Below are 85,400 nucleotides of genomic sequence, written 5' to 3'. Positions count from 1 at the left end.
TCCCCGGTGTCAAAGGGCTTAACGGCTTACTTAAAGCCGCCTATTACAAAGCCGGTGATGTCTCTGGTTTTACTGCAAATACCAGCAAAATCTGGCTTCAACTCGACTATAAATTCTAAGATTCTCACCCATTGGGTGAGAATTCTCCTCCTTACACTTTAAAATGATTAAAAAATAACCAATAAATTGTTTTAATTATCACTCATTTACACTATTATTTTTAAAGACAAAAAAGTCCTAATAAAAGGAATTTATCATGAATGGCAAACTATATTTGATCGGTTGCGGACCGGGCGATGCAGATCTACTTACACTAAAAGCAATGAAAAGCATTGAAAAACTTGACATTGCATTAATAGACCATCTCCTTACGGATGAAATTATTGATCTTATACCCCCTACTACAAAAGTGGTATTTGTAGGAAAAGAGAAAGGGAAACACAGCTTTCCTCAGGATCAAATCAATACAATGATCACCGAGTACGCTCACCAAGGATACACTGTCGGGCGGCTAAAATGCGGCGATCCCTATATCTTTGGACGTGGTACGGAAGAGGCAATTTTTGCTTCCCAAAACGGTATTGAAACCGAGGTAATTCCCGGACTATCATCGGCTTTATCCGGCCCGCTTTCAGTAGGGATCGCCCCTACCGCACGAGGTGTAAGTACTGGAGTATCGGTTGTATCAGCACATTTATCGGGTGATCGGCTGAACCTTTCATGGATCCCGATGCTAGCGGTGAGAGATCACACCACAATCGTATTAATGGGACTTAGCCGTACACGACAAATCGTAAAAGAAGCATTGGAACAGGGGATCGATCCTCACTTGCCTGCGGCCATTATCTCAAATGCCACAACATCGATTCAAAGCTCAATCGTTACCACTCTTTGTGAACTCATTAATGCAGCAAAAGGGGCACCTAAACCGGCAATTTTGGTTTTCGGTGACGTTGTCAACTTGGCACAAATCCTCCCTAAATACCACTATGAACCCAAGGAAACACGTCATGACATCTCTTACGCAGGCTAATGCGGCGCGCAGTGCCAAAAGGCACAAAACCGAATCCATCAAAGATGCCTTCAACGCTACAGAAGCATGGGAACGGCTAAAAGGTTATGCGACAAGCGGCTACGCTTCCATCACCGATGAGGATAAAGATTTTGTCCTCAAAAGTTTCGGCGTATTTGATCGCCCTGCAACACCAGAGAGGTTTATGATTCGTGTCCGTATTGCAGGAGGTTCCCTCAGTGTAAACCAGGCAATCGCTTTGGCGGATGTATCGGCTCGTTTTGGACAAGATTACATTGACCTTACAACCCGTCAGCAAATCGAATTGCGCTATATCCGTATCGAAGATATTCCTGAAGCACTTAGGATGTTAGAAAGTGTCGGTCTCACAAGTTACCAGACAGGGGTGGATAATTTCCGTAACATTCTCCTCGATCCGCTGGACGGATTGGCAATGGATAATATTATCTCCTGCCATGGTATTATGGAAGAGATTCAATCAATATTTTTGAAAAATGATGCGTGGCTTACGATGTTACCGCGTAAATTCAATATCGGAATCAACGGTTCTCTCAGCAACCGATGCAACATCTTCGGTCAAGATTTTGCCCTCGTTCTGGCCCAAAAAGACGGAGTATATGGCTTTAATCTCTATTTGGGGGGACGAGTCGGAGTTTTGGCGCAAAGTGCGGATATGTTTCTCTTCACCCATCAGGCCTCTGCTATTTTTGAAAGTGTAGCGAAGCTTTTCAAAACATACGGATTCCGAGATAACCGTAATAAAAATCGTCTTAAATTTCTCATTGACTCTGTCGGTATGGAAACCTTTCGTGAGGCGATTGAAGAAGAATTCGGATATACATTGCCTCGCGGCGGAGAAACGCTCTGTCCTTTGGAGGGGGGAGATCATTATGGCAAAATTGCACTCAAGAACGGATCATTTGCCCTCTATGCTGCCGTCCCATCCGGTATTTTCAGCGGAACACATTTGCTTGAAGCATCCCGTATTGCGCAGGAACAAAACGGTGCGATCCGTTTAACAATTGAGCAGAATATAATAATTACAGGTGTCAAAGACGAAGATAAAGCACTCCAATCACCCCTTTTCGTCAAATATCCGAATCGACCTACCCCATATATGGCAAACCTTATCGCCTGCGCCGGAAGTGAACACTGCCCATTTGGTGTTATCCCGAATAAAATCGATGCCATTGAAATGGGGGAATATCTCTCGCGTGAAGTGCCAATTATCGATGCCAAAGTTCGTCTCTATTGGTCCGCCTGTATAAAAGGGTGCGGTATTCACGGGGCGGGCGATCTCGGCTTTGTGGGGTGCAAGGTTCCTAAAAATGGGAAAATAGAGCTGGGTGTCGACATTTTTATCGGCGGCAGTCTCAGCGGCGAAGGGGAAGAATCGAAACTGCTCTTGAAAGGGATTATTCTCGAAGAGGCAAAAGAATACGTCGCCGAATTGATGCATGAATTTGCCCTTTTACGTCACCCCTATGAGAGTCTGGAAAAATTCATTACACGCCTTCGAGCACGCTATACCAATCATGCCCTCGCCTTTTTGATGCGCTGGAACCGTCTAATGCGGCTAGCCGGAGAGGTAACCTTACTGCATTATAATCTCCAATCCCATGGAGGAAATCATAAAGAAGTGGATGAGATTTTTACCTTTGGTTCTGATTTGGTTCACGCAATCACGCATAAGCGCCCTTATGAAGTTGAAGATCCGTTTGTAGAGGGAAAAAAATGTTTTTATTTCGCTAAAAACGATCTCTCCCCGGCCTATGCTGCATACGCACCGATCATCGAGAAAATGGTTCATCCCGACCCGCTTAAGCGGTATCAGGTATTTACCGAAATCGTCACTGCGTTCGAAAAGAGTGAGCATGCACTCGGCTAATATGATCTCTACCGGATGCCCGTTTTGTGGTACAGGATGTGCCCTTAGTGTCGAGTGTACCGATAGCACCTATAAAGTAAAAGGGGATAAATCCAATCCTTCGACATTGGGAGAGCTTTGCTTCAAACCCATTCAAATGGCCAAAGCCCTCGATACGGCACGGTTGACTGCTCCGCTATACCGTCAGCATAAAAATGAGTCTTTTAAGCCAATCTCTTGGGATGAAGCGTTCACCCATATCGCCGATAATATCCTGCACCTTCCCAAAGATGCCCTCTATTTTTATCTCTCCGGACAACTCCTCACCGAAGAGAGCTATCTTTTCACCAAACTCATCAAAGGATATTTGGGGACCAACAACGTGGATGCAAACTCTAGACTCTGTATGGCGAGTGCCGTCGTTGCCCATAAAATGGTTTTCGGGAGCGACGGACCGGTCGGAAATTACAAAGATCTTGATGATGCAGAGGTCATTCTCATCAGCGGTTCCAACCCTGCCTGGGCACATCCTGTCATTTTTCGACGTATTTTGGCGCGTAAAAAATCTCATCCCGAAACCCTTATTATTACCATCGATCCGATCCGTACCGAAACCGCCGAAAAAAGCGATCTGTGGATCGGATTGAACAGCGGAAGCGATACAATGCTCTATAATGCCCTCCTCTCCGAGCTCTATCGACGGCACGCGTGTGATATCGATTTTATCCGACGTGCATCGGAAGGGTTTGAGCAAACTCTCGCCGAAGCTCAAACTATCCCGTTCGAATCCGCCATCAAAGCGTGCGGAATATCACAACCGGATGCGGAACAGCTCTTAGAATGTTTCGCATCGGATAAAAAAATAGTCGGACTCTGGTGCCAAGGGCTCAATCAAGCTACCGATGGGGTGATGCGCAATATCGGGTTTATGAATCTGTTTTTAGCAACAAGACGCATCAATACTTCCCGGGGTTGCCCGATCTCCCTTACCGGTCAGCCTAACGCGATGGGTGGACGGGAAGTGGGATATCTCTCCAACGGTCTCCCCGGTTACCGTGATGTCCGTACGCTGTCCGATCGGCAACAATGCGAAAACCATTGGAATCTTCCCGATGACACTATCTCCCCTATTCCGGGTATCACCATCACAGAGGCTATTGATTCTATCCTCGCGAAAGAGATCCAATTTTTGTGGGTAACGTGTACTAATCCGCTTCTCACCCTCCCCGATATCCAAAAAACACAACGCGCCCTTAATACGCCTGATCTATTTTTAGTCGTTCAAGATTGCGTAATGAGTGAGACTGCCGCCATGGCGAATCTGATATTACCTACCCATGCTTGGGGGGAGAAAGAGGGAAGTATGACCAATTCTGAGCGCTATATCAAACGGGTACGTCCCTTTAAATCTGCTCCCGATGGTTCCAAAAGCGATATTGAAATCATCTGTTCTGTCGCACAACAGCTTGGATTTAGAGACTTTAAGTATCCAACCGTAAAAGCGGTTTATGACGAGTATAAAGCTCTGACAGAAAATCGATTATGCGATCAGAGCCAGCAAGAGTACGACACGCTATCATATCAGTGGGGAGGGGAACGCCTTTATGCTAATGAACTCTTCGCAACACTATCGACTAAAGTCCAGTTTCACCCTATCGTATCATCAGCTCCAAGGATCAATCTAGATGAATTTATTCTCATCACCGGAAGGACAAAAAAACAGTGGCATACCATGACACGTACCGGATTATCCCGTGAGTTATTAAAAGACGAAGAGGAACCCTATCTTCTCATAAATGCACACGAAGCGATAAAGAGAGGGCTAAAAGAAGGAGAAAGCGTCATCATTAGTAATAACCTTGGATCAATTAGTCTTACCCTACGCTATGGCGTATTAGCACAACAACATCTTTTTTCCCCATTTGGGTATCTTCAGGCTGCAGCAAATACTCTAATTCCCGTAGACAATGACCCTATTTCCTTTCAATGTGCACTTAAATCTACTTATGTAATAATTAAATAATAAATGAACGAATTAACAATAATTTCACATTCTCTTCACAGAAGGATATGTATACTTTCTAATACGCTATATAAAATCATAAAAGGAATTTTTATGCTCACACTCCCTAAATTGTTAGCCGTTTTACTGTTAGTAGGAAATATTGTACTGGCGGATAACGTTCCAACGATACATGAAGTTTATCAAGCGGCGCAAGCCGGTCGGTTAGATGAAGCCCACCGCATGGTAGAACAAGTTTTAAAAGCTCATCCGGATAGTGCAAAAGCACATTTTGTAGATGCTGAGATACTGGTACGTCAAGGTGATGTATCCGATGCAAAAAACGAGTTCGAAACTGCCCAGAAGCTTTCTCCCGGATTACCTTTTGCAAAACCGCATTCGGTAGAAGATCTTAAACAACGTATTTCAGGAGTTTCTTCCAACGAACTTATGAGTAATACAATGCTCCCCTCTACACAATCAGAACACAAGTCATTTCCATGGATAATGATACTGCTTGGTGTTGCTGCAGTTGTGTTTTTTGTTTTGGTCATTCGATCACTATTTTCAGGTAAAACGAATGGGTACCCGTCTCAGGGGAACGGTAGTTATGATGCGCAAAGATATCCAAATCCTAATGGCCCATACAATCCATCCGGTATGGGTTCTGGGCAGCCTTATCCTAATCAAACCGGCGGCGGTATAGGGAGTGGAATTGCATCCGGTTTAGCGACAGGAGCGGCAGCCGGTGTCGGTATAGTAGCGGGTGAAGCACTCATGCATCACTTTATGGATGACTCTACTTCTGGCAATGTCGCTAATTCATCATTTGTTAACAATAATACTCAGCCCTCCAATTCTATGGATGACACCGATTTTGGTGTAACAGACAGTTCATCTTGGGATAATGAGGGTATGGATGATTCCAGTGACAATACATGGTAAACTGTCCCTTTTACTAAAATTATCGAGGCAAATATCATAAATCGTATCCAAAATTCACTTTTTGTTTTCCTTATCTTAATCTATATTCTCTTTGAAGAGTTGATTTGGAAAACAGCGGTCACTCCGGTGATACGCTATATATCAACTTTTCACCTTTACTTGCGGTTTTTAACGTATATCCAATTGCGTGCAGGACGGTTCACCGTCTTATTCCTATTTATGGTTCCATTTCTTGTTGGTGAGGTGATAGGTATCCTCTCAGGTATTCTTGCAGCCAACCTCTATATATTCAGCGCTGTATTATTATACGCTTGTAAAATTCCGCTCATTGTTGTCGCTTTAGCCATTCTGCATAGCGGGAAAGAAAAACTGCTCACATTCCCATGGTTTGCACTGTGCTACAGATGGATTATTCATCAATTGGATAAATTACATAACAGTACACTTTATATACAAACAATTCACCGTATTAGCAAGATTCGAGAACACGTCACAAGCCGCTCAGGAAAAATGCGTGTGAGGATTGTCCGCTACTATGAAATACTCCAAAAAAAAATTATCAAGAAAAATTAGGGTGAATGATTGACAGATAAATTATTAATATACCAAGCCTCTCCGTATATAACCAAATAAATAGAGGCTTAGCGCGACCACAAGAAGTATACCCCCAACAACTGAAAACAGATGTTGCACACCAATCAGCCGAACAATCGGCTGTGTAAAAAGAGGAGAGCAGAACTGCCCGAAAAAAAGCGACGATGTCAATATTCCTGCTGCCTTGCCCCGTTTGGACTGATGGGCTTGGGACAAGAGCCAAGCATTGGTTGTCGTCATCATTAACCCGCTTCCTAATCCCATCAGGGCTGCCGTTAAAAACAGATATTCAAAAGATGGTACTAGGCCAATGGCACTAAATCCAATCCCAATCAAAACAAACAACAGAATATACATTCCACGAAAACTCAAATGCTTTTTCAACTTACTAAAATTAAATGCCATCATGGCATTAAAGCTCATCGCTGTAGAAATAACTGCACCGACATAAACCCCTTTTGCGTGGAAATGCTCAATCATCAAAAACGGCATTTGGGTGGGAAGCATGTAAAAGATAACCATCAAGAAAAAAGCGCTCAAGTAAATGGGATATAGGCGGGGTGAAATCGGCTGTTCATCCGATTCTGAGATATAGGTATGCCGTTGTGGTTCCGAAATAAAAAAATAGGCAAAAGGGAAAACTGCCAATCCGACAAGATAAACTAAAAACGGCATGTGCCAATTATAATCAGCTAAAAAGCTCCCACCGCTAATAAATAAAATTCCTCCCAATGCACTAAAAGCCCCTTGAAGACTCATAAAACGATGCCTCTCATGCTCATGATAATAATCCGCTACCAAAGCCGTGGTAACAGTCATCATTATCGCAACCGCCAAACCAAGCAAAGCTCGTCCTGCAAGAATCATCTCAATACGGTCAAAAAAATATCCGCTTACTCCGCCTATGGAAAACAAGACCAACGACACCAGCAATAATGGTCTGCGACCGATTCGATCCGATAACACTCCAAAAAAAGGGGCCGTTATCGCGATCACAAGAGAAGGAAGGGTCAGAATAAGCCGTGCAACAATATCAATATGGGGAATATCAACAAAAACTTTACTGATTGAAGGCAAAGACGCTACGATAACAGTACCCGAAAGCATTGTTAACATACTGACCAAAAGAAGGGACAATGTGCGCATCGAAATAGGTAAAATCAAAATAATATTCCTTTAGCCTTCTATTGCTTATAACTGTAGAATAATAGCTCACCCTCGAAGAATATAGCTATAATGACCTCAAATCTACAAGAAAGAGTTATGAAAAATGGACTATCACTTAGCGCTTCTTTTTGTTTTTGCAGGATTAGGAATACTCTATTTTACCTTTTTATTTTTAAGTGATCTGACAAAAAAAAGAAATCTAAACAAAATAAAAGAACTTCCGTTTACCGAACAGTATAAATCCATAATTTCCAAAACACCGCATTACAATAAACTTTCTATGATCGATCAAACCAAATTGCAACGCTCCATTATCTATTTTATTCATACGAAAAAGTTTATCGGTATCGGCTTAGAAGTAACGGATGAGATGAAAGTATTAATTGCATTTTATGCCTGTTTGCTTTTACTTCATAAACAAACTGAAAATTGCTATGATAATTTAAAAAGCATAATTATTTATCCCTATTCTGTCATAGTCAAACAACTCCATTCAAACGGCGGCATTTACGCAAAAGAACAATTAATTATTGAAGGACAGTCAGCCAATGATACCGTTGTGATTACATGGCATGAGGCCAGACGTGAGTCTTACCATATGCGTCACAACAATCTCATCTTACACGAATTCGCTCATGAAATTGATTTTATGGATGGTGAAATCGATGGTATCCCTCCCATAGAACATTCAAAATATGACAGTTGGGTCAATGTACTCTACAAAGAGTTTAATACACTCAATTCGATAGTACTTAAAAATCGCAATTGGGGTAAATACACATTACTAGGTGCTTATGCCGCTAGTAATGAAGCAGAGTTTTTTGCGGTTGTTACAGAGCGATTTTTTGAATCCCCGATTGCTCTGAAACAACACTTTCCTGAACTCTATCATGAGTTTGAAGATTTTTATCAGATCGATACTGCGCAACTTTTTGAGTAGTATTTTTGCACGCTTATCAGAAAAAAAGCCATATCAGCAATATTGTCCCGAAGGTGAGATTAAACCAACTGCCGCCATCTTTAAATAGCATTACCAAAAGCTCATAGTATTGGCGATCAAGAAGTGTAGCAGAAATTAAAAGCTCTCTATTCGCATATGCAGTGATATCGGTACCCCAGATAAATGCAATAATCTCCGGAACAATAAAAAAGAGAATAATACCGAAAAAGCTCCAAAGCGTTTTTTTCGGTTTCATTGATATAAACGCTTTTTGAGCTGCTGGATTTTGTACGATTTGTTGTACTTTAGTTTTAATTTTTTGCTTCATATTAATGGAATATTAGCATATTAGATCCATAACTTCACACAGAATTCACACCATTTATCTATAATTCGCGTATTCAAAAACAATACCCCAGGAATTTCACTTGCATTTTACTCGATATAGCTTTTTAGCGCTGATTTTGGCCCCACATCTATTGGCTGCTCCATCTCTAAGCTTTAATACTGCGGTTGAGCAATTTATAGAACACAATTATGATCTTAAAATTGCACGCCAAGAAGCCGATAAATCAAAAGCCGATTTAACAACAGCACAACGTCGCCCAAATCCAATACTTTCCGGATCATACGATTATGTGGATGGTAATCATCATTTTAAGGATATGTCTCCTGCAGCCGCTGCATTAGCGACGCTTCATCTTGACCATCCGATTGAACTCGGTGGAAAACGCTCCCGCAGAATCGAAACGGCAACGGCAGGTATTGCCTATGCTTACAGTCTATTAGAGGAGACCAAAAGAGAACAACTCTTTACCCTGATTGATGCCTATTATCAGGTGCAAGCGGATGTTGCCGAATTGGATAATTCAATTGCCAACCGTCGTGATTTTGAAAAGCTACTCACTATTGCTGAAGCTAAATACAGTAATGGATTTTTGAGTGAAATTGACTTGGAAAAACTTCAATTGCAACTCATCGATTATGATAAGGAGGTAAATTCCAATACGGCAGCACTCTCTTCCGATACCGAAGCCCTGGCATTATTACTTTCCATGAAAGCCGATGATATAAATATACCCGCTATCGTTCCCCCCGAACCGTTCTTAAAATCAGTGAATGATCTGATATCGTATGCTCAACAAAATCGATCCGATTGTTTGGCGGCACAAGAAAATATCAAAGTTTCAAATGCCTCCGTCGAGCTTGAAAAAGCTAATGCTATCCCCGATGTTACCGTTGGAATCGAAACAGAAAACTACGCACCTACCTATGAAACCCTGTATGGAATAAGCGCATCAATCCCTTTGCCGATTTATGATCGCAACCAAGGAGCCATCCAAAAAGCTCGCATTACTGCGCTTCAATCCTCTACCCAACAATCAAAAGTTTTGGAACAAGCCGCGTCCGAAGTTCGGCAATCCTATATTCAATATCAATCGCAGCAGTCCATCTATACTTCTATGCAACACGGATATGAATCGGCCAAAAAACTCAAAGAAAAGCAAGAAAAAGTTTTTGCGCTCAAAGGAATTTCTATTCTTGAACTCCTTGATGCGCAGAAAAGCTACCGCGAATATCAAAGAAACATGACCCAAGCTGTTATTGGTTTACACGTTGCAGCAGCACAGCTCAAGCTTGCATCCGGATTAACGCTTACCGATTCAACACCACGATAAGATATACTTGTTGATAAATTTATTTTAAAAGGAGATGGTATGGAAATGCTAATCGCTATGGAATTCTTCTTATTTTTTATCGTAGCAGGTCTCTTTATTCTTTGGATATGGGCACTCGTAGACATCATAAAATCCAAATTTCAAGAAGATTTAATGCAAATAGTATGGTTATTGATCGTCTTCTTTTTGCCTTTTTTAGGGGTTTTGCTCTATCTTTTAATAGGCCGTTCTATGAAACAGTCTATACAGCAAAAGGATAATGATCCAACCTTGAGATACACTCATCTGGAAAAACTCAAAACGTTACTGGATAGCGGTGTGATCTCAGAAACGGAATTCGAAGCAGAAAAAGAAAAAATTTTGAATAGCTAATATGGCTTTCCTATTTTTAATAATTAATTTTAACACCTTTCATAAAAGAAAGTTCACACTAAGTTCACACTAAGTTCACACTAAGTTCACACTAAGTTCACACTCTTTGCACTAAACTGGTTAAAGATTTAGCGCTAAGGAGTACATTATGAACAAAAGCTTTACCAAATACGTTGTCGGAGGAGCATTACTCGCAACGGTATTTATCGACAATGCTTACGCCATTCCAAGTTTTGCCCGTCAAACCGGTTTTGAATGTACGGTTTGTCATACCGTTTTTCCCGAGTTGACTCAAACCGGGCGCGAATTCAAACTGCGCGGGTATACCTTGAGCAAGGGTGAAAAAAGAACTATGTTTTCTTCCTTATCCGCCATGGTAATGGCAGATGTTACCAATAATACTAATAACGATAATGGAAATGACGTTATCGCCAAAAACGGTGCTATTACCATTCCGCAAATCAGCCTATTTTTCGGCGGTAAAATCACAGACAAATCGGGTGCTTTTATTCAAGTCACGGACAGCCCTTCTCGCTATCTTCCGGAAAGCAAAGATTTGGGTAATGGCAATGTCCATCTGGATAACATGGATATCCGTTATGCGGATTCCTTTACCCTTGCGGACAAAGAGTTGATATACGGGGTGAGTGTCAATAATAATCCCTCTATGTCGGATCTATGGAACAGTACACCGGCATGGACCTTTCCCTATGCACAAACCGGTATGTCACATGCTCCCACTACGGGAGGAGCACAGGTTGATGGTTCCTTGGGGCAAGCTGTCGGGGGTGTAGGAGCCTACGCTATGTGGAACGATCTCCTTTATGCGGAGTTGTCTGTTTACCGCAGTGCCAAACCGGGCGGGATCATGGGTCTGTTCGGCTGGAAAAATCAAGGATTGAAAGGGGATATAGTAAATGATATATCACTCGTACAAGGGACAGCACCGTATGCCCGTGTAGCACTTCAACAAAATTTTGGCGATAATTATGTGATGGTAGGCGGATATATGATGAATACCAAAATAAATCCAGCCGTTTATGGTAATGCAGGCGGTCCGTTGGATCAATATAAAGACCATGCGATAGATGCCGAATATCAGTACACCAACGGCAGTCATATTGTCACAGCCACGGCAACCAAAATTTGGGAAAAACAAACACTTGACGGTAGCGTTTTAGTGTCCGGTTCCAATCCGAGTAACACCCTCTCAACAACACGAGCACGGGTCAGTTATTACTTTGATCAAAAATACGGTGCCTCTGTAGGGATCTTCTCAACAACCGGATCCTCCGATGCTGGTTTGTATAACACCAATACAAATTTTTCTCCTAACAGCAGCGGAAAAGGGGCAGAACTTGACTATCTTCCGCTCCAAAATATTAAGCTGGCGTTGCAATATACCAGTTATGATACCTTCAACGGCGCAAGCACTTATGTTGGCACCACTGATGGACTAATGCATAAAGCTTCAGAAAACAATAACTTTTACCTCCTTGCATGGTTTATGTTCTAAGTGAATCTCAAATCGAGTATCGGGCGATTGTGCCCTTTACTCTTACGTTTAACTCTCCTCATCAAAAACCCCTCTAATTCGCTCTACATATACTAATTTACCTCGTATGAGCAACTTGTAGTAATCATTGCAACATGCCTATTAAATTTAATCCTTTTAAAAATAGTTATTATAATAACTATTTAAGGGGTACTGCCTTACAATCCCGCTATCCAATCCTCTTACACACAAGGAAAACTATGAAGCGCTATTATGCCGCTTGGGTTTTGGGTTTATTATTGAATGCGCACTCCGCATCTGCGACTGTGCTGGCAACGGTAAATGGAGATGAAATCACCTCCAAAGAGGTGAATGCAGTACTCATAGAAGGGACACAGGGGAAATTTGATTCCCTCCCCTCAGAAAAACAAAATGAATTGCGCCAGCGGATTATCGAAGGGATGATTACGCAGGAACTTGTCTATGAGGAAGCTCAAAAAAAAGGGATTCTTGAATCCAAAGAGTATCGACAAGAGTATGATGCATTAGTGAGTCGGTTAAAAGTTCAATTGGCTGCTAAAGTATGGGAGCAGGAACAATACGAAGCCGTCAAAGTTGATTTTAAAGATGTGAAAGCCTATTTTGACGCTAATCCGGATGAATTTGTCGATAAAGAAAAAATTCATGCACGGCATATATTGGTAAAAAATGAAGAGGAAGCAAAAGCCATTATTAAAAGTATGAAAGGGCTTAGCGGAGAAAAACTAAAACATGAGTTTATTACCCTAGCAAAAGCAAAATCGGTAGGTCCAAGTGCTTCGCGAGGAGGAGATCTCGGTTATTTTCCCAGAGGACAAATGGTACCATCCTTTAATGATGCGGTATTCTCTATGCGAGAGGGGACGGTATCATCCACTCCGGTACACAGCCAGTTCGGTTACCATATTATCTATATAGAAGATAGAAAAGTTGCAAAAAAACTTAGCTTTGACGAAGTAAGAAATTTTATAGAACAACGGCTAAAAATGGATAAATTTAAGCTGATCATGGATAAAAAAATGGCAACCCTACGTGAAAAAGCCAAAATTATCTATAGCAAATAACCTCCTCTATTTACCCGCTTAATGCGGGTTTCACCCCTCTTTTATCCATTAATGTGATTGTATATTATAAAGAAAAACATGATTATTAATATAATAGTTATTATAATAACTATTTAAGGGATACTGCTTTACAATTCCACCATTATCACAAGGAGATTATATGAGCTTTGAATCGGATAATTCAATCGCCTTTCTTATTGCAAAAGCGAGAAATGTACTTAAAAATGAGTTCGAAAAAGAGCTAAAACCCTATGCTCTCTCCTATGCTCATCGTGTTATTCTAGTACGTCTGTGTGAAAAAGACGGTCTAACTCAAAAAGAGCTAGCACAAGATACCTATTTCGAGCAGTCTAATCTGACTCTAATGTTGGATAAACTGGAATTAAAAGGGCTGGTCAAACGCGAACAAAAAGAACACGATAGACGAGCCTATCTCGTCAAGATCACCCCTGAAGGGAAAAAACTACAAAAAGTATTGCTTCAAATGGGTGAAAGTGTGATGGAAAGAGCACTAAGCGGAGTAAGCAGTGAACAGAAAGAAGCTCTTTCCAATCTCCTTCTAACGATCTATGAGAACCTAAAAAACACATCATCTAATATCTAAATATTACAAAAAAACACACAAAGGAACTGAATTATGATAAAGTTATGTAAAGCTATTCTACCCATCATGGTTATGGGGATGGTATCATCTTGTTTTGCCGATACGTATCAAGACGCTCAAACAGCGTTAAAGAATAAAATGTATACGGAAGCAGCGACACAGTTTGAAAATGCTTGTGAGCACGGTAATGCAAAAGGGTGTTTCCAGCTTGGAGCACTGTATGAAAAAGGGGACGGCGTCGTACAAAATAAGTACAAGGCTGTTTCGCTTTACACACAAGCGTGCAATGGTGGTGAAACACACGGATGCAGTAATATTGCCTTGATGTATGACACGCCATAAAGGATTTTTGTGTACGCTAAAATACTCGCCGCGCTTTTTTTCTCCCTTTTTATATTAAGTGGGTGCGTCCCTAAGATCGACAAGGCTCTCCCTATCTCCGAAGGGTCGGTACGCAGCGATCTGGAAAAAAGCATTGTCGAGTTCGACGATAAAAAGCTTGTCAAAGAGTGGTGGAGAGGATATGGCGATCCGCAACTCGATAAAATCATTGACGAAACCCTTGCAAAAGCCCCTGCCCTTAAAAGTATCGAAGCGCGATACGCGCAAGCAAACAGCATTATAGAGTCTGTACAATCCCGAAATCTGCCCCATATCTCTGCCAATGCAAGTGTCCTGCGGGAACGCTTCAGCGAAAACCATATTTTTCCACCGCCGCTGGGAGGAGGATCATACAATCAATACCAGAATGCATTGGCACTGGATTACGATTTTGACTTTTGGAACAAACGGAGTTCACATATTTCGGCAGCTGTTAATGGAGCCTTGGCTCAAAGAGCAACCATAGAAGCGACCAGACTATCCTTGTCAAGCGCCATATGTGAAACCTATCTTTCGTGGAATACCGATGAGAAAAAGCTCGGTGTATTAACTGCCATGGAGCAAACCAATCGTGAGGAGCTTAGAATCGTAGAGAAACAGTATCGGTTGGGATTGATCGATGCGGTCGCCATCAACGACAAAAAAAGTTCACGTTTGCAAATCGAGCAACGCACAGAGGCACTAAAACGATCCATCGAAGGGAAAAAAGAGGCAATCTGTGTTTTGGGCGGTTTTCTCCCCTCTTATACACAGACCCTAAGGGCTCCCCGAATCAATGATGCCTTTGTTCTTCCGTTGCCCAAAGAGGTGATGCTGAATCTCATCGCGCACCGTCCCGATGTCGCCGTCGCTAAATACACGGCTCTGAGTAAAAGCCATACCATTGAGGAGACAAAAGCCGAGTTCTACCCCAACATAAGCCTCTCCGGGCTCATCGGCTTTACCTCGTTTAATTGGTCAAAATTCCTCGATCACTCTTCCTTTACCCCATCCGCAGGGATTGCATTATCGCTCCCGCTTCTGGATTGGGGAGAGAGAAAAGCCCATCTGCAAAACAGCGTCAGCGACTACAATGCTTCGGTATACGAGTATAACGGGGCTGTCATCAAAGCAGCCAATGAGGTGGTTGTTTTACTTAAACAGTCAAAATATCTAGAGTCGCAGCGGCAACTCCATGAGGGCGAAATGGACGCTAAAAAAGCGAATATGGTGATTACACATAAACAGCTTTTACAGGGATTTAGCACTAAACTCCCCTACCTCGCGGCAGAAAAAATCGTTTTTGAGGGGGAGATTGAAACGCTCTCTCTGATTGAAGCAAAATCGTCGCTTCAAATCGCTCTTATAAAAGCGTTGGGAGGCGGATACACCGATCAAGAGGATACCAATGCGAGCCGATAACGCACGCTTTCCATTAACAACCTTTCCATGGAAGAGGACGCTGCAAGAGTGGCTCACAATCGATGCCCCGGTTCTCATCTATATGGCTAAAACCATCATTGCCGCGCTGTTAGCCCTATGGATTGCAATGAAACTGAATATGCCCGATCCCAGAACCGCTATTTTTACCGTATTTATTGTTATGCAGCCTCAAAGTGGACTCGTATTCGCCAAAAGTTATTACCGTGTTTTGGGGACGATAGCCGGAGTCGGGATATCGCTTGTGATTATCGGGATGTTTTCACAAGATCCCCTCTGGTTCATTACCTTTTTTGCCCTTTGGATCGGTCTGACCACTGCGGCGGGATTCAAATACCGCAATTTTCAATTCTACGGGTTTGTTTTGGCCGGATACACCTTGTGCATTGTTGCCCTTCCCGTCATCGAGACACCGCTTGAAGTCTTTGACATTGCCGTTTCACGCTTTTCTGAAGTTATCATCGGTATCATGAGCGCGACATTGGTAAGTGATATTATTTTCCCCCGCCGGCTCTTGGATTCATTGATTACAAGTGAACAGGAACGGTTTCACAACATCCTCTCTACATTATCTGACCCCAAATCGGTTTTTGCTACCTTTGACGACGCCAATCCCTCTGTCAGCCGATTTTCAAACGGGGTTGTCGGACTGAATGCAATTCGGATTAACAGCAGTTTTGAGAGCGGAAGCGATCGAAAAGAGCGGCAGCACTACCAGTATCTTAATCACGAGTATATGAATCTCTCAACGACGTTTCATTCACTCAAAAGTATCATAGCAGCGATAAAAAATCATGAGAAAATCGAGGTGCTTAGCGCCTTGGAACGTCTGTATACTCCCATCGCATCCGTACTGAAAACAGTTCCTGAAACACTGTTGACGCCAGAAGATCTTGAGAATGTTATTCGAAACCTTTTAGTGGTTAAAAATACCATACAAGAATGTTCTGAATCAGAGCTCAAACGGCTCAAAGAATTGACAAATTCGGAAGAGGAAGATGACTTTATATCGGCAGCCTATTTGATTGGACGTCTCTTAACTGAGCTGCACAATCACTGTGCTACCTACCTCTCTTTGCTTAAACACCGGTTATCCGGCAATGCACCTCGTGAACTCAGTCGGATAGTACGGTTTTCGACGCATACCGATAATGTACTCGTAGCGCTCGCCGCGTTACGCGGAAGCGGTGTATTGCTTTTGACAATGCTGTTTTGGATTTGGACCGCATGGCCTTACGCTACACTGACCATTACTATGGCTGTAGTCATAGGATTATTGCTCGGGACACTTCCGAGTCCCCTCGATGGGGTCAAAGATTTTTTCAAAGGGGCGCTCATTGCTCTTATGGTTGCCGCGCTTTACGATTTTTACCTGATACCGGCCTATACCTCTGATTTTTTAACTCTCAGTTTGCTCCTTGCACCGACGTTAGCATTCATAGGTTGGATGACGACCAAGCCGAAACTCCCTATTTTTACCTTTGGATTTGTCTTTATGTTTATGAGTCAATGTGCCCTTGACCCTTATTATAAAATTGAGCCGACAAAATTTTTAGAGAGTTCACTGGCAGCATTGATCGGAATATTTTTCGGCGGTCTAGCCTATCTGCTAATCAATTTCTGGTCATGTTCACTGACGCAGCGCAGGGTTGCAAAGATATTACGCCGACAAATCATCAGACTGTGTGAGGGACCTTTGACTGTGGAGCGCAGTTCTCTGGAGAGTACCGGACGCGATCTTGTGCAGCAGTTTTCAACACAGGGGCGTTTGAATATGCGCTCCAGCCGCCTCGTGTTTGAATGGCTCCTTTCTACCCTTGAGATCGGCCGAGCCATTTTAACCATCCGACGAAGCCTTCAACGGCTCTACACCCAGTATCATCATTCCAGTATCGACACTGCATTAGAATCAATCAAAGAGTATTTTGAGTCTCCCTCAGTATTAGGACGTAATGAACTCCTTACTGCCCTGCACAAAAGTCTTCAGGATCTCCATTCAGCCCAAATGCCCAGCCAAAAAGGACAGATGAAACGGATAAAGACCCTCATTGTCGAACTTGCGCTCATACGTACTGTCTTACTAAACTCAGCAACATTTCCAGTTGTCACGGAGGATTCATGCCATTAGATATAACCTTATTCGGGATTCAAATGCCAACCCTTCTTCCTATTTTCGTTGTGAGCGCCGTTGTACAAATTTTACTTGACCGCGTGATGTCAGATGCCGGTATTTATAATCATGTTTGGCATCCCGGTCTTTTTCGCACAGCGGTATTTATCTGTCTGTTTACCATCCCTTGTTTATTAATTTATCGCTAAGGAACCGAAATGAATAACAATAGCAAATTATCAAAGCTTTTACGCTTTGCCATCACTTTTTTAGTCCTTTCTTTGGCCGTCTTTTTAGGACTTATGTTGTGGGACAACTATATGAACAGTGCATGGACACGGGACGGCCGTGTCAGGGCGGATGTTGTCATGGTCGCTCCTGACGTCGGAGGATTGGTCAGCCGTGTCGCCGTTGTTGATAATCAGGAGGTGCACAAAGGAGACCTCCTTTATCAAATCGATGAAGTCCGGTTTCATCATGCTCTGCATGAAGCACAAGCGATTGCCCTGACCTGTAAAGCCGAATATGAGATGAAAAAGCACCAGTCCGCGCGACGAAATGCTGCGGATGACGAAATTGTATCCGCGGAAAATAGAGACGATGCCCTCTATGATGCTCAAATGGCTCGTGCCCGATACGAAGAAGCAATGACACAGGTCGAAACTGCACAACTCAATCTCGAACGCTCTTCCGTCCGAGCCCCTACCGACGGATGGGTCTCTAATCTCTTGCTGCGAAAAGGAGATTTTGTATCGGCGGGCGAAAAGAGAATGGCGCTCATTACCGGCAATTCGTTCTGGGTCTATGGATATTTTGAGGAGCACAAACTCTCGTTGATCCATCTCGGAGATAAAGCTGAAATGAAGATGCTAGGAACAAAATATACCCTAAAAGGACATGTTGAGAGTATTGCCAGGGGAATTTCTGACCGTGACAATGTGACGGATGGACGTCTTTTGGCAAACGTCAACCCAATCTTCACGTGGGTTCGTCTTGCTCAGCGTATTCCCGTTCGAATCCATATTGATGAAGTCCCGAAAGGGATGACCCTCTCTGCGGGAATGACCTGCTCGGTAAGTATTATTCCATCCAAATCAAACTAAGTGCTATAATTCCAAATAAAAAGGTTATTTATATGCGCTTACCTATATTGATACTGATGGTATTTCTTATTACCGGATGTGCGCCGAAACCCGTAGTGCAGGCCCCTGCTCATTGTCTTACCAGTGCGCAGTTAAGTGCTTACAGTTATGATTATCTTTCACGTGTCGCAGCCCTTATGCGTTCCGATGCCCGAAGCATGGATGATTTCAACACGTTCATCGTAGCCACCAAAGGGACGGTAAATAATTATGCCGACGTTATCCAATCGAGTGTTTATCTGAGTAATGTCGTACGGTTTTTACCTATCCCCTATGCGGGTGAGGTGTGTAATGTTACGAAGATTGTTTCCAATACCGTACTTCATCTCAACAGTGCCGGTGTAGCACTTGACCGCTACAAAAAAAGCAGCAGCTCTTTTTTAGCGGCATTTGATAAACTCAATCGAAACACAGCGACTCCTGCAGAATTGTCTAAACTCTCCGTCTATGCCGACAGTACGGTGATGACAGATGCGCGAGAGCTTCAAACCGCATTGCATAAAATCTCCGTTTCCACTGCAGCGATGGCTATGACCGCACAAAGTGTCTCCAATGCACTTGAAACAACAGGCGGTTATTTAAATCAAGCTAAAAACTTAGTCGGAGTACAAGCTGAGGCTAAAGATAAAACGCAAGTCAATGCGAGTCGAGATACCTTCAATTCACGACTTGCCCTACTCAATCAAAAAATCAGTTCCCTCGAAAACAGTGCAGACACCCATAGACACAATATTGGTAAAGCCCGTACCTATGCAGAACTGGCCTTACAAATCGATAACCAACTCCAGAACTAATATCTACTTACCGCTCCATTTTTTTTACGATGATGGTAGAGCTCCATCATCCGTAAAAATTTCTATTATGGCTCCCCTCATTTTAAAACCCATTGACATTTAATACTAGTTAGTAGTATTATTCTCCATCTGTATGGAGGAGGATCTATGAAACGGGTAAAAAGCTACGGAAAACATGAAGACATCGTATTGCGTGCGCATATTGAGCTTTCAAGATCTCTTATTAAAATACGCGCTAAAGAAATCGCATGGTTGGCAGATCGGGATTTAACCCTACCCCAGTTTGGAATATTGGAATCTCTCTATCATTTGGGGAAACTGAGTGTAAGTCAAATTACAAAATTGACTCTAAGTACCCCAGGAAACATGACCGTCATCGTTAAGAATCTGCAATCCAAAGGGCTGATCAGTGCCCTCTGCTCAGAGGAAGATCGTCGTATTAAAATTCTTGAGATTACCGATGAAGGGGCTAAGATTATGGAATCTATATTTAAATACCATGTAAAGAATCTTACAAGCTGGTATGACAAAGCACTGAGTGAAGAAGAGATAAAAGTGCTTTCACTCTTATTACGCAAATTAGAAAAAGCACAATAAAAAAATTTACCCATATAGTACTAATTAGTAATTAAAGGAGAATTCATGTCATGTAAAATTCATAGAGCCGCCGAGCGCGGCATAGCAGAACACGGTTGGCTCCATAGCCGTTTTAGTTATTCATTTGCCGAGTATCGTAATCTCAATCGTATGGGGTTTGGTGCGTTGCGTGTTATCAATGACGATGTCATTGAAGCAGGAAGCGGATTTGGGATGCATCCCCATCAAAACATGGAGATTATCTCTATTGTGACGAAAGGTACTCTGGAGCATAAAGACTCTGCAGGAAACCACGGCATCATCCATGCGGGAGAAATACAGTACATGAGCGCAGGGAAAGGAGTATATCACTCGGAGTATGCGGGGGTAGATGAATCTGCGGCATTGTTTCAAATATGGATTCATCCTAATCAGAAAGGGGGAGAGCCTCTCTATGATCAACGGAGCTTTATCCACCACGATAAAACCAATAAATGGATCATACTTGTCAGCCAAGACGGACGTGAAGATTCCATCACCATTAAACAAGATGCCGCTATTTATTCTGCTGAAGTTGAAATAGGCAATACGATATCCGTTCCCCCTGTCCAAACAAATCACGGACGATTAGTGTTCGTCATCGAAGGAAAAATAGAAATTAACGGCAATCTACTTGAAGCACGAGATGAGATTCAAATCACAGACAAGGAGGAATACACCCTTTTAGCTCTAAATGAGTCAAAGGTTTTATTATTTGACGTGCCTATGCACTAACACCACACCCATATATTAAGAGCCAATATCATGAATCGCCGTCACTTTTTAGCATTATTGGCAGCACTAAGCGCTTACGGCGCAGAAGAAAGGAACATCCCAATGCGTCAGAGCGCCCTCTTTATCAGTCACGGTTCACCAATGAATAGTATCGAGGATAACCCTTATACCCGAAGTTTAAAACAGCTCGGGTCTACCCTATCCAAACCCAAAGCGATTCTTGTCCTCTCCGCCCATTGGGCAACGAACGGTTCGGTGGTTTCGGTAGTGGATAAACCCGAAACCATCCATGACTTTTTCGGGTTTCCGGATGAGCTGTATACGATTAATTACGATGCCGAGGGAGAGATCGCCGCAGCTTTATTGCTCTCAGAATTGGCTCATACTAAAATTGACCGACGGCATGGTTTTGATCACGGTGTGTGGTCGGTACTTGTTCACCTTTTCCCCAAACACGATGTCCCTGTTTTTCAGCTTTCGATTGATATGAGTAAACCGGGAGAATGGCATTATGCACTCGGAAAAACACTATCTATTCTGCGCGATCAGGGGATAATGATCATCGGAAGCGGCAATGTTACCCATAACCTTGGCGATATCGATTGGAATACCGATGCACCTGTCGCATTATGGGCAAAAGAGTTTGACGATGCATTTGCATCCGCTCTCACGAATGATCGACAAGCCCTTATAGATTTTGATCTTCCACACTTTAAACATGCCCACCCAAGTATAGAGCATTATCTTCCGATCCTCCCCATTTTGGGATCGCAAAATGAGGATGAGACTCTTAGTACGATTTACGAAGGATTTCAGCACGGGACACTTTCGATGCGATGTTTTCAGATTGGATAAAATACAGACGTATCGGCAAGTATAGGATATAGCACTCAGCAGGATACTCAGTAATAGTTTTTTTTTGGTACAATCTATTAACTGGAGAGACAAAAAAAGAGCTGTAAAGTCCAGAGTTTGCTGGCCAGTTACTATATAAAAGGAGTTAATATGTCATCAACACTTATTATTGTCGCTGATCTGCAGCGTTTTAAACTCTTTTCCCCTAAAAAGGATCCGGTTGGAAGAGAATCGGTTGGACTTATTGAGAGTATCGATACACTCGATTTCCATCAGCGTTTGAATGAAAAAGTCTCTGACCAGCAAGGACATTTTAGGGGGGTAGGTGCCGGTCAGGGTGTAATCGGTAGTGGTTCTGGAGAAGATCATAATATCGAATTGGAAGAAGAGCATCGCCGTATCAAAGAGATCGCTGCGCAAATTTCCAGTGCCTTGCAAAACCATCCTCATGAGAACTGGTATTTTGCCGCACCCAAAGCGATCAACAATCAGATCGTCGAATTGCTGAATTCGGCAGCTAAAAGCAGTATGACGGTCAATCTTCATTCTGATTTAACAAACACTCCCGACGATCAATTATTGAAGCATTTTACGAAATAAAACGGATAAGACTTTTTGTAAAGGAGTCACTATGTCATCACCAGCATGGCTTTCCAAAAAGCTCGACGATGGCCGGATTGCATGCGAGGCATGCAATCAGCACTGTACCCTTACCGAGGGGGAATACGGCATATGCGGTATTCGACAAGTCATAAACGGTGAACTTCTCCTTTTGACGTATGGGATAGCGGCGGCGGTCAATGTTGATCCGATCGAAAAAAAACCGATGTTTCATTTCTTGCCCAAATCGAAAGTATTCTCCTTCGGGACGGTCGGATGCAATTTTTCGTGTCAATTTTGTCAAAATGCCGATATCTCCCAATACCCCAAAGAACACCATCATGAAATCATTGGAAGTAAGCTTTCACCGCGCAGAGCTGTCGAGCTGGCTTTGGAATATGAGTGTAGCAGTATTGCCTACACCTACAACGAGCCGGTGGTATTTTTCGAATACACCTATGATACTGCCAAACTTGCCCACGAAGCAGGCTTAAAAAACATCTACGTCACCAGTGGCTATGAGACCCATAAAGCGATCGATACGATTGCACCGTTTTTGGATGGGATGAATATTGATATTAAAGGATATAGCCAATCCTTTTACAAAGATATCTGCGGTGCCTCACTCAAACCCGTACTTGATACGATCGAATACGCCCACAAAAAAGGGATATGGATTGAGACCACCACTCTACTCATCCCGGGTTATAATGACTCTGATGAAGAGATACGCTCTATTGCACGTTTTCAAGCCAACCTTGACCCGTATATGCCATGGCACATAAGTGCCTTTCATCCGATGTATAAAATGGTTAATATCCCTCGCACCCCACCTGAAACGCTTCGAAGAGCGTATGAAATAGGTAAAGAAGAAGGGCTTAAATATCTCTATGTCGGCAATATTGATGACAATGCACGCGAATCTACCTATTGTCCCTCATGCACAAAACTGCTCATCAATCGCCATGGTAACATCGGGCAATATGTCACCAACGACTTAGTCAACCTTAACAGCTGCCCTTACTGCGGTACTGTGATTGCAGGAGTATGGAAATAACGCATTGCAGCGATTTATTCTGAAGATTTTTCTGTTATTGTTTTTTGGCCAAATGCGTAATTGAGGCCTAACATATAAAGCAAATTTAAATCCCAATTTGCTTTGTTGTATTTCAGCATCTCCAAAGCTTCAATCTTTAATGAAATTTGATCTGTCAAACCGATTTTGAGCCCTGCTCCCGCATCTGCAAAGGGGCTGTTATGGTTATCCAAATAATGATCACTCATGATTTCATATCCAATACCCCCTTTCATAAACGGGGTTAACCTATTGATATGGTGAAATTCATACACACCGTGCAGTACCAATCGAGATATATCTACGTCATCTCTATCATCCCTACGATCCGTGTCACTGTACAGAAACAACAGTTCAGGCTTAATCGGCGTATTAACCTCGTTAAACTGCAGTTGTACACCCGTTACCGTATGATCTCTAAGTTCCTGATCATGATTGGGAAAGGTATAACCTAGGACAGGGGTAATTTCGTATTTATAGTCACTACCGCTTAACAACGATGTGGCAAGAAAAGCTAAAAAAGCTAATTTTTTCATTATGTGATTCTTTTTGTAAAAATTGCTACTGTTTGAAGTATCACATATTTATTATCAAATTATCATCCAACATTAAAACTAATCTTCTTTATATAGGGCTTAGGCCCGAAACCGCCCGAGATTTTCATTCAGCCCTTCAGCTACTCGATGCAAAAGCTCCGTTGTTGTCGCGATCTCTTCGACACTTCGGGTATTGGCACGGGAGAATTCGGTAATCATTGAGAGTCTGTGAGCAATCCCTTCCACCTCTTTTGTACTGGCATCGGACTCATTCATCAGTTTTTGGATTGCGTCGGTCGTCCTCTGTACTACGGCTGCGGTTTGATCGATTTTTTCCCCAACCACCTGCGATTTTTTCCCTACTTTTTCTATATTTTTCGCATTTTGCCCCATCTGTATCGACGCTTCTTCGATGGATGCCACAATCATCGTAATGGTTGCATCGGTCTGAGTCAGACTCCCTTGTGTCCGCTCCGCCAATTTACGCACTTCGTCGGCAACTACAGCAAACCCACGCCCATGTTCACCGGCGCGTGCCGCCTCAATAGCAGCATTGAGAGCAAGAAGGTTGGTTTGGTCGGCAATGTCACCGATAACCGAAAGGACTTCACGAATTTGACGTGCATTACTGGTCAACTCATGCAGTTTAACGGCAAATTCTGCTTCGGTTTCAACGCTCTCATTCACCATGTCGATCATCGACACAAGTTCTTTTTGCGAATCCCGGAGTGTTTCTGCGGCTTCAAGTACCTCCGCAGAGGTCTCTTCGTTCTCTTTTTTGGAACGGACAAGATGTGTGATCACCTGTTCAACACTCTGATAAATTCCATCAATCTGAACCGATTCATCTTCCATGCGGCGTCCGATAGCCAGAGAGGTTTGCGACAGTTCGGTTGCGACCGACGCATTCTCTTCGGCGGCACGCTTGGCATTTTGAACCATCGTCTGGGTGGCACCGATAAATGCGTTGATCGATTCGGCGGCCTTTGAGGGTTCATCGTTCCCTTTGATATTAAGCCGCTTGGTCAAATCGCCGTTGCCGCTTGCCAATTCTTGCGCCATCTTCTGCATACTCCCCAGCTTCCCGCCAATAGAACGTTGTATCGCAAACAATCCCGCTCCAATGAGGAGAATCAACACCATAATCGCCGCTGTCTTTTCGATGACAATCTGCCAAAACTCATCGTTCACGTCATCTACATAAACACCACTGCCAATAATCCATCCCCATGCCGGGAATCCACGTACAAACGTCAATTTCGGCAGAGGTGCCTCGCTGCCGGGTTTGGGCCACATGTATGACACATACCCCTCTTTATCCTTTTTGGCCACTTGAACAAATTCGACAAAGAGATGTTTTCCCTCAGGATCTTTGATGTTGGAGAGATCCGTGTTATCGAGTGCCGGTTTGATCGGGTGCATCACCCCTCGGACTTTATCATCGAGAACGTAGCAACACTCTTTTATGGGCTGTAATTGCTATTTTTACACTATAGATGTTTTATCCCCTTGCATCTTATGAGTGCGTATCAGTTATGAATATATATCGGTATCAGAGATATTACTCGTCCCCTTCGTGCTTCTTACGGCTGACGAAGTTTAATACTGCCATAGAGATAATCAAAATTCCGACTCCGCTGATGAGGTAAAAGGCGTAGTTCATATTGCGGATATCATCGATCGCCACTTTGAACACCACCATCAACGATTCAATCGAAAGTGCGATAATGATCGAAGTAAGAAATTTAGTCAATGTTTTGTATTCAGTCCCCTCTTCTGGGGTCAAGGAACGGTAGAATACCTCTTGTTCCAAGATCGTTTTCGCCAAATCATAAATAGCAATCGCAAGGGTAATGCCGATGATCGATTTAAACACATGCTGTAATGTCTCGTCACCGAAACTCATGAGCGCTTTCACAAATCCGATCAATCCGTAGACACCGAGGAACAATGCCAGTAATACAAGCCCCCCTCCCAGCAGCGCATATACCGAAACAGAAAGTTTTGAGATCAGACGGTTGCTGTCAATGAGATGCATTTTACTCAGGACCCCAACCACATCAAGATCAAATACGGCGATGCTTCCATCCGAATATTTACGAGCAACGGAGACTTTCGGCTGACCGCTGTTGGCACAGATGTAAGGGTTGGAGATATAGTTCCCTTTATCATCAAACTGTATACGGTTGATGAAATAAGAACGATCGCTCCCTTTTAATGACGTATCATGACCGCTACGGCGCCATGTAGGGGTAATCTGTTTCCCTGAAACATTTATCAAGTACATGTCACTCAGACAAGGGAGCCGTTTAAAAAAATTCTTGACTTGTCCCTCATCTAAATCCTGATGGGGAGTATCACTGATAGTGCTCAGTAAAAACCCCTCAACGGCATCCCTATTATCGCGGTATATCTGCATCATCTGTTTCATGTACTGTGGTTCCGATCTAAAAAGTTTTTTAGTGTACCTAAATCGCCGATGCGAAGTCAAAAAAGAACATAGCGCGCTACCCTTTTTCTCTCAAAATGTATCATTAGGGTTCATACGTGTATTATTTGAGCCAAATCAATGCTTGAAAAAATAATGAACCACCCTTTTACGAGCCTCTTCGGCAAACAATACAATGAACGTAACCGCTATGACTGCCCACCAATAGATCGGATCAAACGGATAGGTTCCGAAAATATGGGCTAATGGCGTAACAAAAATAAGGATACCCAACAAGACCAATTCAGCCGCTACACCGATCCAGTAAAAGCGGTTACTCCAAACTCCTATCGAAAATACAGAATCTTTTCTACTGCGGCACGAAAGACCGTTACCGATCTGGGCAAATACAATTGCGGCAAAGGTCAAGGTGGTCGCTTGAAGATACAACGGATCACTCCATGACAAGGATTCCCCTCTCCAGCCGTGAGCATTGAGATAGAACCAAAAAAGTCCCATAGACAACGCCGCACTCAACAGTCCCAAAAATCCAAAAGCTCTTAGATAAACGCCCAGTGTAAGGATGTGCTCTTTTCGACTTCGTGGACCTTCATTCATCAGCCCCTTATGTGGCAACTCGGCACCTAAAGCCATCCCAGGGACGATATCAGTTCCCAAATCGATCGCCAATACAAGTGGAACCGGTAGGGCCAAAGGGAGTCCCATAGCGAAAAAGAAGATATAAGGAACTGCTTCAGGAAGATTGCTAGAGAGCATATAGGTGATAAAGCGGCGTATATTTTCATAGACCGTTCTCCCCTCTTCTATCGCTTTGACAATCGTCGCAAAATGATCATCCATCAATACCGCATCTGCCGATTGTTTTGCCACATCCGTTCCTGACCCCATGGCGATACCCACATCGGCTTTTTTCAAAGCCGGAGCATCGTTTACCCCGTCTCCCGTTACGGCTACCGTATCTCCCATATCTTTTAGCAAAGTAACTAATGAGAGTTTCTGCTCCGGTGAAACTCGGGCAAATACATGATTTTTACGCAACAACCGCTTGATGGCAGAGGGGGGGAGTTTATCGAAGTCTTCCCCCGTCGTAACCTCAGTGACCTTGGTAATAATCCCGGCATTCACTCCGATCGCTCCGGCGGTTAGGGGATGGTCTCCCGTAATCATCAGCAACCGAATCCCCGCCTTATGACACAACTCGACCGCCGCAATAATATCGTCGCGTAAAGGGTCCACCATCGCAATAAAGCCAATAAAGCTCAGAGCACTTTCAGCCTCTTGCCGCGATGTCGGCAATACATCAGAGTTACGTGAAGCAAATCCGATCACCCGATATCCAAGCGCTGCCATTGCGTCATGTTTTTCGATCAGTTTTTGATGTTCATCTTGTGTAATCTCTTTTTTGCCGTTTGCCGTATAGACCTCATCACATAAGGTAAGGATCACTTCCGGAGCCCCTTTACAAAAAACAGAGAAACCTTTTTGAGCAGAGTGAACCGTGCTCATTCGCTTTAGGTGATAATCAAACGGATACTCACTCACCATCTGACGCTCGCTACGCCGCTTGAGTACATCGGTATATCTGCTTGAAAAGCTAAATAGAGCCTGCTCTATCGGATCTCCGGTAGTTGCATCGGCACGGTTGCACAACAGCGCCGCATCCAGCAGTTCTTGAGAGGGATCTTGTTTTTCCTCTTCGGCCCATGCGGCAACTTCCATTTTGTTTTGGGTGATCGTTCCGGTTTTATCGGTCGCTATTACGGTCACCGCACCCAAATTTTCGATGACGCCTAGACCGTTAACTAAAAACCCTTTGGAAGCCATCCGCTGCGCGCCGTATGCCAATGAGAGGGTCACCGTCGGCAATAGCCCCTCAGGAATCAATGCGACCAATACGCCGAGTGAAAATAAAAAGGTTTTCCATAACTCATTTTCTCCAAACCCCGAGAGAACGATCAAACTTCCTGCAATTGCTAACGAGGTAAAGGCTATCACTTTAGAAATATGGGCAATCTCTTTTTGCAAATGACTCACACCCGATTCCACACTCTGTGTCAAAGCGGCAATAGTTCCGTATCGGCTCTCTTTGCCGGTAGCAAATACCAAGCCCCTTCCCTCACCTTTAACGACATACGTCCCGGAATAGAGGATATTCTTCGTATTATCACTCCCCACGCTATCGGCCGAAACGAGTTCGCTCTCTCCGCTTAGGGTGCTCTCATTAATCCATACATCCGATGCATGAATCAGATACATATCGGCAGGTACTTTATCCCCCTCTTCAAGTAATACAATATCACCGGGGACCAGTTCACTTGCCAAAATAAGACTCTCTGCCCCATCACGCGATACCCGTACTTTTAAAGGGAGCATGTTACGTAATGCCTCCAGACTTTTTTCAGTACGATACTCCTGATAAAAGCCGAATCCTCCGTTCAACACGATCACAATAACAATAGCCCATCCGATGGGAAGCATATTTGATGCCGGCTCGATCCAAGCACTCACAAAACTGATTGCCGCCGCAGCCCACAGTAAAAGGGCAAAAAAATGGGTAAATTGGGCAGCTAATTTAGAATACCACGGGGTAGTAGCGATGGCAGGAAGAGTATTAAATCCGTGCTGACGTTGTCGTGTTGAGACTTCAGCAGCACTCAGCCCTTTATCAGATGTCTCGAATGTCGAAAATAGTTCCGGAATTGTCATCGTTTTCATTCTTTTCCTCTGTTATGTATGGGTTTAAAGAATAATGAATTTCACCTATTTTACCTCATAATTTTATTATTATGCTATTATTTATAATTATCTATCATTCAATTTTAAGTGAACATATTATGATCACAGAAAGTGCATTAAGCGGGTTAACTAGTGATGAAGTCTTAGGCAAACGAAATCAGTATGGCTTCAATGTATTACCGGGTACCCTTCCAAAAACACTCCCCTATATTATTTTAGACGTCATTAAAGAACCGATGTTTTTAATGTTACTGGTAGCCGGAAGTATTTATCTGGCATTAGGCGATCGTGCAGAAGCTCTGTTTTTACTGGCTTTCGTATTGGTGGTCATCGGTATCACATTGGTACAAGAGCATAAAACGCAGCGTGCATTGGAATCATTACGTGATCTCTCTGCACCGCGTGCATTGGTAAGACGTAATGGAGTCGAAATTCGCATTGCCGGTCGAGAGGTCGTTCCGGGGGATCTGCTGGTTTTGCATGAAGGGGATCGCATTGCCGCCGATGCACTGCTGGTTGAGGGGCAATTGTCCGTTGATGAATCCCTCTTAACCGGAGAGGCGGTCCCGATCAATAAACTTCCGTATGCAACGTCTCTCTTATATGCCAGTACCGTAGTTACCAAAGGGTTTGGATACGCCATAGTACAAACCACTGGAATCGATACGGCAATCGGCCATATAGGGCAGACGTTGGCAGAAACCGATGAAATCCCCTCAGGATTGCAGCAAGCGTCACGTTCCCTGATCCGCAATTTAAGCCTCATTGCCATAGGGCTTGCACTTGCATTGATTTTTATCAATTGGCTGTGGAATGACAAGACGGTATTGGAAAGCCTCCTCTCCGGTATTACGCTGGCAATGGCAACCCTGCCCGAAGAGATTCCTGTCATTCTAACCGTGTTTTTGGCCCTTGGCGCATGGCGTATGACGAAAATAAAAGTCCTCACCCGCCGCATATCTGCGGTAGAAGCTTTGGGGGCTATTACGATTCTCGCCGTGGACAAAACCGGAACCTTGACCCAAAATCGTATGCAAATTGCCGAACTGTCCGTAGAAAATAGCTCATACATCGCACACCAAGAAAACGAATTACCCGAAATGTTTCACCCATTGATCGAATTTGCCATGTTGGCAACCCCGGCTGATCCTTTTGACCCTATGGAAAAAGCTATCCAAAATTTCGGACATACAAAGCTAAACGGAACCGAGCACCTGCATGATGAATGCAGCCCCGAGTTTCAGTATGATCTTTCCCCTGATATTATGGCCATGACACAGATATACTCCGATATCAATCCATCACTGCATCTGCTGGCGACAAAAGGATCTCCTGAAGCGGTCGCGGATTTGTGCCATTTATCAACCCTCCAGTTGCAAGAAATTGAACACCGTGTTGAAACTATGGCTGCACGTGGTCTGCGCGTACTGGGAGTAGCAAAAGGGGAACTGCAAGCAAGCAGCATAAGTCCCCATTGGCCAAAAAGTCAACATGATTTTGACTTTACATTTCTCGGACTCATTGGGTTTATAGACCCTCCACGACCCGAAGTCTCCGATGCAATTTATGAATGCAAAAATGCCGGTATACGGATCATTATGCTCACAGGCGATCATCCGGCTACCGCACGTGCTATTGCAAAGGAAGTTAACCTATCCGAGTATGCAGATATCATTACCGGTGATGAGATTTCCCATCTGAGTGATGACAATTTACTCTATAGGCTTCGGAATACGGATGTATGTGCGCGGATGCAACCCGAACAAAAGCTACGTCTGGTGCAACTGCTGCAAAAAAATGGAAATGTTGTGGCGATGACGGGTGACGGAGTAAACGACGCACCGGCACTCAAAGCTGCCGATGTCGGAATCGCCATGGGAGAGAGGGGTACGGATGTCGCACGTGAAGCGGCTGCAATTGTACTCTTGGATGATAGTTTTACCAGTATTGTTGCTGCCATCCGACAGGGGAGAACGATTTACGACAATATTACCAAGGCGACTCGTTTTGTATTCGCCGTCCATATTCCGATAATCGCGCTAACACTTCTCCCTGCACTGCTGCACTGGCCCGTAATACTGCAACCCGTACATATTGTATTGCTCCAACTGCTGATCGATCCGGCCTGTGCCATTGTTTTTGAAGCGGAAATTGCCGGACAAAATATTATGAACCGTCTGCCGCGCCGTCTGAATGCAAGCCCTTTTACCCTAAAGAACATTGGATTTGCGCTGGTTCAGGGAATGGGAATTGCCCTCATCTTACTCGTCGGATATACAATCCTTCACGATAGGGGATGGATAATGAGTAATATTCGAATCACCCTGTTTACAGCTCTTATCGCTGCCATTTTTCTATTGGTTCTTGTCAACAGCGATTTTTCCCGCTTCAAACAATCGGCTCAATTACGCATAAATCCCATGATGATTTACATGTTCGGAGGGGTGAGTTTCCTCCTCAGTGCAATGTTATTGATTCCATTTTTTCGGGATCTATTGGGGTTTTCATCCATTACCCTACTCCCGATCTGCGCGGCTGTGATACTCTTGATAATATGCGTGATATGGTTAATCATATCCCAAAGGCTAAGCAAGCGTTGGCTTATTTAGAATACCATACTATTTAATATTATAGTTATATAGATTCACTATTACATAAAAAATGATGTATTCGATACAATCTAGTCATACATCTTAATTAAAAGAAGAATTAAGCCATGAGTGATGAAACTGCAATCAAGGGAATGGGATCGATTCTACACACTCAGGGAGTTGCCTTCCGCGTGTGGGCACCCCATGCACAACACGTATCCGTTATCGGATCATTCAACGAATGGGATGGCAAGAAGCACCCGATGCTCTCGGAGGAAAATGGGTATTGGTATGCAAATGTGGCTGAAGCTCATACAGGTGATGAATATCTGTTTCTCCTCTCTACACAAAACGGTGAGTTCAAGCGGATCGACCCGTATGCCCGTGAAGTGACAAGTTCCGTCGGAAACGCCATTGTTCATGATACACGTTTTGACTGGGATGGGGACGATTTTAGTATCGCGGCGTGGAATGAACTTGTCATCTATGAGTTGCATGTCGGAACATTCAATGATCAAGAAAATGTTAAGCATAAAGGTGAGTTTTCATCGGTATCCGAGCGTCTGGGACATTTGCAAAAACTCGGTATCAATGCGATTCAGATTATGCCCATAGGTGAGTTTGCGGGAGAACGCTCATGGGGGTATAACCCTGCCCAAATTTTTTCCGTAGATCGTGATTACGGAGGTCCATTGGCGTTCAAACAATTTATCAAGCGAGCCCATAAAGCGGGTATTGCGGTGATACTTGATGTTGTGTACAACCACCTTGGTCCCAGCGACCTTGATCTGTGGCAGTTTGACGGTTGGAGCGAAAACGGCCGCGGTGGAATCTATTTTTACAACGATGATCGCTCAATCACCCCATGGGGAGATACTAGACCCGATTACGGGCGGGGAGAGGTCCGTCAATACCTCTTGGATAACGCTATGATGTGGTTCGAGGAGTACCATGTAGATGGTATCCGCTTCGACTGCACTCAGTTTATTCGTATGGTAAACGATTCCGATAAGCGCGATATTCCTGAGGGGTGGAGTCTGCTCCAGTGGATCAATAGCCAGATTGCACAGAAATTTCCAGGTTGTATTACAATCGCTGAGGATCTTCAAAATAATCGATGGATCACTAAAGAAGTGGGAGCCGGCGGTGCCGGATTCGCCTCTCAGTGGGATGCTATGTTTGTCCATCCTATACGTCAAGCAGTGGTAACGCCTCAAGATGAGCAGCGATCACTCGGCGCAATACGTGATGCCATCTTATACCGCTATAACGATGATGCCTTTGATCGGGTTATTTACAGCGAGTCACATGACGAGGTTGCAAACGGTCATGCCCGTGTACCGCAAGAGATCAACCCGAATGATCCCAAAGGGTGGTACGCGCAGAAACGCTCAACATTGGCCGCTGCAATGGTCTTTACCTCCCCCGGTATCCCAATGATTTTCCAAGGTCAAGAGTTCTTAGAGGGGGGATGGTTTCGTGATACGGTTCCTGTTGATTGGGATCAATGTGCTGAGTTTCACGGTATCGTGCGATTGTATCGGGATCTCATAGGGTTACGCTCCAACCGTGAGGGGTTCACACGTGGTCTGTGCGGGCAATTTACTCAAGTCTATCACATGAATAATGAGCACAAAGTTATTGCATATCATCGCTGGGACAAAGGGGGAGCGGGGGACGACGTTGTTATCGTTGCAAACTTCTCACATGAGGAACAAGAAAATTATGTTATTGGTTTTCCGAGTGAGGGATATTGGAAGCTCCGTTTTAACAGCGATTGGGGAGGGTATAACGATGATTTTGGCAATTTTCTGAGTACCGATATCCTCACCGACCAAGGAGAGTGCGACGGACTCCCCTGTTATGCTTCAGTTTCTATCGGCTCTTACAGCGTAGTGATTTTTTCACAATAAACACTTATTATAGAAAATTAGATGTTATACATTTTCATGTAATAATCATGTACCATACGCCCAGAATCAAACGCGGGGATAACATGCGCCATCGCATTTTTCATCATCTGTGTCCACTGTTCCTGTTTATCATAATACATCGGGATAATCTGATTTTCGAGTAAATCCATCATATTTCTATTATCTTCAGCATCCTGAAGCTCAATCGGCTGGCTATGGTCGATCGGAGGGATCGTAAAGGAGTTGATCGTATGTTTGGCAAACTCAGGGTGCCATCCGTCATCCGTAGAGAAGTGGATGGAACCATTCATACTCGCAGTCATACCACTTGTCCCACTTGCTTCACGTGAGACACGTGGGGTGTTAAGCCATATATCAGATCCTTTTTTAAGCATCCGAGAGAGATCGAGCTCGTATCCGACCAATACTGCCATATTCGGGTAATCGTGACTGATATGGATTAGTTCGTTAAAAACATTGATTGCGTTGGTATCAAAAGGATAAGGTTTTCCTGCCCATATAATTTGAATCGGTTTGTCTTTACGCTGAAGAAGCTTTTTAAATCGTGCAAAATCATGTTTGATGAGTCCGGGACGTTTGTACTCAGCAAAACGACGTGCCCAGACAATCGTCAACACGTCGGGATCAAACATTTTTCCTGTTTGATCAGCCACCACAGCAAATAGCTCCCGCTTAAGATGTTTTTTACGGCTAATGATCTGATAATCCTCGTGATCATCCAATGCAGCAAGCAAATCTTTATCGGTCCAAAAACGGCGGTTTTGTGCATTGGTAACATGAATAATTTCGGAACGTCCCTCACAATCTTTCCACATGCGGTTCGCTACCTCTCCATGAAATTTGGAAACACCGTTAGTAATTTTTGAGGAACGCAATGCCCCTACCGTAAGATTAAAGTTTTGCTCGTTTTCCATCTTCATAATGGAACGAACCGTCTCTATCTGCAAACCGTTGAAAAAACCGAATTTATGAAGCAAACCAATATCATGCTGTTCATTTCCGGCATCTTCAGGAGTATGGGTTGTAAAAACAACCCGTTTTTTTACTTCGTCCATATTACAGTATTTATCGTACAGCTCGAAAACCAGCGGTAAAGCGTGCCCCTCATTCATGTGATATATTTCGATCGTTTGCTTAAGTGCTTCAAGAACTTTAACTCCACCTATTCCCAAAACAATCTCTTGAGAAATTCTGGTCTCTTCATTAGCATCGTAAAGTTTGTGGGTAATCGTTCGGGCTAAAAAATCGTTTTCGGGAATATCGGTAGAGAGGAGAATTAACGGTGCCGAGGTGAAAATATCGGGTGAGAGATAAAATGCTTTGATATAAACATCTTGAGAATGGATACTCACTTTCGCCTGAATTCCTAAATCTTTGAGAAAATAGTAGTGCTTTCGGACGAATTCAGCTTTTAGAGTGCGATCTGGGCTGCGTGTTTGGTCGTAATAACCGAAGCTCCACAAAATACCGACACCAATTATATTTTGGTGAAGGTCATAAGCACTCCGCATGTGTGAACCGGCTAAAAAACCAAGTCCACCTGAGTAAATTTTAAGCCCTTGATGGATAGCGAATTCCATTGAAAAATAGGCGACACTTTTTGTATATTTCGAGTCAAATTCGTAATCGTGCAAAATCATAGCTGCCTCACTTTTTTCATGTGTTTCATTACTTTACCTACAAATCCTTAACGATTTGTTTCAGATAAAGTACTCCAAGCGGAGGAAGCGTCAGGGTGATGGAAAACTCTCGTCCATGCATCGACTGTTTAACCGCTTGAAATGCACCTGTATTGCCTATATTCCACCCCGCATAGAAATGTGATTGGGAGTTAAAGATCTCAACATATTCTCCCTCATATGGAACACCAAGTGGAAAATTCTCCCTCGTTTCATCAGAAAAATTGCACACGACATAAACATTTTCGCTCGGGTTATCGCTTTTACGTATAAAACTGAGACAATTTCGGCTGTAGTCATGATCATCGATCCACTCAAACCCTTCTCGTTTTTCATCATACAGATGCAATGCTCTCTCTTTTGAATACAGGGCATTCAAATCCGAAACCATCTTTTGTAACCCGTGATGAAGAGGTAAATCGAGCAAATGCCAATCCAGAGAACGCTCAAAATTCCACTCAGCAAACTGGGCAATCTCGCCCCCCATAAAGAGGAGTTTTTTCCCGGGATGCGCCATCATATATGCAAATAATCCACGTAAATTAGCAAATTTTTGATTTACATCTCCGGGCATTTTGTTGATAAGAGAGCCTTTCATATGAACGACCTCATCGTGACTCAGAGGAAGCATAAAGTTCTCATCAAATCCATACCACATACTAAAAGTGAGCTGATTGTGGTGGTGCTGACGAAAGAGCGGATCATAGCTCATATATTTGAGCGAATCGTGCATCCATCCCATATTCCATTTGAATCCAAACCCAAGTCCCCCGACATCCACTGGACGGGTCACCATCGGATAGGCGGTTGACTCTTCAGCGATCATCAATATATCGGAGAACTCACCATAAAGGCTGATGTTGAGTTTTTTCAAAAACTCTACGGCTTCGAGATTAATATCCCCGCCGTATTTGTTAGGGATCCACTCTCCCTCTTTACGAGCGTAATTGAGATAGAGCATTGATGCCACTGCATCGACACGAATACCGTCAATATGATACTTATCCAACCAAAACATTGCTGAGCTGATCAAAAAGGACTGTACTTCATTGCGTCCGTAGTTAAAAATGATACTTCCCCACTCAGGATGATACCCTTGTCGCGGATCTTCATGCTCATACAGTGCCGTTCCATCAAAGTTGATAAGACCGTGCATATCAACGGCGAAATGAGACGGTACCCAGTCCATTATAACTCCGATGCCGTTTTGATGCAATGTATCGATCAGATACATCAAATCCTGCGGTGTACCGAATCGTGCGGTAGCGGCAAAATATCCCACCACCTGATATCCCCATGAGCCGAAAAACGGATACTCGGTAAGCGGCATAAACTCGACATGGGTATAGTTCATCTCTTTTAGATACGCGACCAACTCCACGGCAAGCTCACGGTAGGTGAGAAAACGGTTATCCTCTTCAACTTTGCGTCTCCATGAGCCTACATGCATCTCATAGACACTGATCGGTGCATCATGGGCATTATTCTGATAGCGTGACTTCATCCATGATTCATCACTCCAGCCGTAGCTTTCCAAACTCCACACACGTGATGCCGATTTTGGAGGCATTTCGGCATAATAACCGAACGGATCACTTTTATCATGGACGATATTATGAAATTTAGAAACGATGTGGTATTTGTAGGTAAGCCCCTGCTCTACCCCTGCAATAAATCCTTCCCAAATTCCCGAGTCATCATCACGCAATTTCAGCGGGTGGGACTCCGTGTGATAATCATTGAAATCGCCTCGAACGCTCACATACGCTGCATTGGGTGCCCACACCGCAAAATAGACCCCAGCAACCCCATGATACTGCATAGGATGGGAACCAAGTTTTTCATAGAGCTTCGTATGATTGCCTTGTTTAAACAGATAGATATCCAGTTCACTCAACAAGGATAGCTCATACGTTATAGGGTTATGTTGGATAATCGTCATTCTCCTCTTCTCCCCGCTTTAATCTGATAATAAAGTGCTTCATACTCTTTGGCGGCATGGTACCAGTCAAATCGACTCTCCATAGCATTATGTTGCATCTGCTTAAACCCTTCTCGATCATTGTACCACGTATGAACTGCCCAACCGACGGTATTAATCAGGGCATTCGGTGTAGCGTCGTAAAATTTAAATCCCGTACCATGATTGCTGTCATTATGATAGTTTTCGATCGTATCATCCAATCCTCCCGTTGCGCGAACGATCGGTAATGTTCCGTATCGTAGAGAGTAAATTTGATTCAATCCGCACGGCTCGAAGAGTGAGGGCATCAAAAACAGATCGCTTCCCGCTTCAATTTGGTGTGCAAGATCGTTTCGGTATCCGATATAGCAGCGGAACTTGTCAGGATAACGTCCGGCAATGTCGCTGAAAAAATACTCCGCCCACTTCTCTCCTGCTCCAAGGAGGACAATTTGTATCTCCATATGCATCAGAGCGTGGATAGCATGAACAATCAGCTCAATCCCCTTTTGCTCTGCCAATCTCCCCACCAATCCAATGAGTGGGACATCGTCACGTTCAGGAAGTCCAAACGTGTTCTGCAGCGCTTTTTTACACACTGCTTTCCCCTCCATAGAATCCAAATCAAAAGTTTGGGCGATAAACGGATCGACGGCTGGACTCCACTCCTCATAATCAACACCGTTAAGGATACCGTGCAGTTTGAACGAATAATTATTAATGAGATTCTCCATCCCCCATCCAAACTCCGATGTCCGTATCTCTTGTGCATATTTACGGCTCACCGTACTGATGGCATCGGCGTGCACGATTCCCCCCTTGAGAAGATTTATGCCGTCACACTCCTCGACCTCATTGGCATTAAAATGATCCCATCCAATATCAAGTACATCCATAGCTCCCTTATGAAAGTGCCCCTGATGCTGTAGGTTATGGATAGTGAGGAGTGATCCTGTATAGGCAAAATCGCTATCATAGGGATAGTGGATATTAAGCATCAACGGTATCGTGGCAGTATGCCAATCGTTCGCGTGAATCACATCGGGATGGAAATGGAGTTTTTTGGCGAGTTGCATCACTGCGCGGGAGAAAAAGATAAAACGGGTGTCATTATCGAGGTAGCTAAAGCCGTTTTCTTCATACAATCCACCCCGTCCGAAGAATCCCTCATGGTCGATAAAATAGACGCTAACATCGGTTCCGGGAAGGAGCCCCTCATAAACACCTGCCCATATCTCCCCCATAGCACCCATCGGGACGCCAAGAGCACCTTCCATGAGTTTAAGAGCGTATTTCTCTCGATCGACGATGTAGTAGCGTGGCATAACTATACGTATATCATGTCCGAGTGCACGAAGAGCCTTAGGCAATGCTCCGGCAACATCGGCCAAACCGCCGCTTTTGGCGAACGGAACCACCTCTGATGCGGCAAATAAAATACGCAATTTATCCATTATGGTTCTCCAATAATTTCGCACCCATTAACGGAGCATTCTCTAACACACTTGTCTCGATCCGAAGCCCTTGCAATGCAGGTGAGAGGGCATAATTTTTAAGTTTATTGTTCAACAGTGTAGCTAAATAGGGATTTTGTTCTATTACCCCTCCTCCTAAAACCAAAATTTCAGGATTTCCGAGTGTCACCAATACCCCAGCGGCATGGAGAAATGCCTCTTCAAATTCTTCTGCCACCAAAGCATCATTTATTGAGCCTTTTAACTCAGCTAAAACTGGTGATGCTTTACTCCCGTAATATTCCAGCCATTTAGCCATCCCAGAACCGGATGCATAAAGTTCGAGACAGTTACTTCGCCCGCAACCGCACACCAAAGGTGAGGGTTTATAGGGTATGTGACCGATCTCGTAAGCCATATTTTTAGCCCCTCTCACCAACATCCCATGGTCGATCACTGCCGCACCAATCCCTGTTCCGACATAAAGAGCGGCAATCTGCTCTGATTTCCAGTACGCCGCTTCGGCACGCAAGGCACAGTTGAGATCATTGTCGATAAGGAGCGGAATGCCGCATCGTCTCTCGATCTCTAAAGCAATTTCATATTTATCAATATTAATATTAGGAGCGGAGATAATAACCCCATTATCAACCTGACCCGCATACGAAATACCGATAAAATCGATTTGAGGATGGAGGGCAATTTGTTGTTCGATAAAAGCAACCAAAGCTATCGAATTAGAATCGATACATTCTCGAATAATATCGCCATCACCCTCAATCTCACTACGAAGATGGGTTCCGCCGATATCGATGAAGAGCTTTTTCACTTGATGAGTCGTTTATAGATTTTAATATACTCTTTGGCACTCTCTGACCATGAATAATCACACTTCATGTTGTGATTGACAATCGATTCGAAGAATTTTTTATCGCTGTAAAGTTCACACGATTTTTTGACGGCCGAGAGGAGAGAACGCGATGTTGGTGTGCTAAAGATGAGTCCAAATCCTGATGGGCTTTGTTCATCAAAGGATTCGTATTTTTTGACTGTATCGACCAATCCACCGACATGACTTACCACAGGAACGGCACCGTAAGCGTAGGCGATCATTTGGTTAAGTCCGCACGGCTCAAACAGGGATGGCATCAGTAAAAAATCCCCCGCCGCATACATACGGTGTGAGAGAGCTTCATCGTATCCCGAAGTGAGGACGATATTACCGTATTGCTCACTAATCGCGCTTAGTGAATCAGAATACGATTCGTCACCTTCACCAAGTAATGCTATATTACACTCCAATTCGGCTATTTTCGGTAGTGTCTCGACTAATAGGTCGATCCCCTTTTGGTGGGCAAATCGGCCAATAAAGACAAAAAGCGGTTTTGTAGCTCCTTTGAGACCTAGAGCTTTTAGAAGATCGATTTTGGAAGCTTTTTTCCCTTTGGCATTACTGTAACACTCAACAAGCGCTTTATCATTAACGGGAGAAAAGTGTTCCGAATCAATCCCGTTTAGTATCCCATGAAGTTTGCGTTTATGAACCGACAAGAACCCTTCTAACCCGCATCCGAATTCGGAAGTTAAAATCTCTTTGGCATAGGTTGGGCTCACCGTCGTAATCGAATCGGCGAAGGCAATCCCCGCTTTCATAAAATTTACTTGGTTGTAAAATTCCAGAGCTTCCATCGTATAGTAGCGTTCATCAATACCGATCTGAGACAGTACCGATGGATTAAATGAGCCTTGATAAGCAAGATTATGAATCGTATAAAGGGTCTTTGTCGTAATAGAAGGATCTTCTTTGACCAACAAAGTGACCAATGCACACTGCCAATCATTGAGATGGACAATTGGGTATTGCTCTCGTCGTAGCATTTCAGCTATTGCATAGGAAAAAAGCCCGAAACGAAGTCCATTATCCTCATATCCAGCCTCAGGAGGACCGTAGATAAACTCCCGATCACACAACAACGGCGAATAGACAAAGCGATACTCTATCTCCTCATAACGGGTTGCGTAGAGCTGAATATCATAAGATACTCCCCCCATAACCACTTCAAACGACTCAATCTTCTTTATTTTAAAACCTTTACGGTCAATCGCACCGTAAAGCGGCAGTACAACGCAGACGTGGTACGTTTCATTCAACGCTCTTGGAAGCGAATGGGAAACATCCGCCAATCCTCCGGTTTTTACAAATGGGTACACTTCGCTTGATGCGAACAACAGACGCCCTTTATTCATGGTTGCTCTCCCGTAATAATTTTGCCGCTAACTCCGGCGAAACCGGATTGATGAGGATATCCGTCGTATTCTCGAATCCCCCGTGTCGATAAAGTCTGGGCATGATGCGAATCGTAAAACGGCATATTTCCGAAGAGTCGATATCGTCATTCAATGAAGGTGTCGATATCCATAGATTAAAATGGAATATCCCCAATTGCCTTTTTAAGCGCTTAAAAGTTGATACAAGTAATGAGGCAATACTCTCTACCTCCTCAGAACTTAATGTATCGATTTGACCTGTTTTAGTGATCGAGCTGATCATTACTTCAAACGGATAACCGCTAGCATAGGGGCAAAAAGAGGTGAAATTTCCTACTTTTTCAATAATTCTACTTTGAGTCTCCTCTTCATGAGAGAGGATCGATTCCATCAAAGCTTGAGAGGTTGTATGATAATACTCCCATGAGCGACGAAAAAGTTCATGAATGCTCTTTGGGATAATAGGAAGACCGATAAGCTGTGTATGGCAATGGCTCATCGTTGCACCTGCGTTTTTACCCTCATTTTTAAAGAGTGAAATATAAACGATTCGGTGGTCATGTCGTAAATCGCTTACCCGTTGGCTGAGGGTTTTTAGCCAGACAATCACATCTTCTTCACCCCACTCACACATCGATGTTTTGTGCACCGGAGTATCGATGATCACTTCATGGGCACCAAACCCTTCCCAATGTTCAAACAGTCCACAATGGTGATTCGGAGGAGTTTCGATCTGCACCGCTTTAAAAAGGTTGGGAACGACACGAGTCTTCCACCCCTTATCATTAGGGAAACTTCTCTCGTTGCGAAGTGCATATATCTCAGGAGGTGTCATTGACTCGTTCCCCTCACAAAAAGGGCATGGCTCACTTGAATACGGTTCAGGAGTAACCTTCTCAAATGATTCAGTATCATCGGGATGTCGAAGCCGCTCAGGTGCGATAATCACATGGATATCATGCAGTCGGTCGTACCGAATTTCAGACATTGGTTATCTCCATTGACCCCTTAAGACTAAAGGCACTCTCGAAACGGATACTCATCGCCAAACTAATCCCCTGCACGGTTAAATCAAATCCCTGTTCGCTCTGAGAGAGTGTTTTAAGTTTGAAATAACGCAAAGTACACGGCTGATCAAGGTTAAACGTTATCATTTTACCTAAAACAGCGTCTCTTAGCTCGATTCTTTCACACGACTCTATCTCCCCTTCTTCCAAAACAGCCATCCCGTTTATCCACACCTCATCGGCATCGGAAAAATGGAAATTGTGCTCTAAACAATAAAGCAGTTGTCCCACTCTCTCACCTGAAAATTTTATCTCGAAATCGACTCCGTTAGGTTTCAGTGTATAGTTTTTTTCTAATGATGCATCTGATTTTTCAGGGAAGTAAAGACCGCCTTGACGTGAAAAAGTAATTTTATTTTGATCAAACTGTGTTTCAAAAGGTTGATTGGTAAAATCACCGTATTCGGTAAAATTACAATGGCGGAAACGATTAACGTTGAAACTCTCATCACTGATATGGTCGATAAACGAATTTTTGAGATACCAGTCATAAATAATCGCATCACGAAGACTATCATCAATCTCTGCCATTGCGGTGTGGATTGTATCAATCCCATCCTCCGCCGGGGTCTCGTCTTCGCATAAGCTCTCATGCAAAATAGGTTCTAATACCCGTTGATGATAGGACTCCCTGCGACGGGTAAGGGTATTTTGGTAGTTAAAACAGCTCTCTCTTATATCCAATTCGACCAGCTGTCCTCCACAACCGCTATCAAATCGCCAAATCAATTCAGGAGTAATCACTTTAATCTTCTCGTAACCATCGAGTTCGTTGTTGTACGATTCTATACTATTGCAAGATCCGTATCGGATATTTTCGCACTCTATAAGATAGTGATATGAAGTATCCCGCAGATTAGGGAGATACAATCCGCCAAATACCCCATGCCAAAGCGAATCATTGGTTTGAAGTTTATAGAGAGCATTGTCGAAATCCTCGCGATTGATACCTTCCCGCTGCGCAGAGAGTTCCAGCATCCGTTTGTGGATACGGTTACTTTCCGGGTATTTGACAAAAAAGTTCTTCCAAATCCCCCCTTTGAGAAACTTTACCCCTTCTCGTTCATATCGATCAAACCCCATCTCCTGCTTGAACCGCTCCAGTGCGTGAGCATCATCGGCGCGCAAACTCCACTCCCCCATCTCATAATACGATACATTGGGGAGGTAGGTAATTCCACGCGGTTTTTCGGCACGATAGTATTCTCCGAAATGTCGTGTCTCAATCGTCTCATCCGCCAAGACCGCTTCGACAAACTTCTCCAACCACCCTTTTTCATAGACCCACGTATAGGTTCCAGGCCACATACCGAACTTTTCGGCATCGTCGAAGATAATAGCGGCAGAGTTTTTCTCCCGCGTGTAGCTTTTGATCGCATCCAAAGCTTTCTCGACACGCATAAACGGCACTGCGTAGCGAAGCTTTTTGCTGATAGGAAAGAGTGCAATTTGTTCTCCACCCTCTTCGCTGAGGTAATAACCGTCCAATATCGCTTCATCAAACCCGGCACATTGAAAGTGGTAATCATCCATCACCGTGTACTCAATACCGCCCTTTACCAAATCTGGGATAAGGGCGGATTCCCATACCCGCTCAGTGAGCCATAGTCCTTTGGGGGTTTGCTTGAATCGACTCGAAATAGAGTCATTGAGTCGGTTGATCTGTGCTAAGCGATCACGAGAAGGAATAACACTCAAAATCGGTTCATAATACCCCGCACTGAAAAACTCGATACTCCCCGCTTTAGAAAGTTTTTGGATCTGTTTATAAAGCTTTGGATCACGCAATTCGATCTGCTCCATCAGCCATCCGCTGCAGTGAACGCTGAAACGAAACGAGGGATAGCGGCTCATCACCTCAAAAAAAGGTTTGTAACAAACCGCTATCGCATGTTCAATCACCCAGTCGAAGTTATCCACCGGCTGATGCATGTGTATACCAAATAAAAGTGCTGTTTTTGACATCGCTATCTCCTTTTACTAAACAAACCAGTTGGCGGCATAATGTTCATTCAAGTCGACACACAGTGCACCGTTGCCCGGCATTGTTTGGAGTATCTTATTCCCGCTGATCAGCTCAAAGCGTAGATGAAAGAGTCTCATCTCCTTGAAATGCAATCTTGATAGTGCAATTTCAATCCGCTCATCAATTGCCACGTTATCATTTTGACCACACGTGAGCGTTTCCAAATCATATTCAAACCGTTCACCACTCTCTTCAAGCATCACCTGCAGTTTCAACCCTCGTCGATCGACGGTACTCAACACTCCCACAAATGCGATGTAAATCGCTTTCTTGTCATGCCCATAATAGAGAGTTTCAATCGGACCTCGAACTCTATCCATAGTGGAGTAAAGCTTTTTTTCATCCATACTGCCGCATCCGAGCCACTCGAAAAATGAGGAGTATTTTCCATCAATACTCGGTGTGATTGGAGCGGATGGCTTAACCCAAAATGGTGCCGCACTATTCATCGAAATAATCGTGGTGAAAAGATTAGCAGGAGGAGTCATCCCTAAAAGATCATAGATAGCGATCAGATGTCCCCGAAAAAGGGTATCGAATTCACTCGCAAATTCGGTTACATGGTCATCACCGTACCACCAAAACCAGTCACTGCATTCAGAGGCTAAAAAATGATCCTCAATTTTTCGTGCCGCATCGCCTACTATACTTCCCGAAAAATTTTCAACATCCCGTTTTGTTTGATAAATCAGTTCCCATGCACGGTTTTTTTGGGGATGCCCAGACCAGGTATCAAATGAGCCGTGAATCCAACTTCCCGGATGAAGTGATTTTAATTCCGTATGCTTTTTTTCATCTGCAATCTCATCCATATTGACACATTGGCACCAAGGTGTCTCTTCTAAACGTTTATATAAGGCGTTAAAAAAATCAAACCCGTTATTCGCATAAAACTCCCACGCATTCTCTCCATCAACGATAACAAAAACCGTAGATTCATCATTCTCCAGATGAATAGCTTCCAATGATCGGAGAAAATGGTTTGAGGCATCTTCGGCTCCCTTATATCGATAGGTAAATCCAAGCAGATCACTGAGGCCATGATCACGAAATCCGATAGTAATCCCCTCATAATCGTAAGTTTTATAAAGATTATGACGATCTTCACTCTCCAGTGAATGAAATAAAATCGCTTCATCGGTAGCAATCCACTTCACCCCATGTTCGCGATAGTACTCTACACTTTTGGGATCAACCGCCCCCTCTGCCGGCCAAAAACCGCTCGGCTTACAGTTGAAATATCTTTCATACAATGCGATAGATCGCTCGATATGTTTTAGAGCATCTTCGTGAAGCGATACGGCTCTTGAGGGAATAGTAGTATAGGGATTAGCGATAATTGCATTTTCCATATTGATCAACAGAGGCAATATCGGATGAAAATATGGGGTAGTCGAGACCGAAATTTTTCCCTCTTTTTGTAATGTGGCATAAAAAGGGATAATCGTCTGTATAAATGCGGATAGAGTATTCAGTAGCTGATTTTTGTCACTTTGTTTATAGTTCTTCCCCCGATTCAAAAGCTCTTTTACAACCTTGTTTTCGCCTCGAAGGTAATTTCCACACCATGACAATATAAATAGCATCTCTAAATCAACCAGTTCATCATTAGTGTAACTGCTTTGTGTATATAAACATTCATAACGCACAAGGGGTCTTACCATAGTCTGAAATTGGGTCGATTTACAGATTTTTATCACCCATTCTCGTTCTTGAAAACTTAGTGCTGATGGGTGTAGGTCCCATAGAGAGAGAAAATAGTCATTTTTAAGAGGTTCTCGATAAAGCTCCAACTGCTCCATAAGTGTTGCAGTGAGGTTAAAGGTCGCTTTGATCGTCTCATGGCGGCTCACAAGCCACGGCATCTCATAATAGTCTTTGATGGCATGTAAAAATACCCATGGCATCCCCATAACCCCATCACTTCTACGATAATCGGGCTGATGCATGTGCCAGAAAAATGAGAGGCTAAGGGGTTTTGTTTCCATTAACTATTGATCCATTCCTCAATTTTTGACTTATACATTGCACAGATACGTTCACCCTCTTCATCCAATTTAGCTTGAATATAGAGGTTCAAATTATCACTATACTGGTCTGGAATCATTAAAATCCAATCCTGCGGTTTAAGCCAAATTTTTACACCATCAAGGGTTGATGATTTTTTTCCTTTGGAGTCTTCGAGGAACATGCGCATCATTTTCCCTTTATTCGCTTGAGTACAAGGGACTTGAAAAGTATTATAATAAAAATGAGGGAGCGATTCGATCATTTCCGAGAGTTTTACCCGATTACAAACAATCATCTCTAAAATTTTGAGTGTTGCATACATTGAATCACGATGGGAAGAGAACTCAGTAAAAGCAAAGTTCCCCTCTCCGGTTGCTACTAAATCGTACTCTTTCATCTTCTCTTTTTTGAAATTCCCGTATTGTCCATGCTCTATTTCAAGGTGATCAAAATAGACAAAATCGGCCGCCCATGTCGGTAAAAATACCTTTTTTACTATCCCTTGATTTTTTGCTTCCATATTAAGTAATGTAAGGACAATAAACAATGCAGCTTGCTTACTCAGCAGTATCCCTTTATCACAGAGTATATCGATCCGCTGTCCGTGAGGATAGATAATAAATCCGGCATCAAGCTCAAGAGCTTTTATCACTGAACTCATATCTTCATACGATGATTTGGTTAAAAAATTGATATTGTCGAGGCGCTGAATATCTGGATGGGCATTGAAAAGTATATGATCAACTCCCATATCGTTGAGGATATCTGGGAATACTTCGGAGGCCATCCCATGCATCATGTCCACTGCAATTCGGCAGTTAAGGCATTTAAACATATGCGATTGGAGAAGTTCTTCCATCCCCCTTTTATATTCAACGTACTCTTTCGCATGATCTGACATATATATTTGCCCTATGCGGGAATAGTCAACCCGTCGAAAGGTCTCTTTGAAAAACGCTTTTTCTACCTTTTTTGCCATATCGTTGTTGATTCGAAGTGCTTCATAGTTAAAAAACGTAATGACGGTACTGGTCGGATCATCAAGCTTTTGATTGATATGAATCCCTCCTGCATACTCATCATGAAACGAAAGACTGCACCGCATTACTGCCGAGGGGATTGCACCGTAATCGAGGACATCCATACCAGAGGAGAGTAATCCACCCAAAAATGCCCTCTTCAACATACGAGAGCTCTTGGCATTGTCACGCGATACGAGAATCATTGAACCTACCTGCATCTGGGCACCGAATGCTTCGGCGAGCTTTGTTGCCATTTCACATGAAATTTCAACATTGGACTTTCCAACAACCAGTCCGTTTTCAAAAATGGAATTTTTGTATTTGCTCCCCAAAATCATACTGCGACTGACAATTGCCGCATCTTCAATCACTTTATCCGGCCAGATGGTTACATCTTTTTCGACAGTAACCAACTCGCCGATTTCGCACCCCTCAGCCAAAATCAACCCCGATTTTGCCGTAACATTTTTACCGATACGATTATTGTTACAGATGACACATCCATCCAATCGTGTATTTTTGCCGATCTCAACATTATTCCAAATAACACTATTCGAGATTTTTGACGAAACGCCGATAACTACATTATCCCCTATGACAACATTGTTGAGTTTTGAGCCTTTTTTAATCGTTACATTGTTTCCGATAACAACAATACCAACCACTTCGATATTCTCATCGATAATATTATCCTCTTCACAAATCAGGACTCCATCAGTGTATTTAATTGCCTCACCTGAGAGTTGAAATTTGATTTTTCCACTCAAAATATCGTCATATACATCACGGTAACTCTCAGGATTACCCACATCACGCCAGTACCCTTGCGCGTATCCCGCCATTAGATCAATCCCTTCTCGCATCAGCATAGGAAAGAGATCTTTTGCAAAATCAAAATTTTCGTTGCTCGGGATATAATTGAGGATCTCAGGTTCAATGACATAGATACCGGTATTGATTGTATCGCTAAAGACTTCTCCCCAACTGGGTTTTTCGAGAAATTTTTCGATTTTCCCCTCTTCATTGGCAATAACAACTCCAAATTCGAGTGGATTTTCGACCGATGTCAAGGTAATAGTAAGTTTTGAGTTTTTGGATTTATGATAGTCGAAAATCGCTTGAAAATCAAAATCGGTCACCAAATCGCCACTGATAATTATAAAATTTTCATTCCCGATATACTCTTGGGCTTTTTTGACCGCACCGGCAGTACCATAATCGTCATCAGGAAGCACGTAGCTAATATTGATCCCCCATTTGCTACCGTTTCCAAAATGGTGTTTAATAATTTCAGGTTTAAAATAGAGTAAAACAATAAACTCTGTAATGCCTAAATCACGTAAGCTAAGAATCGTGTGCTCCATCATCGGACGGTTCATAATCGGGAGCATAGGTTTAGGGACAGAATTGGTGAGCGGTTGTATCCTCGTACCAAATCCTCCAGCCATAATCACGGCTTTCATACGTCTCCTTTAAGAAAAAGTAATAATGCTAATGATTAATCATAGCATACGTTTCATACTGTTTTGTCAGAAAAATGCAATATTTTATGACCAAAATGTGACTATTGCTCTTTCCGATCCAGCTTTTCAAATCCAGGCAATATTTTCCCCTCTAGCAATTCCAAACTAGCCCCGCCTCCGGTCGAGATAAAACTGAAATTATCCTTTTCCCCTGCTTTTTCTACCGCATCAGCTGTGTCGCCTCCGCCGACAATCGTGTAAGCATAAGAAGCACCGATAGCCGAAGCGAGTTTATAAGTCCCTTTAGAAAAACGATCGATCTCATAAATGCCCATCGGACCGTTCCAAATGATTGTATTGGAAAGCTCTATTGCTTCTGAAAAAAGTTTAAGAGTAGCCGGACCGATATCAACAAAGCTAAATTCATCCAAGACATCCTGCACTGGAGTAACACGGACGTCTATCGGATTTTCGACTGAATCGGTGATGACACCGTCTACCGGCAAATAGAACTTCACATTATGTTTCTTTGCCTCTTCCATCACTGAGCGTGCCGTCTCAACGAAATCTTGTTCAAACATCGAGTGCTTCATATCGTATCCCAATGCCTGAAGAAACGTATTGCTCATAGCACCGCCGACAATCAGTTTGTCAATTTTTGGCATGATGGAAGTAAGCAAAGTGATTTTGGAAGAAATTTTCGATCCTCCAACTACAAGTGCTATTGGTCGAATCGGCTTTTCAAGCGCTTTCAGAAACGCTTCTATTTCACGCATCATCAAAAAACCGGCCACTTTTGTATCAACGAATTCCGTAATCCCATAAGTAGAAGCATGTTTCCGATGGGATGTGCCGAATGCATCGTTTACATAAACATCACAAATATCGGCAAGTTTTTTGGAAAATTCGGGATCATTTTTTTTCTCACCGGCATGAAAACGGATATTTTCAAGCAAAAATACCCGCTCCAACGAGCAGCTTGCCATCTCATCATGCGAAGCTTCGAAATCTTCGATAAACTCTACCCGTTTTTCCAGCATACGTTCCAGCCGCTTTTGAATATGACGCAGAGAATAACGCTCTTCATATCCACCCTTCGGATTGCCAAGATGGGATACTAAGATGATAGAGCATGCATTGTGGTCGATGCAATAATTAATAGTAGAGAGGGCCGAACGGATACGCCGGTCATCGGAGATATTCCCCTGTGAATCAATAGGGACATTGAAATCAACTCGAATCAGAACCCTTTTACCCGAGACATCAATCTCTTTGACACTTTTTACACCGTTCATCGTTTGTAGATTGCTGATCATTCTTTTGCCATTGTTTCTTCTAGTTGGAATGCGATCACTCGTTTAATAGCTTCTGCCTCTGCAAGCATACCTTCTTCTTGGAGGAAGTTATCGAATGAGCTTCCGATACCTTGTTGCAATTTCATTGAATCTCCTTCATACGCTTTAGTGCTAAATCAATTTCTTCTTTTGGTGTTTGTTGCGTTTTTTTGACAAACCCATTAAGCAGTACCATATAGTAATCGATAATGGTAAATATTACCCGTCCAATTCGCTTATCTGAAATACTACTTCGAACTTCATAGAGTTTATTACCCAAAGGACGAGAGACCTGCATACCGATCGGCCATCCATATTCACGTGTTCTTCAAGGTGTTTTTTATACTTCTATTTCGACTTGTAGGCTGCTTTCACCAGCATCGGCCACTTGTCCAGCTTGACCCGTTTTCCCTGTGCTACGCGGAAATTCTTAATTTTGATTTTCATCTTTATCCTTTCTATCATGTTAGCGGTGTTGTTCAGACCGACTAATTTTTTGGCTTGCTTCCAGTTTTGACTGGATCAAATATCCGGTAGGCGAGCAGTTTTACGCGATCATTAAAGAGAAACCATACCGAAGCGTAGCCCCACACCATTAGCGCCCAACTCCAACCGAGCGGTGTCATAAATAGCCCGTAAACCGCAATCAGCGTCGCCACGATTTGTGTACTGAATACAGCTAACAGTAAAATCGGCGCAGGGCGTATTGACCAAAACGGGCCGCGTGTGCGTGTTTGGAAAATTTTGAAATGCCCAGACACGGACAATTTTAGGTAAATTAACGTCTGAATGAACGCATGGTCTAAGTGAAATACGCGTTCACCCAGATAAAATAGACCAAACGAGTCCGCTACCCCGATGACGCCCACCACCGTTGCGACGCCCAGTACCATACGCATATTCCAAGTCTCAGGCTTATCTTTGTAATGAACATTATCATATGCAATGGACAGTATAGCGCCGTCATTGAGGAGTGCCAACATCACGATCATCACCGCAGTCAACGGGTAAAAGTTGAATATCAGGATCGATAGCGTCATGAACAACAACACGCCCAGTGTCTCGGCAATGCGATAGATTGCGTAACTGTTCATACGCTGGAAGATTTTTCGACTTTCCTTGATTGCATCGACGATCACCGACAGGCCGGACGTCATCAACACAATGGACGCTGCCGCACGTGCTGCATCCGTTGCACCCGATACGGCTATGCCGCAATCGGCCTTCTTCAGTGCAGCGGCATCGTTCACCCCGTCGCCAGTCATACCGACGATATGACCACGTTTTTGCAGGACATCCACGATGTGGAACTTGTGTTCGGGAAATACTTGGGCGAAACCGTCGGCCTTTTCGATGGACTCAGCCACTTCTGAGGTCTCCTCTTTTTTCGAGTCACCCAAGCTGGAGGCATCGAGAATATTGGCACCCAAGTTCAATTTTTTGGCGGTTTCCTTGGCAATGGCAAGTGCATCGCCCGTCACCATCTTAACCTTAACTCCCATCGCCATCGCGGTCGCGATGGTTTCCTTGGCATCTTCCCGCGGCGGATCGAACAAAGGTAACACACCAACAAACTGCCATTGGTCATCGTCCTCAGACCTCGCCACGCCCAGCGAACGAAAACCGCTCGCCGCAAAGTCGTTGACCGCCTTGTCGACGGCGGACTTGACTTCACCGGCATTCGTCGCCAGTGCCAGGATCACCTGCGGCGCCCCTTTTGTCACCTTGAATTGTTTTCCGTCCATACCCTTGACGGTCGCTTCGGTGCGCTTATGCACAGGATCGAACGGCAGGAAATGCACCACATGGTAATCCTTCAGGGCCTTGTCATCTTTCAAGCCGCCCAACACGGCTATGTCTATCGTGTCCTTGTCGTCCGCACGCGACGCCAGCGCGGCGTCGAGGATCACTTGCTCGGCGGGAATATTGTTCACGCTGAACGGATCGCCCAGCGTGAGTTTGTTCTGGGTCAGCGTACCGGTCTTGTCGGCACACAACACATCTACGCCGGCCAATTCCTCGATGGCAGCCAGACGGGTCACGATTACTTTCTTCCTAGCAAGTAGGCGCGCGCCGACAGCCATAGTTACTGACAACACTGTGGGCATCGCCACGGGAATCGCGGCCACGGTCAGCACCAGAGCGAACTGCAAGGTAGTGAGGATTGGGTCGCCGCGGTAAATCGCGACGGCAATAATTGCGGCCACCAGCACAACTGCGAGAATAATCAGGTAATTGCCAATCTTCAATACCGCCTTTTGAAAATGGCTATCTGAAGGTGCATTCTGAACCAGTTCAGCGGTCTTTCCGAAATAGGTGTTTACACCGGTAGCATACACCAGTGCACTGCACTCACCCCGCCGGATAATGGAACCGGAAAACACTGCATCGCCCTGTTTACGCGAAGCGGGTAAGGACTCTCCTGTCAGCGCGGACTGATCGACCGACATAGGATCGCCATCTATTAAACGCACATCCGCAGGGACAATATCTCCCAGACGCATGCGAATGACATCACCCGGCACCAGCTCACGCGCGGGCGGATTGATCCACTTCCCGTCACGGATCACCCTGGCCTTGACCGCCAGCTCGGCTTTGAGGGCTTTAATTGCATTACCAGCTGCGTGTTCCTCCCAGAATCCGACCGCGGCGTTGGCCAAGAGAAGAATCAGAATGATCCCAAAGTCAGGCCAATGTTTAGAAATCGCCGAAAGTATCACGGCAGCTTCGATCATCCACGGGATGGGACCCCAAAAATAGCTGAGAAACTTCAGTAGCAGATTGGTCTTCTTTTCCTCAATCTCGTTGGGTCCATATTGACTCAGCCGCTTTGTCGCCTCGACTTGAGTGAGCCCTTTTGGCGACGAGCCGAGTTTCTTCTCCACTTCCGATAGAGGCAGGGATTTCAGATCATCCTTAGCATCAGGCTTTGATTCGGGAGCTTTGGGTTGTTCGGCATTGTGTTCCATAATGGTTATTCTCCTGTGAAATCGAATAAGAAAAAATCATAATAAAAGAATTTTCTGATATAAAGCATTATAACCATATATATTAAAAATAAATTTTTTTTATTAATTCGATATTAAACATATTACTTAATTGCTATTGATAACCATTATAATGCTATAGTGTTATTAATAATTATATATGTAAAGAAATAGTGTTCAATGATAGTAGTAAATCCAATACATATAGTGTTACAAAATGACTGACTAGTACGGTATAAAAGATATTCAGATACAGAAAGGAACTATAGTGAATTTAATTAAAAAAAATGAAAAGCAAAATGTTTGCAACGATACTGATCATGTCATCTTCGCTACAGTAGATGCTGCCGTCTTCGCTGCGGCTCAAGCGCAGAAGGTCTTTGAGGAGTACAGTCTCGAAGTGCGCCGCGCCGTTATTAAGGCCATGCGAGATATTTCCATCGCCAATGCGCAACGATGGGGGCATATGGCAGTTGATGAGACAAAGATGGGGCGTGCCGATGACAAGACGCAGAAAAATATTCTTTGTGCCACTCGCACGCCGGGGGTTGAAGACCTGCATTCACAAGCCTACACCGGCGATGAAGGACTGACCTTGGTGGAGTATGCGCCATTTGGTGTTGTGGTTGCAGTTACCCCCTCCAACAACCCCGCTGCGACCATCATATCTAATGCTATTGGCATACTCTCAGCTGGCAATTCTGTGGTCTTCGCCCCGCATCCTGCCGCACTCAATGTTTGTCAGGATGTGATGTGCGCACTCTCTTCGGCTGCAGTCGCTGCAGGTGCTCCAGCAGGATTGATCACCACATTTTCTCCTCTTTCTCATGAGGCAACCAAGTCTCTTCTGTCTCATCCAGACGTTAATCTCAATATGGTAACTGGCGGTTCTGCCATCGTGAAAGTAGCCATGAGCACTGGGAAAATTTGCAAAACCATTGCGGCCGGTCCCGGAAACCCTCCTGTCGTTGTCGACGAAACAGCCCTCTTTCCAAAATGCGTCGAGGAGATCATATTTGGTGCAAGCTTCGACAACAACGTGCTGTGCATCGTGGAAAAAGAAGTCTTCGTAGTCGAGGCGGCCAAGGCGCAATTTCTGGAATGCATGCGTTTGGATAAGCGGGCTTTCGAGCTTTCCGTATCTCAAATGGACGCATTGGCCGAACTCCTCATCAAGAAACACGAGGACTCTAATGAACCGTTCATGAATCGCGACTATGTTGGTCGCGATGCGGCGGTCATAGCCAAAGCTATTGGCTTGGAAGTTCCTCACTCCACGCGCTTGTTGTGGGGGGAAGTATCCGATGATCACCCTTTTATTTGGATCGAACAGCTCATGCCTATCCTCCCAGTTACCTTCGTAAAAGATGTTGATTCAGCCATCGAATTGGCCTATCAAGCGGAGGGTGGTAACCATCATACTGCATCCATGTACTCGACTCACATCGGGAATCTGACGCGTATGGGGCGACGTATGCAGTGCTCTATCTTCGTCAAAAACGCCGCAACTCTCTATGGCCTTGGTATGGGAGAGGGGTACGCATCCATGTCCATAGGAACCCCAACCGGAGATGGCCTCACCAAGACCTCGCATTTTGTGAGACCGTTACATTGCTGCCTTATAGGCTATTTTAGGATCGCTTAATGCCAATATTTGCTCGCAACATAAACTCTATTAAACCAAAGGAATTCCAATGAGCAACTCCTCTTCTAAAGACAATACCACCACGATGAAAGCGCTCGTCTTTCATGGGCCGAATAATCTGGCGTTGGAAGATCGACCCCGGCCAACACTCAAAGAATCAACAGATGCCATCGTACGCATCACCACAACCAGCATCTGCGGAACCGATCTGCACATACTAAAGGGCGATGTTCCAACGGTTGAGGACGGGCGTATTCTCGGACATGAAGGGGTGGGGATCATCGAGGAAGCGGGATCAAGCGTATTAAATTTTAAAAAGGGTGATAAGGTTCTGATCTCGCTGATTACTTCCTGCGGCAGATGCGACTTCTGCAAGAGGGCGATGTATTCGCATTGCAGTAATGGCGGTTGGCGGTTGGGCAACCATATAGACGGCACGCAGGCCGAATACGTCAGAATCCCTTATGCCGATACTGGCTTATACCGGCTCTCACCCGATATAGATGATGAAGCTGCCGTCATGCTAAGTTGTAATATGCCTACCGGACTTGAATGCGGGACGTTAAGCGGACAAGTGAAACCGGGGGACACTGTGGCGATTATTGGCGCAGGACCTGTCGGTCTGGCTGCGTTGCTCACCGCGCAACTCTACTCGCCTGCCGAAATCATTATAATTGGTCATAACAATGACCGGCTGGAAATCGCGCGCTCGTTGGGCGCAACGCAGATTATAAACAGCGCGGATGGCAAGGCGGTCGAGCAAGTCATGGAACTGACAAAAAATGCCGGAGTGGACGTGGCTATCGAAGCCGTCGGCGTCGCAGCGACTTTTGATATCGCTCAGTCGATCATCACCCCCGGAGGGCGTATTGCCAACATGGGTGTACATGGTAAGCCAGTCGAGCTGCACCTTGAAAAACTCTGGAGTTCCAATATCACGTTGACCACGCGTCTAGTTGATGCGGGTACAACGCCGATGCTGCTAAAAATGGTCGAGTCGGGACGCCTTGATACGAAAAAACTCATAAGCCACCGTTTCGAACTCTCAGAAATTCTGAAAGCGTATGACACCTATGCCAATGCGGCGAAGAAACATGCGCTTAAGGTGGTAATCAAATGCCAAGGAGTAATAGCTACATGACAAGTTCAAAGATAACCGTTGCCGAATACCTACTCATCCGGCTTAAGCAAATCGGGTTGGATCATCTGTTCGGTGTAGCGGGAGATTTTGTCCTCGGCTTCTTAAATCAGGTGCTAAATAGTGAGGTGGAATACGTCGGCACCTGCAACGAGCTCAATGCGGCTTATGCCGCTGACGGTTACGCGCGAATCAAAGGTATAGGAGCTTTTGTCACTACTTTTGGCGTCGGCGAACTAAGTGCTATCAACGGTGTAGCCGGAGCTTATGCCGAAAGGGTTCCGGTGGTGGTGATAACCGGCTCACCCGCCACGATCAATTTCCGCACTCGTCCTTTGCTGCACCATACCTTGGGCGATTACCAGATTCCTCTGAAGATGTACGAGAAGATTACCGTCGCCTCTACACAGCTCTCTTGCGGTGAAACTGCACCGGGTGAAATCGACAGGGTGTTGAGAGCGTGCCTTTACTCCCAATTGCCGGTCTACATCAGTATCCCCTCAGATGTGGTGATGATGAAATGTGATCGGCCTAATGCTTTTGTCTTTCCTGTACATGCTCCCAGCGATCCGAGTGCGCTAAATGAGGCAATCAATGAAGCGCTTGACATGCTATGTCAAGCGAAAAAGCCGGTAGTGATTGGTGGCGTGGAGTTGATACGTTTCAAGTTACAAAATGAATTTTCAGCTTTACTCGATAAGACGGGCTTCCCGTATGTAACCATGATGCTCGGCAAGAGTCTCCTCTCAGAACAGCACCCGCAATTCATCGGGCTGTTCGAGGGGGATCGGAGCCGCGACTATGTGCGTGAGCAAATCGAGTCAGCAGACTGCATTCTGCAACTCGGGGAGCTGATGAGTGACTTCAATACGGGCGGATTCACCACACGGCTAGACGACTCAAAAACGATCTGCGCCAACATCCGTACCGTCAAAATCAAACACCATTATTTCGAGAATGTTTATCTTCGCGATTTTATTCTAGGGTTGAGCGCAAAGCTGGATCGGCACGATGTTGCAACTCTTGAGATTCAGAGTGCTGTCGATAGCTGTGAGCATCGACATACGCAAGCCTACCGATCCGAAGCACCGCAAGCGCTGACTATCAAGCGCTTCTTCGACCGGATGAGCCATTTTGTCGAAAAAGATTCAATCGTCATCGCCGAAACAGGTGTCTCCTTGTTCAGTACCGCAGAGATGTTGATGCCTGAAGGGGCGACCTTCATTGGGCAAACTTTTTACGGTTCGATTGGTTATACCGTTGGGGCCGCGTTGGGTGCCAGTATGGCGGCGCAAGAGCGTAGAGTCGTGTTGTTTGTGGGAGATGGTGCTTTTCAGGTTACCTGTCAGGATCTCTCTACTATGATTCGCTACGCTCTTAAGCCCATAATTTTTCTTCTCAATAATGACGGCTACACCATCGAGCGTGTGATCGTTGATCGGCCTTACAACGACATCCAGCCTTGGCATTATCATAAGCTGGTAGAAGTGTTCGGCGGTGGGTTGGGCCTTGATGTTCACACGGAAGGAGAACTTGAAGATGCGCTGGAAAAAGCCGGCACAGCGGATGGTCTGGTATTCGTTGAGATTCACACCGGGCGGCTGGATTGTCCAGAGGCGCTGCGCAGTGCTGGCCGATCAATGGCAAAAATAAATCAGCTTACTTAAACTCAAGGGATCACTATGAGTGAACAAACACCAGTAAGTCATCCGCTATACGACTTGTTGCCTACAGATGTTGCGGGGTTCAAATCCCTGGTCGATCTGGCCCTGGATATGCGCTGGTCCTGGAGTCATACCTCCGATGAAGTATGGCGAGAACTGGATCCTGTGCTATGGAACCTGACGCATCATCCGTGCGATGTCCTGCAGACGGTCTCGCGCGACAAGCTGCGCAATGCGCTCGCCGATCCGGTTTTCCGCAAAAAGATTGATGCCCTTGTGCAGTCCAAGAAACAGCTGGAAGACGCATCCGCGTGGTTTCAGCAAACACACCCGAAATCACCGTTGAACTGCGTCGCGTATTTCAGTATGGAATTCATGTTGAGCGAAGCGTTGCCCATTTATTCTGGTGGTCTCGGAAATGTGGCTGGCGATCAACTCAAGGCCGCTAGCGATCTGGGCATGCCGGTGGTCGGTGTGGGGTTGCTCTACCAGCAGGGATATTTTCGCCAAGTAATAGACCGAAATGGTGCACAACAAGCCCTCTATCCGTACAACGATCCGGGCCAATTGCCGGTCACGCCGTTACGGAAATCGGATGGAGAGTGGTTACGACTCGAAGTTGTCCTTCCTGGCTACTCAGTCTGGTTACGCACCTGGCAGGTTCAAGTCGGTTGTGTGAAATTGTATCTGCTGGACAGCAATGACATCGCGAATTATCCGGCACATCGCGGTATTACCAGTGAGCTGTATGGTGGTGGATCGGAGTTGCGCCTGACACAGGAAATGGTGCTGGGAATTGGCGGTTGGCGTTTATTGCGTGCTCTTGGTTTGCAACCTGAAGTGTGCCACTTGAATGAAGGCCATACTGCATTGGTGGTACTGGAGCGCGCGCGTGATTTCATGCAAGAAACAGGTCACCCTTTTGATGTAGCCCTAGCGGTGACCAGAGCAGGTAATCTGTTCACAACGCACACGGCAGTGGCTACCGGTTTTGATCGTTTTGCGCCGGCTCTCGTTAAACAATACCTCGGTGGTTATGCCGAGCGGCTTGGTCTCACACTTCGCAACCTGCTGGCACTTGGCCGACACAATCCAGACGATGAGTCGGAACCATTTAATATGGCTTATTTGGCGATTCGCGGTAGCGGTGCGGTGAATGCCGTCAGCCGCTTGCATGGGAAAGTAAGCAGACATTTATTTGAGCCGCTGTTTCCAAATATTCCACATGAAGAAGTGCCGGTAGGGCATGTGACCAACGGTGTTCACATGCCGACCTGGGATTCCGCTGCGGCGGATGCACTGTGGACTGAAGCCTGTGGTAAAGACCGTTGGCTTGGAACAGCGGAGGTTATGGGGAACAACATGCGCCGTGTTTCCGATGAGAGGCTCTGGCAATTTCGCATTGAAGCCAGTCAAACTTTTGTGGATTTCGTGCGCAAGCGCTCGTCCAGAGAAATGGTGATCTCCGGTGCAACGCCCACAACGGTAGCGGAGGCCGCACAGATTTTTGATCCCAACGTATTGACCCTAGGCTTTGCACGTCGCTTCGCAAGCTATAAACGTCCCAACATGCTATTGCACGATCCAGAGCGTCTGCTTCGTCTACTGAGCAATCCTCAACGTCCGGTGCAACTCGTCATTGCAGGAAAAGCACATCCCGAGGATCGTACAGGGCAGGACCTCATTCGCCAGTGGACGCAATTCATCCGGAGACCGGAAGTACGTCGCCATGTAATTTTTCTTAGCGATTATAACATGCAGCTGAGCGAGTCTTTGGTACAGGGAGTCGATGTCTGGATCAATACACCGCGTCGTCCGTGGGAGGCATGCGGCACCAGTGGTATGAAAGTGTTGGTCAACGGCGGAATCAATTTGTCCGAACTGGATGGCTGGTGGGCGGAAGCCTATACACCGGAAGTTGGCTGGGCCTTGGGCGATGGGCAGGAACATGGTGATGATCCCGCTTGGGATGCGTACGAAGCCGAGCAACTCTATGATCTGCTCGAACGCGAAGTGATCCCGGAATTCTATACTCGCGATGATCAGGGCATTCCCACGGCTTGGGTTAACCGCATGCGTGAAAGCATGGCACAGCTAACGCCGCAATTTTCCAGCAACCGTACTGTGCGTGAATACACTGAACAATATTATCTTCCTGCGGCTATAGCCTACCGAGAACGCAGTGCCAACAATAGCGCGTTTGGTGTGCTAATGGTTGATTGGAAGTATGCGCTGGAACAAAAATGGAATTCACAGCGGTTCGGCGAAGTTAAAATTGAAACTATTGGTGAGCAACACGTATTTGAAGTGCAGATATATTTGGATGGTCTGAATGCCGAAGCTGTACAAGTCGAGCTTTATGCCAATAGTATTGATGGTGGTGCTCCGGTACGGGTAGAGATGAAGTGCGTGCGACCTCTGGTCGGCGCAATCAATGGCTATGCCTACCGCGCAAGTGTTTCTGTAGAGCGTCCGGCGCTAGACTATACAGCGCGACTTATACCACATCGCGATGGCGTTTCGATTCCTCTCGAAGAAAATCATATTCTATGGCAGAGATGATTGGCTATTTATCAACAAAATAAGTACTGATTTTACACTCCGCTCGACAACACGGGTATAAAATTGTCAGATAACCAATGATCTGTTTAACCTTCCAAAGGCCTCGTTTATTTTGTTCCGAGAGCTATCGATGTCGTCTTTGATTTGTTCCCAAAAATCGCCCAGGTCTTCATTCAGTTCCGCTATCTTAGTTCTCATGTCACTAGCTATCTGCTCTAGTTCTTCAATCGTGAACTGAAACTTTTTATGATGCATTATAATACAAATTAACACAAGTTATATTTCAGTCATATAAATTTAGAGCTTGTAATAATAGAAGGAAGGATTGTTTTTAAAAAGCGGTCTATAAAGCTTCCCCTTGCGGGAAAAATAAGTCTCTCTTTTGCATTACACCTTATTTTTGGTAATGTGATTATCTAAACTAATAATATGACCGTGATCATCATGGTAAACCGTAATAAATTGACTATTTTCACACTCCTGCAACTGTACATCGTGTAAATGAAAATAATCTGAATAATTCTTAGAATGATATATCAAATGCTCACTTGGAGCCTGATGCCTATGCAGTCTTGACAATAAAAACAACACTACCGGCGTTGCGATTAAAGTATAGATGGCATTTTCAAACGTTACACTATGAATATTCTCAAAAATCCAATCTGATATTTCATTAGCTGGCACTTCTAAAGTAATTATTCGATAAAAGACGTGCAATAAAGGCTTCCACAAATAAATAAAACCTACCCATAGTAAAATAGTTATTATGTCCCAAGCCAATCTTTTGGTCCTAGGTAACTCACGGCGTTTATTAATAATGAGCGTTTCCATATTCGTCTTAACCTTTTTTCACTTGTTGATGTGCGCCTCGATCGGGGCTAACCCATCTTGCTCGTCCTTTTTTGCCCAATAATACTTTGGGAAGAGCCACTACTGCTGTAAACAAATTCAGTAGCCAAAAGGCAAAGGGATACCAAATCATCCAAAAGTAATTTTTCCCCAAACCTTGGTCATAACGGCCGTCTAACCATTTACTGATCGCAAACTGTATCAAACATACGCCGATTAGAATAACACTGCTTTGATCCGGCAAAATCGGTGAGTGAGTAGGCATTAAATAGGGAAATGGCATAAACAAACTGATAAACCAAACTAAAAATACCAACACCATACTATAGGCCCAAAGCATACTAAGCATTTGTTCAACCATGAGTCCCCAAAGATGGGTTTGTTTGTGCATAAATAAAACTTTGAAATTTTTGAGCATGACTTGAACACCGCCCATAGCCCAACGCAACCGTTGTTTCCAAAGCCCTTTCAATGTTTCCGGCATCAAAATCCACACTAAAGCACGAGGTTCAAAACGTACATCCCAACCATTACGTTGCAATTTCCAAGAAATGTCAATATCTTCGGTCAGCATATCAGGGCTCCAATAGCCTACCTCATGTACAGCTGCCTTTCTAAAGCCGGTAATCACACCCGATACAGTAAATATTCGTCCAAAACTACGCTGTGCACGTTTAATCATACCTACAATAGAAGAAAACTCGCCAACTTGTATTTTACCTAATAGCGTCGTGCGATTGCGTATTCTTGGATTACCCGTTACGGCGGCAACTTCCGGATAGCGAATAAAATGCTTAACCATCCAATACACACAATATTTATCAATCAAGGCATCTCCATCAATGCACACTAAGTACTCATACTTTGCTACCAATGCACCGGCTTGAAGCCCTAAAGCTTTACCTTGATTTGCGGCTAAATTCACCACTTTTAATTTTGGATTATCTTTTGCCAAATTCACTAATATTTCTAGCGTATCATCACTACTACCATCGTTAATAGCAATGACTTCAAATTCCGGGTATTCTACATTGAGTGCATAACTAATTGTTTCGATAGCATTTTGCCCTTCATTGTAGCATGGGATTAAAATACTGACGCCTGCCCAAGTTTCATTGTTTCTCAGGGGGGGTATTATGTATTTAGCGTAGGGTTTTTCATTTTTAAAATAGAAAAATATTGCCCCTATTATCCATAAACTCGACATAAACAGTGGATAATAAAATACATATCCTAAAATTGTATGCCATATTAAAAGAAAAAATATAGAAAAAGTCATTAATAATCCTTATTACTGGTTAGGCATGGTATTCGCATACATACGTACCGGTTTTTGAGAAAACGCTTGATTCATCATATCGGCATCAGGGTTATTGGTATACACACTCTCAGGATAATATGCAATATGATGAACACCTAAAGTGTATAAATGTCTTATAGTCTGATCCAATTCTTGAGAAGAAATCGGCTCATTAGCTTTTCTCCAATTCACCGTCTGCAGCTCGATTACCGTACGTTCCAGTCCGCACTGTTCTTCTTTTACGTGTTTGACTATTTCATCATAAAACTTTTGGGCATCAGGGGCTTCTTCCATATAGGGCATTGCCATAATAGCGGTATAGTCATAATTCTTTATCGACTCGTGCAAGCTTTGGGCATACCACTCTTCAGAGTTGTTATTGAGTGCAACTTGCGCATACAGGTTTCGTGCTGTTTTGAGCCCCGGTTGCTCGTCTCTTAGAATTTGCGCTAATTGCATTGCAAACGCATCCAAATAGTGTGTTTTCAGTTTAGTCCATTGCTGAAATTGTTGTCGATCCGTTCTGATTTGAGTAACACTTGGCGCCAATCCCCACTTCTTATATTGCTTATGGGCAAATACACTGTCATCTTCAAAATCGGATAACGTTACGTCATCATGAAATAATATTCCGTCAATATAGGCTGACTTTGCAAAATCTTCATAAATTTCTTTAATGACTTTGCGCGCTTTAGGTGAAAATGGGGATAATCTCGGATACCCCATATTGAGATGAGTCGGATCAACTTGCAACGTCACGACCGTATCTTTGGCCGCCGGATTGTTTTTCGGTAATTGCCAGGCGATCATGGGCATCCATGCATAAATACGCTTGACCTGCGTGCATTTGGCAATTTGCCACGAAACACGGTTAAATAGATTTGCACGCATGGGTATATGTCGATTGGGAAAATAGACATAGTCCGCAGCACCATTGGCATCAGGATCGGCAAACGCTTGCAGATAAACCGTATTGACCCCCAGTTTTTTAATACGCTCCAGCAATAAGGCAATATTTTTTTCCTGCTGGATCGGATCGGCATCATAAAGATAATCCATATCGACATGAGCCGCTTTGGTCGTTCTAGCATCATCGGTAAAATTACCGTTTCGCATCCACATAAGAAATTCCAATTCCTGAAGGGTCATCTTTCCCTCTACCAATATACGTCGAAGTCCCCACAATGGGGTAATGCGGGTATTGCTCCCATCATCTAACGTTAATCCTATGGGCATACCTAAGCGCTCTGCAATGCGACGCACCTCGATATTATAGCGTCCGTACGGCCACACCATGACGCGAGGTTTTTGTCCCGTATAGCGCTCTAAAAAAACATTATTTTCCAATAGGTCATTGTAAATACGTTGCTGATAACTTTTTTCATCTTCATACCTTTGTTTTTCGACAAGCCATTGACGAGTGGTAAGGGCCGGCTCCATATTGCCTTGCGGATTACCTGCAATCCCTTTATGCATGCAACAGCTATGACTGGCAACCTCTACGAGACCGCTACCGACCATCTCTTTGATCTGCGTTTGGCTTAAAAACTTGCTACGTGCAATCATATGCCCGTCAAAATCGACTTTATCTGTAGCCCTCATCCAGTTCCCCACGAGCGCAATGACACTCGGGATTTTGTATTTTTTCAAAATCGGATAGGCATTGGTATAAACCGACTCATAGCCATCATCGAAGGTAATCAAAACAGCATTACCGGGTAACGGCTTTCCAGCATTACGATAGGCTAAAATATCATCTATCCCGACAAAGTGATACCCGTTATCCATTAACCAATGTATCTGCCGATCAAAATTCGATGGAGTTACCGCATACGTTGAATCAAGCGTTTCACTTTTATCTGCTATTTCGTGATAACTTAGAATGGTAAACTCGTTGACATTTTGATCTCGACTGCACATATTAGGCAAATCATTGGCCATAGCATAACTGCTTAAAAAACCTATCAAGACCAAAATAAATTTTAATATCGGTTTGAACATAAATCAGACTACTTTCTTTTAAATTTTATTACAATATTATACAGTACATTCACTTGCAAACCTCAAATTTACTTAGGTTCATAAGGCACTTATTTATAGACTTCTAATTTATCGAAATTAAATATATTGCTAGGTTCAACAGCCATAACGTCACGTGAAAAAGATAGGTTTTTATGATTGCTAATACCGCTGACGTATTGCACAATATAATTGAAATTTTCCAAATTGAAATATCCCTTTTTGTTATCTCTATAAATTTCGTCCAATCTTGAATTTTTGACATTGCTATAGATCACAAAGGGAACCGTGTATTCATCTTTAAACGGCGGTAAAAAACCATGTCCGTTGTTTTCAAGATTTATATTTTCACCATGATCCGACACATAGATGAGCAACAATTTTTCATTCTTAAATTTTTCATAAATCTGACTCAATATGTAGTCGCTGTAATGGATACTGTTATCGTACTCTTCCACAATATTTTTGGGATTTTTAAACAAAGCAGTCTCTTTTTTGTATCGGTTTATATAGTCAGAATGAGACCCCATCAGATGCAAGAGGTACATCTCTTTTTCCGAATTTCTTTGAAGCTTGTTTAAGTAATCGAGGAGCACCTCATCCGTTTTAGCCTCAAGATAGTTTAGATTTGCAAAAAAAGATATATTTGCTTCATACGCCATAGATGAGATGGAAGAATCGTTTTTTCCCACACGCCCTTGATTTGAAATCCAATACGTTTCATAGTGATTGGCCTTAAAATTCGTAAGTACGGAACAAGAGTGAAAATATCGATCCTCATAATAGTTTACATTCGCTTCGGTCAACTCAATAGGAACGGAATATCTTGTCTGATTTGTAGGCGCTATGGCATTGAATATATACAGATGATGTGTTTTTTGAAGAGAATCCAAAAAAGGAGTGGTAGGAAAATCATAGCCATAGAGGGACATATGGCTTTTATTAACACTCTCCCCCATAACAATGATGATCTTGTCATACAACTGATTTTTTTTATTGGCTTTAGCGATCTTGATATGACGTATGTATTCTTCTCTAGCTTTCATGATTTGATCTATTTTATTCGTATCATCAATTACGGTACAAATTTCACATGGAACGCTAAAAGGTTCAAACTCTTTGATAGGATTGATATAAAAACTGACCGCAATAAGGACCGAAAGAAACACGCCTAACCCTATAGTTCTAAATACTTTATAAGAATGGGTAAAATGTCTAAGAAATCTGGATAAAAGATATAAGACAAAAAATGAAAAAAGTATTAGCGCATAATCTCTATAATCGATATACCGTGCGATATACTCTTTAGACTCATAGATAGGGGATAAAAAAGCGACTTCAATACGAGGCTTGATATCCGGTAACGCATAACCCCAATGCAGCGCAATATGTCCGATAAGTATATTGCTTAAATTAATAAAAATAATAAATACAGAGAATAAAATTTTACTGAACTTCGGAATGGTGATCAATAAGATGAGAGTAATGAGCAAATATGTGGCATGTATTGAATTGGGAGAAAATATAAACTGTGGCAAGATTGTAAATGCAGAGATCAAAGTGCCGAAATAAAAATAAGATTTATTACTATCAAATTCTTTCTGTATATTTTTTTTCACTTTTCACTTTCATACGTAATTCAAATCATTTTATAGAATTTTTATTATATAAAACTATCCGTTAGAAAGGGATTAAAGACTCTATTAATAGAGCTTATAAGGTTGTGAGCTTCTACAGGAATCAAGGTATAGAGAAAGAGCCGTTTCTCATTATCTAAATTATTATATTCATACTATTTAGTACTTCAAGTGTTTTGGTGACATCGTAAACAGCACTGTGATATTGCTCTTCATCAAACTCGATTCTGTAATGTCGGCAGGTTTCCAGCAGTTTCGGATTCTTGAGACTCCCTCTGATATTAAGTGCTCCAACAATCTTTTTATTCGATTTCATGGTACAAAAGTGTTTTTGAAAGCTAACCAGTTCACCGAGATGACGCAGTTCAAACGCTATATTGTGGGCGATGAGGGTTTGAGCACACTGACAAAATTTTATGAACTCGCTATCCTCTGCGAAATACTCTGCGTAATCGACATTTGCACGTAATCTCTCGATCCGCTGCGGTGAGAGTTTATGGACGGCAAGGGCGTAAGGGTTAACCTCATATTCGGAGAAATAGTAACGATGGAAGGTATCGGCGATGACATAAGAGCCCTCTTCTCTTTTGATCCGAAATGCCGCTACTTCGATCACGTCATGGATATTGGCAGAGTTGGTTTCAAAGTCCAGAATAATCAAATATTTTCCATCAGTGTATCCATTAATTTTATTCGATATTTTACCCAGAAGGTGTAGTGGATTGGTTTAACCAACATTAAGTTATAAAATAAAGACGTTGCTCAAAGAAGAAAAATCACAAGTAGGACAAAATTGTAAAAGTTAAAAGCATTGATGAGCAAAAGGAAAAATTGCATTGCTGTATGTAGTAGAGCTTTATAAATAAAAAAACTATTTAACACAGCAATCAAGTCGAGATTTTGCTGGGACTTCCTAAATTAATCCCAATATATTATCTATAATGAGATAGAACGTAGACCAATATTTGCTGCTTAATGCCTAGGATTTATAGATGTAATATAGCATCAAGAAAGATTAAAGATTTCAATCCTTACAACAAAAGATTTTAAATCTCCCAGTATTTTTTACTGACAAGCAGTTTTTTAATTTGCGGGGCAATTTCTGGATTACTTTGCCCAGTATTCCAAAGCTTTTTACTCAACTGACGTATCGCATCATTGAAATGATCATCAATATGTGATCTAAATGATATTTTAGGAAAAGAAGAAAAAATCAGCTCTTTTTCTGCCGTAAAACGATCTTTTTCATTGCTGATTTCATGAATATCTCTCTCATGCAATGTGATTGTTGATCCGCACTCCAATTTTGCCAAGATCCATAAAGCAATAAATTCTATGGAATAACGGTTTAATATTTGTACGGAAAATAATTCAAACGTATCACAACCGCTTTGCTCATATTCGTGGATGATAAGCTCTATTACTCTTTTGATATATTCCAGTGGCACCATTTCAAAGAGTTCTCTCCCTACACTCATTCCTGCAGTGTGTTCGGCACCGATATAGATACGAGCCCCTTTGTCTGTATTTCCAAAAGTATTGGTACGTAATCCGATTAGCCCAATGTCGCAATGCTGATGTCTGCCGCATCCTTTAGCACACCCTGAAATTCCTATTTGGATATGATGCTCATGTATTTTTTCCAGAGGGAGCAATTGGGCATCATCTTTAATATTCCAGAACGAGTAAGGGCAATAATGACTTCCTGCACATGCTACCACCGTTTGGCTTTTTTGGAGATGCCCAAAAGGGGTGAAAGGTTCAGACAGGCCAAACACATAAAGATTATGATCCGTCCCTATGCGTACCTCAGCAGAGTGTATTTCGGCAAAATCTGCGATAGAAATCAGCTCATCAGGAGATATGCGTCCAAAATTACTCTCGTAACAAAAGGCATAACTTCCGTCTTTTAGCTGTTGATGGATGGAAAAGGGTACTTTTTCCAGAACCAAATCACCCGCTTGTTGCCAAGTGTTTTGGTATTCAAGTGCAATATGCTCCACAAATGCTTCCATTCCGATCTCTTCAAGTAAATAAAAAAGACGTGTTCGCGAACGTGTAAAGCGTAATCCATGCTTGTTGAATGTTTCGATAAATGCTTTGAAAAATGAGACAACTTCCTTAGGAAGTAAAAAGATATCGGCACTACGGGCAATCTCGGTATTTTTTCCCCCCATATAAACATTAAACCCAAATACCATTTCTTTCTTTGCCAGTGCAAAATAAAGATCATTGGCAAAAAAAGAGGTGACATTCGCACCGTTGCCCGAAATGGCAGTGGAAATTCTGCGCGGCAGCATCCCAACAAGATGGGGAATTTTGAGAAAACATTCCTCCATTTGCATAATCATTGGATAGGTTTCGATAATACTCGTACATCCTCGTCCATCATAGACATCGCTCACAATGTTGCGTACATTATCACCAAATGTTTGCCATGTTGAAATGCCAAGTTCATTAATTTGTTTGAATATTTGGAGCACATTCTCACTGTTTAGACCATGCAATTGTATACCTGCACGTGCAGTTAGAATGATTTCGAGATCATTGCATTTTACGATTTCGGCTATGGAGCGTAATTGCGCCGTTGTTATACGCCCTGCAGTTATGCGTAAACGAAGCGTATATTCTTCTTCTTGGATAGGGCTATTAAAAATGCCAAAATCCTGTAAATAAAAACTATCTCCTTCGCTGATACCATTAAAGTCCAGTGTTTCTATTTGAGGATAGTAGTCGAAAGGAGACAAAGCTGTCTTATGACGTTCACGCTTGTTTAGTTTTTTTTCTGTGCTGTCCATAAATTACTCTCCGATCCACTTACATAAAGGTTATTGTAATAGTTTGTTTGAGCATCACGTATGATATATATCAAGAAAAAAGAAATTATAAATATTGGGTAGGCTCATGGAAATAAAATCCTTGAGAATAATCAATACCAATCTCTTTTACCGTTTTATACACTTCTTTGGAGTTGACATATTCTGCAATGGTTTTAATCCCCAGTCGTTTTGCAAAGGTGACAATGGTTTCTACGATTATACGGCTATTCATATCGATATCGATATTTTTTATTAAGGATGCATCTATTTTGAGAAAATCAACTTGAAGGTGGAGGATGTACGCAAAATTTGAATATCCGCTTCCAAAATCATCAATGGCAATCCGCCCTCCCCGTTGTTTGATTTGCCCGATAAACTCTTGTATGTCTTCAAAATTTTCAAATCCTTCAGATTCCAGAATTTCAAATATCACCCTATTTCCAATATTGTTTTGTTCCATTTTTTGAAGTATAAAGGCAACCAATTTTGAATCTGTAATATCCTCTACAGAGAGATTAATGGAAAAGTCATAACTGTTTTCTTGGAAAATTAGAAAAGTTTTTTCGATCATGATATAGGTTAGTTGAGGATAAAGTTTAGCTTTTTTAGCAACATCCAAAAATAAAAAAGGTGAAATTATTTTTCCTTCAGAATCAATCAATCGGATAAGACATTCATATTTGATTGGCATTATTCGATTATTCATCGTATCGTATGAAGTATCGATAGTTGAATTTTCTATAATTCCCTGAAAAAATGGAACAATGCGGTCTGCAGCAATAGCCTCCTTAATTTTGCCAATATACTCAATGTTATGTGCAATTTCTTTTTTTATCTCATGTGTATCATTTAAAATGATAAATTCCTTATCCTTTTGTTTGGCATTACGCAATACCATATCAGAATCGATTAAAAGTTGGGACGCTACTATATGCGTTTTTACATCTCTCATAGGATTGATAACTGCTCCTATCGTCACTTTAATAATGATGGTAGAATCATTTATATAAAAAGGATTTGCTTCGATATGTGCATGCAATGATGCGATAGCTTCATCGTATGGTCGATTATTAAAACATTTTTTATCACACAGCAAGGCAAATTCGTCCGCATAAATTCGATACAGTTTGACGCCCGATGTTAGCATATGACCCATAGCTATACGCTCTTTCATCCCTTTTAATACACTATCACCTATTTCAGTACCGTAAAAATCATTTATTTCACCAAAACGATCTATATTGATAAGAATCAAAATATGACTCGTCATCAGGGCTAAATCTTCTAAGAGTTTTGTTCGGTTCGGAAGCTGTGTCAGGGAATCCGTGTAAAGCTGCTGAATAAGTTGCTCTCTTTGAAGAACAAGTGGAGTAATATCATGCCTTGTTGCAACAAATTCCACGATATTCCCCTCTTCATCCAAAATCGGCGTAATGGTTGTATCCGTATAGTATGGAACCCCATTTTTATTAAAATTTTTTAGAGTGCCCGACCAAATATGTTTCTCCATAATAGTTTTCCACAAGGCTTCATATACATGTTTTGGAGTAGCTAAATCTCTGAGGATACGATGATTCTTTCCAATCAATTCTTCACGGGTATAGCCTGTCGTCAAGCAAAATTGATCATTAACATAAACAATATTTCCCTCCACATCGGTTATAGAGAGGATATTACTGGCATCAACCGCCTTTTTGTAACTCTTTAAAAAAGCAAAAGACTGTCCTACTTTTTGTGCCATCTCATTAAATGCATGGGAAACATCAGCCATTTCATCATCCGTTTTAATCGGAATACGAACTCTATACTTCCCGGCTGAAATTAAACGGGCCGCACCCATCAGTTCATCAATAACTCCCATAAAAGCCAGATAGAATCCGATTGTGAAATAAATGAGCAACACCAAGACCGTTAAAGCAACGATTTCTCCAATAATCATTTGTTGTTTCAGCTTAGCCAGCCTCTCCTCCAAATGAGATTGAAGCGTAATGGAGAGCATATCATACGCATTAAAATACGTTTCAATGGTCTGCGTCATATCATGAAAATAATCCTTGGAATTGATTTGCCAATGATCCGTATTCAAAATTTGCGACGTAAAAACAGTTGAAAACGCCTCACAATTTTTTTCTATATCTACGATAGAGGGCATTAGAGTACGGCACATATCAGGATGACGTTCGCAAACGATAGTACCGGCATGGACAATACTGTCCAAATGAGAGCGAAGCTTCCCATAAAGGAGTGTAGCCTCTTGTTGTTCGTCTAATGTCATCGATTGTTTTAAAAGAACTCTTGTTCCGATCGCTCTCCCCTCCCCCGTGTATTCCACAAGCATCGGTATATGATTGCTGAGCATTTGAACGAGATGATAAATACTTAAGTCAGCATCATTAATGGTATAAGATAGGTCACCGGTATGCTGCATCAAAAGGAGTATTTTAATAATCAAGTCTGTATGTATACGATAATTTTCAGATGCTGACCGCTCCCAAATCCCGCTTCGAAGTTCCTGCCATTGTTTCCTAATCACTTTCCATTCTTCATTAATCGATGGCGTTGGTGGAGGATAAGCATCTATTACGGCTATCGCCGATTCGATGTGTTTGAAATTTTCTTCAATTTTAATTTTATAGGTGCTATCGCCTTCCTGCAGTGCAACAGTCATCCCTCGCTCAAGTGGAACATACTCTAAGAATAGCCTTACTTTTTGTTGATAGGCAAGCCCTTCTTGAAGTTTTTTAATCGAACGGGACTCACTTTCAACATGATCATAGCCCAGATATAAAAACAGCACAAAAGGGAGAAAGAATACGGCTGTTGCCAATGCAAGCTTTTTGGGATATTTCATACTGCTCATCATCATGATCGCAGGAGAAAATAGATTCATAACATGCATGAAGTCTCCATTTTTGCTTATAAATCTGAGCGAATGTTGATTGCAACCCATAAAATTGCAAGATTGAGACAGAAAATTGCCAACGATCCACCGCGTGAAAGGAGCTTTTGAACCAAAGTGCGGGTTGTTTTATGCGTGGCGAAAGCAATATATAAATGGATAATTGTGGCTATACTGAGTAGCGAAACCAACACTATTTTCCATCTAACATAGTGCCCAAGCTCTGTATCGCTGTTTATAGCACTGAAAAGCTGATAATGATTTCCCAATACAACTCCTGTAGAGATTAAAATGAGTAGCCATACGGTTTCAAAATAACCATAAAACGGACCAATAGCACCGTATACTGCCTCTTGAGTCGCTTTGTCACGAATAAATATTCCTAGCCCGAATAAAACAATACTGCCACCAATCCATGCACAGGCAGAGAGGATATGAATATATAAAATCCATGGCACAAGCGATCCTTTAATTTTTGGATAGTATAAAGGTATTTTGGATAATGCAACTTGATACTAATCAATATTTTACTTTCTTGATTATACTAGCTATTAAATGGTGAGGAATTGAGTCAAGCAGTACAGTGCTTTGAATCTAAGCTAGCTGAAGGAGGTCACTATGCCATACTGCTTGAATCAACCCCTGAGAGGGGAAGATTTTTTATGGTTTAGGAATTATAAAGGATTACGCTATTAAAGTCTTTGATATAGATCAACTGTCATCATCCTCCGGTACGGTAAAAAGCACGGGAAGAGACTTCAACATTCTCTATACCCCAAAGGTTTTTTTCGGGTTTATTAAACACTACATCCGCTAAGATTTCGGTTGCTTTGGTAATATTGCCATTTTGTATCGCCTCTTTAATACTTTTAGCCCCCTCAAAATACAAGCAACCGATCAAATCTCCTTCTGCTGTGAGTCTCAGACGATCGCACGTTGCGCAAAAATCGTGACGATGAGGCTCGATGGTACCAAAGCGATAACCCTCCGATGTTTCATACAGATTTGCCGGTCCGCTCACCTCTTTATTGATTGGAATAAAAGAATAAGCTTTTTCTAATACTTCTATAATCTCATCACTTCGAAGACCTTGCAGTGCATCACTGGCATGGGAGTTTTCCATATATTCAATATAACGGATCTGTGCACCGATTTCTTTTGCATATTCAAACAAAGGGAGAATTTCATGCTCGTTGATTCCGCGTAGAATGACACTGTTTATTTTTACCGATAATCCTGCATCGACAGCAGCTTCAATCCCTCTGATAACCTGCTCAAAAACATCTTTTTGTGCGATATAATGAAGTATCTGAGGGTCCAATGAATCAAGTGAAATATTAACGCGTCGCAGCCCTGCTGATTTCAATTTCTCGGCCTGTGCAGGTAACAAAAAACCGTTTGTTGTCAATCCGATATCAACGGCAGGTGCATAGGTATGGATCATAGCGATCAGCTCATCTAGATTTTCCCGTATCGTCGGTTCTCCTCCAGTTAAACGGATTTTTCTAATACCTTTATCAATACCGATTTTGATAAACGCAAAAAGTTCCTCATAGCTCAGAAGGTTCTCTTTTTGAACCCAGCTAAAAGGTTTTTCAGCCATACAATAGCGACAACGAAAATTACATCGCTCCGTCACCGATACACGTAAATAGGTTACTTCACGGTTAAAACTGTCTCTAAGCATAAGAGCCTTCTTCATTATTAATGAATGATGATAACCTATCCTCTGAAGACTATTCTTGATTTATGTCAATTCGTACAATTAGCCGTTATGTTATTATGATAATTCAATCATTTAAAGGTTAGGCATGGCATTTCTATTAGAATCACTTGATTTTTTTAAAGGGTGTGACTCCCAAAAACTTTCATTTTTATCATCAACGGCAAAAATAAAAAGTTACGATAGTTCCGATATATTAGTATATGAAGATGATGATATCAATCGTGTCTATTTCCTCGTAGAAGGGGAAGTAAAACTGTATAAAGTTGACCGATTCGATAATGAAGTCTTTCTTTACACTTTAAAAGATCAAGCCCTTCTTACCAATATCGGTTCGCTTGATTGTGACCGAGTCAGCTGTTTTAGCAATGTTGAATTTCTCACTCCAAGCCGCGTCATGACCTGTGATTTGAGAACGTTTAAAGAAGTCGTTAAAACGGATGTTTCGTTACTCATCAATCTGATTAATATGCTAGCCGATCAAAAACAGATGGTAGATTGTATGGTAAACATGGGGATGGTATACGATGTCACGGCCAAAGTTGCTAAAATGCTCTATGATCATTTGGATTTATATAACAGTTTAAAAAAACAAGAGATATCCTACCGTCTTAATATCCAACCTGCTACACTGTCGCGAGTTTTGGCCAAATTTATCCGTAAAGAGATAATTGTCGAAGAAGACCATAAAACAATTGTCACCTCCAGAGACGAATTAGCACACTATTTTACCGAGGGGCTATAATGCAATCAATATCTACCAGAATACGCTGGATCGTAACGGTTTTATCTCTCAATATGCTTATTATTATTATGGTTGATATTTGGCTTAATATGGATCAAAAATTCGATGCCAAGGTCATCAACATTGCCGGTAAACAACGGATGCTTTCTCAGCGTACCGTTTTAGAACTGCACCGTCTTCTTGTCGATGAGGATGGTGCCTACGAAAAACTCCAAGATGCTCGGGCAGAATTTGACCATAACTTTCAACAACTCAGTACTGCTACCTCTGAATATCAAGGATTTTCTAACGACAAAATTCAAGAGACAATGAATGAAGTACATACCCATTGGAATTTGATGGGAAAACTTATTGATAACTATTTATTAGGAGACCATAATTTGTATGATTTGAAAACCATCTATGAAAACGGAGATCAAACATTACTGTTAATGGACAAAGCCGTATCCCAATATGAAGCCTATATGATGGATAAACGGCTTTTAGCGTATCGGATTCAAATCTTACTGGCCCTCATCTCCTTTGGAGTTATCCTCTATATGGCCAGTACGACATTAGAAATTCAACGCAACTTTGAGCGATTCCTTACCCACTCCAAAAACATCAGCGGAATCGAGCGGATCGATACCAAGAACGGCAATGAACTTGAGATCGCTTGCGCACATATCGACTATTTTTTACGTAATGTCGAAGAAGCACTCCAGAATGCCGCGGATGCCGTCGAGCGAAGCGAGGAAGTTACTGCCAATCTCATAGTAACCATGCCAGAGGCTGAAGCACTGCTGGAACAAAACGAAGATGTTATGATTGAAGTGAGTGAGGGGTTACACCACACCTCGCAGCGACTCAAAAAACTCAAAAGCAATCTTCAATCTGCACTTGCTTTACGAAATGTAAAAAACATTTCGTAAAACCTTCTCGATTTGACTTAAGTCAATTTTTTACTCTTCTCTCCTTGTTACAATTGTTCCGTTATACTTGAAGAAGTATTATGATTTTATCTTCACTTAAGGAGAGGATTATGAGTATGGAAAGAAGAGATTTTTTAAAATCTGCGGCAGCTGCTTCAGCAGCAACAGCTATAGGAATGGCTGTACCAGCTACAGTGGAGGCAGCTTCGACAGCAGTACAATCAGACTGGCGTTGGGACAAAGCGGCATGCCGTTTCTGCGGGACCGGATGCGGCATTATGATCGCGACGAAAGACGATCGCATTGTTGCGGTTAAAGGTGACCCGTTGGCTCCGGTCAATCGCGGGCTTAACTGTATCAAGGGTTACTTTACTGCCAAAATCATGTACGGCTCGGATCGTCTGACTCAGCCTCTTTTGCGGATGAACGCGGCAGGAGAGTTTGACAAAAAAGGCAAATTTGCCCAGGTAAGTTGGGAACGTGCGTTTGATGAGATGGCTATTCATATGAAAAAAGCTATGAACGAACTTGGGCCAACCGGCATTGCAATGTTCAGCTCCGGACAGCAAACTGCAATCGAAGGGCACGCGGCACTTAAACTGATGAAGGCGGGGTTACGTACCAACAACATCGACCCTAATGCACGGCTTTGTATGGCATCGGCGGTTACCGGTTTTATGAATACGTTTGGTATTGATGAACCTTCAGGATGTTATGATGACATTGAATTGACAGATGCTGTTTTTGCTTGGGGATCGAATATGGCGGAGATGCACCCTATTCTTTGGTCACGCGTCTCCGATCGTAAACTGAGCAATCCCGACAAAGTAAAAATTGTCGTTCTATCAACCTACAGACACCGGACTATGGATTTGGCGGATATCGATATTGTCTTCAAACCCAATACCGATTTGGCGATGATGAATTACATTGCCCGCGAAATCGTTTACAACCATCCCGAAGCAATCGATTGGGATTTTATCAACAAAAACATTATCTTTGCTACCGGTCCTGTCGATATCGGGTATGGGCTTCGTGAAGATATTCACCACCCTAAATACAAAAAAAGCGAACTCGATACGGCGGCCAAGCAAAGATCGAAAGTTCTCACCGCCGATGAAGGGGTGAGCCTCGCGTATCTCGGATACAAAGCCGGTGACACACTGGAAATGAAAAATACAGCAAATCCGAATGCCCATTGGCAAATCAGTTTTGATGAGTTTAAAAAAGGGTTAGCCCCTTACACACTCGATTATGTGGCTAATGTCGCCAAAGGGGACCCGGATGAGAGCATTGAAAGCTTCAAAGCTAAACTACAAGGAATGGCAGACCTCTATATCGAGAAAAAACGTAAATGTCTAAGCTTCTGGACGATGGGATTCAATCAGCATACCCGTGGAACATGGGTCAATGAACAAGCCTATATGATCCATTTTCTTGTCGGAAAACAATCAAAACCCGGCAGCGGTGCATTTTCCCTAACCGGCCAGCCTTCAGCGTGCGGAACAGCGCGTGAAGTCGGGACATTTAGCCATCGTTTGCCTTCTGATATGGTCGTCACCAATCCGAAACACAGAGAAATCAGTGAAGGAATCTGGAAACTTCCGGCTGGAACACTCAATCCAAAAGTTGGTTCTCACTTTATTCAAATTCATCGTGATCTTGAAGACGGTAAAGTGAAATTTGCATGGGTCAGTGTCTGTAACCCTTATCAAGACAGTGGAAATGCAGAGCATTGGATTCATGCCGCGCGAGAAATGGATAACTTTATCGTCACCTCAGAAGCGTATCCCGGCATTTCGGCAAAAGTATCGGATTTGATCTTGCCAAGTTCCATGATCTATGAGAAATGGGGAGCATACGGCAATGCCGAGCGCCGTACGCAGCACTGGAGACAACAAGTAACTCCGGTAGGAGACTCTATGTCAGATCTCTGGCAATTTATTGAAATATCCAAACGATTTACACTCAAAGAAGTTTGGGGAGCGAAAAAAATTCCAGGGCTAGAAGGTGGACTCCCCGATGTAATGCCTGCCGCAAAAGCGATGGGATACAAAGAGACGGATACCCTTTATGATGTATTATTTGCGAATGATCGAGCAAAAGGGTTCGCATGGCCGGATCCGGTAGGCAAAGGGTACCAAAACACTGAAGTCGCAGGAGATAAACGTAATGTTGTCGGAAGTGACGGTAAAGTATTTAAAGGATACGGATTTTTTGTACAAAAATATTTATGGGAAGAGTATCGCCTCTTTGGAGCGGGTCACGGTCATGATTACGCCGATTTTGATACCTACCATAAAGTTCGCGGTTTGAAATGGCCGGTTATTGACGGCAAAGAGACATCGTGGAGATTTAACGCCAAATACGATCCGTATGCGAAAAAAGCCGATCACGGTGCCTTCGCATTTTACGGACATGCATTCAAAGAGATTCCACAAGGAAATCTTAAAGGGGTAACCAATAAAGAGTTGGTTCACTTGGAAAATAAAGCCAAAATTTTCTTCCGTCCCTATATGGAGCCGACAGAAGTGCCTGATGAAAATTATGATATTTGGCTTTGTACCGGTCGTGTACTCGAACACTGGCACAGCGGTACGATGACGATGCGGGTTCCTGAACTCTATCGAGCGGTTCCTGAAGCGTTGTGCTATATCCACCCGAAAGATGCTGAAAAGCGAGGTGTCAAGCGAGGTGATATGGTATGGGTCGAATCCCGTCGCGGTAAAGTTAAAGCTCACGTTGAAACACGCGGACGTAATACTCCACCGCGCGGACTCGTCTTTGTACCGTGGTTTGATGAAAAAGTGTTCATCAATAAAGTATGTTTGGATCATACTTGCCCGATTTCCAAACAGATCGACCACAAAAAATGTGCGGTCAAAATTTATAAAGCGTAATGGTTAAATCATGAAAACTGAACCCTCAAGCGACCGTCGTCATTTTCTCCTCTCTATGGCGAGAGGAATCGGGCTAAGTGCGATGGGGGCTTTGGTATGGAGTGCGTATATCGGAGAGGTCAAAGCAGCCCCGTTGGTGCTTCGTCCCCCTGCGGCGTTGGATGAAGAGGATTTTATCAAAACCTGTATCAAATGCGGATTGTGTGTGGAAGCGTGTCCTTATGACACACTTATACTTGCCAAACCGGGGGATAATTTACCCATGGGTACTCCCTACTTTATTCCACGTAGCATTCCTTGTCATATGTGCAGCGATATTCCTTGTGTTCCCGTTTGTCCAAGCGGAGCGCTTAAAGAATCCTCGGTCACATCAACGGTTAGCGGGAAATCCATCTTGGACATCAACAAAAGTCTCATGGGGCTTGCAGTGATTGATGAGGAATCGTGTATCGCGACATGGGGTATCCAATGCGATGCCTGTTATCGCGCCTGTCCTTTAATGGGTAAAGCGATAACCATCGAATATTCTAAAAATGAACGTACCGGTAAACACGCATTTTTAAAGCCGGTCGTCCACTCGGATCAATGTACAGGATGCGGTATGTGTGAACACTCCTGTGTCACACAAAAAGCAGCCATATATATCCTACCCAGAGCTTTGGCGATGGGAGAAGTGGGTGATCATTATGTCAAAGGATGGGATAAGGCTGATGAAAAACGCCTTGAACATGCACATATTGAAACGACTAAAACGAAATTGAGTGAAAAAAGTGCTGTGGATTCCTTAAACGACGAGGGGGGACTTTAGATGAAATACCGCTATCTTTTCGCCCGTCGAATAGTTCAAATAACGATTATGGTGTTGTACGTAGGAGCAAATCTGTTGGGATGGACTCTCCTGCAAGGTGACCTTAGTGCTTCCCTAGTTTTAAAAACCATACCGCTAGCAGATCCGTATGCCGTTGCACAAATGTTTGCAGCGGGAGCAGTGGTGGGAATGGATGTATTAATGGGTGCGCTCATCATTACCCTCTTTTACGGTGTTCTCGGAGGGCGCGGATTTTGTAGCTGGGTTTGCCCGGTCAATATGATCACCGATTTAGCCAACTGGCTTCGTCGGCGTCTTGGACTTGCAAGTATTCAAAAGCGGTTTTATATGGATCGAAATCTCCGTTATTGGATATTAGGATTAAGTCTTATATTATCGTTCGCGATGGGAGTAGCAGCATTTGAGCTTATCAGCCCCATCTCTATGGCACATCGTGGATTGGTATTTGGCATGGGAATGGGAGGTGGCGCACTTGTTGTTATCTTCTTGTTTGATCTATTGGTACATGAAAACGGTTGGTGCGGTTACATTTGTCCCTTAGGGGCGACCTACTCTCTTATCGGAAAATTTTCACTTATTCGTGTTGCTCACGATGCGGAAAAATGTACCGATTGCAGAAGCTGTATCACCGTTTGCCCTGAAAAAGAGGTGTTACACATGATCAACAAAAGCAGCGAAAGTGTCCTAATGGGTGCATGCACCAATTGCGGCAGATGTATCGATGTCTGTCAGGAAGATGCCCTTAACTTTTCGATTAGAAGTACTGAAAAACAACCAAAGGATAGAGTATGAAAATAGCTCAATTATTGAGCAGCACTGCCGCTGCTTGTTTACTAATGACAGTTGTATACGCGAGTGATACATCGGTGGATGAAGAGAGTTTAGGTTTACGTAAAGTAGATATTTATACGGAAGATAAAGCTGTACCCAACGGAACAAATTATCATATGGAAGCTCCGGGAACATCGAAAAAATTCGAACGTGCATATGAAAATGCGCCGCCGATGATTCCTCATGATGTAACCGATTTCCTTCCAATTGACAAAAACAACAATGCTTGTTTGGGATGTCATATGCCAGAAGTGGCAAAAGACATGGGGGCAACACCCATTCCAAAAACCCATTTTACCAATTTTCGCCCTGCGGTATCGGTAGATGATGATGATAACTTTAAATCCGAAAGTAACGATCAAATCATCAAAAAAGATCTGCATGGACAGCTTTGGCAAGGAAGATACAACTGTACTCAATGCCATGCACCACAAACACAAGGCGCTTTGAAAGTCGGCAATACATTCAAACCGTTATATCCAAATAAAAAAGGGCAGACACATCAAAATCGCTCTTATCTATTAGATGAATTAGATAACGGTGTCAAAGTCGGGAACGGCCTCTAATCATGTCTGAAGTAAACCGCCGCGGATTTTTCGGAGCACTCGGTGCTCTGATTCAGAAAAAAGAGGGAGTTGTACGTCCCCCTTATGCCAAAAAAGAGACACTTTTTGGCACGGTGTGCCAGGAATGCGATACACTTTGCGGCTCAGCGTGCGAGGAAGGGATTATCAAATTTGATGCTCAGCACCTCCCCTATCTTGATTTTTCGCTAACTGGATGCTCCGATTGCGGTGCATGTATGGATGCATGTACACCAAATGTTTTAGAAGACAAAAACAGTTTTATCCGTGCAACCCTAAAAATTAATTCCCAAAAATGCCTAAGCTGGCACGATACGATGTGTTTTGCGTGCAAAGAGCCGTGTTTGGATAAGGCGATTGTTTTTAGCGGGTTATTTCACCCCATTATCATCGCACAAAACTGTACTGCGTGCGGGTACTGTGTTTCACTCTGCCCTACCGGAGCTATCGAGGTGAGAGGATGAAAACGATACTTGTGTGTACACTTTTGAGCCTTTGTGCTTGGGGATCGGCACAAGAACCCACGGCTATCCTCAAAACGTCCGGATTAGTCAGTGACGTCGTGGTGCGTGAGGGAAAAATAGTAGTTGCTACCGATGGTGGTGGTGTCGATATTTTTGATGTCAAAACACGGAAAAAAGCTTCAAATATTTCAGTGCCTCTCTTGTCGGATATCAACGGGAAAAAAATTATCCCAAAAATCTACTCCGCAGATAGTATAGGAGATCAAACCGTTATGGTGAGCGAAAGCGGTAAAGAATTCCGTAATGTCTATCTTTATGATGGAAAAAAACTTACTAACGTAGTGGATAGCTCTCGAAAACTTTTAATTAAGAAAGTCCGTTTTGTAGACGCTACTCATCTCTTATTTGGTCTTTCAGGTGATACATTGGTTCTAATGAATATTCCCGATAAAAGGCTCGTTTATCAAATACAAATCGGACAAGGGGTATTTAGAGATATGGCACTAAGCGATTCAAAAAAGATAGTTGCTGCTACCGATGAAGGGGGTGAAATAGCGATGTTCGAGACTAATAGCGGAAAGTGGATCAAAACCCTTAAGGGGATCAATGTCGACAACATTAACCGGATCGATTACAAACATAATACGATCATCTCCGCCGGACAAGACCGCCGTGTCGGTATCTATCAGCGCAGCGGAAGTTATTTTTTGGAAAGCGATTTCTTCATCTACGCTGTGGGTCTTAGTCCCTCTGCTGTTCAAGGAGTTTACGTTGACGGAACGGAAAATGAGCTTCAGCTCTTCAACATTCAAACCAAACAAAAAGGGGCACGATTACGTGCAGGCGAAGCGGTCCCAGACAGCTTGATTTTTATCAATGAAAAAGAGCTGATCAGTGCCGGTGAAGAGAATCAAATTTATTATTGGAGATTACCATGAATGTATCAAGTATTGTTGTTCAAACTTCCCCGAAGTTTGTCGAAGAAATTGTTGAAAAGCTAAAAGAAGCTGATTTTTGTGATTACCACTTTCATGATGAAAAAGGACGCATTATTGTCACTATTGAGGGTGCGGGAGTCGAAGAAGAGATTCAAAAACTGGTCAAAATTCAAGAGATGGAACACGTCATTGCGGCCGATATGTCTTTTGCATACAGCGAAGACGAACTCAATGCCGAACGTGACAAGCTTGAAGCAGTCGGTGATGATTTACCTGAATGGCTGAACGATGAAAATGCAAAAAAACGGGACATCGTTTACAACGGCGATCTAAAAGATCGATTTTAATTTTTTAAAAAGAAAGAAGTGCGGGATGAGTGTATTAGTAACTAAACGAGACGGAAGCCAAGAGCCATTCGCCCCGTATAAAATCGAAGATGCGATTGAAAAAGCATTTGCAAGTGTAAACAGACCGCTGAATGCAATACTCGTCACCGAGGTGCTTTATCAGGTATTGCATGACAATATTAGTGATGTTGAAGCGATTCAAGATCTAATCGAACATGCTTTGTTTGAAGCAAACTATTTTGACGTGATGAAGTCGTTTATAACCTACCGTTTTTTACATAAAATGCAACGTGAACATATTCTGGGGCTCAACACCGATACGACCTTCATCGACAGTACGCAAAGTGTCCAGGAGTACATCAATAAAGCCGATTGGCGTGTCAATGCCAATGCCAATACCGGCTATTCCAATGCCGGACTGGTCAACAATCTGGCCGGAAAAGTGATCGCCAATTTTTGGCTGGATACCGTGTACAGCACCCAAGAGGGACAAGCCCATCGCAACGGTGATATCCACATCCATGATCTCGACTGTCTTACCGGATATTGTGCGGGATGGAGTTTACGAGCCCTTTTGAATGAAGGATTTAACGGAGTACGCGGGAGAGTCGAAAGTTCTCCGCCACGCCATTTACGCGAAGCACTGGGACAAATGGCTAATTTTTTGGGAATTCTCCAATCCGAATGGGCCGGAGCGCAAGCGTTTAGCTCATTCGATACCTATCTGGCCCCCTATGTCTTTATCGATGCCCTCCCCCCAAGCGAGGTAAAAAAAGCGATACGGGGGTTTGTCTATAATCTGAATGTCCCTGCCCGCTGGGGACAATCACCGTTTACCAACGTAACACTTGACTGGATTGTCCCTGAAGATTTACGCGAACAGTTTCCGACGTTCAATGACCGTCATCTCTTCGAAGAGATCACCGCTACCGCGCACCATCAGCGCAAACTCCATGAACGCGGTTTACGAACGATGAAAGAGCTGACATACGGTGACTTTCAAAAAGAGATGAATATTATCAACCGTGCCTTTTATGAGGTAATGACAGAGGGGGACAGCGGCGGACAACCGTTTACCTTTCCGATCCCAACCGTCAATATCACGGAAGATTTCGACTGGTACGGTGAAAACACCGATATTTTGTTTGAAAATACCGCAAAAATAGGTTCAAGCTATTTTCAAAACTTCATCGGGAGCCAATATATCCGAAGTGAAGACGGTACCCTCATAGAAAACCCTCATGCTTACAAACCCGGACATGTTAGAAGTATGTGCTGCCGGTTACAGCTTGATCTTCGAGAGCTTTTAAAAAGAGGGGGCGGACTCTTCGGTAGTGCCGAAATGACAGGAAGCATCGGTGTCGTAACAATCAATATGGCACGATTGGGATATCTGTATAAAAAAGATCATCCTAGACTGATGGAAGCGCTTGATGCCCTGCTTGAAATTGCCTACTCGACATTGGAAAAAAAGCGCCTGTTCGTCCAGGATATGTTTGATCGGGGACTTTATCCCTATACCGCACGCTATCTCAAAGGTTTTCATAACCATTTCTCTACGATCGGAGTCAACGGTATGAACGAAATGATCCGAAATATGAGCGGAGACACTGAGAATATTTCGACAATGTGGGGAATTGATTTCTCCCAAAACATCCTCGATCATATGCGTGAAAAAATGCGCTCATACCAAGAAAAAAGTGGTAATCTTTACAATCTCGAAGCGACACCGGCTGAGGGGACGACCTACCGTTTTGCCAAAGAGGACAGCAAACGCTATCCCGATATTCTTCAAGCCGGAAGTGGAGAGAATATCTACTATACCAACAGTTCTCAACTTCCGGTACGCTTTACCGATGACCCCTTCGAGGCGCTGACATTGCAAGACGAATTACAATGCCGCTATACCGGAGGGACAGTTTTGCACCTCTATATGGGTGAGCGTCTAAGCTCCGGCGAAGCATGCCGTCGAATGGTTAAGAATGTCATCACCAATTTTCGACTTCCCTACATCACCGTCACGCCGACATTTTCAATTTGTTCGACCCATGGCTATCTCAGCGGGGAACATGAGTTTTGCCCTCAATGCGATGAGCAAATAATTTCTAGACATCAACACACAAGGACTCACCATGAATACGCATAAAATCTTAGAAGAACACACCATCGAACGCACCCGTTGCATGGTATATACTCGGGTTATGGGATATCACCGCCCGGTTGAGAGTTTTAATCTTGGTAAAAAAGGGGAGCATAAAGAGCGTCTATGTTTTCGTGAAGCTCCCAAGCGTCATGAAACCTCTTTATGATATTACCCCTTTCACCCTCTTAGACTATCCTGATCTTCCTGCTGCCATATTGTGGTTTGCAGGATGTAATTTACGGTGTTCGTATTGCTATAATCCGGATATTGTTTTAAGTCGCGGAAGGATCACTCAAGAGAGTGCTGTCAATTTTTTAAAGACGCGCAAAGGATTGCTCGAAGGGGTCGTCCTTTCCGGTGGAGAGTGCACACTTTACTCTAATATTCTCCCCTTTTGCCACACGATCAAAGAGCTTGGCTTTAAACTAAAAATCGATACCAACGGAATGCGCCCCGATGTTCTCCGAACTCTTTTAGATGCTCATTTGATAGATACCGTCGCACTCGATTACAAAACGACCCAAGAGCACTGGGATGAACTATGTGCCGGGGGGGAGGAAGCACTTTTTTGGAAGAGTTTTGATCATCTGCAAAAGAGTAATATCCATTTTGAAGTTCGAACAACCGTTCATACAGGACTGATCGATAAAACAACCGTGCATGAAATGGCAACAAAACTACAATCAGCCGGATACACGGGCGTGTATGCCATTCAATCTTTTCTAAACGGATGCGAAACACTTAAACCCCTTATCTCTGATGAACACGTCTGGTCGTTAGATTCACTCCAATCTCGCCTTTGTCTTCCTATTCTCCATCGTAAGCTTTAAAATACTTGACTTAGGTCAAAGACATGCGGCTATCACAAACAATATAATGCTTGCAGACTTAACTAAAAGGATGGAAAATGAAAAAAATGATTCTGGCTACGAGCTTGATATTAGGATTTTGTGCTGCTGCTATGGCTGAAGATGGTGCTGCCCTTTTTAAAAAATGCGCTGCATGTCATGGGCCAACAGGAGAAAAACCGGCATTAGGTAAAAGCAAAGTCATCAAAGATATGACGAAAGCTGATATTGAAAAAGCTCTTATAGGGTATCAAGACGGTACCTATGGTGCATCGTCCAAAGCTGTCATGAAAGGGCAAGCAGCATCACTCACTCCTGCCCAAATTACAGCTATTGCTACTTTGATAGGTAAATAAGGAGTAACAATGAAGAGAATTACTCTATCCGTTATTGCGGCTCTTTCTTTGACAAATGCGTTTTCTGCTACATTAAGCGCAGATGATAGCTTTACACTCTTTAATAATGCGAAGTTTAACGGAGAAGTTCGTACACGTTATGAAAACGTTGATGTTCAAAACTCAACAAAAAAAGATGCAAATGCATATACTGTCCGTGCAAC

69 protein-coding genes and 2 pseudogenes are annotated in these 85,400 nt (G+C 43.2%); 42 read left to right on the top strand and 29 right to left on the bottom strand.

Going from position 1 to position 85,400, the window contains the following annotated elements; all coding sequences use genetic code 11:
- The first annotated feature begins 256 nt into the window (after positions 1-256).
- The 5 genes from cobA (at position 257) to WC407_RS12545 (ending at position 6,420) form a co-directional block, all read left to right on the top strand.
- The gene (cobA, locus tag WC407_RS12565; protein ID WP_373023012.1) at positions 257-1,033 is read left to right on the top strand and encodes a uroporphyrinogen-III C-methyltransferase; all 777 of its coding nucleotides are present in this window, start codon (positions 257-259) and stop codon (positions 1,031-1,033) included.
- Entirely contained in the window at positions 1,011-2,921 is a 1,911-nt protein-coding gene (locus tag WC407_RS12560; RefSeq protein WP_373023011.1) for a ferredoxin--nitrite reductase, read from the top strand. Before cobA ends, WC407_RS12560 begins: the two co-directional genes overlap by 23 nt.
- Positions 2,908-4,923 (top strand): molybdopterin oxidoreductase family protein, encoded by a 2,016-nt coding sequence (locus WC407_RS12555; RefSeq protein ID WP_373023010.1) that lies wholly within the window; start codon positions 2,908-2,910, stop codon positions 4,921-4,923. The genes WC407_RS12560 and WC407_RS12555 overlap by 14 nt, the downstream gene beginning before the upstream one ends.
- Before the next feature lie 93 nt (positions 4,924-5,016).
- Positions 5,017-5,847, top strand: coding sequence for a tetratricopeptide repeat protein (locus WC407_RS12550; RefSeq protein WP_373023009.1), 831 nt, complete (start codon positions 5,017-5,019; stop codon positions 5,845-5,847).
- 219 nt (positions 5,848-6,066) lie between these two features.
- The gene (locus WC407_RS12545; RefSeq protein ID WP_373023008.1) at positions 6,067-6,420 is read left to right on the top strand and encodes a hypothetical protein; all 354 of its coding nucleotides are present in this window, start codon (positions 6,067-6,069) and stop codon (positions 6,418-6,420) included.
- Between the two features lie 24 nt (positions 6,421-6,444).
- Here WC407_RS12545 and WC407_RS12540 read toward each other — a convergent pair whose 3' ends face one another.
- Positions 6,445-7,605, bottom strand: a complete 1,161-nt coding sequence (locus tag WC407_RS12540) for an MFS transporter (RefSeq protein WP_373023007.1) — start codon at positions 7,603-7,605, stop codon at positions 6,445-6,447.
- A 106-nt stretch (positions 7,606-7,711) separates the two neighbouring features.
- On the opposite strand from WC407_RS12540, the gene WC407_RS12535 reads away from it, so the two are divergent.
- Positions 7,712-8,548: a zinc-dependent peptidase gene (locus WC407_RS12535; protein WP_373023006.1), complete on the top strand. Its 837-nt coding sequence runs from the start codon at positions 7,712-7,714 to the stop codon at positions 8,546-8,548.
- A gap of 16 nt (positions 8,549-8,564) precedes the next feature.
- Here WC407_RS12535 and WC407_RS12530 read toward each other — a convergent pair whose 3' ends face one another.
- Entirely contained in the window at positions 8,565-8,876 is a 312-nt protein-coding gene (locus WC407_RS12530; protein WP_373023005.1) for a hypothetical protein, read from the bottom strand.
- Between the two features lie 100 nt (positions 8,877-8,976).
- On the opposite strand from WC407_RS12530, the gene WC407_RS12525 reads away from it, so the two are divergent.
- The 16 genes from WC407_RS12525 (at position 8,977) to amrS (ending at position 23,509) form a co-directional block, all read left to right on the top strand.
- Entirely contained in the window at positions 8,977-10,227 is a 1,251-nt protein-coding gene (locus WC407_RS12525; RefSeq protein ID WP_373023004.1) for a TolC family protein, read from the top strand.
- A 39-nt stretch (positions 10,228-10,266) separates the two neighbouring features.
- On the top strand, positions 10,267-10,599 hold the full coding sequence (locus WC407_RS12520; protein WP_373023003.1) for an SHOCT domain-containing protein: 333 nt from the start codon (positions 10,267-10,269) through the stop codon (positions 10,597-10,599).
- 148 nt (positions 10,600-10,747) lie between these two features.
- On the top strand, positions 10,748-12,115 hold the full coding sequence (locus WC407_RS12515; RefSeq protein WP_373023002.1) for a hypothetical protein: 1,368 nt from the start codon (positions 10,748-10,750) through the stop codon (positions 12,113-12,115).
- 239 nt (positions 12,116-12,354) lie between these two features.
- Positions 12,355-13,197, top strand: coding sequence for a peptidylprolyl isomerase (locus WC407_RS12510; protein WP_373023001.1), 843 nt, complete (start codon positions 12,355-12,357; stop codon positions 13,195-13,197).
- 160 nt (positions 13,198-13,357) lie between these two features.
- Complete coding sequence (locus WC407_RS12505) at positions 13,358-13,801, top strand: MarR family winged helix-turn-helix transcriptional regulator (RefSeq protein ID WP_373023000.1); 444 nt, start codon at positions 13,358-13,360, stop codon at positions 13,799-13,801.
- Between the two features lie 33 nt (positions 13,802-13,834).
- Entirely contained in the window at positions 13,835-14,143 is a 309-nt protein-coding gene (locus WC407_RS12500) for a hypothetical protein (RefSeq protein WP_373022999.1), read from the top strand.
- Positions 14,144-14,152: 9 nt separating this feature from the next.
- Positions 14,153-15,583 carry an efflux transporter outer membrane subunit gene (locus WC407_RS12495; RefSeq protein WP_373022998.1) on the top strand — a complete coding sequence of 477 codons (1,431 nt, stop codon included), beginning with the start codon at positions 14,153-14,155 and terminating at the stop codon, positions 15,581-15,583.
- Positions 15,570-17,729, top strand: coding sequence for an FUSC family protein (locus WC407_RS12490; protein ID WP_373022997.1), 2,160 nt, complete (start codon positions 15,570-15,572; stop codon positions 17,727-17,729). Before WC407_RS12495 ends, WC407_RS12490 begins: the two co-directional genes overlap by 14 nt.
- The gene (locus WC407_RS12485; protein ID WP_373022996.1) at positions 17,720-17,920 is read left to right on the top strand and encodes a DUF1656 domain-containing protein; all 201 of its coding nucleotides are present in this window, start codon (positions 17,720-17,722) and stop codon (positions 17,918-17,920) included. Before WC407_RS12490 ends, WC407_RS12485 begins: the two co-directional genes overlap by 10 nt.
- A 9-nt stretch (positions 17,921-17,929) precedes the next feature.
- Positions 17,930-18,814 carry an efflux RND transporter periplasmic adaptor subunit gene (locus WC407_RS12480; protein WP_373022995.1) on the top strand — a complete coding sequence of 295 codons (885 nt, stop codon included), beginning with the start codon at positions 17,930-17,932 and terminating at the stop codon, positions 18,812-18,814.
- A 32-nt stretch (positions 18,815-18,846) separates the two neighbouring features.
- Complete coding sequence (locus tag WC407_RS12475; RefSeq protein WP_373022994.1) at positions 18,847-19,647, top strand: hypothetical protein; 801 nt, start codon at positions 18,847-18,849, stop codon at positions 19,645-19,647.
- A gap of 147 nt (positions 19,648-19,794) precedes the next feature.
- Entirely contained in the window at positions 19,795-20,244 is a 450-nt protein-coding gene (locus WC407_RS12470; RefSeq protein WP_373022993.1) for a MarR family winged helix-turn-helix transcriptional regulator, read from the top strand.
- A 45-nt stretch (positions 20,245-20,289) separates the two neighbouring features.
- Positions 20,290-20,997 (top strand): pirin family protein, encoded by a 708-nt coding sequence (locus tag WC407_RS12465; RefSeq protein ID WP_373022992.1) that lies wholly within the window; start codon positions 20,290-20,292, stop codon positions 20,995-20,997.
- A gap of 30 nt (positions 20,998-21,027) precedes the next feature.
- Positions 21,028-21,852, top strand: a complete 825-nt coding sequence (gene ygiD / locus WC407_RS12460) for a 4,5-DOPA dioxygenase extradiol (protein WP_373022991.1) — start codon at positions 21,028-21,030, stop codon at positions 21,850-21,852.
- Positions 21,853-22,002: 150 nt separating this feature from the next.
- Entirely contained in the window at positions 22,003-22,452 is a 450-nt protein-coding gene (locus WC407_RS12455) for a host attachment protein (RefSeq protein WP_373022990.1), read from the top strand.
- A gap of 31 nt (positions 22,453-22,483) precedes the next feature.
- Positions 22,484-23,509 carry an AmmeMemoRadiSam system radical SAM enzyme gene (gene amrS / locus WC407_RS12450; RefSeq protein WP_373022989.1) on the top strand — a complete coding sequence of 342 codons (1,026 nt, stop codon included), beginning with the start codon at positions 22,484-22,486 and terminating at the stop codon, positions 23,507-23,509.
- 14 nt (positions 23,510-23,523) lie between these two features.
- On the opposite strand, the gene WC407_RS12445 is transcribed toward amrS, so the two are convergent.
- The 4 genes from WC407_RS12445 to WC407_RS12430 form a co-directional block, all read right to left on the bottom strand.
- The gene (locus tag WC407_RS12445; RefSeq protein WP_373022988.1) at positions 23,524-24,063 is read right to left on the bottom strand and encodes an outer membrane protein; all 540 of its coding nucleotides are present in this window, start codon (positions 24,061-24,063) and stop codon (positions 23,524-23,526) included.
- A 99-nt stretch (positions 24,064-24,162) separates the two neighbouring features.
- Entirely contained in the window at positions 24,163-25,530 is a 1,368-nt protein-coding gene (locus tag WC407_RS12440) for a methyl-accepting chemotaxis protein (protein ID WP_373023013.1), read from the bottom strand.
- Between the two features lie 94 nt (positions 25,531-25,624).
- A complete protein-coding gene (locus WC407_RS12435) occupies positions 25,625-26,494 on the bottom strand; it encodes a hypothetical protein (RefSeq protein ID WP_373022987.1) in 870 nt (289 codons plus the stop codon).
- A 135-nt stretch (positions 26,495-26,629) separates the two neighbouring features.
- On the bottom strand, positions 26,630-29,227 hold the full coding sequence (locus tag WC407_RS12430) for a cation-translocating P-type ATPase (RefSeq protein ID WP_373022986.1): 2,598 nt from the start codon (positions 29,225-29,227) through the stop codon (positions 26,630-26,632).
- Between the two features lie 119 nt (positions 29,228-29,346).
- On the opposite strand from WC407_RS12430, the gene WC407_RS12425 reads away from it, so the two are divergent.
- Positions 29,347-31,857 (top strand): cation-translocating P-type ATPase, encoded by a 2,511-nt coding sequence (locus WC407_RS12425; RefSeq protein ID WP_373022985.1) that lies wholly within the window; start codon positions 29,347-29,349, stop codon positions 31,855-31,857.
- Positions 31,858-31,964: 107 nt separating this feature from the next.
- Positions 31,965-33,752: an alpha-amylase family glycosyl hydrolase gene (locus WC407_RS12420; protein WP_373022984.1), complete on the top strand. Its 1,788-nt coding sequence runs from the start codon at positions 31,965-31,967 to the stop codon at positions 33,750-33,752.
- 17 nt (positions 33,753-33,769) lie between these two features.
- Here the strand turns inward: WC407_RS12420 and glgP (WC407_RS12415) are convergent, their stop codons facing one another.
- From glgP (WC407_RS12415) to WC407_RS12355, 13 genes and pseudogenes are all read right to left on the bottom strand, one after another.
- Positions 33,770-35,413 carry an alpha-glucan family phosphorylase gene (glgP, locus tag WC407_RS12415; protein ID WP_373022983.1) on the bottom strand — a complete coding sequence of 548 codons (1,644 nt, stop codon included), beginning with the start codon at positions 35,411-35,413 and terminating at the stop codon, positions 33,770-33,772.
- Positions 35,414-35,450: 37 nt separating this feature from the next.
- A complete protein-coding gene (glgB, locus tag WC407_RS12410) occupies positions 35,451-37,394 on the bottom strand; it encodes a 1,4-alpha-glucan branching protein GlgB (protein WP_373022981.1) in 1,944 nt (647 codons plus the stop codon).
- The gene (glgA, locus tag WC407_RS12405) at positions 37,391-38,869 is read right to left on the bottom strand and encodes a glycogen synthase GlgA (RefSeq protein ID WP_373022980.1); all 1,479 of its coding nucleotides are present in this window, start codon (positions 38,867-38,869) and stop codon (positions 37,391-37,393) included. Before glgA ends, glgB begins: the two co-directional genes overlap by 4 nt.
- A complete protein-coding gene (locus tag WC407_RS12400; protein ID WP_373022979.1) occupies positions 38,862-39,698 on the bottom strand; it encodes an ROK family protein in 837 nt (278 codons plus the stop codon). The genes glgA and WC407_RS12400 overlap by 8 nt, the downstream gene beginning before the upstream one ends.
- The gene (locus WC407_RS12395) at positions 39,695-41,116 is read right to left on the bottom strand and encodes a glycogen synthase (protein WP_373022978.1); all 1,422 of its coding nucleotides are present in this window, start codon (positions 41,114-41,116) and stop codon (positions 39,695-39,697) included. The genes WC407_RS12400 and WC407_RS12395 overlap by 4 nt, the downstream gene beginning before the upstream one ends.
- Positions 41,109-42,125, bottom strand: a complete 1,017-nt coding sequence (locus tag WC407_RS12390; RefSeq protein ID WP_373022977.1) for a UTP--glucose-1-phosphate uridylyltransferase — start codon at positions 42,123-42,125, stop codon at positions 41,109-41,111. The genes WC407_RS12395 and WC407_RS12390 overlap by 8 nt, the downstream gene beginning before the upstream one ends.
- Positions 42,118-44,169, bottom strand: coding sequence for an alpha-amylase/4-alpha-glucanotransferase domain-containing protein (locus WC407_RS12385; protein WP_373022976.1), 2,052 nt, complete (start codon positions 44,167-44,169; stop codon positions 42,118-42,120). The genes WC407_RS12390 and WC407_RS12385 overlap by 8 nt, the downstream gene beginning before the upstream one ends.
- A 15-nt stretch (positions 44,170-44,184) precedes the next feature.
- Positions 44,185-46,218, bottom strand: coding sequence for a glycoside hydrolase (locus tag WC407_RS12380; RefSeq protein WP_373022975.1), 2,034 nt, complete (start codon positions 46,216-46,218; stop codon positions 44,185-44,187).
- A complete protein-coding gene (locus WC407_RS12375; RefSeq protein ID WP_373022974.1) occupies positions 46,218-48,725 on the bottom strand; it encodes a sugar phosphate nucleotidyltransferase in 2,508 nt (835 codons plus the stop codon). Before WC407_RS12375 ends, WC407_RS12380 begins: the two co-directional genes overlap by 1 nt.
- Positions 48,726-48,826: 101 nt before the next feature.
- Positions 48,827-50,041 (bottom strand): phosphoglycerate kinase, encoded by a 1,215-nt coding sequence (gene pgk, locus WC407_RS12370; protein ID WP_373022973.1) that lies wholly within the window; start codon positions 50,039-50,041, stop codon positions 48,827-48,829.
- A complete protein-coding gene (locus WC407_RS12365) occupies positions 50,038-50,166 on the bottom strand; it encodes a hypothetical protein (protein ID WP_373022972.1) in 129 nt (42 codons plus the stop codon). Before WC407_RS12365 ends, pgk begins: the two co-directional genes overlap by 4 nt.
- A pseudogene (locus WC407_RS12360) lies at positions 50,163-50,369 on the bottom strand (type II toxin-antitoxin system RelE/ParE family toxin); the annotation flags it as partial. The gene WC407_RS12365 and the pseudogene WC407_RS12360, both read right to left, overlap by 4 nt.
- A gap of 178 nt (positions 50,370-50,547) precedes the next feature.
- Entirely contained in the window at positions 50,548-53,028 is a 2,481-nt protein-coding gene (locus WC407_RS12355) for a plasma-membrane proton-efflux P-type ATPase (RefSeq protein ID WP_373022971.1), read from the bottom strand.
- Between the two features lie 286 nt (positions 53,029-53,314).
- Between WC407_RS12355 and WC407_RS12350 the strand changes: the two genes are divergently transcribed.
- Genes WC407_RS12350 through glgP (WC407_RS12335) form a run of 4 tightly spaced genes read left to right on the top strand, consistent with a single transcriptional unit; the run spans position 53,315 to position 60,055 of the window.
- Positions 53,315-54,691: an aldehyde dehydrogenase gene (locus tag WC407_RS12350; RefSeq protein WP_373022970.1), complete on the top strand. Its 1,377-nt coding sequence runs from the start codon at positions 53,315-53,317 to the stop codon at positions 54,689-54,691.
- A 49-nt stretch (positions 54,692-54,740) separates the two neighbouring features.
- Positions 54,741-55,832 carry a zinc-dependent alcohol dehydrogenase family protein gene (locus WC407_RS12345; protein WP_373022969.1) on the top strand — a complete coding sequence of 364 codons (1,092 nt, stop codon included), beginning with the start codon at positions 54,741-54,743 and terminating at the stop codon, positions 55,830-55,832.
- Entirely contained in the window at positions 55,829-57,496 is a 1,668-nt protein-coding gene (locus WC407_RS12340; RefSeq protein WP_373022968.1) for an alpha-keto acid decarboxylase family protein, read from the top strand. The genes WC407_RS12345 and WC407_RS12340 overlap by 4 nt, the downstream gene beginning before the upstream one ends.
- A gap of 15 nt (positions 57,497-57,511) precedes the next feature.
- Positions 57,512-60,055 (top strand): alpha-glucan family phosphorylase, encoded by a 2,544-nt coding sequence (glgP, locus tag WC407_RS12335; RefSeq protein ID WP_373022967.1) that lies wholly within the window; start codon positions 57,512-57,514, stop codon positions 60,053-60,055.
- 66 nt (positions 60,056-60,121) lie between these two features.
- Here the strand turns inward: glgP (WC407_RS12335) and WC407_RS12330 are convergent, their stop codons facing one another.
- From WC407_RS12330 to moaA, 10 genes are all read right to left on the bottom strand, one after another.
- Positions 60,122-60,253, bottom strand: coding sequence for a hypothetical protein (locus tag WC407_RS12330; protein ID WP_373022966.1), 132 nt, complete (start codon positions 60,251-60,253; stop codon positions 60,122-60,124).
- Positions 60,254-60,442: 189 nt separating this feature from the next.
- Entirely contained in the window at positions 60,443-60,886 is a 444-nt protein-coding gene (gene pgaD, locus WC407_RS12325; protein WP_373022965.1) for a poly-beta-1,6-N-acetyl-D-glucosamine biosynthesis protein PgaD, read from the bottom strand.
- A gap of 7 nt (positions 60,887-60,893) precedes the next feature.
- Positions 60,894-62,183, bottom strand: a complete 1,290-nt coding sequence (gene pgaC / locus WC407_RS12320; RefSeq protein ID WP_373022964.1) for a poly-beta-1,6-N-acetyl-D-glucosamine synthase — start codon at positions 62,181-62,183, stop codon at positions 60,894-60,896.
- Positions 62,184-62,195: 12 nt separating this feature from the next.
- Positions 62,196-64,205, bottom strand: coding sequence for a poly-beta-1,6-N-acetyl-D-glucosamine N-deacetylase PgaB (gene pgaB, locus WC407_RS12315; protein WP_373022963.1), 2,010 nt, complete (start codon positions 64,203-64,205; stop codon positions 62,196-62,198).
- A gap of 89 nt (positions 64,206-64,294) precedes the next feature.
- A complete protein-coding gene (locus tag WC407_RS12310; protein WP_373022962.1) occupies positions 64,295-65,392 on the bottom strand; it encodes a phosphoethanolamine transferase in 1,098 nt (365 codons plus the stop codon).
- A gap of 604 nt (positions 65,393-65,996) precedes the next feature.
- Complete coding sequence (locus WC407_RS12305; RefSeq protein ID WP_373022961.1) at positions 65,997-66,521, bottom strand: 3'-5' exonuclease; 525 nt, start codon at positions 66,519-66,521, stop codon at positions 65,997-65,999.
- 385 nt (positions 66,522-66,906) lie between these two features.
- The gene (locus tag WC407_RS12300) at positions 66,907-68,658 is read right to left on the bottom strand and encodes a nitrite/sulfite reductase (protein WP_373022960.1); all 1,752 of its coding nucleotides are present in this window, start codon (positions 68,656-68,658) and stop codon (positions 66,907-66,909) included.
- An 85-nt stretch (positions 68,659-68,743) separates the two neighbouring features.
- Entirely contained in the window at positions 68,744-71,578 is a 2,835-nt protein-coding gene (locus tag WC407_RS12295; RefSeq protein WP_373022959.1) for an EAL domain-containing protein, read from the bottom strand.
- Positions 71,579-71,595: 17 nt separating this feature from the next.
- On the bottom strand, positions 71,596-72,036 hold the full coding sequence (locus WC407_RS12290; RefSeq protein ID WP_373022958.1) for a hypothetical protein: 441 nt from the start codon (positions 72,034-72,036) through the stop codon (positions 71,596-71,598).
- Positions 72,037-72,299: 263 nt separating this feature from the next.
- Positions 72,300-73,265 (bottom strand): GTP 3',8-cyclase MoaA, encoded by a 966-nt coding sequence (gene moaA, locus WC407_RS12285; RefSeq protein WP_373022957.1) that lies wholly within the window; start codon positions 73,263-73,265, stop codon positions 72,300-72,302.
- 124 nt (positions 73,266-73,389) lie between these two features.
- Here moaA and WC407_RS12280 point away from each other — a divergent pair, with 124 nt between their 5' ends.
- The 14 genes and pseudogenes from WC407_RS12280 to WC407_RS12215 all read left to right on the top strand — a co-directional run.
- Entirely contained in the window at positions 73,390-74,046 is a 657-nt protein-coding gene (locus WC407_RS12280; RefSeq protein ID WP_373022956.1) for a Crp/Fnr family transcriptional regulator, read from the top strand.
- Positions 74,046-74,957, top strand: a complete 912-nt coding sequence (locus WC407_RS12275) for a type IV pili methyl-accepting chemotaxis transducer N-terminal domain-containing protein (RefSeq protein ID WP_373022955.1) — start codon at positions 74,046-74,048, stop codon at positions 74,955-74,957. Before WC407_RS12280 ends, WC407_RS12275 begins: the two co-directional genes overlap by 1 nt.
- Before the next feature lie 116 nt (positions 74,958-75,073).
- Positions 75,074-77,857 (top strand): nitrate reductase catalytic subunit NapA, encoded by a 2,784-nt coding sequence (gene napA, locus WC407_RS12270; RefSeq protein WP_373022954.1) that lies wholly within the window; start codon positions 75,074-75,076, stop codon positions 77,855-77,857.
- Positions 77,858-77,867: 10 nt separating this feature from the next.
- Positions 77,868-78,665, top strand: a complete 798-nt coding sequence (gene napG / locus WC407_RS12265; protein ID WP_373022953.1) for a ferredoxin-type protein NapG — start codon at positions 77,868-77,870, stop codon at positions 78,663-78,665.
- Positions 78,666-79,478 carry a quinol dehydrogenase ferredoxin subunit NapH gene (gene napH / locus WC407_RS12260; protein WP_373022952.1) on the top strand — a complete coding sequence of 271 codons (813 nt, stop codon included), beginning with the start codon at positions 78,666-78,668 and terminating at the stop codon, positions 79,476-79,478.
- Positions 79,475-80,083, top strand: a complete 609-nt coding sequence (locus WC407_RS12255; protein ID WP_373022951.1) for a nitrate reductase cytochrome c-type subunit — start codon at positions 79,475-79,477, stop codon at positions 80,081-80,083. Before napH ends, WC407_RS12255 begins: the two co-directional genes overlap by 4 nt.
- A gap of 2 nt (positions 80,084-80,085) precedes the next feature.
- On the top strand, positions 80,086-80,565 hold the full coding sequence (locus WC407_RS12250) for a 4Fe-4S binding protein (protein WP_373022950.1): 480 nt from the start codon (positions 80,086-80,088) through the stop codon (positions 80,563-80,565).
- Positions 80,562-81,503, top strand: a complete 942-nt coding sequence (locus WC407_RS12245; RefSeq protein ID WP_373022949.1) for a WD40 repeat domain-containing protein — start codon at positions 80,562-80,564, stop codon at positions 81,501-81,503. Before WC407_RS12250 ends, WC407_RS12245 begins: the two co-directional genes overlap by 4 nt.
- Positions 81,500-81,850 carry a chaperone NapD gene (locus tag WC407_RS12240; RefSeq protein ID WP_373022948.1) on the top strand — a complete coding sequence of 117 codons (351 nt, stop codon included), beginning with the start codon at positions 81,500-81,502 and terminating at the stop codon, positions 81,848-81,850. The genes WC407_RS12245 and WC407_RS12240 overlap by 4 nt, the downstream gene beginning before the upstream one ends.
- 25 nt (positions 81,851-81,875) lie before the next feature.
- Entirely contained in the window at positions 81,876-83,996 is a 2,121-nt protein-coding gene (locus WC407_RS12235; protein ID WP_373022947.1) for a ribonucleoside triphosphate reductase, read from the top strand.
- The gene (gene nrdD / locus WC407_RS12230; RefSeq protein WP_373022946.1) at positions 83,983-84,159 is read left to right on the top strand and encodes an anaerobic ribonucleoside-triphosphate reductase; all 177 of its coding nucleotides are present in this window, start codon (positions 83,983-83,985) and stop codon (positions 84,157-84,159) included. The genes WC407_RS12235 and nrdD overlap by 14 nt, the downstream gene beginning before the upstream one ends.
- On the top strand, positions 84,143-84,823 hold the full coding sequence (locus tag WC407_RS12225; RefSeq protein WP_373022945.1) for an anaerobic ribonucleoside-triphosphate reductase activating protein: 681 nt from the start codon (positions 84,143-84,145) through the stop codon (positions 84,821-84,823). The genes nrdD and WC407_RS12225 overlap by 17 nt, the downstream gene beginning before the upstream one ends.
- Positions 84,824-84,900: 77 nt before the next feature.
- Positions 84,901-85,197, top strand: a complete 297-nt coding sequence (locus tag WC407_RS12220) for a cytochrome c (protein ID WP_373022944.1) — start codon at positions 84,901-84,903, stop codon at positions 85,195-85,197.
- 9 nt (positions 85,198-85,206) lie between these two features.
- Positions 85,207-85,400, top strand: a pseudogene (locus WC407_RS12215) (hypothetical protein); the annotation flags it as partial.

Source organism: Sulfuricurvum sp. (assembly GCF_041651515.1).
Classification (GTDB): Bacteria; Campylobacterota; Campylobacteria; order Campylobacterales; family Sulfurimonadaceae; genus Sulfuricurvum.
This window is presented reverse-complemented; position numbering and strand designations above follow the sequence as displayed.

What these genes read in the sequence shown, in the direction of transcription:
- amrS (WP_373022989.1), top strand. Translation starts at nt 22,484, where the DNA reads ATGTCATCACCAGCATGGCTTTCCAAAAAGCTCGACGATGGCCGGATT.
- moaA (WP_373022957.1), bottom strand. Translation starts at nt 73,265, where the DNA reads ATGCTTAGAGACAGTTTTAACCGTGAAGTAACCTATTTACGTGTATCG.
- WC407_RS12295 (WP_373022959.1), bottom strand. Translation starts at nt 71,578, where the DNA reads ATGCATGTTATGAATCTATTTTCTCCTGCGATCATGATGATGAGCAGT.
- glgA (WP_373022980.1), bottom strand. Translation starts at nt 38,869, where the DNA reads ATGGATAAATTGCGTATTTTATTTGCCGCATCAGAGGTGGTTCCGTTC.
- WC407_RS12280 (WP_373022956.1), top strand. Translation starts at nt 73,390, where the DNA reads ATGGCATTTCTATTAGAATCACTTGATTTTTTTAAAGGGTGTGACTCC.
- WC407_RS12395 (WP_373022978.1), bottom strand. Translation starts at nt 41,116, where the DNA reads ATGAATAAAGGGCGTCTGTTGTTCGCATCAAGCGAAGTGTACCCATTT.
- WC407_RS12275 (WP_373022955.1), top strand. Translation starts at nt 74,046, where the DNA reads ATGCAATCAATATCTACCAGAATACGCTGGATCGTAACGGTTTTATCT.
- WC407_RS12250 (WP_373022950.1), top strand. Translation starts at nt 80,086, where the DNA reads ATGTCTGAAGTAAACCGCCGCGGATTTTTCGGAGCACTCGGTGCTCTG.
- WC407_RS12475 (WP_373022994.1), top strand. Translation starts at nt 18,847, where the DNA reads ATGCGCTTACCTATATTGATACTGATGGTATTTCTTATTACCGGATGT.
- pgaD (WP_373022965.1), bottom strand. Translation starts at nt 60,886, where the DNA reads ATGGAAACGCTCATTATTAATAAACGCCGTGAGTTACCTAGGACCAAA.
- WC407_RS12515 (WP_373023002.1), top strand. Translation starts at nt 10,748, where the DNA reads ATGAACAAAAGCTTTACCAAATACGTTGTCGGAGGAGCATTACTCGCA.
- nrdD (WP_373022946.1), top strand. Translation starts at nt 83,983, where the DNA reads ATGAATACGCATAAAATCTTAGAAGAACACACCATCGAACGCACCCGT.
- WC407_RS12530 (WP_373023005.1), bottom strand. Translation starts at nt 8,876, where the DNA reads ATGAAGCAAAAAATTAAAACTAAAGTACAACAAATCGTACAAAATCCA.
- WC407_RS12355 (WP_373022971.1), bottom strand. Translation starts at nt 53,028, where the DNA reads ATGGAACACAATGCCGAACAACCCAAAGCTCCCGAATCAAAGCCTGAT.
- WC407_RS12365 (WP_373022972.1), bottom strand. Translation starts at nt 50,166, where the DNA reads ATGAAATTGCAACAAGGTATCGGAAGCTCATTCGATAACTTCCTCCAA.
- WC407_RS12220 (WP_373022944.1), top strand. Translation starts at nt 84,901, where the DNA reads ATGAAAAAAATGATTCTGGCTACGAGCTTGATATTAGGATTTTGTGCT.
- WC407_RS12390 (WP_373022977.1), bottom strand. Translation starts at nt 42,125, where the DNA reads ATGTCTGAAATTCGGTACGACCGACTGCATGATATCCATGTGATTATC.
- WC407_RS12425 (WP_373022985.1), top strand. Translation starts at nt 29,347, where the DNA reads ATGATCACAGAAAGTGCATTAAGCGGGTTAACTAGTGATGAAGTCTTA.
- napA (WP_373022954.1), top strand. Translation starts at nt 75,074, where the DNA reads ATGGAAAGAAGAGATTTTTTAAAATCTGCGGCAGCTGCTTCAGCAGCA.
- WC407_RS12375 (WP_373022974.1), bottom strand. Translation starts at nt 48,725, where the DNA reads ATGAAAGCCGTGATTATGGCTGGAGGATTTGGTACGAGGATACAACCG.
- pgk (WP_373022973.1), bottom strand. Translation starts at nt 50,041, where the DNA reads ATGATCAGCAATCTACAAACGATGAACGGTGTAAAAAGTGTCAAAGAG.
- WC407_RS12520 (WP_373023003.1), top strand. Translation starts at nt 10,267, where the DNA reads ATGGAAATGCTAATCGCTATGGAATTCTTCTTATTTTTTATCGTAGCA.
- WC407_RS12255 (WP_373022951.1), top strand. Translation starts at nt 79,475, where the DNA reads ATGAAAATAGCTCAATTATTGAGCAGCACTGCCGCTGCTTGTTTACTA.
- WC407_RS12435 (WP_373022987.1), bottom strand. Translation starts at nt 26,494, where the DNA reads ATGAAACAGATGATGCAGATATACCGCGATAATAGGGATGCCGTTGAG.
- ygiD (WP_373022991.1), top strand. Translation starts at nt 21,028, where the DNA reads ATGAATCGCCGTCACTTTTTAGCATTATTGGCAGCACTAAGCGCTTAC.
- WC407_RS12345 (WP_373022969.1), top strand. Translation starts at nt 54,741, where the DNA reads ATGAGCAACTCCTCTTCTAAAGACAATACCACCACGATGAAAGCGCTC.
- WC407_RS12445 (WP_373022988.1), bottom strand. Translation starts at nt 24,063, where the DNA reads ATGAAAAAATTAGCTTTTTTAGCTTTTCTTGCCACATCGTTGTTAAGC.
- pgaC (WP_373022964.1), bottom strand. Translation starts at nt 62,183, where the DNA reads ATGACTTTTTCTATATTTTTTCTTTTAATATGGCATACAATTTTAGGA.
- WC407_RS12430 (WP_373022986.1), bottom strand. Translation starts at nt 29,227, where the DNA reads ATGAAAACGATGACAATTCCGGAACTATTTTCGACATTCGAGACATCT.
- napG (WP_373022953.1), top strand. Translation starts at nt 77,868, where the DNA reads ATGAAAACTGAACCCTCAAGCGACCGTCGTCATTTTCTCCTCTCTATG.
- cobA (WP_373023012.1), top strand. Translation starts at nt 257, where the DNA reads ATGAATGGCAAACTATATTTGATCGGTTGCGGACCGGGCGATGCAGAT.
- WC407_RS12455 (WP_373022990.1), top strand. Translation starts at nt 22,003, where the DNA reads ATGTCATCAACACTTATTATTGTCGCTGATCTGCAGCGTTTTAAACTC.
- WC407_RS12420 (WP_373022984.1), top strand. Translation starts at nt 31,965, where the DNA reads ATGAGTGATGAAACTGCAATCAAGGGAATGGGATCGATTCTACACACT.
- glgP (WP_373022983.1), bottom strand. Translation starts at nt 35,413, where the DNA reads ATGATTTTGCACGATTACGAATTTGACTCGAAATATACAAAAAGTGTC.
- WC407_RS12560 (WP_373023011.1), top strand. Translation starts at nt 1,011, where the DNA reads ATGACATCTCTTACGCAGGCTAATGCGGCGCGCAGTGCCAAAAGGCAC.
- WC407_RS12490 (WP_373022997.1), top strand. Translation starts at nt 15,570, where the DNA reads ATGCGAGCCGATAACGCACGCTTTCCATTAACAACCTTTCCATGGAAG.
- WC407_RS12535 (WP_373023006.1), top strand. Translation starts at nt 7,712, where the DNA reads ATGGACTATCACTTAGCGCTTCTTTTTGTTTTTGCAGGATTAGGAATA.
- WC407_RS12380 (WP_373022975.1), bottom strand. Translation starts at nt 46,218, where the DNA reads ATGGAAACAAAACCCCTTAGCCTCTCATTTTTCTGGCACATGCATCAG.
- pgaB (WP_373022963.1), bottom strand. Translation starts at nt 64,205, where the DNA reads ATGTTCAAACCGATATTAAAATTTATTTTGGTCTTGATAGGTTTTTTA.
- WC407_RS12545 (WP_373023008.1), top strand. Translation starts at nt 6,067, where the DNA reads ATGGTTCCATTTCTTGTTGGTGAGGTGATAGGTATCCTCTCAGGTATT.
- glgB (WP_373022981.1), bottom strand. Translation starts at nt 37,394, where the DNA reads ATGACGATTATCCAACATAACCCTATAACGTATGAGCTATCCTTGTTG.
- WC407_RS12555 (WP_373023010.1), top strand. Translation starts at nt 2,908, where the DNA reads ATGCACTCGGCTAATATGATCTCTACCGGATGCCCGTTTTGTGGTACA.
- glgP (WP_373022967.1), top strand. Translation starts at nt 57,512, where the DNA reads ATGAGTGAACAAACACCAGTAAGTCATCCGCTATACGACTTGTTGCCT.
- WC407_RS12300 (WP_373022960.1), bottom strand. Translation starts at nt 68,658, where the DNA reads ATGGACAGCACAGAAAAAAAACTAAACAAGCGTGAACGTCATAAGACA.
- WC407_RS12245 (WP_373022949.1), top strand. Translation starts at nt 80,562, where the DNA reads ATGAAAACGATACTTGTGTGTACACTTTTGAGCCTTTGTGCTTGGGGA.
- WC407_RS12480 (WP_373022995.1), top strand. Translation starts at nt 17,930, where the DNA reads ATGAATAACAATAGCAAATTATCAAAGCTTTTACGCTTTGCCATCACT.
- WC407_RS12330 (WP_373022966.1), bottom strand. Translation starts at nt 60,253, where the DNA reads ATGAGAACTAAGATAGCGGAACTGAATGAAGACCTGGGCGATTTTTGG.
- WC407_RS12240 (WP_373022948.1), top strand. Translation starts at nt 81,500, where the DNA reads ATGAATGTATCAAGTATTGTTGTTCAAACTTCCCCGAAGTTTGTCGAA.
- WC407_RS12500 (WP_373022999.1), top strand. Translation starts at nt 13,835, where the DNA reads ATGATAAAGTTATGTAAAGCTATTCTACCCATCATGGTTATGGGGATG.
- napH (WP_373022952.1), top strand. Translation starts at nt 78,666, where the DNA reads ATGAAATACCGCTATCTTTTCGCCCGTCGAATAGTTCAAATAACGATT.
- WC407_RS12510 (WP_373023001.1), top strand. Translation starts at nt 12,355, where the DNA reads ATGAAGCGCTATTATGCCGCTTGGGTTTTGGGTTTATTATTGAATGCG.
- WC407_RS12225 (WP_373022945.1), top strand. Translation starts at nt 84,143, where the DNA reads ATGAAACCTCTTTATGATATTACCCCTTTCACCCTCTTAGACTATCCT.
- WC407_RS12505 (WP_373023000.1), top strand. Translation starts at nt 13,358, where the DNA reads ATGAGCTTTGAATCGGATAATTCAATCGCCTTTCTTATTGCAAAAGCG.
- WC407_RS12340 (WP_373022968.1), top strand. Translation starts at nt 55,829, where the DNA reads ATGACAAGTTCAAAGATAACCGTTGCCGAATACCTACTCATCCGGCTT.
- WC407_RS12235 (WP_373022947.1), top strand. Translation starts at nt 81,876, where the DNA reads ATGAGTGTATTAGTAACTAAACGAGACGGAAGCCAAGAGCCATTCGCC.
- WC407_RS12550 (WP_373023009.1), top strand. Translation starts at nt 5,017, where the DNA reads ATGCTCACACTCCCTAAATTGTTAGCCGTTTTACTGTTAGTAGGAAAT.
- WC407_RS12385 (WP_373022976.1), bottom strand. Translation starts at nt 44,169, where the DNA reads ATGTCAAAAACAGCACTTTTATTTGGTATACACATGCATCAGCCGGTG.
- WC407_RS12465 (WP_373022992.1), top strand. Translation starts at nt 20,290, where the DNA reads ATGTCATGTAAAATTCATAGAGCCGCCGAGCGCGGCATAGCAGAACAC.
- WC407_RS12470 (WP_373022993.1), top strand. Translation starts at nt 19,795, where the DNA reads ATGAAACGGGTAAAAAGCTACGGAAAACATGAAGACATCGTATTGCGT.
- WC407_RS12485 (WP_373022996.1), top strand. Translation starts at nt 17,720, where the DNA reads ATGCCATTAGATATAACCTTATTCGGGATTCAAATGCCAACCCTTCTT.